Annotated in this window: 95 protein-coding genes, 1 tRNA gene and 4 pseudogenes (2 of these 100 only partly in view); 56 read left to right on the top strand and 44 right to left on the bottom strand. The window is 70.5% G+C overall.

Translation table 11 applies throughout. From position 1 onward, the window contains the following. Positions 1 to 248, top strand: the 3' end of a protein-coding gene (locus tag ACF088_RS12930; RefSeq protein WP_392375740.1) for an FAD-dependent oxidoreductase. The gene continues 796 nt to the left of window position 1, outside the view; only the last 248 of its 1044 coding nucleotides appear in the window; its start codon lies beyond the left edge, outside the window; it ends in the stop codon at positions 246 to 248. 246 nt (positions 249 to 494) lie between these two features. Continuing rightward, positions 495 to 1367, top strand: a complete 873-nt coding sequence (locus tag ACF088_RS12925) for a D-alanyl-D-alanine carboxypeptidase family protein (protein WP_392375739.1) — start codon at positions 495 to 497, stop codon at positions 1365 to 1367. Positions 1368 to 1558: 191 nt separating this feature from the next. Here ACF088_RS12925 and ACF088_RS12920 read toward each other — a convergent pair whose 3' ends face one another. The 4 genes from ACF088_RS12920 to ACF088_RS12905 all read right to left on the bottom strand — a co-directional run bounded on the left by ACF088_RS12920 (position 1559) and on the right by ACF088_RS12905 (position 7827). After that, positions 1559 to 2320 (bottom strand): GNAT family N-acetyltransferase, encoded by a 762-nt coding sequence (locus tag ACF088_RS12920; protein ID WP_392375737.1) that lies wholly within the window; start codon positions 2318 to 2320, stop codon positions 1559 to 1561. 322 nt (positions 2321 to 2642) lie between these two features. Beyond that, on the bottom strand, positions 2643 to 4388 hold the full coding sequence (locus tag ACF088_RS12915; RefSeq protein ID WP_392376005.1) for a BCCT family transporter: 1746 nt from the start codon (positions 4386 to 4388) through the stop codon (positions 2643 to 2645). An 87-nt stretch (positions 4389 to 4475) separates the two neighbouring features. Further along, complete coding sequence (locus ACF088_RS12910; protein ID WP_392375736.1) at positions 4476 to 5819, bottom strand: M14 family metallocarboxypeptidase; 1344 nt, start codon at positions 5817 to 5819, stop codon at positions 4476 to 4478. 91 nt (positions 5820 to 5910) lie between these two features. Further along, positions 5911 to 7827 (bottom strand): Xaa-Pro dipeptidyl-peptidase, encoded by a 1917-nt coding sequence (locus tag ACF088_RS12905; protein WP_392376003.1) that lies wholly within the window; start codon positions 7825 to 7827, stop codon positions 5911 to 5913. Positions 7828 to 8219: 392 nt separating this feature from the next. On the opposite strand from ACF088_RS12905, the gene ACF088_RS12900 reads away from it, so the two are divergent. Next, positions 8220 to 9707: a M1 family metallopeptidase gene (locus ACF088_RS12900; protein WP_392375735.1), complete on the top strand. Its 1488-nt coding sequence runs from the start codon at positions 8220 to 8222 to the stop codon at positions 9705 to 9707. Positions 9708 to 9825: 118 nt separating this feature from the next. Here the strand turns inward: ACF088_RS12900 and ACF088_RS12895 are convergent, their stop codons facing one another. Next, positions 9826 to 10692 carry an oxygenase MpaB family protein gene (locus ACF088_RS12895; protein WP_392375734.1) on the bottom strand — a complete coding sequence of 289 codons (867 nt, stop codon included), beginning with the start codon at positions 10690 to 10692 and terminating at the stop codon, positions 9826 to 9828. A 712-nt stretch (positions 10693 to 11404) separates the two neighbouring features. Here ACF088_RS12895 and ACF088_RS12890 point away from each other — a divergent pair. Both ACF088_RS12890 and ACF088_RS12885 read left to right on the top strand, forming a co-directional pair. Further along, on the top strand, positions 11405 to 11617 hold the full coding sequence (locus tag ACF088_RS12890; protein WP_392375733.1) for a hypothetical protein: 213 nt from the start codon (positions 11405 to 11407) through the stop codon (positions 11615 to 11617). A 33-nt stretch (positions 11618 to 11650) separates the two neighbouring features. Further along, positions 11651 to 13342: a DUF6895 family protein gene (locus ACF088_RS12885; RefSeq protein ID WP_392375732.1), complete on the top strand. Its 1692-nt coding sequence runs from the start codon at positions 11651 to 11653 to the stop codon at positions 13340 to 13342. Positions 13343 to 13574: 232 nt separating this feature from the next. Here the strand turns inward: ACF088_RS12885 and ACF088_RS12880 are convergent, their stop codons facing one another. Beyond that, positions 13575 to 14105 (bottom strand): macro domain-containing protein, encoded by a 531-nt coding sequence (locus ACF088_RS12880; RefSeq protein ID WP_392375731.1) that lies wholly within the window; start codon positions 14103 to 14105, stop codon positions 13575 to 13577. A 174-nt stretch (positions 14106 to 14279) separates the two neighbouring features. Next, positions 14280 to 15740 (bottom strand): amino acid permease, encoded by a 1461-nt coding sequence (locus tag ACF088_RS12875; protein ID WP_392375730.1) that lies wholly within the window; start codon positions 15738 to 15740, stop codon positions 14280 to 14282. A 607-nt stretch (positions 15741 to 16347) separates the two neighbouring features. Here ACF088_RS12875 and ACF088_RS12870 point away from each other — a divergent pair. After that, positions 16348 to 17106 (top strand): MerR family transcriptional regulator, encoded by a 759-nt coding sequence (locus ACF088_RS12870; RefSeq protein ID WP_392375729.1) that lies wholly within the window; start codon positions 16348 to 16350, stop codon positions 17104 to 17106. A gap of 123 nt (positions 17107 to 17229) precedes the next feature. Here the strand turns inward: ACF088_RS12870 and ACF088_RS12865 are convergent, their stop codons facing one another. The 6 genes from ACF088_RS12865 to ACF088_RS12840 form a co-directional block, all read right to left on the bottom strand. After that, positions 17230 to 19434 carry a 3-hydroxyacyl-CoA dehydrogenase NAD-binding domain-containing protein gene (locus ACF088_RS12865; RefSeq protein ID WP_392375728.1) on the bottom strand — a complete coding sequence of 735 codons (2205 nt, stop codon included), beginning with the start codon at positions 19432 to 19434 and terminating at the stop codon, positions 17230 to 17232. 31 nt (positions 19435 to 19465) lie between these two features. After that, positions 19466 to 20680 carry an acetyl-CoA C-acetyltransferase gene (locus tag ACF088_RS12860; protein WP_392375727.1) on the bottom strand — a complete coding sequence of 405 codons (1215 nt, stop codon included), beginning with the start codon at positions 20678 to 20680 and terminating at the stop codon, positions 19466 to 19468. 66 nt (positions 20681 to 20746) lie between these two features. Further along, positions 20747 to 21889 carry an acyl-CoA dehydrogenase family protein gene (locus ACF088_RS12855; RefSeq protein WP_392376001.1) on the bottom strand — a complete coding sequence of 381 codons (1143 nt, stop codon included), beginning with the start codon at positions 21887 to 21889 and terminating at the stop codon, positions 20747 to 20749. 215 nt (positions 21890 to 22104) lie between these two features. Next, positions 22105 to 23289 (bottom strand): CaiB/BaiF CoA transferase family protein, encoded by a 1185-nt coding sequence (locus tag ACF088_RS12850; protein WP_392375726.1) that lies wholly within the window; start codon positions 23287 to 23289, stop codon positions 22105 to 22107. A 177-nt stretch (positions 23290 to 23466) separates the two neighbouring features. Continuing rightward, positions 23467 to 23847: an MmcQ/YjbR family DNA-binding protein gene (locus ACF088_RS12845; protein WP_392375725.1), complete on the bottom strand. Its 381-nt coding sequence runs from the start codon at positions 23845 to 23847 to the stop codon at positions 23467 to 23469. A 248-nt stretch (positions 23848 to 24095) separates the two neighbouring features. Further along, the gene (locus tag ACF088_RS12840; protein WP_392375999.1) at positions 24096 to 25562 is read right to left on the bottom strand and encodes a sialate:H+ symport family MFS transporter; all 1467 of its coding nucleotides are present in this window, start codon (positions 25560 to 25562) and stop codon (positions 24096 to 24098) included. A gap of 369 nt (positions 25563 to 25931) precedes the next feature. Here ACF088_RS12840 and ACF088_RS12835 point away from each other — a divergent pair, with 369 nt between their 5' ends. Further along, positions 25932 to 27119: a saccharopine dehydrogenase family protein gene (locus ACF088_RS12835; RefSeq protein WP_392375724.1), complete on the top strand. Its 1188-nt coding sequence runs from the start codon at positions 25932 to 25934 to the stop codon at positions 27117 to 27119. A 26-nt stretch (positions 27120 to 27145) separates the two neighbouring features. Here the strand turns inward: ACF088_RS12835 and ACF088_RS12830 are convergent, their stop codons facing one another. Further along, positions 27146 to 27835 (bottom strand): endonuclease V, encoded by a 690-nt coding sequence (locus ACF088_RS12830; protein ID WP_392375723.1) that lies wholly within the window; start codon positions 27833 to 27835, stop codon positions 27146 to 27148. Positions 27836 to 28412: 577 nt separating this feature from the next. On the opposite strand from ACF088_RS12830, the gene ACF088_RS12825 reads away from it, so the two are divergent. Then, a complete protein-coding gene (locus ACF088_RS12825; RefSeq protein ID WP_392375721.1) occupies positions 28413 to 28712 on the top strand; it encodes a YciI family protein in 300 nt (99 codons plus the stop codon). A gap of 167 nt (positions 28713 to 28879) precedes the next feature. Here the strand turns inward: ACF088_RS12825 and ACF088_RS12820 are convergent, their stop codons facing one another. Then, complete coding sequence (locus ACF088_RS12820) at positions 28880 to 30340, bottom strand: sugar porter family MFS transporter (protein WP_392375720.1); 1461 nt, start codon at positions 30338 to 30340, stop codon at positions 28880 to 28882. A gap of 384 nt (positions 30341 to 30724) precedes the next feature. Here ACF088_RS12820 and ACF088_RS12815 point away from each other — a divergent pair, with 384 nt between their 5' ends. From ACF088_RS12815 to ACF088_RS12800, 4 genes are all read left to right on the top strand, one after another. Continuing rightward, entirely contained in the window at positions 30725 to 31630 is a 906-nt protein-coding gene (locus tag ACF088_RS12815; RefSeq protein WP_392375719.1) for an SIS domain-containing protein, read from the top strand. A 53-nt stretch (positions 31631 to 31683) separates the two neighbouring features. Further along, positions 31684 to 32565: a ketose-bisphosphate aldolase gene (locus ACF088_RS12810; RefSeq protein WP_392375718.1), complete on the top strand. Its 882-nt coding sequence runs from the start codon at positions 31684 to 31686 to the stop codon at positions 32563 to 32565. A 142-nt stretch (positions 32566 to 32707) separates the two neighbouring features. Continuing rightward, positions 32708 to 33511, top strand: coding sequence for a DeoR/GlpR family DNA-binding transcription regulator (locus ACF088_RS12805; protein WP_392375717.1), 804 nt, complete (start codon positions 32708 to 32710; stop codon positions 33509 to 33511). 538 nt (positions 33512 to 34049) lie between these two features. Then, complete coding sequence (locus ACF088_RS12800; RefSeq protein WP_392375716.1) at positions 34050 to 34361, top strand: hypothetical protein; 312 nt, start codon at positions 34050 to 34052, stop codon at positions 34359 to 34361. A gap of 63 nt (positions 34362 to 34424) precedes the next feature. Here the strand turns inward: ACF088_RS12800 and ACF088_RS12795 are convergent, their stop codons facing one another. Then, positions 34425 to 35042, bottom strand: coding sequence for a TetR/AcrR family transcriptional regulator (locus ACF088_RS12795; RefSeq protein ID WP_392375715.1), 618 nt, complete (start codon positions 35040 to 35042; stop codon positions 34425 to 34427). A 291-nt stretch (positions 35043 to 35333) separates the two neighbouring features. On the opposite strand from ACF088_RS12795, the gene ACF088_RS12790 reads away from it, so the two are divergent. Then, positions 35334 to 37331 (top strand): FUSC family protein, encoded by a 1998-nt coding sequence (locus ACF088_RS12790; RefSeq protein WP_392375713.1) that lies wholly within the window; start codon positions 35334 to 35336, stop codon positions 37329 to 37331. Between the two features lie 81 nt (positions 37332 to 37412). Further along, positions 37413 to 37919 (top strand): MarR family winged helix-turn-helix transcriptional regulator, encoded by a 507-nt coding sequence (locus ACF088_RS12785; protein WP_392375712.1) that lies wholly within the window; start codon positions 37413 to 37415, stop codon positions 37917 to 37919. Between the two features lie 152 nt (positions 37920 to 38071). Here the strand turns inward: ACF088_RS12785 and ACF088_RS12780 are convergent, their stop codons facing one another. Further along, positions 38072 to 39193: a WD40/YVTN/BNR-like repeat-containing protein gene (locus tag ACF088_RS12780; protein ID WP_392375711.1), complete on the bottom strand. Its 1122-nt coding sequence runs from the start codon at positions 39191 to 39193 to the stop codon at positions 38072 to 38074. A gap of 166 nt (positions 39194 to 39359) precedes the next feature. On the opposite strand from ACF088_RS12780, the gene ACF088_RS12775 reads away from it, so the two are divergent. Together ACF088_RS12775 and ACF088_RS12770 are read left to right on the top strand one after the other, a co-directional pair. After that, positions 39360 to 39614: a hypothetical protein gene (locus ACF088_RS12775; RefSeq protein WP_392375710.1), complete on the top strand. Its 255-nt coding sequence runs from the start codon at positions 39360 to 39362 to the stop codon at positions 39612 to 39614. A 357-nt stretch (positions 39615 to 39971) separates the two neighbouring features. Continuing rightward, on the top strand, positions 39972 to 40385 hold the full coding sequence (locus ACF088_RS12770; protein WP_392375709.1) for an SsgA family sporulation/cell division regulator: 414 nt from the start codon (positions 39972 to 39974) through the stop codon (positions 40383 to 40385). Between the two features lie 97 nt (positions 40386 to 40482). On the opposite strand, the gene ACF088_RS12765 is transcribed toward ACF088_RS12770, so the two are convergent. Beyond that, the gene (locus ACF088_RS12765) at positions 40483 to 41091 is read right to left on the bottom strand and encodes a TetR/AcrR family transcriptional regulator (protein ID WP_392375708.1); all 609 of its coding nucleotides are present in this window, start codon (positions 41089 to 41091) and stop codon (positions 40483 to 40485) included. 196 nt (positions 41092 to 41287) lie between these two features. On the opposite strand from ACF088_RS12765, the gene ACF088_RS12760 reads away from it, so the two are divergent. The 3 genes from ACF088_RS12760 to ACF088_RS12750 all read left to right on the top strand — a co-directional run bounded on the left by ACF088_RS12760 (position 41288) and on the right by ACF088_RS12750 (position 44139). Then, complete coding sequence (locus ACF088_RS12760; protein WP_392375707.1) at positions 41288 to 41806, top strand: PH domain-containing protein; 519 nt, start codon at positions 41288 to 41290, stop codon at positions 41804 to 41806. After that, positions 41803 to 43470: a PH domain-containing protein gene (locus tag ACF088_RS12755; RefSeq protein ID WP_392375706.1), complete on the top strand. Its 1668-nt coding sequence runs from the start codon at positions 41803 to 41805 to the stop codon at positions 43468 to 43470. Before ACF088_RS12760 ends, ACF088_RS12755 begins: the two co-directional genes overlap by 4 nt. A 255-nt stretch (positions 43471 to 43725) precedes the next feature. Continuing rightward, entirely contained in the window at positions 43726 to 44139 is a 414-nt protein-coding gene (locus tag ACF088_RS12750; RefSeq protein ID WP_392375705.1) for an SsgA family sporulation/cell division regulator, read from the top strand. Positions 44140 to 44452: 313 nt separating this feature from the next. Here ACF088_RS12750 and ACF088_RS12745 read toward each other — a convergent pair whose 3' ends face one another. Continuing rightward, a complete protein-coding gene (locus ACF088_RS12745; RefSeq protein WP_392375704.1) occupies positions 44453 to 45223 on the bottom strand; it encodes a polysaccharide deacetylase family protein in 771 nt (256 codons plus the stop codon). 147 nt (positions 45224 to 45370) lie between these two features. Between ACF088_RS12745 and ACF088_RS12740 the strand changes: the two genes are divergently transcribed. Genes ACF088_RS12740 through ACF088_RS12730 form a run of 3 tightly spaced genes read left to right on the top strand, consistent with a single transcriptional unit; the run spans position 45371 to position 48395 of the window. Further along, the gene (locus ACF088_RS12740; protein ID WP_392375703.1) at positions 45371 to 46081 is read left to right on the top strand and encodes a response regulator; all 711 of its coding nucleotides are present in this window, start codon (positions 45371 to 45373) and stop codon (positions 46079 to 46081) included. Positions 46082 to 46137: 56 nt separating this feature from the next. Then, positions 46138 to 47679, top strand: coding sequence for an ATP-binding protein (locus tag ACF088_RS12735; RefSeq protein ID WP_392375702.1), 1542 nt, complete (start codon positions 46138 to 46140; stop codon positions 47677 to 47679). Continuing rightward, positions 47676 to 48395, top strand: coding sequence for a hypothetical protein (locus ACF088_RS12730; RefSeq protein ID WP_392375701.1), 720 nt, complete (start codon positions 47676 to 47678; stop codon positions 48393 to 48395). Before ACF088_RS12735 ends, ACF088_RS12730 begins: the two co-directional genes overlap by 4 nt. Before the next feature lie 72 nt (positions 48396 to 48467). On the opposite strand, the gene ACF088_RS12725 is transcribed toward ACF088_RS12730, so the two are convergent. Further along, a complete protein-coding gene (locus ACF088_RS12725) occupies positions 48468 to 49745 on the bottom strand; it encodes a DUF4185 domain-containing protein (protein ID WP_392375700.1) in 1278 nt (425 codons plus the stop codon). Positions 49746 to 50034: 289 nt separating this feature from the next. Here ACF088_RS12725 and ACF088_RS12720 point away from each other — a divergent pair, with 289 nt between their 5' ends. Genes ACF088_RS12720 through meaB form a run of 3 tightly spaced genes read left to right on the top strand, consistent with a single transcriptional unit; the run spans position 50035 to position 55167 of the window. Then, positions 50035 to 51918 carry a methylmalonyl-CoA mutase family protein gene (locus ACF088_RS12720; RefSeq protein WP_392375699.1) on the top strand — a complete coding sequence of 628 codons (1884 nt, stop codon included), beginning with the start codon at positions 50035 to 50037 and terminating at the stop codon, positions 51916 to 51918. Then, positions 51918 to 54149: a methylmalonyl-CoA mutase gene (gene scpA, locus ACF088_RS12715; RefSeq protein ID WP_392375698.1), complete on the top strand. Its 2232-nt coding sequence runs from the start codon at positions 51918 to 51920 to the stop codon at positions 54147 to 54149. Before ACF088_RS12720 ends, scpA begins: the two co-directional genes overlap by 1 nt. Positions 54150 to 54159: 10 nt before the next feature. Further along, positions 54160 to 55167 (top strand): methylmalonyl Co-A mutase-associated GTPase MeaB, encoded by a 1008-nt coding sequence (gene meaB, locus ACF088_RS12710; protein ID WP_392375697.1) that lies wholly within the window; start codon positions 54160 to 54162, stop codon positions 55165 to 55167. Between the two features lie 23 nt (positions 55168 to 55190). Here the strand turns inward: meaB and ACF088_RS12705 are convergent, their stop codons facing one another. Together ACF088_RS12705 and ACF088_RS12700 are read right to left on the bottom strand one after the other, a co-directional pair. Further along, positions 55191 to 56141 carry a LysR family transcriptional regulator gene (locus ACF088_RS12705; protein WP_392375696.1) on the bottom strand — a complete coding sequence of 317 codons (951 nt, stop codon included), beginning with the start codon at positions 56139 to 56141 and terminating at the stop codon, positions 55191 to 55193. Between the two features lie 134 nt (positions 56142 to 56275). Then, entirely contained in the window at positions 56276 to 56785 is a 510-nt protein-coding gene (locus ACF088_RS12700) for an ATP-binding protein (protein WP_392375695.1), read from the bottom strand. Between the two features lie 194 nt (positions 56786 to 56979). Between ACF088_RS12700 and ACF088_RS12695 the strand changes: the two genes are divergently transcribed. Both ACF088_RS12695 and ACF088_RS12690 read left to right on the top strand, forming a co-directional pair. Then, on the top strand, positions 56980 to 57222 hold the full coding sequence (locus ACF088_RS12695) for a DUF397 domain-containing protein (protein WP_392375694.1): 243 nt from the start codon (positions 56980 to 56982) through the stop codon (positions 57220 to 57222). 112 nt (positions 57223 to 57334) lie between these two features. Further along, a complete protein-coding gene (locus ACF088_RS12690) occupies positions 57335 to 58243 on the top strand; it encodes a helix-turn-helix domain-containing protein (protein ID WP_392375693.1) in 909 nt (302 codons plus the stop codon). Positions 58244 to 58366: 123 nt separating this feature from the next. Here the strand turns inward: ACF088_RS12690 and ACF088_RS12685 are convergent, their stop codons facing one another. Continuing rightward, positions 58367 to 59182 (bottom strand): SAM-dependent methyltransferase, encoded by an 816-nt coding sequence (locus ACF088_RS12685; protein ID WP_392375692.1) that lies wholly within the window; start codon positions 59180 to 59182, stop codon positions 58367 to 58369. Positions 59183 to 59825: 643 nt separating this feature from the next. On the opposite strand from ACF088_RS12685, the gene ACF088_RS12680 reads away from it, so the two are divergent. Next, positions 59826 to 60473: a TetR/AcrR family transcriptional regulator gene (locus ACF088_RS12680; RefSeq protein ID WP_392375690.1), complete on the top strand. Its 648-nt coding sequence runs from the start codon at positions 59826 to 59828 to the stop codon at positions 60471 to 60473. 195 nt (positions 60474 to 60668) lie between these two features. Beyond that, positions 60669 to 61478, top strand: a complete 810-nt coding sequence (locus ACF088_RS12675; protein ID WP_392375998.1) for a class I SAM-dependent methyltransferase — start codon at positions 60669 to 60671, stop codon at positions 61476 to 61478. Positions 61479 to 61592: 114 nt separating this feature from the next. On the opposite strand, the gene ACF088_RS12670 is transcribed toward ACF088_RS12675, so the two are convergent. Further along, positions 61593 to 63026 (bottom strand): PucR family transcriptional regulator, encoded by a 1434-nt coding sequence (locus ACF088_RS12670; RefSeq protein WP_392375689.1) that lies wholly within the window; start codon positions 63024 to 63026, stop codon positions 61593 to 61595. 194 nt (positions 63027 to 63220) lie between these two features. Between ACF088_RS12670 and ACF088_RS12665 the strand changes: the two genes are divergently transcribed. Continuing rightward, entirely contained in the window at positions 63221 to 64741 is a 1521-nt protein-coding gene (locus ACF088_RS12665; protein WP_392375688.1) for a hypothetical protein, read from the top strand. 165 nt (positions 64742 to 64906) lie between these two features. On the opposite strand, the gene ACF088_RS12660 is transcribed toward ACF088_RS12665, so the two are convergent. After that, positions 64907 to 65425, bottom strand: a complete 519-nt coding sequence (locus tag ACF088_RS12660; RefSeq protein WP_392375686.1) for a DUF6314 family protein — start codon at positions 65423 to 65425, stop codon at positions 64907 to 64909. A 231-nt stretch (positions 65426 to 65656) separates the two neighbouring features. On the opposite strand from ACF088_RS12660, the gene ACF088_RS12655 reads away from it, so the two are divergent. The 4 genes and pseudogenes from ACF088_RS12655 to ACF088_RS12640 all read left to right on the top strand — a co-directional run. Beyond that, complete coding sequence (locus ACF088_RS12655) at positions 65657 to 67126, top strand: aldehyde dehydrogenase family protein (protein ID WP_392375685.1); 1470 nt, start codon at positions 65657 to 65659, stop codon at positions 67124 to 67126. Continuing rightward, positions 67123 to 68694 (top strand): APC family permease, encoded by a 1572-nt coding sequence (locus ACF088_RS12650; protein WP_392375684.1) that lies wholly within the window; start codon positions 67123 to 67125, stop codon positions 68692 to 68694. Before ACF088_RS12655 ends, ACF088_RS12650 begins: the two co-directional genes overlap by 4 nt. 15 nt (positions 68695 to 68709) lie before the next feature. Further along, positions 68710 to 70272 (top strand): GMC family oxidoreductase, encoded by a 1563-nt coding sequence (locus tag ACF088_RS12645; RefSeq protein WP_392375683.1) that lies wholly within the window; start codon positions 68710 to 68712, stop codon positions 70270 to 70272. 442 nt (positions 70273 to 70714) lie between these two features. Further along, positions 70715 to 70876, top strand: a pseudogene (locus tag ACF088_RS12640) (MurR/RpiR family transcriptional regulator); the annotation flags it as partial. A 155-nt stretch (positions 70877 to 71031) separates the two neighbouring features. Here ACF088_RS12640 and ACF088_RS12635 read toward each other — a convergent pair. From ACF088_RS12635 to fabG, 4 genes are read right to left on the bottom strand one after another with little or no spacing between them, the layout of a single operon-like run. Further along, a complete protein-coding gene (locus tag ACF088_RS12635; protein WP_392375682.1) occupies positions 71032 to 72018 on the bottom strand; it encodes a zinc-binding dehydrogenase in 987 nt (328 codons plus the stop codon). Positions 72019 to 72022: 4 nt separating this feature from the next. After that, positions 72023 to 72289, bottom strand: a complete 267-nt coding sequence (locus ACF088_RS12630; protein ID WP_392375680.1) for a phosphopantetheine-binding protein — start codon at positions 72287 to 72289, stop codon at positions 72023 to 72025. Between the two features lie 34 nt (positions 72290 to 72323). Then, positions 72324 to 73289, bottom strand: a complete 966-nt coding sequence (locus ACF088_RS12625) for a 3-oxoacyl-ACP synthase III family protein (RefSeq protein ID WP_392375679.1) — start codon at positions 73287 to 73289, stop codon at positions 72324 to 72326. Positions 73290 to 73318: 29 nt separating this feature from the next. Then, positions 73319 to 74071 (bottom strand): 3-oxoacyl-ACP reductase FabG, encoded by a 753-nt coding sequence (gene fabG / locus ACF088_RS12620; RefSeq protein WP_392375678.1) that lies wholly within the window; start codon positions 74069 to 74071, stop codon positions 73319 to 73321. Between the two features lie 292 nt (positions 74072 to 74363). Here fabG and ACF088_RS12615 point away from each other — a divergent pair, with 292 nt between their 5' ends. From ACF088_RS12615 to ACF088_RS12605, 3 genes are read left to right on the top strand one after another with little or no spacing between them, the layout of a single operon-like run. Further along, positions 74364 to 75770, top strand: coding sequence for an NAD(P)/FAD-dependent oxidoreductase (locus ACF088_RS12615; RefSeq protein WP_392375677.1), 1407 nt, complete (start codon positions 74364 to 74366; stop codon positions 75768 to 75770). Between the two features lie 29 nt (positions 75771 to 75799). Continuing rightward, entirely contained in the window at positions 75800 to 76615 is an 816-nt protein-coding gene (locus tag ACF088_RS12610; protein WP_392375676.1) for an alpha/beta fold hydrolase, read from the top strand. Positions 76616 to 76653: 38 nt separating this feature from the next. Beyond that, positions 76654 to 77856 carry a cation:proton antiporter gene (locus ACF088_RS12605; RefSeq protein WP_392375675.1) on the top strand — a complete coding sequence of 401 codons (1203 nt, stop codon included), beginning with the start codon at positions 76654 to 76656 and terminating at the stop codon, positions 77854 to 77856. A gap of 137 nt (positions 77857 to 77993) precedes the next feature. Here ACF088_RS12605 and ACF088_RS12600 read toward each other — a convergent pair whose 3' ends face one another. Then, the gene (locus tag ACF088_RS12600) at positions 77994 to 78155 is read right to left on the bottom strand and encodes a hypothetical protein (RefSeq protein ID WP_392375674.1); all 162 of its coding nucleotides are present in this window, start codon (positions 78153 to 78155) and stop codon (positions 77994 to 77996) included. 350 nt (positions 78156 to 78505) lie between these two features. Here ACF088_RS12600 and ACF088_RS12595 point away from each other — a divergent pair, with 350 nt between their 5' ends. Beyond that, positions 78506 to 79000, top strand: a complete 495-nt coding sequence (locus tag ACF088_RS12595) for a MaoC family dehydratase (protein ID WP_392375673.1) — start codon at positions 78506 to 78508, stop codon at positions 78998 to 79000. A 171-nt stretch (positions 79001 to 79171) separates the two neighbouring features. On the opposite strand, the gene ACF088_RS12590 is transcribed toward ACF088_RS12595, so the two are convergent. Then, entirely contained in the window at positions 79172 to 79966 is a 795-nt protein-coding gene (locus ACF088_RS12590) for a BTAD domain-containing putative transcriptional regulator (protein WP_392375671.1), read from the bottom strand. A gap of 869 nt (positions 79967 to 80835) precedes the next feature. After that, positions 80836 to 81019, bottom strand: a pseudogene (locus tag ACF088_RS12585) (transposase); the annotation flags it as partial. 160 nt (positions 81020 to 81179) lie between these two features. Here ACF088_RS12585 and ACF088_RS12580 point away from each other — a divergent pair. The 3 genes from ACF088_RS12580 to ACF088_RS12570 are packed head-to-tail and all read left to right on the top strand — an operon-like array spanning position 81180 to position 86325. Then, positions 81180 to 81812: a hypothetical protein gene (locus ACF088_RS12580; RefSeq protein ID WP_392375670.1), complete on the top strand. Its 633-nt coding sequence runs from the start codon at positions 81180 to 81182 to the stop codon at positions 81810 to 81812. A 44-nt stretch (positions 81813 to 81856) separates the two neighbouring features. Then, a complete protein-coding gene (locus ACF088_RS12575) occupies positions 81857 to 83209 on the top strand; it encodes a lanthionine synthetase C family protein (protein ID WP_392375669.1) in 1353 nt (450 codons plus the stop codon). Next, on the top strand, positions 83206 to 86325 hold the full coding sequence (locus tag ACF088_RS12570; RefSeq protein ID WP_392375668.1) for a lantibiotic dehydratase: 3120 nt from the start codon (positions 83206 to 83208) through the stop codon (positions 86323 to 86325). Before ACF088_RS12575 ends, ACF088_RS12570 begins: the two co-directional genes overlap by 4 nt. A gap of 317 nt (positions 86326 to 86642) precedes the next feature. Here the strand turns inward: ACF088_RS12570 and ACF088_RS12565 are convergent. Continuing rightward, a tRNA-Leu gene (locus ACF088_RS12565) sits at positions 86643 to 86727 on the bottom strand. Positions 86728 to 86832: 105 nt separating this feature from the next. Between ACF088_RS12565 and ACF088_RS12560 the strand changes: the two genes are divergently transcribed. Further along, positions 86833 to 88167 (top strand): DUF2254 domain-containing protein, encoded by a 1335-nt coding sequence (locus tag ACF088_RS12560; protein ID WP_392375667.1) that lies wholly within the window; start codon positions 86833 to 86835, stop codon positions 88165 to 88167. Positions 88168 to 88340: 173 nt separating this feature from the next. Here the strand turns inward: ACF088_RS12560 and ACF088_RS12555 are convergent, their stop codons facing one another. The 4 genes from ACF088_RS12555 to ACF088_RS12540 all read right to left on the bottom strand — a co-directional run bounded on the left by ACF088_RS12555 (position 88341) and on the right by ACF088_RS12540 (position 91401). After that, positions 88341 to 89936, bottom strand: a complete 1596-nt coding sequence (locus ACF088_RS12555) for an aldehyde dehydrogenase family protein (RefSeq protein ID WP_392375666.1) — start codon at positions 89934 to 89936, stop codon at positions 88341 to 88343. A 263-nt stretch (positions 89937 to 90199) separates the two neighbouring features. Next, the gene (locus tag ACF088_RS12550) at positions 90200 to 90325 is read right to left on the bottom strand and encodes a hypothetical protein (RefSeq protein WP_392375665.1); all 126 of its coding nucleotides are present in this window, start codon (positions 90323 to 90325) and stop codon (positions 90200 to 90202) included. 103 nt (positions 90326 to 90428) lie between these two features. Next, entirely contained in the window at positions 90429 to 90806 is a 378-nt protein-coding gene (locus ACF088_RS12545; RefSeq protein ID WP_392375664.1) for a chorismate mutase, read from the bottom strand. A gap of 388 nt (positions 90807 to 91194) precedes the next feature. Beyond that, on the bottom strand, positions 91195 to 91401 hold the full coding sequence (locus ACF088_RS12540) for a hypothetical protein (protein WP_392375663.1): 207 nt from the start codon (positions 91399 to 91401) through the stop codon (positions 91195 to 91197). Positions 91402 to 91698: 297 nt separating this feature from the next. On the opposite strand from ACF088_RS12540, the gene ACF088_RS12535 reads away from it, so the two are divergent. The 3 genes from ACF088_RS12535 (at position 91699) to fdhD (ending at position 95182) form a co-directional block, all read left to right on the top strand. Next, positions 91699 to 92259, top strand: a complete 561-nt coding sequence (locus ACF088_RS12535; RefSeq protein WP_392375662.1) for a cysteine hydrolase family protein — start codon at positions 91699 to 91701, stop codon at positions 92257 to 92259. A 415-nt stretch (positions 92260 to 92674) separates the two neighbouring features. Then, positions 92675 to 93991 carry an FAD-dependent monooxygenase gene (locus tag ACF088_RS12530; RefSeq protein WP_392375661.1) on the top strand — a complete coding sequence of 439 codons (1317 nt, stop codon included), beginning with the start codon at positions 92675 to 92677 and terminating at the stop codon, positions 93989 to 93991. Between the two features lie 315 nt (positions 93992 to 94306). Continuing rightward, positions 94307 to 95182, top strand: a complete 876-nt coding sequence (fdhD, locus tag ACF088_RS12525; RefSeq protein ID WP_392375660.1) for a formate dehydrogenase accessory sulfurtransferase FdhD — start codon at positions 94307 to 94309, stop codon at positions 95180 to 95182. A 48-nt stretch (positions 95183 to 95230) separates the two neighbouring features. On the opposite strand, the gene ACF088_RS12520 is transcribed toward fdhD, so the two are convergent. After that, a complete protein-coding gene (locus tag ACF088_RS12520; protein ID WP_392375659.1) occupies positions 95231 to 95674 on the bottom strand; it encodes a MarR family winged helix-turn-helix transcriptional regulator in 444 nt (147 codons plus the stop codon). Positions 95675 to 95882: 208 nt separating this feature from the next. On the opposite strand from ACF088_RS12520, the gene ACF088_RS12515 reads away from it, so the two are divergent. Further along, positions 95883 to 96824, top strand: coding sequence for a zinc-binding alcohol dehydrogenase family protein (locus tag ACF088_RS12515; protein ID WP_392375658.1), 942 nt, complete (start codon positions 95883 to 95885; stop codon positions 96822 to 96824). A 373-nt stretch (positions 96825 to 97197) separates the two neighbouring features. After that, positions 97198 to 99174: an exo-alpha-sialidase gene (locus ACF088_RS12510; protein ID WP_392375657.1), complete on the top strand. Its 1977-nt coding sequence runs from the start codon at positions 97198 to 97200 to the stop codon at positions 99172 to 99174. Positions 99175 to 99296: 122 nt separating this feature from the next. Here the strand turns inward: ACF088_RS12510 and ACF088_RS12505 are convergent, their stop codons facing one another. Then, positions 99297 to 100436, bottom strand: a complete 1140-nt coding sequence (locus ACF088_RS12505) for a bile acid:sodium symporter family protein (RefSeq protein ID WP_392375656.1) — start codon at positions 100434 to 100436, stop codon at positions 99297 to 99299. 165 nt (positions 100437 to 100601) lie between these two features. Here ACF088_RS12505 and ACF088_RS12500 point away from each other — a divergent pair, with 165 nt between their 5' ends. The 4 genes from ACF088_RS12500 (at position 100602) to ACF088_RS12485 (ending at position 105809) form a co-directional block, all read left to right on the top strand. Next, positions 100602 to 101465, top strand: coding sequence for a LysR family transcriptional regulator (locus ACF088_RS12500; RefSeq protein ID WP_392375655.1), 864 nt, complete (start codon positions 100602 to 100604; stop codon positions 101463 to 101465). Positions 101466 to 101840: 375 nt separating this feature from the next. Then, positions 101841 to 103667: an AMP-dependent synthetase/ligase gene (locus ACF088_RS12495; RefSeq protein ID WP_392375654.1), complete on the top strand. Its 1827-nt coding sequence runs from the start codon at positions 101841 to 101843 to the stop codon at positions 103665 to 103667. 301 nt (positions 103668 to 103968) lie between these two features. Continuing rightward, on the top strand, positions 103969 to 104802 hold the full coding sequence (locus tag ACF088_RS12490; protein ID WP_392375653.1) for an aldo/keto reductase: 834 nt from the start codon (positions 103969 to 103971) through the stop codon (positions 104800 to 104802). 215 nt (positions 104803 to 105017) lie between these two features. Next, entirely contained in the window at positions 105018 to 105809 is a 792-nt protein-coding gene (locus tag ACF088_RS12485) for a VOC family protein (protein WP_392375652.1), read from the top strand. Positions 105810 to 106016: 207 nt separating this feature from the next. On the opposite strand, the gene ACF088_RS12480 is transcribed toward ACF088_RS12485, so the two are convergent. After that, positions 106017 to 106925 carry a class I SAM-dependent methyltransferase gene (locus ACF088_RS12480; RefSeq protein WP_392375651.1) on the bottom strand — a complete coding sequence of 303 codons (909 nt, stop codon included), beginning with the start codon at positions 106923 to 106925 and terminating at the stop codon, positions 106017 to 106019. A gap of 119 nt (positions 106926 to 107044) precedes the next feature. On the opposite strand from ACF088_RS12480, the gene ACF088_RS12475 reads away from it, so the two are divergent. The 3 genes from ACF088_RS12475 to ACF088_RS12465 all read left to right on the top strand — a co-directional run bounded on the left by ACF088_RS12475 (position 107045) and on the right by ACF088_RS12465 (position 110780). Further along, positions 107045 to 108172, top strand: a complete 1128-nt coding sequence (locus ACF088_RS12475) for a DUF1266 domain-containing protein (RefSeq protein WP_392375997.1) — start codon at positions 107045 to 107047, stop codon at positions 108170 to 108172. Positions 108173 to 108325: 153 nt separating this feature from the next. Beyond that, entirely contained in the window at positions 108326 to 109705 is a 1380-nt protein-coding gene (locus tag ACF088_RS12470) for a cryptochrome/photolyase family protein (protein ID WP_392375650.1), read from the top strand. A 130-nt stretch (positions 109706 to 109835) separates the two neighbouring features. After that, positions 109836 to 110780, top strand: a complete 945-nt coding sequence (locus tag ACF088_RS12465) for a YihY/virulence factor BrkB family protein (protein WP_392375649.1) — start codon at positions 109836 to 109838, stop codon at positions 110778 to 110780. Between the two features lie 125 nt (positions 110781 to 110905). Here ACF088_RS12465 and ACF088_RS12460 read toward each other — a convergent pair whose 3' ends face one another. Beyond that, positions 110906 to 111217, bottom strand: coding sequence for a 4a-hydroxytetrahydrobiopterin dehydratase (locus ACF088_RS12460; RefSeq protein WP_392375648.1), 312 nt, complete (start codon positions 111215 to 111217; stop codon positions 110906 to 110908). Positions 111218 to 111421: 204 nt separating this feature from the next. Here ACF088_RS12460 and ACF088_RS12455 point away from each other — a divergent pair, with 204 nt between their 5' ends. Then, the gene (locus tag ACF088_RS12455) at positions 111422 to 112237 is read left to right on the top strand and encodes a helix-turn-helix domain-containing protein (RefSeq protein ID WP_392375647.1); all 816 of its coding nucleotides are present in this window, start codon (positions 111422 to 111424) and stop codon (positions 112235 to 112237) included. 173 nt (positions 112238 to 112410) lie between these two features. Here the strand turns inward: ACF088_RS12455 and ACF088_RS12450 are convergent, their stop codons facing one another. Then, complete coding sequence (locus tag ACF088_RS12450) at positions 112411 to 112827, bottom strand: nuclear transport factor 2 family protein (protein WP_392375646.1); 417 nt, start codon at positions 112825 to 112827, stop codon at positions 112411 to 112413. Positions 112828 to 113042: 215 nt separating this feature from the next. On the opposite strand from ACF088_RS12450, the pseudogene ACF088_RS12445 reads away from it, so the two are divergent. After that, positions 113043 to 113777, top strand: a pseudogene (locus ACF088_RS12445) (transcriptional regulator); the annotation flags it as partial. Here the strand turns inward: ACF088_RS12445 and ACF088_RS12440 are convergent. Next, a pseudogene (locus tag ACF088_RS12440) lies at positions 113767 to 114407 on the bottom strand (HAD family hydrolase). The pseudogenes ACF088_RS12445 and ACF088_RS12440 sit on opposite strands and share 11 nt — an antisense overlap. Before the next feature lie 218 nt (positions 114408 to 114625). Beyond that, positions 114626 to 115343: the 3' portion of a M55 family metallopeptidase gene (locus tag ACF088_RS12435; protein ID WP_392375645.1), read on the bottom strand. Its footprint extends 119 nt past the window's final position; only the last 718 of its 837 coding nucleotides appear in the window; its start codon lies beyond the right edge, outside the window — the gene reads right to left on this strand; it ends in the stop codon at positions 114626 to 114628.

Below are 115343 nucleotides of genomic sequence, written 5' to 3'. Positions count from 1 at the left end.
CCATCGTGGCGCGCTGTGCGCGTCGCTTCCCCGAGCTGGCGGGGGCGCGGATACGGGCGCACAAGGTAGGGCTGCGGCCGGCCCGCCCGGCGGTGCGGCTGGCGGTGGAGCGGCTGCCCGACGGCACGCCGTGCGTCCACAACTACGGGCACGGGGGTGCGGGGGTGACCGTGTCGTGGGGATGCGCGGACGAGGTGCTGCGGAGCGTACGGGCCCTCCGGGAGGGTGCGGGGCCGCTGGGCCGGTGACGGTGGCGGAGCCCGGCCCGGCCACGGAGCCGGACCCCCTGACACCTGCCGGCTGCCCGCCCGAAGGGCACCTGGGGCACCTGGGACTTGTGAATCGGCGCCGGACGAGATGAAGTTGCCGCCCAAGGGCGTACATCCCTTCACCGGTCCTGTGCGTCTCATGAGCAAGCGGCATTTCCATATCGCCGCACTTCAGGGGCATTTGGAGTATACATTTTGAAAAACGGCAAAATCGGCAAAAGGGGCATGCGTCGCGCGTCCGCGGCGGTTGTCACCGCGGGAGCCGTCCTGACCGCCGGGGCGTTCACCGCTCCGGCACAGGCCGCCACGCCCAAGGCCCCCACGATCGTCGCCAAGGGCGGCTTCGTGATGAACAACGGCACGGGGAAGTCCCTCTTCACCAAGGCCGCAGACACCCGCCGGTCCACCGGCTCCACCACCAAGATCATGACGGCTCGGGTGGTGCTGGCGCAGGCGAACCTCAACCTGGACTCCAAGGTCACGGTCCAGAAGGCGTACAGCGACTACATCGTTGACAACAACTGGGCCTCCTCGGCCAAGCTGATCGTCGGCGACAAGGTCACCGTCCGCCAGCTGCTGTACGGGCTGATGCTCCCGTCCGGCTGCGACGCGGCATACGCGCTGGCCGACAAGTTCGGCAGCGGCTCCACCCGGGCCGCGCGCGTGAAGTCGTTCATCGGCAAGATGAACTCCACCGCCAAGTCCCTGGGCCTGACGAACACGCACTTCGACTCGTTCGACGGCATCGGGAAGGGCGCGAACTACTCGACGCCGCGCGACCTGACCAAGCTGGCCGGCAGTGCGATGAAGTACTCCACCTTCCGTACGGTCGTGAAGACGAAGTCGACCACGCAGAAGGTCACGACGAAGAGCGGCGGCTACCGCAACATGTCGTGGGAGAACACCAACGCCCTGCTCGGCAGCTACTCGGGCACCATCGGCGTCAAGACGGGCTCCGGTCCGGAGGCCAAGTACTGCCTGGTCTTCGCCGCCACCCGGGGTGGCAAGACGGTCATCGGTACGGTCCTGGCCTCCTCCTCGGTGGTCAACCGCACCGCGGACGCCAAGAAGCTGATGGACTACGGCTTCAAGAAGTAGCCCGGCCCGGGACGCCCGAGGGGCCTGCGCGCAGCCATCCGGCCGCACGCAGGCCCCTTCGGCGTCACGCTGCCGTCAGGCCGCCGTCAGGCCGCCGTCAGGCCGCCGTCAGGCCGCCGTCAGGCCGCCGGCGCTGCGCGCGAGGCCGAGCCGGACGGGCCCGCCGGTCAGCCGGTCAGCCCGTCGGCCGGTCAGCCGGTGGCGATACGCGCCGACACACAGGGGTCCTCGTTGCGGTAGCCGAGGCGGTCGTAGAGCCGTTCGGCGGGAGTGTTGTCCGCGAGCTGCCACAGCGTGCAGAAGCCGTGGTGGCGTACGGCGTACCGGGTCAGCCACGAGGTCAGGGCCGCGCCGAGCCCCTGACCGCGCTGGCGGGCGTCCGTCGCAACGGACGCCATCAGCGGAGCGCCGCTGTCCCGCAGACTGCTCAGGGCGCCACAGGCCACCAGCTGCCCGTCCGTGCCGCGGATCCCGGTCCACAGGGTCACCTCGCTGGAGCCGGGGCCGGTGGAGTGGGCCGGGCTGTGCTCGTTGAGGAAGTCGAGCAGTTCCCCGTGGTGTGAGGCGTCAAGAGTGACCACCCGCTCCTCCGCCGGGTGCACGGGCGGTTCCTCCAGCGTCCAACGGAAGATCCACTCCACGACGTCGGTCACCGGCAGATGCCGCCTGACCTGGCCGGCGGTGCCGCGCGGCCCGGTGAACTCCCGGACCCGCTCGGGCAGGCCCTGTGCGGCACGCAGCACGAGTCCGGCGGCGGGATCCGGTTCGCCGACGCACCACAGATGCCCACGGGCGTCGTCGAGCCAGGCGGCAGCGCCCTGGCCCGACCAGCTGATGCGGTCGGCCGGCCGGCGCCGGGCGGCGCCGAAGCGCAGCAGCGCGCCGCCGGCTTGCCGCTCCAGGCCCTGGTCGAACAGGTCTGCGGTCCGGGGGAGAAGAGTCGTTGCCTGCATCGCTCTCAGGAAGTAAAGGAGGAGGCGAACGGCCCGGACACGCCCGCGCGCGACCGGAGTCCGTCCATCTGGGTACAGGGGGATCCCGGCAGCGGCTGCGCACACGCGCGCCCGGCCGACCGGGGCATCCACTGTGGCATACCGCCCCCGGGCCGGGGCAAATCCGGGTCCCCGCGCCCCGCACCGACCGGGGCGCGGACGCCGGAGGGGCCGGCCGGACACCACGTCCGGCCGGCCCCTCACCTGCCCTGCGGAACCTGCCCTGCGGACCATCTCGGTGACCGCTCACCGGAGCGCCGCATCCGCCGTGGCGAGCAGTCCGTCAAGGATTCGCGCGCCGGCCGTCGCTCCGGCCCCCGGGGGCGTGACCGTCCCCGCCGTCACCGCTCCCGACGCCGTCGTCGTTCCCGACGCCGTCACCGTTCCCGTTGCCGCCCGGCCCGATCCGGAGCTCGAAGTCACCGTCGTACCGCTCATGGCCCGCGATGACGGCCATCTCGACGGCCTCCTCGCCCTTCTGGCCGCGCACGATCAGCGGATCGCTGCGCAGATCGCGCATCAGCGCCCAGCACATGGCGATCATCACGACCATGAACGGCACCGCGACCAGAATCGTCAGATTCTGCAATCCGGTCAGGGCATCGCCCGAGCCGCCGCCGATCAGCAGCATGATCGCGGCCACCGCGCCGGTCACCACTCCCCAGAAGATCACTACGAGCCGGGTGGGCTCGAAGGTGCCCTTCTGCGAAAGGGTGCCCATGACGATGGACGCGGCATCGGCGCCGGAGACGAAGAAGATGCCGACCAGGACCATGACCAGGATGCTCATGACCGTGGCGAGCGGGTACTGGTGCAGCACGTCGAAGAGGTGGCCTTCGGGGGTGCTCGACCCGCTGAGCTTCTTGTCGGCCTGGAGCTTCATCGCCGAGCCGCCGAAGACCGCGAACCACGCCAGGCTGACCACGCTCGGTACGAGGATGACGCCGCCGATGAACTGGCGGATCGTCCGGCCACGGCTGATCCGGGCGATGAACATGCCGACGAAGGGCGTCCAGGAGATCCACCACGCCCAGTAGAAGACCGTCCAGCTGCGCAGCCAGCTGCCCACGTCGGCGCCGCTGCTGGCCTCCGTACGGCCCGCCAGCTGCGGCAGCTCACCGATGAACGAGCCGAGGGAGGTCGGCACCAGGTTGAGGATGAGGATGGTCGGGCCGACCACGAACACGAAGACCGCCAGGATCAGCGCCAGCACCATATTGATGTTGGACAGCATCTGGACGCCCTTGGCGATGCCGGAGACCGCGGACAGGATGAAGGCGATGGTCAGCACGGTGATGATGATGACCAGCAGGCTGGTGCTGACGCTGTCCATCCAGCCGAGCACCTTGATGCCGCTGCCGATCTGCAGCGCGCCGAGCCCGAGCGAAGCCGCGGAGCCGAAGAGGGTGGCGAAGATGGCCAGGATGTCGATGAGCTGACCGCCCCAGCCGTTCGCCCGCCGGGTCCCGATCAGTGGGGTGAACACCGCGCTTATCGTCTGCCGCCTCCCCCGCCGGAAGCAACTGTAGGCGATGGCCAGCCCCACGACCGCGTAGATGGCCCACGGGTGCAGCGTCCAGTGGAACATCGTGGTCGCCATCGCGGTGTCCATCGCCTGGGCGGCATCCCTGGGGTCGGTGCCCGGCGGCGGTGTGGTGAAGTGCCCCAGTGGCTCACTGACGCCGTAGAACATCAGGCCGATGCCCATGCCCGCGCTGAACATCATCGCGATCCAGGACACGGTCCGGAATTCGGGGTCCTCGCCCTCCTTCCCGAGGGTGATCCGGCCGTACTTGCTCACGGCGAGCCAGATCGCGAAGATCACAAAGCCGGAGGCGGAGAGCACGAACGCCCAACCGCCGTTGTCGATCACCCAGTTCAGCATGGCTGTCGAGGCGCTCTTGAGGGATTCGGTGGACGTCGCTCCCCAGGCGATGAAGGCGAGGGTGAGCAGCGCGGTCACACCGAAGACCACACGGTCGGTCTGCGGGGGCCCGGTCCGCCGCGGGTCTTCGGGAAGATCCGCCAGGGAGGGGGTGACACCCCCGTCTCTGGTTTCTTTGACTGTGTCCGACACGTGTCAACCTTCCATGGACTTCAATGGGCCATATTTTCCTTACCCGTTACCCCCTACCACACGAGGGCAGACGTTCATGGGCTTCGCGACCGTAAGGTGATAACCGGCCCGCTGGTCCAACAGCAGCGGGACGAGTGCCCGCAGCGACTGGCGCAGCGGTACGACGGCGCCGTCCCCCTCCCGCTTCCAGAGCACTCCGTGCAGCGCCAGTTCGTCCTTGACCTGCGTGAACTGTGCCGCGTCGAGACGGTAGGCGCAGGGCGGGTCGGCCAGGATCTCGCCGTCGCCGGGGGGTTCGTTGTCCGCACCGCCGAGGTAGACCGGGCCGTGGTCGGTGTAACCGGCGAGTCGGGCGGCGGCGGTGGCCGCCTCGATGCGTGGGCGGTGCCGGTCGGCGAAGGTGAACGCACCGTGCAGCGCCACCAGTTGGGAGTCCACCCGACGCCGGTTGTTGAGCGCGGGGTCGGCCTTCTCGGCGGCGGTGAGGGGGTCGACCCGGACCTCGACGAGCAGTCCGACCGAGCCCTTCACGCCGGTGGTGTTGCGCAGAATCCGTTCCTGGCCGTCGCCCGCGACCTGCTTGACGGGGTCGCCGGTCGCCGGGTCGGTCCAGATGCCGTAGACGCCGGTGGAGAATCCGGCGCGCTGGACGGCGGGGTCGACGAAGTCCCTGGAGAGCGCGGTGGCTTCGCGGTGCACCCCGTCGGCGGTATTGAGGTTGCGGGGCCACAGGGACAGCAGGTCCTTCAGGTAATACGGCGCGGTGGGGCCGTACTCGTGCAGGTCGTAGAGGGTGTCGGGGCGGTAGTCGCGGAGGACGGCGGCCATCGCGCGGGCCTCGGCGGTGCGCAGGGCCAGGTGATCGCGGTTGATGTCCACGCCGTCGGAGTTGCCGCGGGTGTCCGCGGCCCGGCCGTCGGGGTTGGCGGTGGGGAGCACCAGCACGTTGGTGTGCTCCAGGAGCCGCCGGGTGGCCGGGGCTTTGCTGTAGGCGAGGTTGCGGACGGTGGTCAGACACGCCTCGCGCCCGGCGGGTTCGTCGCCGTGCTGGGAGCAGACCAGCAGAACGGAGTTGCCGCGGCGGACGTCGGCCGGGCGCTCGGGGGCCGGGGCGCCGATCCTGACGAGCCGGATCGGGCGACCCTGTTTCGTGCTGCCGATCCGGTCGATCCGCACCCGGGCCGAGGCGCGGTCGACCGCGGTGAGGAACTCCTCCTCCTCGGCTCCGCTGGTCCAGCGGGCACCACGGCTGGTTTCGAATCCCGTACGGGGTGTGGGGGTTCCGGTTGCGCCGGCGGGAGGGGCCGGCAGGGTCGCGCCGAGGGGGGCTGCCAGTCCGATGGCCAGCGTCCCCAGGACAAGGCGGCAGGAGCGGGACCTCACGAAGGTGCCTCCCTTGGGTGGGCGGTGGGGGTGATGTGGGGGTGACGTGCGGGCCGGGGCGGGGCCGCCCGCGGTGGGCGGCCCCGGGCGGTCATCCGCCGGCCGGCATCCGGCTGATCGAGCGCGGCGGGGCGATACCGGGCGGCTGCGTGGCGGCGGCCGGGTGCCGGGACGCGCCCGTGGTGGCCCGCTCGAAGGCCGGGGCACCGCCGGTCAGCGGCAGTTGGGCAGAGGTGCCGGACAGGTCGAGAGTGAGCTTCGGTGTGGACGCGGGCGGGTCGATCAGGCCGGCGTCGGTTCCGGCCACGATGAGCGCGAGCCGGTGTCCGGCAGGCACGATGTGATCGCTCGCGGCCAGGTCCAGGGTGAGGGTGTAGCGCTTGCCCGGGGTGAGCGGGCGGCCCTTGTGAGGGTCGGCGTAGGTGCCGAGGTCGGCCCAGCCGCGGCTGAAGACGGTGTAGCCGACCTTCTGGGTGTCGGCAGCGGTCTCCTTGAAGCAGCCGGTGTCGCCCGGGGTTCCGGCGCCCCAGCAGGTGCGCTTGCCGAGGGTGGTGATGCCCTCGCCATCGGCGGCGTAGTTGCGGATGGTGTCGGGGCCCAGATCCACCAGGACGGCGGAGAGATGGGCGGTCGAGGTGCTCGGGGTGGCGGTCACCGTCACCCTGCCGGAGCCGGACAGCCGCAGCGGGGCGCGCAGCGGGGCGGTGCTGAATCCGGCCTTGGCGGACGTCGGTTCATCGATCCGGGCCGCCCAGTCGGCCTCGCTCAGTTTCGGGTCGTCGGTGAAGGTCGCACTCGCGCCGTGCGGCGCCTTGGCGGTGCCCAGCACGCCGACGCCTGGTGCGCTGCCGCCGCGCGGCCGCAGGGTGGTGGTCCGGGTGCCGGGAGCGGGCCACTGCGGGTCGGTGGACCAGGTGCCGGGGGAACGCTCGATATCGGCCATCGGGGCGCGGTCGATGCCGTTGTCGTAGCCCATCAGATAGTGGTCGAACCAGCGGTGCAGGGTCGTGACCCAGTCCCCGCGGCGGTAGTCGAAGGGGTCGACGTGCCCCGTCTGGGAGAGCCAGACCTTGCGCTCGACGCCGTGCCGGGCGAGCGCGTCCCACCACTGCCCGGCGTGCCGGGTACGGACATTGAGGTCCTGCATACCGTGCACCATGAAGACGCTGGCCCGGACCTTGTCCGCGCGCCGCACATAGTCGCGCTCGGTCCACAGCCCGGTCCAGTCGCCGCTGCGCGGCGCTCCGTCGGCGAGTTTCTTCTGCATCGCGGCGCAGCGCTTGTGTGCGTCGGGGCTGTTGACCAGATCCGCGAGGGCGTCGGGGCCCGAGTCGTAGAGCGGGGCGCCTTGGGCGAAGTAGTAGTCGTACCAGGAGGAGATACCGGCGATCGGGACGATGGTCTTCAGCCCCTTGACGCCGGTGGCCGCGACGCCGTTGGCGATGGTGGCGTCCCAGCTCTTGCCGATCATGCCGGTGCTGCCGTTGGACCAGTCGGCGGTGACGGGGGTTCCTCCCGTACGGGCGGTATAGGCGCGGCCTCTGCCGCCGAGCCAGTCGACGACGGCCTTGGCCGACCCGATGTCGGAGCGGCCGCCGACATCGATGCAGCCGTCCGAGCGGTTGGTGCCCGCGAGATCGACGAGGACGGTCGCATAGCCGCGCGGCACGAAGTAGTTGTCGTAGTAGAGCGGGAACTGGACCGGCCGGCCGTGGTCGTCGTAGGTCTTCTTCTGGCTCTCGTTGCCGCGTCCGCAGCAGGAGTAGTACGGGCTGGCGTCCATGATCACGGGGATCCGGCGGCCCTGCTGTGCGGGTTCGGCGGGCCGCACGATGTCGACGGCGACGCGGTCGGTCCTCCCGTCCGCGTCGCCGTCGAGCCGTGTGTCCACCCAGACCGATTCGCGTATCGCGTGGTCGTAGGAGTAGACGGGTCTGCTCTCGCGGGGCGCCGCCTGCACGGCGGCCGGCCCGATCAGGGCGGACAGCAGGGCGGCGACGGCCGCCATCACGAGCACGGTGAAGGAGGTGGTGAAGGGGGTGCGGAGGATCCGCGCAGGATTCGTCACGGGCGGACGGTAGCGCGGCTCAACTCCCGTGCGTAAGGGCCTGTCCCGCACCCTCGGCCGCCACGGCCACCGCGGAGGAAGCGGCATCGGAGGGCGTGGCCCGGGGGCGGCGCCTACGGGAAGTCCCGCCGGCCCGATTCGACCGGGCGACGGGGCGACGGGGCGACGGGGCGACGGGGCGACGGGGCGACGGGGCGACGGGGCGACGGGGCGACGGGGCCGAGGGTGGGGTTCATGTCGGTCATGTGTCAGATAAGGCCATGTACATGACGCCGCTGCTCCCCCGTGCATAGGGTCTGACGAGAGCCATCCCCCTACGAGTTGGAGGACTCGTGCGTCACAGACTCCTGGTCCCGGGTGCGGCCGCACTGAGCCTGCTGCTGGCAATCCCAGCCTCCGCGGCCGGCTTCACCCCGGGCGCTCCGGGCGTGGGCGACAGCTACTACCCCGAGAGCGGAAACGGCGGCTACGACGTTTCCCACTACGACCTGCGACTCAAGTACCAGCCGAAGACGGACCTGTTGGAGGGCACGGCGACGCTGCTCGCCAAGACCACCCAGGACCTCTCGCGCTTCAACCTGGACTTCGGCCTCAAGGTCAGTGAGATCCGGATCAACGGCAAGAAGGCCTCCTTCGCCACGTCCGGCAAGCACGAGCTGGAGGTCACCCCGGCCACACCGCTGGAGAAGGGCAAGCAGATCAGCGTCGTGGTGCGCTATGCGGGCAAGCCCTCCGAGCTGAAGATCGACAACTACAGCGCCTGGGCCCGTACACCCGACGGCGGGGTGATCGCCCAGGAGCCGGACGCCGCCGTGTGGTGGTTCCCGAGCAATGACCACCCCACCGACAAGGCGACCTACGACATCTCGGTGGCGGTCCCGGACGGCACCCAGGCGCTGAGCAACGGCGTACTGGCCTCGCACTCCTCCGAGCTGGGCTGGACGCGCTACAACTGGCGCTCGGACAAGCCGCAGGCGACGTACCTCACGACGCTGGCCGTCGGCAAGTTCGACATCACCACCGACACGACCGCGAACGGCCTGCCGGTCATCAACGCGGTCAGCAAGGACCTCGGTGCGAACGCGGGCTCGGCGCGGGCCAGCATCGAGCGCACCGCCGAGGCCACCGAGTGGCTGGAGAGCGTCTTCGGCCCCTACCCCTTCAATGCGGTGGGCGGCTATGTGCCGAATGTGCCGGCCCACTACGCGCTGGAGACCCAGACCCGCCCGTTCTACGGCGAGAAGGCCTTCGAGCGCGGTACGAACGTCTCCGTGGTGGTGCACGAGCTGGCCCACCAGTGGTACGGCGACAGCGTCTCGCTCAAGGACTGGAAGGACATCTGGATCAACGAGGGCTTCGCCGCGTACAGCCAATGGCTGTGGTCGGAGAAGGAGGGCGAGGGCACCGCTCAGGAACTCGCGGACTACGTCTACGCCCAGCACCCGGCCGATGATCCGTTCTGGAAGGTCAAGCCGGGCAACCCGGGCGCGGAGAACCAGTTCGACGACGCCGTCTACGACCGTGGCGCGCTGGCCCTCCAGGCGCTCCGCAACAAGGTCGGCGACAAGGCCTTCTTCGGGCTCCTCAAGTCCTGGCCGACGGAGCACAGGTACGGCAACGCCTCGGTGGCCGACTTCGTGAAGTTCGCCGAGAAGAAGTCCGGCAAGAAGCTTGCCGGGTTCTTCGACACCTGGCTGTTCCAGCCGTCCAGGCCCGCGGTGGGTGCGGGCAAGCAGGCGTTCGGCGCGGGGCGGGCGCCGGTCGCCGAGCCCAAGTCGTGGAAGCAGATCGCGGCCACGCACGACGTGCACCGGCACTGACGCGACACCCTGACGCGGCCCACTGACGCGGCACGCGGGCACCCGCTCCGGCGCCCGTGGCAGCGATCCGGCCGGTGCCGGGGGTGATCGCCCCCGGCACCGGCCGGCTTCGTGCCGCCTACCCGCGCGCCGCCTCTCCGCGCGCCGCCTGCCGGGCCCGGCGTGCGACCGGCAGGAAGCGCAGTCGCTCCGGAAGCACCGGGACCACGGCGCGGACGACCCGCCCGAAGCGGCGCAGCCGGCGCTCCTGCGCGTCCGTCCATTCCAGTCCGATGGCGCACCGGGCCTCCGGCGGCATCAAGCCGATCGTGAGGAAGCGCCGGAAGCGGGCGAACCGCGGGCACAGCCACGGCCAGGTCGGCCGGAGGAGCAGCCGCAACCACCGCGGACCGCGGTCCGGGACCGGCAACGCCGGGTCACTGGCCACCAACTCCCTTACCACGACGGTCTCTTCGAGTTCATTGTCGAGAACCTTGTGGTAGTACGGCCAGAACTCCTCGACGGTCTGCGGCATATCGCGGTCGCGGATGCCCAGGATCCGCCCGACCTGGAGCCACTCCGCATACAGCTGCCGCTCCTGCGCCTCGGTGAAGGGGCGGCCGAGATAGCGCTGCGCGTTCCGGAAGACGGGGTAGCCGGTGGCGTGCACCCAGGCGTAGTACGCCGGGGTGAGCGCGTGGTACTTGCGGCCGTGGGCGTCGGTCCCCTGAATCGTCTTGTGCAGTTGCCGCAGCCGGCGCCCCTCCGCGGCCGCGCCGTCACCCCCGTACACCCACAGCTGCAACGAGGTCAGCGACCGCTCCCCTCGCCCCCACGGGTCCGTACGGAACGCGGAGTGGTCATCCACTCCGGCGCCCACTGCCGGGTGTGCAACCTGCATGGTCAGCGCGGCCGGCAGGGTCAGCAGCATGCGGATGTCACCGGCCAACGACCAGAGCACACCTCCGACCGGCGGGGGTTTTGGATAATTTTCTACCGTATTCATGTCATTAATCATGATACGGCGAGTCCGGTCGCCGACGGATGCGGGGGGTGTGCCCGGTCGGGCGCGGCCCCTCAACGCCTTTGCCGCGTGGACCCGCCTGGTCGGGCCGGGCCGGGCCGGGCCGGGCCGGGCCGGGCCGGTAACGAACGAGGGCTGCGCGCACCCGAGTTGCTCCCAGTCCCAGGGATGCACACACCGGAAGCAGACCACTGAGCCACCGCAGGGAGATCGCCCCCACTCCGACGGCGTGCCCCTCTACGAAGCAGATCCACCACCGGTAAGACGACCGCCGGGCCTCGATGGACCCTTCCGTCCCGCTCGGCGACGGTGGCGACATCGCGACGGCGGGAGGACGGGAGGGCGCTTCGGTGCGGGGGCGGCGCGGTGTGGTGCGGCGCGGCGCGGCGCGGCGCGAGCCAGGGCAGGACAGGCCAAGGCGGGGCGGGGCGAGTCAGGACAGGCCAAGACAGGGCAGGCAGGGCGAGGCGGCCGGAATATACATCTCCGCCCGGCATCCCGCCGCATGCCACACGGCAGCCACTGCACCCCCATAAGCGAAATTAGCCCGTAAGGGTGATTTTGCCTTGAGATAAACCCCATGAGCTGGGTCGATGACATCACCGCTTTCCCTTTCCGGGCGCAGATAGTGACAAGGACGTCACGGAACGCGACACTCGCGACATCTGTCCGAACCACCCAAAAGGAGCAACTCATGTCCTGCCCTCCCCCTCCGATTGACGCCCGCAAGGCACTCGACTTCCTGAGGACGAGCGGACTCGTCGACCTCAGCGTTCCGCTGGAGCGAGTCGTCGACCAGGTCAGCCAAATCGACGACGTGGCCGGCTACGTGCTCGCCTGGGAGCGCTACGTCCTGGTGGTCGCCAACCAGGTCGCCGAGCCCGACGACTCCGCTGCGCGCAACTGACCGTTGACTGCACCGATCGCCGGGAGGCATCCGATGGACACGACGCAACCCGGTGACGGCATGTCACAAAGGCGCGCGGTGGAGACCCGGGCAGTCGCCTGGCTCGCTGCGCGCCACCAGCTGATCGATCCGGCCGAAGCCGCCCCGGACCGGGTGTTGTTCGCCCGCAAGGCGCTCATCGAAACCGCCTTCCTCGTGGGGCTGCGGGCGCGCCTCGACCCGGAGCCGCTGGACGGTGACTACGCGGCCCTCCTCGATCAGGTCGAGGCGATCACGGCCCGCCCCTCCTACCGGGAGCTGATCGCCCGGGACGAAGCGGCCCTCCTATTGTACGCGGGGACCTATGCGGCACTCCGGCTCTGTGGACGCGAGGACCCGGAGTTCCGGCACGTCATCACGCAGGCCGCGGCCGGAGGGTACGCGGCGGTCTTCGAGCGGATCCCGTACCGGCAGCTCGATCTGCTGCACACCCTGGAGCTGTGCGGCGTCTACCACACGCTGCCGACCGTGGACGACGTCCTGCCGTTCACCCTGCTGTGCAACGGCCCGAATGTCGCCAAGCTCACCGACCGCGACATCTACGCCATCACCCACACGATCTTCTACGCCACGGACTTCGGCCTCCGCGAGCCCCGCTGGCCACGAGACTTCGACCCGGGCGCGGCGGTGGAGCTGCTCGAAGCTCTGCTCGTTCTCACCCTCGGCCAGGAGAATGCCGACCTGGTGGGGGAGCTTCTGTGCTGTCTGCTGTGCCTCGGCGTGCGGGACTCCCAGGAAGCCCGCCGGGCATGGGAGTTCCTCGCGGCGGCACAAGAGGCCGATGGACGGGTCAACGGACCGCCCGGTGTGGTCCACCCCGAACTGGCCCACGGGGACGACGCGTACGGACACTGGGCCACCGGCTACCACACCACCATCGTCGCCGCCCTGGCCGCGCTCCTGGAGCGCAGCCCCAGGGTGATGCGGAGGCATCGGCCGTCCGCAGCGAAGCCCCACCTGACCGTGGAGGAGCCGCTGCGGCGGGCAGTGCTGTGGCTGGCCGACACGACCCGGCGCCATGACCCTGTCACGTACCTGCCGGCCGCGGCGGCTGTCGCGCATGCAGCCGAGGCCTTGGGTGAACCCGAGCTCGCCCGTCCCCTGCTCCTGGATTTCTCCGAACGTCTCGCGCACGCGGACGTGGACGTGTGGCAGGGACACGGGATGGAGGTCGTGGGCGAGTTCGCGTTCGGTCTGCGGACTCACGAGATCACCTGCGCATCACTGGACGCCTTCCTCAAGTCCGCCGCCGCTGCCGTCGAACTCCTGGAGGAGGTTCCGCCGCAGGCGGCGTGCAACGTCCAACGCCTCGTCGATCTGGGCCTGATCTCCCCCGGGTGTGCGGCCGCGCTGGGGAACGAAGGCGCCGACACACTCCACTCAGCGCCCAGGACGGCAGCCGCCGGCCTGCCCCATGCCTGGAAGAACTACCGCCTGGGGCACATTGCCGCCCTCGTCCGGGACTGGACTCGCGCCGGTCGGGCACAGCACCGCATCACCCGTGACGCGATCGCCTTCCTCCTCGCCCAACAAAGCCCTTGCGGCGCCTTCGGCCACCCGGCCTGCGACGATCCGGCAACGCGGGAACGGACCATGCTGTCGTGGACCCAGAGCATCGTCACCGCCCTGGCCGCCGTGCACACCACCTGCGGCACGGTTCCCACTGCCCCGCAGCCCTGCCTCTGACTCCGGCAGTCGGTGCCCCCATCGCCATACGCTCGCAGTCAGCGCCCCATCGCCATGCGCTCGGCAGGGGCACGCCGTGGCTGCCAGGCCAGCAGCGTCAGAGGGGGCGCCGGCCGTTGCATGCTCGCGCACGAAGTACCTGTGACCGACGAACCCCGTCAGTTCCCGGTCTGCCGCTATCCGCTGATCGGCGGCTGAGCCGCGGCCGTACTGCGGGCAACGGGCGGGGAGTTCAGAGGTCGTAGACCGTCACCGGTATGCCGCGCCGGGTGAGCTGCTCGGATATCAGCGGCACCACCCGGGACCACTTTCCTCCCGCCAGGCCGCAGCCGATCCGCGGCATATGGACCGACGCCCCGAGTTCCCGGGCCCGGTCCGCGACCCGGCCGAGCCCGGCGCCAATGGCCTCGTACCGCACGGGGGCACCCTTGCCGCCCACGCCCCCCGCGGGCGTCTCTCCTGCTCGAAGGAAGGCGGGAGCCGGGGAGAGGATCCCTTGCTGCCCGACGACGTTGGCCACCCAGAGCTGGTCGGTGACCTGGACGAACTGGACCGCACCCAGCCCGAAGTCGTTCCGCGCACGCTCGCGGTGCCACCGTCGGTAGGCGGCCTCCGGCTCGGGCCAACGCCGGGAGAGCGCAAGCACAAAGCCCTTGCCCCAGCCGCCCAGGTCGTTGCAGAGATGCACGATCACCTTGACGCCCTTGCCGTGCGGCGCTGTGGCGTCCCCCTTGACGTATGAGATCCCCGTGTTCTCAGTCATGTCTCCACGGTAAAGGCGGCCACTGACAATCGACCGGAGCCGGCAGGACCGGGCCGAGGACCGGACCGCAAGGACCCGTCTCCGGCCGCTGTCCACCAAGGCGAAAGGGCGGTCGCGGACGCCTCCCGGCCTCCGCGACCGCCCTTGATTCCGCAGGCGTGCGCTACTGCGCGACTACTTCGACAGCTCGCGTTCCGCAGCGATCCGGCTCACCCGGCCGCGGACCGCGAACCAGCCGACGACCAGCGCGACGGCGAGGACCGGGATCATCAGCACGGTCTGCCGGCCGACACCGTCGTCGAACCACATCAGGACGATGACGCCGAGCAGGAAGGCGATGGTGACGATATCGGTGATCGGCGTGCCCGGAAGCCGGAAGCGCGGGCGCTCGACCAGGCCCTCCTTCGACCGCCGCACGAACACCATGTGGCAGACCATGATCGTGCACCAGGTGCTGATGATGCCCAGCGCCGCGATGTTCAGCACGATCTCGAACGCCTCACCCGGCACGACGTAGTTGAGCCCGACACCCAGCACACACACCGCGGCGGTGAGCATGATGCCGCCGTACGGCACCTGGTTGCGGTTCATCAGGCCGGCGAACTTGGGCGCGGAGCCCGCCATCGACATGGAGCGCAGAATGCGGCCGGTCGAGTAGAGCCCGGAGTTCAGGCTGGACATCGCCGCGGTCAGCACCACGAGGTTCATCACATCGCCCGCCGCCGGCACACCGACGTTGGACAGCACCGTGACGAAGGGGCTCTCGCCGCCGGTGTACTTGTTCCACGGCAGCAGCATGGCCAGCAGGATCACCGATCCGACGTAGAAGACGCCCACCCGCCACATGATGGAGTTGACGGCCTTCGGCACGACCTTCTCCGGCTCACCGGTCTCACCGGCGGTCACACCGACCAGTTCCACGGCGGAGTAGGCGAAGACCACGCCCTGGAGCACGATCACCACCGGCAGCAGGCCGGTCGGGAAGAGGCCGCCGTGGTCGGTGAGCAGGCTCATGCCTGGCGTGTGCCCGTCGACCGGGTGCTGGGTGGCCAGCAGGAAGATGCCGATGAACATGAAGACGACCAGCGCCGCGACCTTGATGATCGCGAACCAGAACTCCAGCTCACCGAAGATCTTCACCGAGATCAGGTTCACCGTCAGGACGACCGCCAGCGCGATCATCGCCATGACCCACTGCGGGATGTCGGTGAACATGCTCCAGTAGTGGGTGTAGAGAGCGATCGCGGTGATGTCGGCGATACCGGTCGTCGACCAGTTGACGACATACATCCAGCCGGCGACGTAGGCGCCCTTCTCCCCCAGGAACTCGCGGGCATAGGAGACGAACGAACCCGACGACGGACGGTGCAGCACCAGCTCACCCAGGGCCCGTACCACGAAGAAGGCGAAGAGGCCACACACCGCATAAGCAATCGCCAGCGCGGGTCCGGCGGAGTGCAGTCGGCCACCGGCACCCAGGAACAGGCCGGTGCCGATCGCTCCACCGATGGCGATCATGTTGATATGCCGGCCCTTGAGGCCCTTGCTGTAGCCCGCGTCGCCCGCATCCTGCTGTGCGCCGCTCCCCCCGTCAGGTGACCTGCCGGCTGTCTCGGTGACGGTTTCTGTGCTCACTGGTGGTGCATCTCGCTTTCGGGGAGGCGCTTGAGCGATTGCCGATCCCGCGGATCGCGCGGACGGCCGACGGCACACCTTCCCCGAAGAGCGCTCCCCCGTCTGTGGGCAAGATCACATCGTGTATAGGCCATCCAAGATTTGTCCTTATTTGTCATGAATTAACCGACGGAACAGTTTCAAGGGAGGTGCCAGTTCACCCGATTCCGGGCCCCCTCTCTCGCCCGGCAACCAGAATTTCTTGTCCTGTTCGGTCTGACTGAGGCGCGTGTTGGGTTTCGCGACGGTCCGCGCGATCTCCGCGACGGTCCGCTCAGCTCCGTGTCGATCAGCTCAGCTCCGTGACGATGCACTCGGCATCCGCGCGCACCCTCGGATGCCCGGCCGGCTCCCGCAGCGGCCCCGCGATGCCGCCGTCCAGATGCGGCGCCGTCCCGCCTGCGCCACCCCGCCCGGCCGGCGCCCCGCAGGGCTCATGCCTGCCGTCCGCACCGGGGCCCGGCCGCCGCGCCGGGCGGCAAAGGGGGCAGAGAGGAGGGGCAGAGAAGGTGGGGCAGAAGGGTTCCGAGGGTTTTACAGGAGTGGTGAGACAGCAATACTGATGAACATGATGGAGTCAGCCACCGGCTTGACGGTCGACGAACTGGCCGCCCGCGCCGGCGTCACCGTCCGCACGATCCGCTTCTACAGCACACGCGGCCTGCTGCCGCCGCCGGAGATCGGTCCGCGCCGGGTCGGCCGCTACGGACCCGACCACCTCTCACGGCTCGCGCTCATCGAGGAACTCCAGCACCAGGGTCTGACGCTCTCCGCCATCGAACGCTATCTGGAGCAGCTGCCGCCGGATCTGAGCGCCCAGGATCTGGCCATCCACCGGGCGCTGGTGGCGAGTTGGGTTCCGGACAAGGCGGAGGACGCCACCCGGGGCCGGTTGGAGCGGCGGGTCGGCCGGGCGCTGACCGAGGAGGATCTGGACCGGCTGGCGGCCATGAGCGTGCTCGTACGGACCGATGACCCGCAGGTCTTCCGGGTCGACCCGGGGCTGCTGCACCTGGGTGCCCGGCTGCTGGACGTCCCGATCGCGCTGGAGACCATCATCGCGGCGCGCACCGTCGTCATCGAGCACACCCGCTCGGCGGCCCGGGAGCTCAGCCGGCTCTTCAAGGACGAGGTGTGGGAGCCGTACCGGGACGGCGGGCCGGACGAGGAGGAGCTGGCGCGGATGAAGTCGCTCTCGGCCCATATGCAGCCGATGGTGGTGCAGGCCCTGGTCACCGCCTTCCAGCGGTCGATGAAGCAGGAGCTGCGGGAGTCGTTCGGCAAGGAGGGCGGCCAGGGCCCGGGCGGCCGCACCTCGCAGGGGTGAGGGGCGGGCCGCCGGGGCCCGCCCCCGGACCGGTCGGTGCCCGACCGGTCGGTCCCTGACCTGTCGGTCCCTGACCTGTCGGTCCAAGACCTGTCAGTCCATGACCGGTCGGTCCGTGGCCTGTCAGTCGCTGAACTTCTCGCCCTTCTCGGCCTTTTCGACCAGCAGCGCGGACGGCGCGAACCGGTCTCCGTAGGCCGCCTGCAGCTCGCGGGCGCGGGCCACGAAACCGGGCAGGCCGACGAGTTCCTCCCGCCCCGGCCCACCCTGGTAGCCGTTGATGTACTGGATCACGCCGCCGGTCCAACCCGGGAAGCCGATCCCGAAGATGGAGCCGATGTTGGCGTCGGCGACGGAGGTGAGCACGCCCTCCTCGAAGCAGCGGACGGTGTCCAGCGCCTCGGAGAAGAGCATCCGCTCCTGCATGTCGAGGAACGGGACGGTGGTGTCCTTCTTGGTGAAGTGCTCGCGCAGGCCGGGCCACAGGCCGGCGCGCTTGCCGTCGTCCCCGTACTCGTAGAAGCCGGCGCCGCCGCTGCGGCCGGGGCGGCCGAACTCGTCGACCATCCGGTCGATCACCGCGTCGGCCGGGTGCGGCTGCCAGCTGCCGCCGGTCTCCTCGACCGCCCGCTTGGTCTCCTCGCGGATCTTGCGCGGCAGGGTGAGGGTCAGCTCGTCCATCAGGGACAGCACCTTGGCCGGGTAGCCGGCCTGGGCCGCGGCCTGCTCGACGGAGACCGGGTCGAGGCCCTCGCCGATCATCGCCACGCCTTCGTTGATGAAGTGGCCGATGACGCGCGAGGTGAAGAAGCCGCGCGAGTCGTTGACGACGATCGGGGTCTTCTTGATCTGGCGTACCAGGTCGAAGGCGCGGGCCAGGGCCTCGTCGCCGGTCCGCTCCCCCTTGATGATCTCCACCAGCGGCATCTTGTCGACCGGCGAGAAGAAGTGCAGTCCGATGAAGTCCTGGTCGCGCTCGACGCCTTCGGCCAGCAGCGTGATGGGCAGGGTGGAGGTGTTGGAGCACAGCAGCGCGTCGGGAGCGACGATGTGCTGGATCTCCTTGAACACCTTGTGCTTGAGCGCGACGTCCTCGAAGACCGCCTCGATGACGGCGTCACAGCCCGCGAGGTCCGCCGGCTCGGCGGTGGGCGTGATGCGCGCCAGCAGCTCATCGCGCTTCTGCTCGGTCGTACGGCCCCGGGAAAGCGCCTTGGCGAGCAGCCCCTCCGCGTACGCCTTGCCCTTCTGCGCCGCCTCCGGGGTGACGTCCTTGAGGACGACCTGCATCCCGGCCCTGGCACAGGAGTAGGCGATGCCCGCGCCCATCATGCCGGCGCCGAGGACCGCGACCTTCTCGACCTTGCGGGGCGCGATGTCCTTGGGCCGGTTGGCGCCGGAATTGACGGCCTGCAGGTCGAAGAAGAACGCCTGGATCATGTTCTTGGAGATCTGGCCGGTCACCAGCTCGACGAAGTAGCGCGCCTCGATGGTCTGCGCGGTCTCGAAGTCGACCTGGGAGCCCTCCACCGCCGCGGCGAGGATGTTGCGCGGGGCGGGGTAGGGCGCGCCGTTCAGCTGCTTCTTGAGGTTGGCGGGGAACGCCGGGAGGTTGGCCGCGAACTTCGGCTGGGCGGGGGTGCCGCCGGGGATGCGGTAGCCCTTGACGTCCCAGGGCTGCTGGGACTCGGGGTGCTCGTCGATGAAGGTACGGGCCTTGGCCAGCAGTTCCTCGGGCGTGGCCGCGACCTCGTGGATCAGCCCGGCGTCCTGGGCACGGGGGGCGTTGTACTGGGTGCCCTGGAGCAGCACCTTCAGCAGCGCGTCGGCGATCCCGAGCAGCCGGACCGTCCGGGTGACGCCGCCGGCGGCGGGCAGCAGGCCGAGGGTGACCTCGGGCAGGCCGATCTTGGTGGCGGGGGTGTCGAGCGCGATGCGGTGGTGGCAGGCGAGTGCGATCTCGTAACCGCCGCCCAGCGCCGCGCCGTTGATCGCGGCGACGACGGGCTTGCCGAGGGTCTCGATACGGCGCAGGTCGCGCTTGATGCCGTTGCCCGACTCGAAGGCCTGCTGGGCCGTGTCGGGAGTGACGGCGATCAGGTCGCGCAGATCGCCGCCGGCGAAGAAGGTCTTCTTGGCGGAGGTGAAGATGATGCCGCGGATGCTGTCCTTCTCGGCCTCCAGGCGGTCGGCGACCGCGGTGAGGGAGGTTTTGAAGGCGTTGTTCATGGTGTTGGCGGACTGGTCCGGGTCGTCCAGGACCAGGGTGACGATGCCGGTCTCGTCCTGTTCCCAGCGAATGGTCGACACAGCAGCGGATTCACTCATGGTGCGTACTCCGTAGTGGGTGGGACGAGGGTCAGAGGCGCTCGATGACGGTGGCGATGCCCATACCGCCGCCGACGCAGAGGGTGGCCAGGCCGTAGCGCTTGTCCTGCCGCTCCAGCTCGTCGATCAGGGTGCCGAGGATCATCGCGCCGGTGGCACCGAGGGGGTGTCCCAGGGCGATGGCGCCGCCGTTGACATTGACCTTGTCCAGGCTCAGGCCCATGTCCTTGACGAAGCGCAGCACGACGGCGGCGAAGGCCTCGTTGATCTCGACCAGGTCGATGTCGTCGATGGTCAGCCCGGCCTTGGCGAGGGCCTTGCGGCTGGCGGGCGCGGGGCCGGTGAGCATGATCGTCGGCTCGGAGCCGGAGACCGCGGCGGAGAGAATACGGGCCCGGGGGGTCAGGCCGTAGCGCTCGCCGACCTCCTTGGAGCCGATGGCGACGAGCGCCGCGCCGTCCACGATGCCGGAGGAGTTGCCCGCGTGGTGGACGTGGTCGATCTTCTCGACCCAGTGGTACTTCTGCAGGGCTACCGCGTCGAAGCCGCCGGCGTCACCGATGGTGGCGAAGGACGGCTTGAGGCCGGCCAGGGAGTCGGCGGTGGTGCCGGGACGCATGTGCTCGTCGTGGTCGAGGACGACCAGGCCGTTGCGGTCGCGCACCGGGACGACGGAGCGGTCGAAGCGGCCGTCCTTCCAGGCCTCGGCGGCGCGCTCCTGGGAGAGCGCGGCGAACTCGTCGACATCCCGGCGGGTGTAGCCCTCGATCGTGGCGATCAGGTCGGCGCCGATGCCCTGGGGGACGAAGCCGGTGTCGAAGTTGGTCATCGGGTCGGCGAACCAGGCGCCGCCGTCGGAGGCCATCGGGACCCGGGACATGGATTCGACGCCGCCTGCCAGGACCAGGTCCTCCCAGCCGGAACGCACCTTGGCGGCGGCCATGTTGACAGCCTCCAGACCCGAGGCACAGAAGCGGTTCTCCTGGACGCCGGCCACGGTGTCGGGCAGCCCCGCGGCGATCGCCGCGATCCGGGCGATGTCGGAGCCCTGGTCGCCGACCGGTCCGACGACGCCGAGCACGATGTCGTCGACGGCGGCCGGGTCCAGGCCGGGGAAGCGTCGGCGCACTTCATGGATCAGACCGACGACCAGGTCGATCGGCTTGGTGCCGTGCAGTGCGCCACTGGCCTTGCCGCGGCCGCGCGGGGTGCGGATCGCGTCGTATACGTACGCTTCGGTACTCAAGTCAACAAGCCTTTCGCATGAGGGTGGAGGCAGGGGCGGCGGGTGGGGACCGGGGCCGGTCCGCGGTCAGCCGAGCAGGGAGCGTCCGATGATCTCCTTCATGATCTCGGTGGTCCCTCCGTAGATCGTCTGGATACGGCCGTCGGTGAAGGCCTTGGCCACGCGGTATTCCGCCATATAGCCGTAGCCGCCATGGAGTTGCAGACAGCGGTCGGCGACGCGCTTTTGCAGTTCGGTCGCCCACCACTTGGCCATCGAGGCGTGCACCGCGTCCAGTTCGCCGGCGGAGTGATCGGCGATACAGCGGTCGAGGAACGCCCTGGTGACGGCGCATTCGGTGGCCATCTCGGCTATCTCGAAGCGGATGTGCTGGAGCTTGGCCAGCGGCCGTCCGAAGGCTTCGCGCTCCTTGACGTACTCGCTGGTGATTTCCAGCAGGTGTTCGGCGCCGGCGACAGCGGCGACGGCGATACCCATCCGCTCCTGGGCGAGATGGGTCATCAGATGGACGAAGGCGCCGTTCAGCGTGCCGAGCAGGTTCCCCTTGGGGACGCGGACGTCGTGGAAGAACAGCTCGGCGGTGTCCTGGGACTTCTGCCCGATCTTGTCGAGGTTGCGGCCACGCTCGAAGCCCGCCATGCCCCGCTCGACGACCAGCAGGCTCAGGCCGTGCGCCCCGCCTTCCGGTGTCGTTTTGGCCACGACGATGACCAGGTCGGCGAGGATGCCGTTGGAGATGAAGGTCTTGGAACCGTTGAGGATCCAGTGGTCGCCCGCATCCTCGGCGTGGGTGCGGATGCCCTGCAGGTCGGAGCCCGCCCCGGGCTCGGTCATCGCGATGGCGGTGATGATCTCGCCGCTGCAGAAACCGGGCAGCCAGCGGGCTTTCTGCTCCTCGGTGCCCAGCGTCGTCAGATAGGGACCGATGATGTCGTTGTGCAGTCCCACGGCCAGCCCGGCTGCGCCCGCCCGGGTGAATTCCTCGGCCAGCACCGCGCTGTAGCGGAAGTCGTGCTGTCCGCCCCCGCCGTACTCCTCGGGAACCGCCAGGCCCAGGAGCCCCTGCTTGCCGGCCGCCCGCCAGGCGTCCCGGCTGACGATGCCGTCCTTCTCCCACTGCTCGTAATACGGCGTCACTTCCCTGGCGAGGAAGGTCCGTACGACCTTGCGGAAGGCCTCGTGGTCCTCGGTGAAGATCTGGCGCTTCAGCTGCGCGGTCATCTCTGCGGGCCCTCCTCGGAGCCGGTTCTTGACGGTGTCGGTCAGTGTGAGGGGCCCCGGCCGCCCCACGGGATGGCGCCGGACGGCGCCCCTGGCGAGCGGACCGCCCCGCACACCACCGGCCCTCCCCAGGGGGAAGGCCGCGGCCTCTTCGGCCGCCGGACATGCGTCGGCCGCGTACGGGAGCGTGGTGGCGGGTGCCATCAGCCGGCCGTGTCCTTCTGCTCGGCGCGGACCGGGTCGGCGGGCGGGGCGTCGGCGACGCGCGGGGCGAGGAGGCCGGGGACCTGCCAGTCGCGGGCGATCTCCACCAAGTCGGCGCCGGGCTGCGCCGGGGGTCGGCGTACCGTGCCCGGAGTGCGCGAGAAGCGCGGGGCGGGCGCGGGCTGGGTGAGTCCACTGTGCTCGACGAAGGTGCCACGGGCGGCGAGATGGGGGTGCTGCGGCGCCTCGCGCAGGGAGAGCACCGGCGCCACACAGGCGTCGGACTCCGCGAACACCGCCGTCCACTCCTCGCGGGTCCGGGTCTTGAAGCGGGCGGCGATGGTGGTGCGCAGCTCACCCCAGGCGGCGACGTCGTCGCGGCTGGGTGCCTCCTGTTCGATGCCCAGCAGCCGGATGAATGCGCCGTAGAACCGCGTCTCCAGCGCGCCCACCGCCATATAGCCGCCGTCGGCCGTCTCATAGGCACCGTAGAAGGGTGCCCCGCCGTCGAGCAGATTCGCGCTGCGCCGGTCCTGCCAGCCGCCGGCCGCCAGCATGCCGTGGATCATCGCCGTCAGATGGGCCGTGCCGTCGACGATGGCGGCGTCGACGACCTGGCCCGTTCCGCCCTCGGTGCGGGCGTGCTGGAGGGCGGCGAGGACGCCGATGACGAGGTAGAGGGAGCCGCCGGCATAGTCACCGAGAAGATTGGCGGGGATCGCGGGCGGGCCGTCGGGCGGGCCGATCATGCCCAGGGCGCCCGTGATGGCGATATAGCCGATGTCGTGTCCGGCGGTGTCGGCGAGCGGGCCCTGCTGTCCCCAGCCCGTCATCCGGCCGTAGACCAGTCGGGGGTGGCGCGCCAGGCACTCCTCGGGACCCACTCCCAGCCGCTCGGCCACGCCCGGGCGGTACCCCTCGATCAGCACATCGGCGCGCTCGACCAGTTCGAGTACCTGCGCCACTCCGTCGGGGCTCTTCAGGTCCACCAGCACGGAGCGTTTGTTGCGGTTGGTGACGTCGCAGGCCGGATCGACGCCCAGCCCCGGGCCTCCGGGCCGGTCGACACGGACGACATCGGCGCCGAGGTCGGCCAGGAGCATGGCGGCGAACGGGCCGGGGCCGATGCCCGCGAGTTCGACCACCCGCACCCCGCTCAGCGGGCCGTTCCCTGTCTCCGTCATCGCGCCCCATGCCCTTCCGCACTGTGACACTTCTGATGTAACACTCGTGATGTTAAGAACGTGTTCCACTTTCCACAAGACCCCCGAGCCACGTGGCAGCAGCCAAAAGGCCCGCGCCGTCGATGCTCAACTGCCATCGCCGTCGCGGGCCTTTGCGCGCCTGCTGCCGCTGCGCCGCTATCCCCCGTCGAGCTCGGCGATGAGCTTCTTCGGGGCTATGACGCGATACGACTCCTCCGCCCAGTCGCAGAGCAGCTCGGCCGGCGGAACGCCCGGCTCCGCCAGCGGCACCCGCACCCATCCGGACTTGCCCAGGCCGTATCCCGCGGGCTGGGCGCCGGGCAAGGTCAGAGCATGGGCATGCGCTGCGGGATCCTTCAGCTTCAGTGTGACCCCGCGTGGACGGCCGCCGTCGTCGATGCCGAGGAAGACAAAGACCCTCTTGTTGACCTTGATGACGCTCTCGCCCCAGGGGAACTCCTCCACGGCCCCGGGAAGCCCGAGCGCGAACGCGCGCACCCGCTCTCGCACCGCCACCGGACCCGCCGCCTTCGCCATGCGCTCCTCCACATCCGTCCCCCGTACGCCACCGCCCGCGGTGCCGCCCGGCGCCACGCTCGTCCTGCGCGGGCCGCCCAACGCATTCCACGCTAACGGCGACCACTGACAACGGCCCGCGGAGCGCCGAACGCCGGGCCGACCGAGGGACAATTGCCGTCATGTCCGCCCCGCAACTCGCCAGGTGCCGGTCCGTGGCTTCGGTTCGCTGCCGGGAGCGGACTCCCCCGGCGCCCGGTGGAGCACCGCTACGCCGAGTCCGGAGCCACCTCCCCGGATGCGGATGCGGATGCGGGAGCGGGAGCGGATACGGATGCCTGCTCCACGGGCAGCGCCCCCACCTCCCCGGCCTCCGGCACCAGGTGGTCTTCGGGCGCCTGACGGTCCACGAGCCGGCCCAGCCGCCGGGGGACATTGCCGCCCACCAGGATGATGACCACAAGCGTCAGTCCGAAGGTGAGCACGGCCAGCGCCCGCCCCAGGGACATGCCTTCGGCCAGATGGGCTCCCAGGACGGGCGCCACCGCTCCGCCCAGGGCGCCGACGTTGTAGACGAAGCCCAGAGAGGCGGCGCGGGTAGCGGTCGGGAAGTGGCCGGCGAGGTACTTCGGCAGGATGCCGGAGATGCCCTGGCTGAGCGCGAGCAGCCCGAAGACCAGCGCGCCGAGCGCCGGCAGGCTGTCGCGCACCGCGAAGACCGGGAAGACGAAGGCGAGGGAGGCCAGCAGGGTGCCGGCATAGGCGCGGCGGGTACCGAACCGGTCGCCGGCGAAGCCCGCCAGCCAGCAGCCCGCCATGGTGCCGAAGCCCGCGTAGAACATCACATCGGTGACCTGTCCGGGGGCGTACCCGAGGTCGGTCTTGAGGTAGGTGGGCAGCAGGGCCTGGATCGGCCAGCTGTAGAGGAAGGCACAGAACACCGTCGCCATCAGGGCCACGTACAACAGCCACCCGCGACGGCCGCCGAGCTGCGCGGCGAATGCCACCAGGCACACCGCCACGACGACGGACAGCCCCGGCACGGACCCCGCGCCGACGGGCGTGAAGACGCAGAACAGCGCGACCGAGGCCGCCGCCGCCAGGGCGGTGTTGACCCAGGGCCGGATCCGACCGCTGGACAACGGCCGGAAAGGATGGGGACGTTCCTCGTCCGTGCCGGCGGTGCCGATCTGCCGCTGCCAGTCACCGGCCTCCGGCAGCGATCTGCGGATCCAGAGGGCGACCAGGACGGGCAGGACGCCGATCCAGAACATCCAGCGCCAGCCCCAGTGCGGGACCACCCACTTGTAGAGCTCGGCCGCGAGGACGGTGCCGCCGGCGTAACCGGAGATGATGAATCCGGAAGCGCGATTGCGCCATCGGACGGGCCAGCTCTCCAGCACATACGTCACACCGGCGCTGTACTCCCCCGCCATGCCCAGACCGATCACCAGCCGCGCGACGAACAGGCTGGTGTAGCCCCAGGCGAAACCGCAGGCGAAGGTACCGAGGGAGTACAGCAGGATGCTGGTGACCATGGCGGTCTTGCGGCCGTAACGGTCCCCCATCGCACCCAGGACGGCGCCGCCCAGCCACCGGGTGATGAAAGCGCCGGAGACCAGCGAGGCGGCGGTGGCGGTGCTCAGATGGAAGTCGTCGGCGATCTCGGTCAGCACGAGCGTGATCAGGACGAAGTCGAAGCCGTCCAGGAGATATCCGATCCAGGCGGCGAACATCGCCTTCCACTGGCCCGGGGTGACCTCCTGCCGCCAGTTCCGTCTGTGCTCAGGGATGTTCGCGGGACGCGTCGTCACGGCTGTCCGGCCTCCTCCGGCGATCGGCGGACGGTACGGTGCGCGGCACCATCGGGGCAGCTGCAGGGCGACGGTCGGGGCAGTCCGGACATCGGACGTCCTATGTCGTCGGTGCCATGGGGGAATCTGGACCGGTCGCCACGCTCTGTCAAGACTGCGTGCCACCCTCCATGCCGCCCGGGGGAGGCAAGGGAACGGCCAAGGCGGCGACCGGGACCGGACATTGACGGGGCGACGGTGACTGCCTAATGTCCGGGCTCCGTGCCCAGTGGGCGGTCGAGAGGACGCACGATGCGACGGCAGGACACCTCCGGACGGGACCATGACCTCGTCCTCTACGGCGCGACCGGTTTTGCGGGCGCCCTCACCGCCGCCTACCTTGCCGCACACGCTCCCCAGGGCTGCCGCTGGGCGCTGGCCGGGCGCAACACCGCCAAACTGGAGCAGCTGCGCGACCGGCTGACAGCGATCAACCCGGACTGTGCCGACCTGCCGCTGCTACGGGCCGACAGCGGCGATCCAGACTCGCTCCGTGCCCTCGCCGCCGGTACCAAAGTGCTGGTGACGACCGTCGGGCCGTATCTGATCCACGGTGAGCCGCTGGTCGCCGCATGCGCCGCGGCAGGCACCGACTATGTCGATCTGACCGGTGAGCCGGAGTTCATCGACCGGATGTATGTGCGCCACGATGCGACGGCCCGCGCCTTTGGTGCGCGCCTCGTGCACGCCTGCGGATTCGACTCCGTCCCGCACGATCTGGGAGTGCTCTTCACGGTGGGGCTCCTCCCCGAAGGCGCCCCCGTACGCATCGACGGCTTCGTGCGGACCAACGCCACCTTTTCCGGCGGCACTCTGGCCTCGGCACTGACCGCCGCATCGCGTCCGGTCGCCATGGCGCGGGCCGCCCGCGAGCGGCAGCGGGCCGAGCCGCGGCCGGCCGGCCGTACGGTGCGGGCGCCCTTCGGGCCGCCTCTCAGGAGCGGTGAAACGCGCACCTGGGGCGTGCCGTTGCCGACCCTCGATCCTCAGGTCATCGCCCGCTCCGCCGCCGCGCTGGACCGTTACGGGCCCGACTTCCGCTACCGCCACTACGCAGGCGTACGGCGGCTGCCGATCGCCGTCGGCGGGGCGGTGGGGGTGGGGGCCCTGTGCGCACTCGCCCAGGTGCCGGCCGCGCGGCGCTGGTTGTCGCGACGCCTGGAGCCGGGCGACGGGCCGGGCCCCGAGCGGCGCGCACGCAGCTGGTTCACGGTCCGCTTCGTCGCCTCCGGCGGCGGCAAACGCCTGATCACCGAGGTCTCGGGCGGTGACCCCGGCTACGACGAGACAGCGAAGATGCTCGCCGAGTCGGCGCTCAGCCTGGCCTTCGACGACCTGCCGGAGACCGCCGGCCAGGTGACGACCGCGGTTGCCATGGGGGACGCGCTGACGGCCCGCCTCCAGGATGCGGGCATCACGTTCCGCGTCGTCCAGGGGTAATCCCGGCTCCCCTTGTGTCCACCCCGTCAGGCATCGGCGAGCGCCCTCCGGCACAGCGAGTCAGCGGCCCGGGTCGTCTCGGGAAGCCGGTAATGCGCTGCCAGGTGGAGCGTATGCGCACAGGCACGGTCGAGATCGATGCGATGCCCCACGGAGACGAAGACCGGCTTGACGCCCCTTTGGGTACGCAGCGCACGTCCCACCTCCTCGGCTCCGTCCAGGAGAGGAGAGGTGGCGCCGCGGTCCGGTCCGGGGAGTTCGTACCGGAAGGTGAAGGGGTTCTTGGCGACACCGATGGTGGGCAGCCCGGTCAGCACTCCCAGGTGGCTGGCGAGCCCGAAGCGGCGCGGGTGCGCCAGCCCGTAACCGTCGCAGACCACGAGGTCAGGGGTGCGGGCGAGGCGGGCGAGGGCATCGAGCACGGTGGGGATCTCACGGAACGCGAGCAGTCCGGGGAGGTACGGGAAGGAGATCTGCCCGACGGCGGTCGCCTCGTCGACGACGGCGCGCGTACGGGCGTCCAGCGCGACGGCGGCAGCGGCGACGACATCACACGCGTCGTCGTAGGCGACATCCACCCCGACGACAGTGCCCTCGAACCCCGGTTCCGGACCGGGTTCATCGAGCCGCACGTAGGTCCGCAACCGGTCCTGGACCGCGCGTGCCCGGTCTTCGTCGGCCGGCCAGTTCCGCAGTTCGTCTTCGCAGGAGATCATTCCAGGAGTGTCCATGGTGACCGCCACGCTACCGAACCGGTGAGCGAGCCTCTGACCAGGCCGGGAGACCCGATCATGATGCGTTGTCAGTGGCGCTGGGTACCTTGGTGAGCGTGCAACCGGACCCCGCCGACCGCACAGGCGGCACCGCCGAGGACAGCCCCCGGCGGTCCCGTCGTGCACCGCCATCGGCACTTCGCCGCTCTGAAGCCTTCCGAAGTCTTCGTGCCCGCCCGCCCTTTCGGTTCCCGCGGGATTCACCCCCGGCGGTCTGCCCGTGGTGCTGCAGTTCATCGGTGCCCCGCGCGCGGATCTCGCCGTCCTCCGGGCAGGGCATGCTGAGGAGAGCGCCACGCGGTCCGGGCGGCGCCGCCCGGACCGGTCCGCGGTCTGATCGTCCCGGCGTCCTGCCCCTGGAGGGCGCGGCACTTCCAGGACTTGTACGTGTTCGCAGACACCTGCCCGCAGAGTTCGCCGCACCAGCTGGAGACACCTGCTGCGACACCAGCTCTGGCCTGCACATTCCCTTCCAGAGCGAAGCCGCGCTTCCGCCTGATATCTCGTCTATATTGCAGCTATGTTCGTACTGGAACTGACCTACACCGCGCCCCTCGAACGCGTCGACGCCGTCCTTCAGGAGCACCGGGAGTGGCTGGAGAAGGAGTATGCCGCCGGGCATTTCCTCGCCGCCGGCCGCAAGGTCCCGCGTGAGGGGGGCGTGATTCTCGCCGCCGGGACGGACCGTGCGACCGTCGAGCGGATCGTGACCGAAGATCCGTTCGCCCTCGCCGGGGTGTGTGAGTACCGGATCACGGAGTTCGCGGCAACGACGACCGCCCCCGCTCTGGAGCAGTACCGGGAACAACTGCCGTCCTGAGCAGCCGTCCTGAGCAGCCGTCCCCTTCCGCCCGGACCGCCGCGCTCCGGCCGTCCGGGCACCGCCCTCGGCGCTGTGAACACCACTCGGCCCCCTCCGCCTTGGGTGCTCGGCGGGCGGAACACTCGCTCCTGTCCCGTCAGCTCGGCAAACGCCCCTCTCCGGGACTACGAAGTCTTCGTCGGCGGCATCGCTGAACCACTGAGCGAGCCGGAGCTCACGGGAACGGGTGACGCGGGCCAGCGCCCCCCATTGCGCCAGTAGTCCTGGATGTCCTCCAACTGACGCCCCTTGGTCTCGGGCGCGGTGGCGGCGGCGAAGACCAGTGCGGCGAGCGCGAGGACGCCAAGGCCCGCGAATGTCCAAGCCGCACCCGCCCAGGCCATCAGGGAGGGGAAGAACTGAGCGATCAGGAGATTGGCGACCAAGTCGGCGGTGAGCATCACCGAAGCCCCGGTCGAGCGCAGTTGGGCGGGGAAGGCCTCGCTCGCATAGACCCAGATCAGCGATCCGAAGCCGAAGTTGAAGGCGGCGGTGAACAGCAGGATCGCGGCGAAGCCCACCCAGGTCGAGGCGCCGTGCAGCTCGCCCCTGGCGAAGACCGCCGTCAGGACGGCGAGCATCACCACCATCGTGCCGATACCGCAGAGCAGCACCACCCGGCGGCCGAGGCGGTCGATGATGAGGAGGGCGAGCACGGTCGCGGCCAGCGAGGCGAGCTGGACGAAGGACGGCAGCAGGAAGTTCTGGCCGTTGCCGGTGAAGCCCATCTCCTCGAAGATCTGCGGGCTGTAGTACGTCACGGCATTGATGCCGGTGATCTGGCAGAAGAATCCTAGGCCGACAACGAAGAGCGCGGCCCGGGCATAGGGCTTGCGCAGCAAGGACCGCGCCGATCCACCGCTCTCCCGGGCGAGCGCGGACGCCACGACAGCGACCTCCTCACGCGGGTCGACGTCCGGATCGGTCATGGCCATGACCTCGACAGCTCGTTCCGTGCGTCCCTTGAGGACGTACCAGCGCGGGGTGTCCGGCAGCCTGAGCAACGGGATCAGAACGAGTGCGGCGGGGATCGCGGAGAGACCGAGCATCCAGCGCCAGTGACCGCCGCCGGACAGGCCCCAGTTGACGAAATACGTGATGACGATGCCCGCGACCGTGGCCACTTGGTAAGCGGCGACGGAGGCTCCGCGGATACGCGCCGGAGTCGATTCGGCGACATAGAGCGGGGCGGCGACAATCGAGATGCCGATGGCGATGCCGAGCAGGAAGCGGACGGTATCCAGCACGACGACGTTGGGGGCGACGGCGGAGAGTGCGACGAATACGGCGTACGAGCCGGCGACGATCAGCATCGACGCCTTGCGGCCCAGGGCATCGGCGAGCTTGCCGCCGATCAGCGCGCCCACGATGGAGCCGAACACCAGGATGCTGTTGACCAGGCCCTTTTCGGTCTCGGTGAGATGAAAGTCCTTGCTCAGGAACACCAGGGCACCAGAGATGCTGCCGGTGTCATAGCCGTAGATGACGCCGACGACGGCGCCGGTGAGCGCGAACAATCTGCCGGTGCGGTGTGCGGTCCCGGATGACGGCGGCGGGGGCGTCGCGGAGAGCGTGGCAATGGACATGGGACGTCCTTTGTGCGGCGGAGCGGGCCTTGCTGCATGACTGAGCTGTGTGACTGGACCGTGTGACTGGACCCTGTAATCAGGCTGCATGACTGATCTTGCAAGTATTCGGCGCCTTTCACGCAGCTGTCAACACTTTCCTGCACACGCCCTCGGCGCCCTGCGGCAACCCGATGTCCACCCAGGTCAGACCAATTCCCACTCCCCGCAAAGCCACTACCCGCCCCTCCCCTCTGGCGCATCCGCCCGAACGAGGGATGGAACCTCGGCAACTTTCTGCGTACAGTCGATTGCAACGAACGCAAATCTTGCACTTTCACGCAGGCGTCCAAGGGCGCAGACACGCAGACCGATGAGCACATGCGCATCGCAGAAGGGTGGGCCATGAGCGAGATCTCGTACATGGAGCAGGAACTGCACAGCCAGCCGGAGACCTGGCGGGAGGCCGCGCGGATCGGGGCGGTCACGGACTCGCTGCCCAAGGCCGGACAGCGGGTGGCCGTCATCGGCTGCGGCACCTCATGGTTCATGGCGCAGTCGTATGCGGCACTGCGCGAAGCAGCCGGACAGGGGGTGACGGATCCCTTCGCCGCCTCCGAGGCGTTCCTCGGCACCGACCGCGGCTATGACGCGGTGGTCGCGATCACCCGGTCCGGCACCACGACCGAGGTGTTGCGTGTGCTCGATGCCGTCAAGGGGCGCATCCCGACGGTGACGATCATCGGTAGCCCCGAGACACCGGCGGCTGCGGTCTCCGACGAGATGGTCGCGCTTCCCTTCGCCGATGAGGAGTCGGTGGTACAGACCCGTTTCGCGACGACTGCGCTGACGATGCTGCGTGCGCATCTGGGCGAGGACGTCTCCCGGGCGGTGACCGACGCGGAGGAGGCACTGGCCGCGCCGGTGGCAAAAGAATGGGTGGACGCCGAGCAGTTCTCCTTCCTCGGGACGGGGTGGACGTTCGGTGTGGCCAATGAGGCGGCACTCAAGATGCGGGAGTCGTCGCAGAGTTGGACCGAGTCGTACCCCGCGATGGAGTACCGCCACGGCCCGATCGCGATAGCTGCACCCGGCCGGGTGACCTGGCTGTTCGGTCCGGCACCGGATGGTCTGGAGGCTGATGTGGTGCGGACCGGGGCGCGCTTTGTGTGCCATGCGCGCGATCCGCTGGCCGATCTGGTGCTGGTCCAGCGGGTGGCGCTGGAGCGGGCCCGCGCCCGCGGCCTGGACCCGGACAACCCCCGCAACCTGACCCGCTCGGTGATGCTCGAAACGCCGTCCGTCTCGTAGACACCCGCCTCCCCCACACCAATCAGCCCCGTCCGCAAGGGAGCCAGCCTCCGATGCCCCTCGTTCCGACCTCATCGATCGTGGACGCCGCGCGTGAGGCGCGGGTCGGTGCCGCGGCCTTCAACGTCATTCATCTGGAGACGGCCGAGGCGCTCGTCACCGCCGCCGAGCGCACCGAGATCCCGTTGATCCTGCAGATCAGCGAGAACTGCATCCGCTACCACGGCAGCCTGCTGCCCCTCACCCGCGCCACCCTCGCCCTCGCCGAAGGCTCCACGGCCCCGATCGCGGTGCACCTCGACCACATCACCGATGCCGAGCTGGTCCACCAGGGCATCGCCGCCGGGGTGGGCTCCGTCATGGTGGACGCCTCCGCGCTTCCGTACGAAGAGAACGTGGCCACCACCGCCGAGCTCACCACCTGGTGCCATGACCGTGGCGCCTATGTGGAGGCGGAACTCGGCGAGGTCGGCGGCAAGGACGGGGTCCATGCGCCGGGGGTACGCACGGACCCGGGCGAGGCCCTGTCCTTCGTCCGTGCGACGGGGGTGGATGCTCTCGCCGTGGCCGTCGGTTCCTCACATGCGATGCATGAGCGCACGGCCGTACTGGACAAGGCCCTCATCGAGGCGCTGCACACCACGCTGCCGGTGCCGCTGGTACTGCACGGCTCATCCGGAGTGCCTGACGACGAGCTGCGGCGGGCCATCGCCGCCGGAATGACGAAGATCAATATCTCCACTCACCTGGTCTCCGTCTTCACTCACTCGATACGGCACACACTGGGCGCCGACCCCTCGCTGGTGGACTCCCGGAAGTACCTCAAGCCCGCCCGGGAGGCAGTGGCCGAGGAAGCGGCGAGACTGCTGGAGGTGCTGGGCACTCCGGCGGCGGTGCCGGACCAGTGCGCAGCCCAGGCGCCGGCCCGGGGGTGAGACACCCGGGGGTGAAACAGCCGCAGGCGATCGCCGCCTCGGCGGCGCTTCGTCACCGTGGAGGGCATGGCCCGGCGCGGCGGAGTGCGAGGGCGCCTACGGCGCGTCACCCTGACCTGCTGAGACGAATTAGGCTCGCGCCATGAAGCGCCATGAACGGATGAACGCACTGCTCGAGCTGCTCGGCGACCGAGGCCGGGTGGACGTCGAGGAGGCGGCGACCGAGCTGGAGGTCTCGGCCGCCACGATGCGGCGCGACATGGATGCCCTGGCCGAGCAGCAGTTGCTGACCCGCACCCGGGGCGGTGCGGTGCTCAGTTCGGTGGCGTACGACCTGCCCATCCGGTACAAGCATGCTCACCGGTCCGAAGAGAAGGAGGCAGTGGCACAGGCCGCGGCGAAGCTCGTCGAGCGGGGGCATGTGGTCGGGCTGAGCGGCGGCACGACGACCACGGCGATCGCACGGGTGCTTGCCACCCGTCCGGACTTCGCGGAAGCCGGCCCGCAACCGCATCTGACGATCGTCACCAACTCCCTCAACATCGCCAATGAGCTGGCCGTGCGGCCGCAAATCAAGATCGTGCTCACCGGCGGGGTGGCACACTCGCGGTCATTTGAACTGGTCGGACCGTTCAGCGAGTTGGTGCTGCAGCAGATCTCCATCGATATCGCGTTCATCGGCGCCAACGGCATGGACCCGATGATGGGGGCCACGGTGCACGACGAGGCAGAGGCCCGGGTCAACCGCCTGATGGCCGAGCGTGCCCGGCGTGCCGTGGTCGTCGCGGACTCGTCAAAGATCGGCGAGCGCTGCTTCGCACGGGTCGGCGACGCGGATGTCTTTGACACGTTCATCACGGACAACGGAGCGAAGGAGGCGATCCGCCGGGAATTCTCGGATCGAGGACTGAAGGTGGTGGCGGCACGCCCGCCCTCCGGCGAGTGACACCCGGCCGCCGGCCGGAAGGAAAGCCGGCCCTCGGCAGCCGCCCCTCCGGCGGCCAGCCATCGTCAGGCCCGGCGTCGGCAGTCGGCAGTCGGCAGTCGGCAGTCGGCAGTCGGCAGTCGGATCCAACCCGCTCGGTTCCCACTCAGCCTGATCGGCCTGATCGGCCCGCTCACTCCGATCAGCCCGATCGGCCCGATCAGCCCGATCGACCGGGAGCCGACCCCGGCCCGGCCCGATACCCTCGGCTCGCTTCGCCCGACCACCTCGGCTGGCTTCGCCTGACCCCCTCGCCTCGCTTGTCCCGACCACCACCCCGGACCGCTTGACCCGACCGCCCCCCACTGCTCAGCCGGCCCCCTCGGCCCGCTCGCTCCGCCCGGCCCGGTTCCGGAAGGGCTGCTCTTGTGTCGCGCTTTGGTCCCTGTGTGACCCCCGGGGCTGTTTTCCCCTGGGCGGGTATGGACAATGGGAATGAACGTGCGAACCCGATGTGGGCTTCGCGGGGGTATCCGAGGTTTCCAGCGGGGGAGATGACGTGCGGAAGATCCTGGCCATAGCGCTGGCAACGGTGGCGTGCAGCGCCTCTCTGACAATGGTCAGCGCCTCGACCGCGGCAGCGGCCGACCGGACGCCACACTGCGTGGTGGTGCGGAAGTACTTCAACAAGGGTCACCAGCGCTATGCCCGCCTGACGAACCTGTGCAGCCGGCGGACCGCGTGTTTCACCATCATCGTCCCGCATCAGCGCGACCCCCGCGGCCGCCTCCCCAAGGGTGCGACGAAGGACGTCCGCTACGGCACGACCTGGGCCTCGCGGGCCCTGTACGTGAAGAACAGTTCCTGCTGAGCGGACGCCGGCAGGGCGCTGGAGCTGACGAGTGCGCGGGCCGAGGCACCCTGCCCGAGTGGATCAGACGCGTACGGCGACGCCGTCCAGCACCATGGACAGGTACTGGCGGGCGATCTCCTCGGGGCTGTGCTGTCCTCCTGGCCGGTACCAGCTCGCCGCAACCCAGACGGTGTCGCGGACGAAGCGGTAGGTGAGCCGGATGTCGAGGTCGGCTCGGAAGACGCCGTCCGCCACGCCTCGCTCCAGAGTGCCCAGCCAGGCCCTTTCGAACTTCTGCTGGGAGTCGGCGAGATAGCCGAAGCGGGACTGCCCGGCCAGGTGCTTGGCCTCCTTCTGGTAGATGGCGACGGCCGCGCGGTGCCGGTCGATCTCCCGGAAGGATTCGGTGACCAGGGCTTCGATGGTCTTCCTGGGGCCGAGCCCGGCGGCGAGTACGGCGTCATAGCCGTCCCACAGCTCGGTCAGGAAGCTGGACAGGATCTCGTCCAGCATCGATTCCTTGGAATCGAAGTGGTAGTAGAGGCTGCCCGCCAGCATCCCGGCCTCGTCGGCGATGCGGCGGACGGTGGTGGCGTTGTAGCCGTGTGCGGCGAATACCTCCGCCGCAATGTCGAGCAGTTCGCGGCGGCGCTCCGGTGACGCGTTCGCGGTCGTCGTCTTCTTCTTGGCGGCTGGCACCTGATTATTGTCGCCCCCCGCGCCATCCCCTCCCCTCCCCTCCCCTCCCCTCCCCTCCCCTCCCCTCCCCTCCCCTCCCCTCCCCGCTCCCTTCCTCCACCCCACCCGCTCTGCCGCCCCCGGCCCGGAGCCCTGCTTACCGACGCCGGACGTGACGGGCAGCATGTATTTCGCTAGTAAAACACCTGTTAATCTTCTTGCATGGGGAAGCATGCCAGGCAATCCGGAAAAAGCGCACGTACCGTGCCGGGGAGTGCGGTGCGAGCCCGGCCGCTGCCCCTCAGGAGCACCGTGCGGCTGCGCCGTCCCGTCGACATCTGGCACAAACCGGCACTCAGCGCGGTGGCAGCGCTGGCGATCCCCGATCTCACCTTGTTCTGCCTGGGCCGGCTGGATCTGATCCTGTACACCTCGGCAGGGGCGATGTGCGCCCTGTACGCGCACGGCCTGCCGTACGCCGCCCGCGCCCGCACGCTGCTGTGGGTGGTGCTCGGAATGGTCGCGAGCCTCGGCATCGCGCTGACCGCCGCCTCGCTGACCACCTCGACTGCGCTGCTCGTCGTGTTCGCCTCGCTGCTGGCCGCGGTCCACAAGATGGTCTGTGATGCCACGCGTATCGGCCCGCCGGGGAACCTCATCCTGACGTTCATCGCGGCCTCGGCCTTCTTCGTGCCGCAGCACCTCGGCCAGGTGCCCCTGCATATGGCGGCGGCGCTCGCCGCCGGAGGACTCGCCTGGCTGGTCTGCATGGCGCCGGCGCTGATACGGCCGCAGGGGCCGGAGCGGATCGCCGTCGCCCGCGCGCTGGAGGCTGCGGTAGGACTGCTGCGTACCGAACCGGGCTTTGGCGGAGTGGAAGGGGCCGGTGGGAAACCCACTGGCGGGGAACCCGGTCGGGAACCCGCTGGTCGGGAACCCGCCGGGGGTAAACCCGCCGGTCGGCAACCCGCTGGGGATGAACCCGCCGGTCGGCAACCCGCCGGTCGGCAACCCGTAGGTCGGCAACCCGCCGGTGTGGCGCACGCGCGGCATGGCACTGCTGCCGCCGTGAACGCCGGCTGGCACACCCTGTTTCTGGTTCCGGCGCGCACCCCGGCGAGAGCCGCCGCGCGGGCCGGGCTCGAACGACTGCTGGTGCGGGCCGAATCGGTGCTGGGTCATGACGGCCGGTCCGCCGCAGGCGAAGCCGAGCGGCTCGGCGCCTGGGCTCGTGAGCTGCGCAGCGGGCGGCCGCTGCCCCGGGTTGCGCTCTCGGCCGCGCAGGCCGAGGAGCTGGTGGGCGTTGCCGACGAGGCACGGGAGCCGCGGCGGCCTGCGCCCGGCCGTCCGCGCGGGGTGCGCGCGGTACTGGCCCGGCTCGCACCCGGGTCACCGCTGCTCCCGATAGGCGCGCGGGTCGCCGCCGGGTGTGTGCTGGCGGGCTGGGTATCCATGGCCATCGGCGTCGGGCACCCGTATTGGGCCGTGGTCACCGCGGCCTCGATCTACCAGGCCAACACCACGCTCTCCTGGCAACGAGCCCTCCAACGGACCCTTGGCAACCTTCTCGGTCTGCTGCTCTACACCGCGCTGCTGCCGCTGACGCACCTCGGAGAGCTCGCAATGGTCGCGATGGCGCTGGTCTTCCAGCTCGGCACGGAGGCCTGCATCACCCGTAATTACTGGCTCGGCTCGGTGTGCGTCACACCGATGGCGCTGCTGCTGACCGAGTTCGGCAGGCGGCTGCCGGCCGGCACGCTGATCGCCGACCGCTGGATCGACACCGTGGTGGGCGCGGTGGTGGGACTGGCCTGCTGCGTCCTGATCACCAATCGGCGGGCCGCCCACCGCATCGAGGTCGCCCTGGGGCGGGTTGCGGCCGCGCAGACCGCCGCCTTGCGACTGCTCGCGGCGAGTACCGCGCCCGGGGCGGACGACACCTGGGAGAACGACACCCGGGAGACCGGTCGGGCCCACGAGGCCGCTCGGGCCCACGAAACCGGTCGGGCCCATGAGACCGACCGAGCCCGGGAAACCGACTGGGCCCGGGAAACCGACTGGGCCCGGGAAACCGACCGACCCCGGGAGACCGACCGGCTCCAGGAGACCCGCTGGGACCAGGAGACCCGCTGGGCCCGTGACCGGCTGGCCGCGGGGCTGGTCGAGCTTCGCGATGCCGTGGAGGTGGCGGCCGGCGAGTGGTGGCAGCGTGCCCTCCCCGAGGAGCGGATCGCCCGTGCCGAGCAGCAGGGTCACCGGACGCTGGCCGGGCTCGTCCGGCAGCTCCCGGCACCGGTGCCGGCCGCCTGACCCGCGGTACCGCCCGGCGCGGCGGCCGGCACACGGCAGGCACAATTGGGGGCGTACGGCATGGCCGAGAGGAGTGTGCGGGTGACCGAGGACATCGTCGCGGGGGTGCTGCGCCAGTGGCAGCAGGTGCACCCCGGGCTGGACACCGGCCCGATGGCGGTGATCGGGCGGCTCAACCGCTGTTCCGCACTGCTGCAGCAGGCGGCAGATGCGCCACTGCGAAAGGCCGGACTCACCCGTCCCGAATTCGACATCCTCGGCACCTTGCGCCGGATGGACCGTGAGCTGACCCCCGGGCGGGTGGCCCGGGAGACCTTCGCGTCCGGTGCCGCGGTGACCAAACGCGTACGGCAGCTGGAGGAGCGCGGGCTGATCGCCCGTCGCCCCGACGACCGGGACCGCCGCGTCGCGCATCTTTCACTCACCAATGAGGGACGCGAGACCATCGACCGGCTGCTGCCCGAACAGTTGCGGTACGAGGCGGCGCTGCTCGAAGGCATCGGCGATCAGCGGCAGGAGGAACTCTCCGCGGCGTTGGGCGAGTTGCTGGTGGTGCTGGAGGGACGGCTCGGCAGCCTGATGGAGTAACGACGACCGCCGGGGTGGGTTGGCGTGGGGTGGGGTGGGGTGGGGTGGGGTGGGGCAACGGGCCGGAGGCGGGGCACGCACCGTGCGCTGTCAAGACTGCCGCCAGGACCCGCTATCAGGACCGCCGCCCGGGCTCGTCACCAGGACCGCCGTCACGGCTCCAGTCGTGCGATCCGTCCTCGCTCACCCGCGGCCCAGCAGCCCAGGTCCGGGGCGCAGTCGACGGTGTCGTACGAGCCCTGGTCGAAGGTGTGCCAGGTGCGGCCGCCGTCGAGGGTCAGATCGCTGCCGGACGGGCCGACCGCCACGGCGAGGCGCCGGGAGTGCGGGAGCCAGACGGCGCCGGAGCGGTAGGCGCTGGGGGGTTCGGCGGCCGGTGTCCAGGTTCTGCCGGCGTCGTTGCTGACCGCGGCGGCGTGGGGCGAGGGCTGGTCGGGGCGGAAATCACCGCCGACGGCGAGGAGATGGGTGCGGTCGCGGAGGGCGAGCGCGAAGACACCGCGGGCCGGGTCGCCCGCCGGTATCGGGGTGTCGGTCACCGACCAGGTACGGCCGCGGTCGGCGGTGTGCAGAACGCGGGCGGTGGCCGCGCCACCGGTCGCGATCCAGGCATGCCGGCTGCCGGCCGAGACCAGGCACTGGCCACTGGCGGCGAATGCGGCTTCGCCCGGCCGGGCCGGCGGCATGCCCTTCGACGGCAGTACGCGCCAACTGCGTCCGCCGTCCGCGGTGGACAGGATGCGGTACCTGCCGTCAACGGGGTCGCTGAGCGCGATGCCGTGCCGTCGGTCGAAGAAGGTCAGGCAGTCGTAGAAGGCATGGGGGTCGGTGTTACGGAAGCTTTCGGTCCAGGTGGCGCCGGCATCGTCGGTGCGGAAGACCCGCGAGGCCTCCCCCTCACCGATCGCGAGAACGACCGCACGGCGCGCATCGAGCGCCTCGATGTCGCGGAACTCCAGTCCACCGGCACCGGGTGGGGAGATGTTGCTCCAGTGCTTGCCACCGTCGTGGCTGCGCAGCACAGTGCCCGCCGTACCGGCAACCCAGGCGGTCGTACGGCTGACGGCCGCCAGGCCGCGGAAGCGAGCCGTGCTGCCGCTGTCCTTGAGCCGCCAGCCGGCGTGCGGGGCGGTGAGCGATGCCGCCGTTGCCGGCGCGCCGCCTTCCGATACCGGTGTCGCCGCGGGCGAACCCGCCGGGGCCGCGGTCGCCGGCCCGGCTGCCGTTGCGGCGAGCACCGCCATACCGGCCGCCACGGCCGCCACGGCCGCCATGGCCGCCCGCCACCGAGCCCTGCGGGTACCCGGCACCCGCCGTGTGTCCCGGTCCCGGTCCTCTTTCCGGCCCCGGCCCCGGTTCCGGTCCCGGTCCCGGTCCCGGTCCCGGCTCCCGCACAACAAGCGTCCCGTGCGCCGCAATTCGCCCCACCCCGCTCTGGTTGTGGGCTGGAAGCTAGCCCAGCCCGCCCCGGCCGTCCAGACCACCGGCCGGACCGCGCTCCAGACCACCGCCCGGACCGCACCCCAGACCACTGTCCAGACCACCGCCCAGACCACCGCCCCGGCCCCGCCCCGGACCACCGCCCGCAGCCGCCGATACCCGACCCACCGCACCATCGCCGATGCCATCGCCCACCCCTGCCCACCCCTGCCCACCCCGCCCGCGACAACCGGCGAGAGCAGGCGGCGGCCGTGAGCCGCCGTATGCCGCACTCATGGCGCACCGGCCACGCGCACCGGCCACGCGCGCTGACCACGCGCAGCAAACACGCCTGCAGACCAAGCCCGCTGACGCCGCGCTCCGACGCCGCACTCCGACGCGCGCGCACCTCAACAGGGCGCACCGACAGCGCCCCGAACCGACCTGACAGCCCGTCATATCAGGCAGCTGGGCCCCGATCACGCATCCTGACGCACAACAAAGAGGGCATTTACGTACATTCAAAGGCCCGTGATGCAGGTCACGCAGGAATCCAATGCACCTGGCGCGATGACCTACGCGTCCTAGTGGTCAAAGGCGCAACGATCCGCACCGAATGCAAGGGAGCCGGCGATGTCCAACGCCATCGACCAAGCCGTTCAGGCCCGTCTCATCGCGACCGCTCCCCGGTCGCAGGTGATTCCGGCGAGCCTGCGTTATGACCGTGCCGACCCGTTCGCGGTGCGGCTGGCCTTTCCGCCCGCCGCGTCACTGGACGGGGCCGAGGTGACCTGGACGTTCGCGCGAGAGCTGCTGGAGGAGGGCCTGTGCGAGCCGGCCGGGGCCGGCGATGTGCAGATCTGGCCGTATGACACCCACGCCGTGGTGGTGGAGTTCCACGCCGTGGGCGGCATGGCGGTGGTGCAGTTCGACGCACAGGAGTTGCGGACCTTTCTGGCCCGGTCGTACCAGATCGTCGCAAAGGGCGACGAGGCGCGGCATCTGGATGTCGAGGCCGATCTCGTCGCCCTGTTGCGCGAGGCGTAACCCTCTTCCTTGACGATGGCGGCGAGGGCGCGGGCGACAAGAGCCGGGGGCGCCCCACCGCCGCGGTCGCAGCGATGAGTTCGGGCGCGCGTTCCGCTCATGCGCACTCCGCCCCGAAGAGGTTCGCCAGCTGCAGATCCAGCAGCCGTAGCGCGGTTTCGGGGTCGTGCACCCCCAGCAGGACGTAGGTGGCGAGGCCGTCGGCCACGCTGATCAGCAGCATCGCCTCGTCCTCGGTGGCGCGTTCCGGCGGCAGCTCGCCGCGGTCCGCGGCCAGCCGCAGTTGACCGGTGAAGAAGGCACGTAGCTGGGGGATGCCGTTCTCGGCCTCGGCACGCAGGGTCTTGTCGTGCACGGCGCGGGCGAAGTAGGCGGCGCCGACCAGCAGCCCGGTACGGCTCTTGTCGTCGAGCGGCAGCATGCCCGAAAGGGAGGCGCGCAGCACCTCACGGGGCGTCGGCTCCTCGGCCAGCACCTCGATGCGGGCACGGATCCGGTCGGCGGCGAGCCGGTTGATGTGCTGGAGGGCGAAGAGGAGCATCTCGTCCCTGGTACGGAAGTAGTGCTGCAGCCGGCCGAGCGAGATCCCGGCCTCCGCCGCGACATCGCGCAGGCTCGCACCGTCCAGCCCGCGGGTGCTCGCAATCCGCCACAGCGCCTCGGAGATCTCCCGGCGCCTGGCTTCGTGGTCCACCTTCTTGGGCACGGATGACCTCCCTCGCACCGTGCGCGGCCCTTCACATGAATCCGGCGCATGACTCCGGTGCATGACTCCGGATGACTCCGGTGCATGACTCCGGCTCAGGGCTCCGACTCAGGGGGCCGGCACGCTTTTACAAGTCGCTCGTACCGTTATAACGTACCGGCACTCAATACGCTTGACTTGGAAACCGGTGACCCTCATGCCCGAGCATGCCGCCCCGCTGCTGCGCCCACCCCGCCACCGAGTCGATCCCCGGGCCCGCCGCTGGTGGACGGCCCAGGCACTGCTGACGCTCAGCGGTCCGATGCTGCTCAGCGCACTCGTCATGGCGGTCCTTTCCCTCCTGTTCTTCCCCGGCGCACTGCCGTGGCTGGGCCCGTTGCTGCTGGTCGTGCTGGTGCTGCCGGCCGTCGGCTACCTCGCGGTGATGCCGCGGTGGCGGTATGCGGTGCACGCCTGGGAGCTGGGCGAGCGTGCGGTCTATGCGTCGGGCGGCTGGTTCTGGCAGAAGCGGCGGATCGCGCCGCTGACCCGGGTGCAGACGGTGGACACCGTGCGCGGGCCGCTCCAACGGCGCTACGGGCTGGCGACGGTGACCGTCACCACCGCCTCGACCGCGGGCGACATCAAGATCGCGGGGCTGTCCGACGCGGACGCCGAGGAGCTGTCCCGGCGGATCGGCGAGGCGGCGCAGGACGTACCGGGTGATGCCGCATGAGCACGCCACGGGAGCCCTCCGCACCCGGCGTGGACCGCGGCGTACCGGGCACGTCCCCCACCGCATCCGCCACCCCCTCCGGCACGGGCCAGTGGCGGCGGCTGGATCCGCGCACCCTGCTGGTGCACTGCGGCTGGATGGCGGCACCGCTCGGTTCGCTGGCGCTGACGGCGCTGGCCACCGGAGGCCGGATCACCGCCAGAGCCTGGATCACGCTCGCCGCCATCGCCGCCTCGTTCGCCGTCGTCACCACCATCGGCCTGATCCGCTGGGCCCGTACGGAATTCCGGGTCACTCTCCCCGGGAGCCCGGACGGTACGGGCACGGGTGCTTCCGACAGCCACGGCAGCCACGCCTCCCCCACCCTCGACGTACGCAGCGGGCTGCTGACGCGCCGGTTGCGCAGTGTGCCGCTGCACCGCATCCGCACCGTCGATCTGACCGCGTCACCGCTGCACCGGCTGCTGGGGGTCACCGTGCTGCGGGCCGGCACGGCGGGCTCGGGGGACGGCCGCAGCGAGCTCTCACTGGAGGCGCTCACGGTCTGTGACGCGGAGCGGCTGCGTGCCGAGCTGCTCGCTTACGCGGACACCGAAGGGGCGACGAACGACCCGGTGGTGGCCCGTATCAGCTGGCGCTGGCTGCGGTACGCGCCGCTCACCTTCTGGGTCATCGGCGGGGTGTTCGTGGTGGCCGGTTCGGTCTACCGGGTCCTGGACGGCATCGGCATCGAGGCCTGGAAACTCGGCTTCGTCCAGCACGCGTTCACCGAGTTCGGTGCAAGCGCCCTCTGGCTCACGGTCCCGGCAGCACTGCTTGTCGTCCTCGCCCTCGGCTCGGTCGGCGCCGTCGCCCTGTACGTCGAGAACTGGTGGAACTACTGCCTGGAGTGGACCGATGCGCGCACCCTCCGGGTACGCCGCGGCCTGTTCACCACCCGGTCGGTCACCATCGAAAGGGCGCGGCTGCGCGGGGTGTTGCTGCGCGAACCACTGCTGCTGAGGGCCGGTGGCGGAGCACTGGTGCGCGCGGTGGCGGGCGGTCTGGGCAATCGCGAGGAGAACCGCAAGCGCAGCGGGCTGCTGCCTCCGGCGCCCCGCCCGGAGGCGCTGCGGGTGGCGGGCGGCGCCCTGCGGTCGCCCTTCCCGGCAGGCGCCTCACCGGCTGCGCTGGCACCGCACCCCCGCATCGCCCTTCGCCGGCGCCGGGTGCGCGGACTGCTGTGGGCGGTACTGCCCGGCACCGCCGTCCTGGCGGGTCTCGGTGCGGCCTTCACCCCCGTCCTGCTGCACTGCGCCTGGGTCTACGCGGTGACCACCACGGCGCTCGTGCTGTGGCTGGCCCGGGACGCGTACCGCAATCTGGGGCACGGGGTACAGGGCCCCTATCTGGTCGCCCGCTCGGGCACCTTCAGCCGCGACACCCTCGCCCTCCAGCGCGAGGCCATCGCCGCCTGGACGTTCTCGACCTCGCCGTTCACCCGCCGGGCCGGCCTGGTCACGCTCACCGCCGCGGTCGCGGCGGGCGAGGACGGCTATCGCATCCCGGACCTTGCGGCGGCCGAGGCTCCGGCCTTCGCGGCGACGGCGGCCCCGGGGATCCTGGAGGAGTTCTTGACGTACCCCGGGGCGCCGGATCACCTTCCTGAGCAGCGACTGCCGTAGCGGCAAGGGGCACTTCACCAGGCGCGTGCACTCCACCCGACGCGTGCACTCCACCCGACGCGTGCACTCCACCCGGCGCATGCGCTTCACCCGGCGCATGCGCCGCGCGCACCGCTCACGACGGACCACCGGACAGCCCCTCCGGCCGTATGAGACGCATCTCACACCGATGTCGCGTGCACGGCGAGCGTGGGCACACCGTCCTACTGGACGAGCCATTGCCCATGACCCGAGAGCCGCAGGGGGAACAGCGCGATGCACACCGTCATCGACCAAGCCGTCCAGGTCCGTCTCATCGCCACCACCTTCGGCCCGCATGCGGTGCCCGCGGTGCTGCATTATCAGCCCGCCGATCCACTGGCGGTACGGATGTTCTTCCCGCCGGAGATCTCGCTGGACGGCTCCGCCGTGGACTGGGCCTTCGCCCGGGAACTGCTCGACGAGGGGCTTCGGAGACCGGCCGGGCGGGGTGATGTGCGCGTGCGGCCGTCCGGCCCGGACCGCACGGTGATGGAGTTCCACGCGGAGGAGGGCGTCGCCCTGGTCCAGTTGAAGACCGCGGATGTCCGGCTGTTCCTCGCCCGCTCCTACGAGGCCGTACCCGCGGGCGGCGAGCCGGCACACCTCGGCATGGAGCGTGGCCTCGCGGAGCTGTTCGGCGCAGCGTAAGGCAAGCGGGCCGTGCACGGTAGGCAGAGGCGAACCGTGCACGGCATGAGGCCGGGGGAGGAGGCCTTCGCCCCGGGGAACCGGAGGGCGACGGCACACACCGGGGCCTGTCCGGCAGGTCGGTGACGGACAGGCCCCGGGCATCCGGCGGGGGTGACGGACAAGCCCCGGGTATCCGGCGGGGGGGGACGGACAAGCCCCGTGTCCGACGCCCGTGATGGACAGGCCCCGGGCGTCCGACGCCGATGACGGACAAGCGCCGGGCGTCCGACGGGGGGCGGTCACCGCCTGCGCCCCGCCCCCCGCATGCACCTCAGCGCTTCGGAAACCCGAACCCGTAGCCCTGCTGCTGCATCCACGGCAGCAGTCCCTCCAGCGCCTCGACGGTCCGGGCACGGTCGCCGCCGCCGTCGTGGAACAGGACCGTGGGCCCGTTGGGGAGTTCACCGCGCACCGTGGCCTCGATCGACTCGACGCCGCCGCCCTCGAAGTCCTTGCTGTCGACGTTCCAGCCCAGCGGTCGCATCCCGCGGTCCGCGGCCAACTTCCGGCTGTAGGGGGTGAACGCGCCGCCGGGGGCGCGGTAGTACTCGACCTGCGCGCCGCCCGCCGCGTCCTCGATCATCTTCTGCGCGTCGAGTATCTGCTGCGACTGGTAGCTCTGCGGCTGGTGATCCATACCGGTGTTGTGGCTGATGGTGTGGTCGCAGAGCTTGTGCCCGGCGGCCACCACCTGCTTGACCAGGTCCGGGTGCGCCTTGGCCTGCGGGCCGATCATGCAGAAGACCGCTTTGACGTTGTGCTTCTTCAGCACGGCGAGCACCTTCGGGGTCCAGACCGGGTCCGGGCCGTCGTCGATGGTGATGTTCAGGCTGCGGCCGGGGCGGTCCGAGGCATGCACGATGGAGGAATCAACCTTGAGAGGAGCGGCCCGCTTGGCCTGGCCGGAGCCGACGGTGTCCGCCTCGGCCTGTGAAGTGGACCCGAAATCTCCGAAGGCGAGCGTCCCCGCGACCGCAAGTGAAATCACCGCCGCCGCGGCCGCTCCGATGATGCCGCTCTGAATGCCGAAGCGCCGTGCCATCCCGACCCCGTCCCTACCGTGCTCGTGTGCGTACCGACCGGCGGTGGCCGCGTCGTGCGCACCGCCCTGCACCACGTGAGATGCATCAGAGCCCGGGCAGGCTGCTCCTGTTACCGATCCATCATGAAACTTATTGATACTGGACCCATGCCACGTGTACTTCTGATCGAGGACGACGCCGCCGTACGGGACGGCGTGTCCCTGGCCCTACGGCGGCGCGGCCATGAAGTGGCGGCCGCGGCCAGCGGCGAGGAGGGGCTGGAGGTCCTGCCGGGCTTCCGCCCCGACATCGTGCTGCTGGATCTGATGCTCCCCGGCAAAGACGGCTTCGAGGTCTGCCGGCTGATCCGCGCCGAGCGGCAACTGCCGATCATCATGCTCACCGCCCGTGGCGAAGATCTCGATGTGGTGCTCGGCCTGGAGGCCGGCGCCGACGACTACATCGTCAAGCCGGCCCGCGGCGAGGTCCTCGAAGCACGTATGCGCGCCGTGCTGCGCCGTACCGCGCTGCCTGCCGATGGCACGCCGGCCGCCACGGAGCCGCCGGGCCCCACCCCGGTCGAGACCTACGGCGAACTGGCCATAGACCGCGCCGGCCTGGTCGTCGGCAAGGGCGGCCAGGACCTGGCGCTGGCCCCCTCGGAGATGAAGCTGCTGCTGTTCCTGTCCGCCACTCCGGGACAGGTCTTCAGCCGCCAGCAGTTGCTGGAGCATGTGTGGGAGCACAGCTATCACGGCGATGCGCGGTTGGTCGACGCCTGTGTCATGCGGCTGCGGACGAAAATAGAGGACACCCCGCGCAGCCCCCGTTACGTCCAGACCGTGCGCGGCTTCGGCTATCGCTTCGGACCCCTGTGAAGCGCCCGGGCCTCCGGGGGCCGTCCCTTTCCCGCCTGCGGACGGGGAATCCCCAGTTGCTGCGGGGGCTGCGGGCCCGGCTCGTCGTGGGGTTCCTGGTGGTGGCCGCCGTCAGTGCGCTGACCACCGCTCTGCTGACCTACCAGGAGGCCCGTAACGCCATCCTGCAGCGCTCCCAGGACATTGCCGTCAACGACCTGAGGGCGCAGGTCAACTCGCTGGCGCCCGAGCTCCCGGTCCCGCCGTCCCAGGCGGATCTGGATTCCCTGCGTGTCCAGTTGGAGCGCTCCGGAAAGTCCCGTGAATGGGATATTTCCGTGCATTACAGCGGCGCGCGGGACGGTGGTGGCGGGGTGCAGAGCGATGTCGTGATCCCGGCCGGGCTCAAGGCGTCGGTGGAGAAGCGCCATGTGCCGGCCTTCCAGCGCGTGGACCGCGGCGGGGACCCCTGGCTGCTGATCGGGATGCCGGTACGGCAGTCCGACGGACGGGCCTCCGCGCTGACCGTCTATGGCCAACTCCCGCTGAGCGCCGAGGAGTCCAATGTCGAGGCGCTGGTGAGCGCCGCCCAGCGGGGCGCGCTGCCGGTACTGGTACTGACCGTGGTCCTGGCACTGCTCGCCGCGCGCGGCGTACTGCGGCCCGTACGAGGCCTGCGGCAGGCGGCCGGCCGGATCGCCGAGGGCAAGCTGGACACCCGGCTGGAGGTCAAGGGCGCCGATGAGATCGCGGATCTGTCCCGGACGTTCAACGACATGGCGGCCCGGCTGGAGGAGAGCATGGCCGAGCTGCGCCGCCTGGAGTCCAACTCCCGGCGGTTCGCAGCCGATGTCTCACACGAGCTGCGGACACCGCTGGCAGCGATGACCGCGGTGACCGATGTGCTCGACGAGGACGCCGACTCCCTCGACCCCGACACCGCCTCCGCGGTCCGGCTGATCAGCCAGGAAACCGGGAAGCTGGCGCGGATGGTGGAGGATCTGATGGAGGTGTCACGGTTCGACGCAGGGGCCGCGGCGCTCCATCTGGACGAGGTGGATGTCGGCGAAACCATCCGCAAGACCCTCCAGGCCCGGGCCTGGCAGAAGAGGGTGACGGCGGAACTGCCCGCGGACGTACGGGCCGGACTCGATCCACGGCGGCTCGATGTCGTGGTCGCGAACCTGGTCGGCAATGCCCTGCACCACGGCGGCGAGCCGGTCCGGGTGCGGCTGCACCCCCCGGAGCCGGGCGCGGACCGGCTGCTGATCGAGATCTCCGACAGCGGTCCCGGCATCGACCCCGAGGTCCTGCCGCATGTCTTCGACCGTTTCTACAAGGCGGACTCCGCCCGCGCCCGCTCGGAGGGCAGCGGCCTGGGCCTGGCCATCGCGCAGGAGAACGTACGGCTGCACGGCGGCACCATGCGCGCCGCCAACTCCCCCGAGGGGGGCGCGGTGTTCACGGTGGATCTGCCCCTGCGCCACCAGGAGGCGGGCGAGCCGGCGGCCGAAGGGAGCGGCCACCCGCCGGACGACGCAGGGGCGGCCGGCGAGCAGGTCGCGGACGACGACCGGGGCGGCCCACGCTCCGAAGCCGGAAAGGAGCTGCACGCATGAGCGCCCCGAAGACCCTGAACGCCCAGAGCTCCCCGAACGCCCTGCGTGCGACGCGTACCCGCCGACGGGTGCCGACCGGCGGGCTCACCGGTGTGCTGGCCGGCATACTCACCGGCGCGCTGGCCGGCGCCCTGACCGGCTGCGGTATCGCCCCCACCGATGTCATCGACGCCGGCGAGCCCGCCACCGGCGTCAAGTCACCGGGCCAGCCCGCGGCCGATGTCCAGTTGTTCTTCTACGGGCCCTCCGGCCTGCGCTCCGCGACCCGGCGGGCGAAGGAGCCGGCCGACCCGGAGCTGGCCATCGAGCTGCTGATGAAGGGGCCGAACCACGCGGAGCGGATGCGCGGCCTGTCCAGCGTGCTGTCGAAGTTCCCCGGCCCGGTGACGGCCACCACCCGGGTGGGCAGCGTCGTGATCACCCTGCCGATAAACGCCAAGCGGCTGGACTCCGCCTCGCTGAACCAGCTGGTGTGCACCGCGGCCAACGCCCGGGTGCCCGGGAACAGACCGCCGGGAGAGGTCACCGTGACGCTGGTGGGCGATACCGTCCGCATCGGCCCCATGGTGTGCGGCGGCAACAACGCGTTCCCCGTCGTCGAGCCCACCCCGACGGGGACGGCCCCGAATCGGACCGACACCGGCACCGGCACCGGCACCGGCACCGGCACGACCGATACAGGCCCGAAGGCGGCCGAACCGGACCCGACGGACTGAACGCCGCCCGCCCCACGGGCCCGTTCCGGAGCGACCGCGAAGACGGGCGGCCCCTGCCCACCCCCACCGCCATCACCGCCCGGCGGAACCCGTCCGAACCCTCAGGAACCGCGGCCGGTAAAGCTCCACATTGCCGTTGAGCCGGGCATCGGGCGGGACGCCGGGCGGGCCGAGCCAATTGACGTCGTAGCTGAGCAGGAACTCCCCGTTCGCGGTGAATTCGGGGTGTAGCTGGGGGTTGTAGACGGCGACGTACTGCGGGTCGGCGGCCGGCGGGCGGGGCGGGATGAGACGGCCGTCCGGCCCGTGCCAGGGGCCGTGCGGCGAGCAGGACCAGTAGGTGGTGACCGCCCGCATCCCGACTGCCCCGCCGCCACCGGTGTCCATGGTGAACAGCAGCCAGGCCGGACCGTCACGTACGACGGAGAAGGCGCTGCCGACGCCGCGCCGGCCGCCGGCCCGCAGCACCGGTCCGGCCCGCCCGGCCTGCCGCTGCCAGCGGGCGCCGTCCCAGAACCGCCAGCTCCTGCGGTCCGCGAGCCGCCCGCCCGGAACCCGTGCGACATAGGCGCTGGAGGCCGGTGACGAGGGTGGGTCGTCGCCGCCGAAGACATAGGTCCAGCCGCCGTCGCGTACCGCCGCCGCTCCGTAGAGGACGCGCCGGCCCGGGTCGGCGACGGAGGTCTGCCCGACGGTCTCCGTGATGCCTTCCAGGCGCAGGCCGGGGAGCGACAGCGTGGCCACTTCGGTGCCTCGCGGCAGGCCGAAGATCCAGGGTCCGGTTCCGGGGGCACGGTTCCACAGCAGCACCCGGACGACCTTCTCGTGCGCGCCGGGCGTACGGGGTTCCACGCTCGCGCGGACCGGCCAGCGCAGGCCGCCGCCGGGCGGATCGGGGAAGAACGGGCCGGGAGCGGTCTCGGTGCCGCCGGTCAGGGTGCCCTCCAGCCGGCCCGGACGGGACATCACCACGGCGGAGTTGTGCCGCAGGAGCGGGGCGCCGCCGGCATCGGCGGTGCGCCAACGATGCCGCTCGCCTTGCGGGGTGGGCGGCGGCTGGATGCGGTCGAGGAAGGTGTCGGAGAAGAGCCAGAGCATGCGGCCGTCGGGAAGGCGCACCGAGTGGGTGCCGTCACCGCCGGTCCAGTCGTCCACCCGGGTGTTGTCGTCGCCGTAGCGGGCGAATTCCGCGGTATGCCGGGAATCGGCGGACCAGGAGGCGATCCGGCGCCCGCGGCAGTCCGCGGCGCGGCCGGGAGGGGCCGCCCCCGGCAGCGCCCACAGCAGCACGGCACAGGCGAGGGGCAAAGCAGCGACGACCGCGGTACGGAACATCGGCGCCTCGGGCATCGCGCTCCTCTAGGGGTCCCCCTAGTCCTTCTAGTCCTTCTAGTCCTTCTAGTCCTTCTAGTCCTTGAGAGCTTGGGGGAGGGTGCCGCGCCCACGCTACTGAAGCCCCGTCGCCGCAGCCCGCGACAGGCGCGTCAGGCAGGGAAAAGATGACTCGGCACCGTACGGCCGGACCGCCCCACCCGCCCCACCCGGCGCATACATATGAAGATCCATGGGAGGTCAACGAGTGCAAGGTCACAGCTGGAGCCCCTGCTCCAGCTAACGGTCGTTCGCCTAGCCTGCTGCTATGACCGCCGAGTCCCCCGAACTCCCCCTGGCCGCCGCCTTCCCCGATGCCGATCGAGAGCAGTGGCAGCGCCTCGTCGAAGGTGTGCTGCGCAAATCGGGCGTCACAGAGGCGACGGGCACCGCCGCCGAGGATGCGCTCACCACCGATCTGCAGGACGGCATCCGCATCCGTCCGCTCTACACCGCCGAGGACGGTACGGGCGCCCTGGGCCTTCCGGGCTTCCCGCCGTTCGTCCGGGCCGGCCGGCCCGAGGGCACGACCGTCGCCGGGTGGGACGTACGCCAGCGCCATGTCCACACCGATCCGGTACGCGCCAATGAATCGGTACTGGCCGATCTGGAGAACGGCGTCACCTCGGTCTGGCTGGCCGTCGGCGACGGCGGACTGCCGGTGGACGGCCTGGAGCGCGCGCTCGACGGTGTCTATCTGGACCTGGCCGCGGTGGTACTGGACGCCGGCGCCGATTTCGCACCGGCCGCCGAGGAGTTGCTGCGGCTGTACACCGCGTCCGGAGCGCCACTCGCCGAGGCGGTCGGCTGCCTGGGCGCCGACCCGCTCGGCCTGCTGGCCCGTACGGGCGACGACGCCAAGCTGCGCCTGCAGGGGGAGTCGGCCGCCCGGATCGCCGCGCGCTGCGCCGCGGAGGCACCCGGAGTGCGTGCGCTGGCCGTGGACGCGCTGCCGTACCACGAGGCGGGCGGCTCCGCGGCCGAGGAACTGGGCGCCTCGCTGGCGACCGGTGTCGCCTATCTGCGGCAGCTGACGGAGTCCGGCCTGGGCATCGACGACGCCTGCCGGCAGCTGGAGTTCCGCTATGCCGCCACCGCGGACCAGTTCCTGACGATCGCCAAGCTGCGCGCCGCCCGCCGGCTGTGGGCGCGGGTCGCCGAGGTCTGCGGGGCCTCGCCCGCCGCGTCGGCACAGCGCCAGCACGCCGTCACCTCCACGGTGATGATGACCCGTCGGGACCCGTGGGTGAACATGCTGCGCACCACGGTCGCCGGGCTGTCCGCGGGCGTGGGCGGCGCGGATGCGGTGACGGTGCTGCCGTTCGATGCCGCACTGGGCGTGCCCGATGCGTTCGCCCGCCGGATCGCCCGGAACACCCAGTCCGTGCTGCTGGAGGAGTCGCATCTGTCGAAGGTGATCGACCCGGCGGGCGGTTCCTGGTACGTGGAGAGCCTCACCGATGAGCTGGCCGGTGCGGCCTGGGCGTTCTTCCAGGAGATCGAGGGCGCCGGCGGCCAGGCCGCGGCGCTGCGCTCCGGGATGGTCGCCGGACGGCTGGCCCGTACCTGGGAGCGCCGCAGCGAGGACCTCGCCCACCGGCGCGAACCGATCACCGGTGTCAGCGAGTTCCCCCATCTCGCCGAGCCCCCGGTGCACCGCGAGCCGGCACCCGATCCGATCGGCGGAGGGCTGCCGCGGGTGCGCAGGGACGATACCTACGAGCGGCTGCGGTCGCGCTCCGACGACCGGCTGGCGGCGAGCGGCGCCCGGCCGAAGGTCTTCTTGGCCGCGCTGGGACCGGTCGCGGCACACACCGCACGGGTGGCGTTCGCCGCCAATCTCTTCCAGGCGGGCGGCATCGAGACGGTGCAGGAGCCCGCGCCGGTGGATGCCGAGTCGGTGGCCGAGGCGTTCGCCCGCAGTGGCGCCCGGATCGCCTGCCTGTGTTCGAGCGACGCGGTGTACGGCGAGCAGGCGGCGGCCGTGGCGGCCGCACTGAAGTCGGCGGGTGCGCTGCGGGTGCACCTGGCCGGCAAGCCGGGTGAGCGCCGGGAGGAATTCGTAGCGGCCGGGGTGGACTCCTTTGTCTTCGCGGGCTGCGACGCGGTCGAGGTGCTGTCCTCGGCCCTGGATGTCATGGAGGTGGCGTGATGAACGACACGACACAGCAGACGGGCGCCATCCCGGACTTCAGCACGGTCGAACTGGGGAAGCCGGACACGGCACAGCGCCCCGGCGGCACCGGGGAGTGGGCCGAGGCCGTGGCGCAGTCCACCGGCAAGGGCGTGGCGGATCTGACCTGGGAGACGCCGGAGGGCATCGACGTCAAGCCGCTGTACACCGACGCGGACCTCGACGGCCTGGACTTCCTGGGCACGTATCCGGGGATCACGCCGTATCTGCGCGGCCCGTACCCGACGATGTACGTCAACCAGCCCTGGACGATCCGGCAGTACGCCGGCTTCTCCACCGCCGAGGAGTCCAACGCCTTCTACCGCCGCAATCTCACGGCCGGCCAGAAGGGCCTGTCGGTCGCCTTCGACCTGCCCACGCACCGCGGTTACGACAGCGACCACCCACGGGTGACCGGCGATGTCGGCATGGCGGGCGTCGCCATCGACTCGATCTACGACATGCGGCAGCTCTTCGAGGGCATCCCGCTGGACAAGATGACCGTGTCGATGACGATGAACGGCGCGGTGCTGCCCGTGCTGGCGCTGTACATCGTGGCCGCGGAGGAACAGGGCGTTGCGCCCGAGAAGCTGGCCGGGACCATCCAGAACGACATCCTCAAGGAGTTCATGGTCCGCAACACCTACATCTATCCGCCGCAGCCCTCGATGCGGATCATCTCCGACATCTTCGCGTACACCTCGCAGAAGATGCCGCGCTACAACTCCATCTCGATCTCCGGCTACCACATACAAGAGGCGGGCGCGACGGCCGACCTGGAGCTGGCGTACACCCTCGCGGACGGGGTGGAGTACCTGCGCGCGGGCATGGCGGCGGGCATGGATGTGGACTCCTTCGCGCCGCGGCTGTCGTTCTTCTGGGCGATCGGCATGAACTTCTTCATGGAGATCGCCAAACTGCGGGCGGCGCGGCTGCTGTGGGCGCGCCTGGTCCAGCGCTTCGAGCCGAAGAACCCCAAGTCCCTTTCGCTGCGCACCCATTCGCAGACCTCGGGCTGGTCGCTGACCGCGCAGGACGTGTTCAACAACGTCACCCGTACCTGTGTGGAGGCGATGGCCGCCACCCAGGGCCACACCCAGTCCCTGCACACCAATGCCCTGGACGAGGCGCTGGCCCTGCCCACCGACTTCTCCGCCCGTATCGCCCGTAACACCCAGCTGTTCCTGCAGCAGGAGTCGGGCACCTGCCGGGTCATCGACCCGTGGGGCGGCAGCGCCTACGTCGAGAAGCTCACCCACGATCTGGCGCGGCGGGCCTGGCAGCACATCGAGGAGGTCGAGGCGGCCGGCGGGATGGCCAAGGCCATCGACGCGGGCATCCCCAAGCTGCGCGTGGAGGAGGCCGCGGCCCGTACCCAGGCTCGGATCGACTCGGGGCGGCAGGCGCTGATCGGCGTCAACAAGTACCGGGTGGAGACCGACGAGGAGATCGAGGTCCTCAAGGTCGACAACTCCTCGGTGCGCGCCCAGCAGATCGAGAAGCTCAAGCGGCTGCGCGCCGAGCGCGACGAGGACGCCTGCCAGGCGGCGCTGCGGGCGTTGACCGCGGCGGCGAAGTCCGGTCCCGGCGAGGGGCTGGAGGGCAATCTGCTGGCGCTGGCGGTGGACGCGGCCCGCGCCATGGCGACGGTCGGCGAGATCTCGGACGCCCTGGAGTCGGTCTACGGGCGGCACTCCGGCCAGATCCGTACGATCTCCGGTGTGTACCGAGACGAAGCGGGCCCCTCCTCCGGTGTCGAGCGCACCCGGGCGCTGGTGGCCGAGTTCGAGCGCGCCGAGGGCCGCCGACCCCGCATCCTGGTGGCCAAGATGGGCCAGGACGGCCATGACCGCGGCCAGAAGGTGATCGCCACGGCCTTCGCCGACCTGGGCTTCGACGTCGATGTCGGCCCGCTGTTCCAGACCCCGGCCGAGGTCGCCCGCCAGGCGGTGGAGGCGGACGTCCATATCGTCGGGGTGTCCTCGCTGGCGGCCGGGCACCTGACGCTGGTGCCCGCGCTCAAGGAGGCGCTGGCCGCCGAGGACCGCGAGGACATCACGATCGTGGTGGGCGGGGTGATCCCCCCGCAGGACGTGCAGCCGCTGCGGGACATGGGCGCGGCCGCGGTCTTCCTGCCCGGCACGGTCATCCCGGAGGCCGCGCACGACCTGGTGCGGGACCTGGCGTCGGTCCTCGGCCACGAGCTCTGATCGGGGGGTCATGCCTGCGACGATCGATGTCGAACGGTACGCCGAGGGTGTCCGCGCGGGCTCCCGCGCCTGGATCGCCCGCGCCGTCACCCTGGTGGAGTCCACCCGGCCCGACCACCGGGCGGCGGCCCAGCGGCTGTTGATCGAGCTGCTGCCGTACTCCGGCTCGGCTCGCAGAGTGGGCATCAGCGGGGTGCCGGGGGTCGGCAAGTCGACCTTCATCGACGCGCTCGGCTCACTGCTGACCGGCGCCGGACACCGGGTGGCGGTGCTCGCCGTCGACCCCTCCTCCAGCCGTACCGGCGGCTCCATCCTGGGCGACAAGACCCGGATGGAGCGGCTGGCGACGGACCCGGCGGCGTTCGTCCGCCCCTCCCCCACATCGGGCACGCTGGGCGGGGTGGCACGGGCCACCCGGGAGTCCATCGTGGTGATGGAGGCCGCGGGCTATGACGTGGTCCTGGTGGAGACGGTCGGCGTCGGCCAGTCCGAGACCACCGTCGCGGGCATGGTCGACACCTTTCTGCTGCTGACCCTCGCACGCACCGGCGATCAGCTCCAGGGCATCAAGAAGGGCGTGCTGGAGCTGGCGGACCTGGTCTCCGTCAACAAGGCCGACGGCCCGCACGAGCGGGACGCCCGCTCCGCGGCCCGCGAACTGTCCGGTGCGCTGCGGCTGTTGCAGCCCGCCGACGCGGCCTGGACCCCGCCCGTCCTGACCTGCAGCGCCCGCGAGGGCACCGGTCTGAAGGGGGTCTGGGAGCGGGTCGAGCAGCATCGCACCCTCCTGGAGTCCACCGGGGCACTGGCCGAGCGGCGCCGCGCCCAGCAGGTCGAGTGGACCTGGTCGATGGTGCGCGACCGGCTGATCGACCGCCTCCAGGAGCACCCCGAGGTGCGCCGGCTGGGCCCCGGGGTCGAACAGGCGGTGCGCGACGGCGAGATCACCGCGACGCTGGCGGCCGAACGGCTGCTGGACGCCTTCGGCCTCGGGGACGGCCTGGCGGGCGAGGCGTAGGGGAGATCCGCGCTACCGGACCCCTACTCCTCGCCCGGTCGTATCTCTCCCGGTCGTATCTCTCCCGGCCGTATCCAGCCCGGCCCGTCGAGCTGTCCCCGTGCGGCGAAGTGCGCCACGGCCAGGTCACGGAACCGCGTGGCGGCCGTGGAGAGATAGCTGTCCTCGCGCCGGACCAGGCTCAGGGTCCGTACGCAGTCAGGGGTGTCGAGGTGCAGCCAGGCGAGCGGCACCTGCGGGAGTTCGGCGCGGGCGAGCGCGGGGATCAGGCCGATACCGAGACCGGCCGCGACCAGGAAGTGCGTGGCGCCCGGCTCATCGCCCTCGCAGGAGATGACCGGCCGCCGCCCGATCCCACCGAACAGCCGCTCCAGCAGCGCGCGTTGCCAGTGTCCCGCCCCGGTGGTGATGAAGGGCTCCTCGGCGACCTCGGCCACCGTGACCCGCTCCCGGGCGGCCAGCGGGTGGCCGGCGGGCACCACGAGCAGCACCTCTTCGCGCAGCAGCCGCACCGAACCCAGACCGGGCCCGGACAGCGGCTGGGAGGCGACGCAGAAGTCCACCTCCCGGGCCCGCAATTGATCCCGCATCATGTCGGGGGTGGACTGCAGGCACCGGAGGGTGACCCCGGGGTGCGCGGCGCGGAATCCGGCCAGCAGTTCGGTGAGGGGCAACAGGGTCTCGGCGGCGACGGCGACGGAGCCGTCGTCCAACCCGGCGGCGTCGGCCATCTCCCGCCGTGCGTCGTCGAGTTCGTCCAGGGCCCGCTCGACCCGGGCCAGGAAAGCGGCGCCGTAGCGGTTGAGCCGGATGGTGCGGCCCCGCCGGTCGAAGAGCGGCACGCCCAGCTCGGTCTCCAGCCGGGCGATCGTCCGGCTCACCGAGGGCTGGGCCACCCGTAGTTCCTCGGCGGCCCGGCTGACGTGCTCCCGGCGCGCGACCTCCCGGAAGTAGCGCAGGGACAGCAGATCCATCGGCTTCTCGGGCCTTCCGCTCGGGTGAGGGCGACCCGGGCATCGTCACACGGCAGCGCCGTGCCCCGTTCCGCAGGGCGCATGTGCTCCGTTCCGCGGGGCCGGGCCCGCGCCACGCCCCCTACGGGCCCGCCTCAGCCGCGCCTCGACACCGTCGCCCACACCGTCTTCCCGGTCCGGTCCGGCGGCGTCCAGCCCCACGAGTCGCTCAGCTGGTCGACGATGTGCAGGCCGCGCCCGGATTCCGACAGGGCGTCCGGAGGCTTGACGACGGGGGCGTCGGTCCCGGCGTCCGAGACCGCGCACAGCACGGCGGAGTTCTGCCGGGTCAGCGCGAGCCAGGCGTTGCAGAAGGGGACGGGTGCCTCGAGGGCGTCGTCCTCCTCCCCGGGGTCCTTGGTGCCGTAGCGCAGGGCGTTGCTGACGAGTTCGGAGACGACCAGTGCCACGTCATCGGCCACATCGGCACACATCTGCCAGCCCGCGAGAGTCGCCCTGGTGAACCGGCGGGCTTCCGGCACGGTGCGCGCGGAACCACTGAGGGCGCAGGCGGCGAAGCCGTCGGGGGCGGGCATCCACCAGCCACCCTCACCCGGTTCCTCCCGAAGGGCGTCGTGCACGGTCTCTGCCGGATGTGTGGTCATCAACATCTCCGCGAGGGGATTGCAGGGCTGGGCCGGACTGCCTCGGAGGGCTAATATCCTCGTCAGCCGTCACAGGATGCAAGTGCATCTGCAATTACATCAGTAAGGACGGTCGCCCAGGGGCTTGTTCACGCCAAGGTGATCGCAGGCTCGGAATCGGTCGGAGGAGAGACCTCCAGCAAGGAGCAACTGTTATGGAGCCGGTGACCAACGGCATGCAGGCGACCAGCATCGAAGGCGCCGTCTGGCGCAAGAGCCGCCGCAGCAACCCCAGTGGCAACTGCGTGGAGCTGGCCGTTCTTTCGGACGGCGGGGTGGCGGTGCGCAACTCCCGGTTCACCTCGGGTCCGGCGCTCGTCTATACCCGCGACGAGATGGTGGCTTTCGTCCAGGGAGCCAAGGACGGTGACTTCGACGATCTCATCGCCGGCCACTGACCATGCGCCGTCGCGATTGGCGCATATGTCGATCGGATAGTCGCCCCGGCTGTACGAAGCGCGCGGGGCGGTGGGACACTGGGCGCTCGCCCGACCACTCAGGGGAGTCAGCATGACCGCCGCGCAGTCGAGCAGCGATCCGTCCCTGCGCCGCTATCTGGAGCATCCGCGGGGCGGCCCGACCGTCCTGCGGATCGTGCTGGGCACCCAGCTCCGCCGGCTGCGTGAAGGAGCGGGCATCACCCGGGAGGCCGCCGGGGACGCCATCCGGGGTTCGCATGCGAAGATCAGCCGCCTGGAGCTCGGCCGGGTGAGCTGCAAGGAGCGGGATGTCGCCGATCTGCTGACGCTCTACAACGTCACGGACGACGCGGTCCGTTCCGACTTCCTCAAGCTGGCCCGCAAGACCAGCAGTCCGGGGTGGTGGCATCAGTACAACGATGTACTGCCCGGCTGGTTCGAGACGCATATCGGCCTCGAAGAGGCCGCCTCGGTGATCCGCACCTACGAAGTCCAGTTCGTGCCGGGCCTGTTGCAGACGCCGGACTACGCCCGCGCGGTGACGCAGCTCGGTCATCCGCGGTCCTCCCCGGAGGATATCGAGCGACGGGTGCAGCTGCGCGTGCAGCGTCAGGAGCTGCTGACCGTCCCGGATGCACCACGGGTATGGGCCGTGGTCGACGAGGCGTCGCTGCGTCGTCCGCTCGGCGGGCCGGAGGTGATGGCAGGTCAGTTGAGACATCTGCTGAAGATGGCCGAGCTGCCGAATGTCACACTGCAGATCGCACCGTTCAGCCTGGGCGGTCTGGCGGCGGCCGGTGGTCCGATCACGATCCTGCGGTTCCTGGAGCCGGATCTGCCGGACATCGTCTATCTGGAGCAGCTGACCAGCGCGCTCTATCTGGACAAGCGCGATGATGTCGATCATTACCTCGCGGTGATGGACCGGCTCAGCGCGCAGTCCGAGTCGCCCCGCAAGTCCCTGGCGATCCTGGAGCAACTGCTCGAGCAGGAGAGCTGACGCGCGGAGCCGGAACCCCGACGCAGGGGGCGGGGCGCCCATCGGGCGCCCCGCCCCTCTTTCCTGTGCGGTGCATGCACGCTTCCCGTGTGGCGCGTGCGCCTCCTGTGTGGTCCGCGCCCGCTACAGCTTGCGGGCCACGCCGCCGAATTCGATCCACTCCTGGGTGAGCTGCTTGGGGCCGAGGTCCGCGTCCGGCTTCCAGGTGGAGACCTCCACCAGGCCCGGCTCCTGGATCTCCAGCCCCTCCAGGAACCCGGCCAGCTCATGGGCCTGCCGCACCCGGCCCCACTGGCCGTGCGTACTGACCCGCATGAATTCGGTGACGAAGTCGCGGGTGGCGGCGTCCTCGCTGACGAGCTGGCACACCACCAGGAAGCTGCCGGGTGCCAGGCGGTCGGCGACCCTCTTGATGAGTCCGGCCGGGTCGTCGGCATCGGTTATGCAGTGGAGGACCGAGACGAACAGCGCGGCGACGGGCTGGTCGAAGTCGATCAGCCGCTTGACCTCGGGGCTACTGAAGATGCCTTCGGTGTCCCGCATATCGGCCTGGATCACCGCGGTGTGGGCGTTCTCCTCCAGCAGTGCGCGGCCGTGCGCCAGCACGATGGGGTCGTTGTCGACGTACACCACCCGCGCGTCCGGGTCGACCTGCTGGGCGACCTGGTGGACGTTGTCCTGGGTCGGCAGACCTGATCCGTGGTCGATGAACTGGCGGATGCCGTGTTCGCGAGCCAGCCAGCGGACCACCCGCTGCAGGAAACGCCGGTTGTTGATCGCCAGCACCTGGGTACTCGGGACGACCTTGCTCAGCTCTTCGCAGGCCTCGCGGTCAACGGCGTAGTTGTCCTTGCCGCCCAGGTAGTAGTCGTACATCCGCGCCACACTCGGGATGCTGACATCGACGGCACTGGACTGCGGTCGTGATTCCTGGCTCATTCCACACTTTCCCGTCGCTTCGACAGTCATCAGCCATGGGGCAGGGGTGATCGCTCCGTATAGGAGTGACCACGCGCTGCGAGCCCCCAACATACCCATCGGAAGGCGGTTGTTGCAGACGAGCGGCAGGGTCCCTTGGGAAGAAGTGGCGGGTGCTGCCGCTTCAGCACGGACAAGCGCCCCAACAGGAGTACGAATGCAGGGTGTTCAATCAGCCAGACCGCGCCCCACGTCCGGTGGCCACCCCATATCCAGACCCCGCACCCAGGCCCCCCATTCAGGCCCCGCAACCAGACTCCGCATCCAGGAGCCGAAGACCTCCGGTCGGGGGTACGGGCCGCCACCACGCCACTCACGGGCGGCGGCCCGTTCCTCTTCCCCCGGCGACACCCAACGCCGGGCACGCCCCCCGCGCGCGGCCCGTCCCGGACAGGAGCACACCCGGGCTCGGGCCGCATCCGGTTCCGCCTCGGCAGACACCCGAGCAACAGCCGTTGCGGAACGGGGCGTTGTGTGAAGTCGCCTACCACTGTCGGCCCGCTTTACACCTGTCGGCAGCGCCATCGGGACACTCCCGCGCCCTCCTCCTGCCTTACTTTGACGTAAACTTACCGGCCAGTAAGGTTGCGGTAGGCTGGCGTCAATGACTGACACACGCAGGCAACGCGTCCCCCGTCCGGTCCGGGAGCAGCAGATCATCGACGCGGCGATCAGGGTCTTCGCCAAGCGCGGCTACCACGCCGCATCGGTCGACGAGATCGCCGAACTCGCCGGAATCTCCAAGCCGATGGTCTATCTCTACCTCGACTCCAAGGAGGGGCTGTTCCTCGCCTGTCTGCGGCGTGAGGCCGAGCGCCTGGTGGCCGCGTTACGCGCTGCGGCAGGCCCTGCGCACACCCCCGAACTGCGACTGCGGGCAGGGCTGCTCGCGTTCTTCACCTTCGTCACCGAACACCGTGACAGCTGGGTGGTGCTGCACCGTCAGGCGGCGGAGCTGAGCCCGGCGATCGCGGCGGAGCTGGCCCGGACCCGGCGGGCGGTGATGACGGAGGTCTCGGGACTGGTCCGGGCCGGCGGCACGGAGAGCACCGGGCCCGCCCGCCCCGACGACGAGGCCGGCTTCGTGACGTACACCCTGGTCGGGGCGGCGGACTCGCTCACCGACTGGATGACGCTCCACCCCGACGAGCCACCGGAGCGGATCACCCTGCGGCTGATGAACATGGTGTGGGTGGGGATGCGCAATGTCCTCGACGGCGAGGTGTGGACGACGCCGACCCGGGAGCCTTAGGGCCTACCGTCAACGTCCCGTCTGCCGCGCCCTGCCCACTGGTCGGCTCCCCGGCCCGGCCGGTACAAGAGAGGGATGACCACAGAGCAGAGTGAGCTGTCGACCGCCCCGGGGGCATCACCCACCGCCGAGGAGCCCACCACCGAGGAGCGCACCACCGGGGTGCCCACCACCGGGGTGCCCACCACCGAGGAGATGGTGCGTGCCAACCAGGCGAACTGGGATGCCCGCACGCCGGTCCATGTGGCCAGCCAGTTCTACGGCCTGGACGGATCCCGGACCGCCGAGGACTGGTTCGCGCCGTTCGAGTGGACGGATCTGGGCGACCTGGCCGGGCGGGACGTCCTGCATCTGCAGTGTCATCTGGGCGCCGAGACCGCTGCGTTCGCCGCGCGGGGTGCCCGCACAGTGGGGCTCGACTTCTCCGCCGCGGCGGTCGCGGAGGCGCGGCGGCTCGCCGAGGAGGCCGGCCGGAGCGTGGAGTTCGTCCGGTCCGATGTGCACCGGGCCGTGGAGGCGCTGGGTGAGCGCCGGTTCGATGTGATCTACACGGGCAAGGGCGCGCTGTGCTACCTCCCCGATCTGGCCACCTGGGCCGGGATCGTCAGCGCGCTGCTCCGGCCCGGCGGGACGTTCTACCTCGTCGAGTTCCATCCCCTGCTCGACTCCCTGGGGCCGACGCCGAGCCCGGACCGGCAGCAACTCCGGCTTCATCACGACTACTTGGGGGGACGTGGTCCGCTGAGGAGCGATACCCCGTCCACGTACACCGACGGCCCGCCGCTGCAGGGCGCCACGACGAGTTACGAGTGGCGGCACGGCCTCGGGGAGGTCGTCTCTGCCGTGATCGGTGCGGGGCTGACCGTCCAACTGGTCCGGGAGACCGAGCTGTTGCCCTGGAAGCGGTTCGATGCGATGGTGCCGTCCGAGAACGGCTGGTGGCGTCTCCCGCCGTCGGAGCCAATCGTTCCGCTGCTGTACGCGCTGCGGGCGGTGAAGGCCTGACCCGCCCTTCACCGCTGACCCGCCATGGCCATCCGTGACCTGCCGTCGAGCACGGGCCTCCGGCGGCCCAGGCTCCGGCCGGCCCTGGTGCAGGCACCAGGGCCGGCCGGCTCCTCAGCCCGTCGGCCCGTGGATCCGCCGGTGTGTCAGCGCCCACCAGACCTCCGCCAGATCGGCCGGGTCACGGAGGCTGGTGCCGGTGATCTCCTCGAAGCGCCTCAGGCGGTTGCGCAGGGTGTTGGGGTGGACGTAGAGGGTCCGCGCGGCGGCTTCCAGGCGCAGCCCCTGCTGCAGATAGGCGGCAGCGGCCTCCTCCAACTGGGTGCCGTCCTCGCCCCGTTCGGCCAGCGGCGCCAGGCGGAGCCCCACCAGTTGTTCCCCCAGGGCCGGGAGCGCCACGACCGTGGCCCGCAGCCCCAGTTCCTCACGGGTGAACGCCCCGACGAGTCCAAAACCGACGGCGGCCCGGAGCGCCTGGGTCGCCCGGGTGAACTCCGTGGCGAGTCCGGACACGGGGGCCGGGGCACCGAGCCCCAGGATCAGGCCGCGGCACAACCCTCCCGGTCGCCCCGTCAGCAGCCCCGCCACCTCTCCGTCCACGGTGGTGACCAGAGGTTTCCCGGTCTCGTCGAGGGCGAGCCAGGGGCGCAGCAGGGCGACGATCCGGTCGAAGTCACGGTCGCCGGGGCCGGGATGGGCGGTGGCCTGCGGGGCGAGGCCGCCCGGCCCGGGGGTGCGGTCGGGCCCGGGCGTGCGGTCCGGACCGGGCGCCTGGCGGTCCGGACCGCCGGGCGGAGAAACATCGGGCAGCAGCGCCCGGAACGGGAGACGGAGTGCGCCCCGGTCGTACCAGCCGTGCGCGGCATCCCCGTCGCCGGGGAGTCCGTCCTCGGGGTATCCGTCGCCGGGGAATGCGTCGCCGGGATATCCCCCGGCCCGGCGCCCCTCGGCCGGGCCGACGGCGGCAGACCCGGCGCCCCACGCACGGCCTCCGGAACGGGCGCTGCCGCCCCACCCCGCCTCGCCGAGCAGCAGGGCGCGGACCAGGGCCGCGCGCCGACGGTCCGTCATCGAAGCGCCCTGGATCCCCACCCGGAAACTTCGCACGATGCGCAGGGTGTTGGCGTCGACCCAGGCACGTAGTGTCTCGGCGATCGGCAGCAGGTCCTCGGCGGTACCGCGCCGTGCCGCCATCTCCTCACCGAACCGCCGCCAGACGATATCCGTTCCGATCCGGTAGGCCGAGATGATGTCCTCGGCGGGCAGTGCGCGGGCCAGGGCCGTCACCTCGTCGAGGTGGGCCTCCGGGATGCCGTACGCCCGCCCGTCGCCCTGCCCCCGTAGCGCCTTCCGCTCCTCGGACCAGCGCTGTACCAGCGACAGGCCGTTGCGCAGGGACACCTGCACCCGCGGCCGGAGCTGATCCAACGACAGCTCCGCGTAGGAGGGGAGTTGGGCCCGCAGGCCGCCGATGACCTCGTCGGTGAGGGCGTCGATCCCGGCGTGCAGCGCGGCGACGGCCTCCGGCACCGTTGTGGAAGTCTCCACCCGTCCCCTCCCGACTCGGTGTCTTTCCCCATGGCGAAAGCGATCATTCGTCGCCATGCTACGAGGAAGCCGCCCGAACCCCTACAGATGTTCGATCCTGGACGACTTTTCCCCGGCCGTCCTGATCCGTTCGGCGTTCGGCGCCCGGCCCCGCTGTTCCTCCCCCATCACCCCCCGCACCATCAAGGAATCCCATGGCTGTTTCCTGGCGCCGTATCGCGGTGCCCGCCGCCGCGGTCGGCGTACTCGTCCCCGCCGCCCTCGGCACCCATGCGCTGCTCTCGGGTCCCGACACACCGCGCACGTCCTCGGCCGGCATACCGGCCACCGGGCCGACGGCCCCCGGTGCCGTGCCGGACGACGCCCGGGCCTCGGGCCCTGAGGGCGGTGCCGCGGTCGCCAGGCCGTCCGACGCACCGACCCGTTCCGGCAATTCGGTCTCCGTGCAGCTCTCGTCGTACGACGCGCACCGCAAACAGGCGGAACTCAAGCCGTCCGCGGGCAAGACCGTACGGACCGGGGATGTGATCGCCGCCGCGCCCAACCGGCACGCCCCTTCGGGTGCGCTGTTCAAGGTCGGCAAGGTCACCGGCTCCCACGACGGCAAGGTCCGGGTGACCACCGCCCCCGCGACGCTCTCGGAGCTGCTGGGCGATCAGAAGGTGGACCAGCGCACGGCGTTGCGGCCCGGCGAGGTCTCGGTCAAGCCGCTCTCCTCGGGTGTCACCGTGCAGAAGCCCGCTTCCGGCACCGGTTCGGACGACGGCGGCCCGGCCACTCCGTCCGGCGACCCGAAAACGCCGTCGGGCACCCCTGACGCCACCGCCTCCGGCTCCCCGAGCCCCTCGGCATCCGACTCCTCCGGGGTCCGCACCCAGCTCGTTCCCTCCGGTACCCGCCCCGCCCCCACGTCCTCCGGCAGCGCGCTGTCGCCCGACGCGCGCAAGGCGCTCACCACCCTGCGGCTGGGCGTCGATGTGCCGCTGCCCAAGGGTGTGGAGGCGACCGGTAAGTCTCCGGCCCGGCTGGCCGGCGAGGTGACGTTCCGGCCCGAGCTGATCTTTCAGTACGAGAAGCGCGGCGGGCTGAACCTGCTGCCGCAGCGCGCGGCCATCGGCCTCGGCGGCTCGTACGGCTACGGCTGGCAGGTGCACGGCAAGGTCCGCAAGACCGCTGACACCGGGCAAATCGCGGTGCCGCTGGCGGCGGTCACCGGACGGCACGTGTTCTGGGTGGGCCCGGTTCCCGTCGTGGTCAGCACCGAGGTGACCTTCACCTACCGCTTCACCGCGGGCGGTCGCATCGTGCTCGACGCCGACCAGCGCACCTCCGGTGCGTTCGCCGTCGGTGCGAAGTACGACCGCCAGAACGGCTGGCAGCCGCTGCACGAGGCCTACCAGCAGACCAAGGGGGCAACTCCCCGGGTCGAGGGGGCGGCCTCCGCGACGGCCCGCGTCGGGACGCGCGCCCAGGTGTTCCTCTACGACACCGCGGGCGTCGGCGGCGAGCTGTCCGTCCACCTCACCGGACGTGCCGCGGCGGCCAGTGACGGCGGTGCCCCGGCGTGGGACCTCCGCGCGGGTTACGACCTCAAGACCGAGCTGATGCTGCAACTGAAGATCTTCGGCATTCAGATCGCCGATCTGCGCACCACGCCGTTCGCGCTGCACGACGAGCGCAAGCTCTTCGGACGCGGGAAGCTGCCCGCCGCCTGAGCCCCCGCTCGGCGCACACCGGACGGCGCCGCCGGGGGCATCCGCTCCCGGCGGCGCCGTCCTTACGTCCGCGTACCGGCCCGGCGGTCGTCCGTACCCGGCCCCGCCGCGCTCACCTCAGCCGCCGCTCTCCCTCGACTGCCGCTCTCCCCTCGGTTGCCGCGCTCACCTCAGCCGCCGGTACGCCGTGCGCAGCAGCTGATCCTTCGCCGGCCCGCCGACCCGCCATTCCAGATGCCAGGTGTCCGCCCCGGTCGCGGTGAACGTTCCCTCGTAGCGGTCCTCGGCGCAGGGGTGCACGGCACTCCACCGGCCGGTCCTGAGATCGAGGTCGTGGAAGGGCCGGCCGTCGGCGAAGTCGATCTCCGCGGTGCCGTCCGGGCAGGGCCGCAGTCGCAGGGTGCGGCTCGCCGGATGCTCCGCAGCACCCCACCGCAGGCGGCCCTCCTCAAGGTGCAGCAACCCCTCCCCCGCCGGGTCGGGCCGGAATGCGGCGGTGCCGCGGAAGCTGCCCTCGGCGCCGGTCCGCAGGTCGTACACGGTGCGCTCGATGCTCCAGCGGCCGGAAAGGTACGCCGCCGCATCCGGCACGGGATGCAGGGGCGGTTCGGCAACCGGCCCCGGCTCGGGGGCCCGCCCCGGCTCCTGCCCCTGCCCTCGCTCCCGCTCCCGCTCACTGCCCATCCCGCCATTCTCCCGTGCGCCCGCGGGCATCACTCCGTCGGCCCCGCCCGGCGGCGCTCCCCTCTCCCCCGGCCCCTCGTACCGTGCGGAGCCGCACCGCCCGTCTTACTCTCGGTTCAGTGATCGTTACCGAGGTCCGCGCGGCGGGCCGCCCGTCGGCCCGACGCCGTCGGCCCGGGCGCCGCGGCCGATGCCGCCGCCTCGTACGAGCCGGAGACCGGAGGCACCACCATGCCGGAGCTGTTCATCGGCGGTCAGTGGACCGCAGCGGCCGACGGGCAGGTGCGGGAGATCCGCTGCCCGGCGGACGGCACGCTGGTCGCGACCGTTGACGAGGGCGGGCCGAAGGATGTGACGGCGGCGATCGGCGCCGCTCGTACGGCCTTCGACGACGGGCCCTGGCCGCGGACACCGGCGGCCGAGCGCGGCCGCCTGGTGCTGCGCGTCGCCGAGCTGCTGGAGCGCGACAAGGACGCGCTGGCCAGGGCCGAGTCGCTGGACACCGGCAAGCGGCTGGTCGAGAGCGCCTACGACATGGACGACATCGCCAACTGCTTCCGCTACTTCGGCAATCTCGGCGCGGCCGGCGGCACCGACCGGGTGGTGGACGCCGGCGCCCCGGAGATCGCCAGTACGGTGCGGCACGAGCCGGTCGGCGTCTGTGCGCTGATCACCCCGTGGAACTATCCGCTGCTGCAGACCGCCTGGAAGGTCGCCCCCGCCCTGGTCACGGGCAACACCTTCATCCTGAAGCCCAGTGAGCTCACCCCGCACACCGCCCTCCACCTCATGCGGCTGCTGGCCGAGGCCGGGCTGCCGGACGGCGCGGCCAATCTGGTGCTGGGCACCGGCCAGGTGGTGGGCGCGCCGCTGACCGAGGACCCACGGGTGGACATGGTGTCGTTCACCGGCGGTCTGCTCACCGGCCGGCGCATCATGGCCGCGGCGGCGCCCACGGTGAAGAAGATCGCGTTGGAGCTGGGCGGCAAGAACCCCAACATCGTCTTCGCGGACGCCGATTTCGACACCGCCGTCGACTACGCCCTGATGGCGGTCTTCCTGCACTCCGGGCAGGTCTGCTCGGCGGGCGCCCGGCTGCTCGTCCAGGAAGAGCTGCACGATGCGTTCGTCGACGAACTGGTCTCCCGCGCCCAGCGGATCCGGCTCGGCGGGCCGTTCGACGAGCATGCCCGGACCGGGCCACTGATCTCGGCCGCACACCTCGCGAAGATCGAGGCGTATGTGGCGGCGGGGCTCGACGAGGGCGCCGTACTGGTCTGCGGCGGCTCCCGGCCCGACGATCCGTCGCTGGCGAACGGCTTCTACTACCTGCCGACCGTGCTGGACGAGTGCACGCCGGACATGACCGTCGTCCGCGACGAGAGCTTCGGCCCGGTGCTGACCGTCGAACGGTTCCGTACCGAGGACGAGGCGGTCTCGCTCGCCAACGACACGGTGTACGGGCTGGCCGGGGCGGTGTGGACGCAGGACAGCGGGCGTGCCCACCGGGTCGCCGCCCGGCTGCGCGCGGGAACGGTATGGATCAACGACTTCCACCCCTATGTGCCGCAGGCGGAGTGGGGCGGGATGAAGCAGTCGGGCATCGGGCGCGAGCTGGGGCCCGCGGGACTGGCCGAGTACCAGGAGGCCAAGCACGTCTGGCGCAATACCGCGCCACGACCGCAGAGGTGGTTCGAGTGACCGATCCCGCATCTTCCCGGCCCGGCACCGCGGCCGAGCCGCACGACGACGACGCCATCGCCGAACTCGGCTACAAGCCGGAACTCAAGCGCACCCTGGGAAACTTCCACACCTTCGCCGCCGGAATCAGCTATATCTCCATCCTCACCGGCACCTTCCAGCTGTTCTACTTCGGTATCGCCCACGGCGGACCGGCGTACTGGTGGTCCTGGCCGATGGTCTTCCTCGGGCAGCTGATGGTGGCGCTGTGCTTCTGCGAGCTGGCCGCCCGCTACCCGGTGGCCGGATCGGTCTACAACTGGTCCAAGAAACTCGGCGGCCCGCATATCGGCTGGCTCGGCGGCTGGATGATGCTGACGGCCACCATGGTGTCGCTGTCCGCGGTGGCGCTGGCCTACCAGGTGACGCTGCCGCAGATCTCCTCGTGGTTCCAGTTCATCGGCGACGGGACCGGCAAGTCGGCGGCCGAGAACGCCGTGGTGCTCGGCACGATCCTCATCACCTTCACCACCCTGGTCAACGCCTTCGGCGTCAAGCTGATGGCGCGGATCAACTCCGCGGGCGTGGCGATCGAGCTGATCGCCGCCGTCGTTCTGGTCATTCTGCTCGCCGCGCACGTCACCCGCGGCCCCGGCGTGGTGCTCAACACCTTCGGTCTGGGCAGCGGCCAGAACCTCGGCTACTTCGGCGCGTTCCTGACCGCGGCACTGGCCTCGGCGTATGTCATGTACGGCTTCGACACCGCCTCGTCGCTCGGTGAGGAGTCCAAGGACCCCGGCCGCAACGCGCCCCGCGCCATCCTGCGGGCACTGGTCGCGTCCTTCCTCATCGGCGGTCTGATCCTGCTCTTCGCCCTGCTCTCCGTGCCCGATCTGCACTCCGCAAAGCTGTCCGTGGACGGCCTGCAGTACGTGGTGCTCTCCACGCTCGGCTCGACCGTCGGGCAGATCGTGCTCTGGTGTGTCGTTATTGCGATCACCGTGTGCGAGCTGGCGGTGCACACCGCCGGCATCCGGCTGGCGTTCGCCATGGCCCGGGACAACAACCTCCCGGCCGCCTCGCTGCTCGCCAAGGTCAGCCCGCGCTTCCAGACGCCGGTGCTGCCGGCCGTGGTCATCGGCCTGGTGGCGATCGGCATCCTGCTCATCAACGTCAACCAGCCGCAGATCTTCTCGGTGATCACCAGCATCGCGATCATCATGATCTATCTGGCCTACCTGGCAGTCACCCTGCCGATGCTGTTCCAGCGGCTGCGCGGCAACTGGACTCCGGCCAAGGGGAAGTTCTCCCTGGGCAAGTTCGGCCTTCCGGTGAACGTCCTCGCGGTGCTCTGGGGCTTCGGCATGTCCCTCAACCTCGCCTGGCCGCGCGCCGCGGTATACAACGCGACCGGCCCGCAGCACTGGTACCTGCGCTGGGGCGCCTTCTTGTTCATCGGAGTCGTGGCGATCGGCGGGTTCACCTACTACTGGTTCGTCCAGCGCAAGCGCACCGGAGTCCTGGCCATGCACGCCGCCGTCGCCCCGGGCAGCGGCGGCCCGGGCAACAGCGGCACCCCCACCCCCTGATCAGGAGACGGCGCGATGTCCCAAGAGGCCCCTGTGGACGAGTTCGACTACGTCGTGGTCGGCGGCGGCACGGCCGGTGCCGTCGTGGCGGCCCGGCTCAGCGAGGACCCGACGGCCACCGTCTGCCTTCTGGAGGCCGGCCCCTCCGACGTCGGTGACGAGAACGTGCTGCGCCTGGACCGCTGGATGGGGCTGCTGGAGTCCGGCTACGACTGGGACTATCCGGTCGAGCCCCAGGAGAACGGCAACAGCTTCATGCGGCACGCCCGCGCCAAGGTGCTCGGCGGCTGCTCCTCGCACAACTCCTGTATCGCCTTCTGGGCCCCGGCCGAGGACCTCGACGAATGGGCCGCGATGGGCTGTACGGGCTGGAGCGCGGCCGACTGCTTCCCGCTCTACCAGCGGCTGGAGAACAACGACGCCCCCGGTGACCACCACGGCCGCAGCGGCCCGGTCACCCTGCGCACCGTCCCGCCCCACGACCCGTGCGGGGTGGCGCTCCTGGAGGCCTGCGTGGCGGCCGGCATCCCGACCACACCGTTCAACACCGGTCGGACCGTCGTCCGGGGTGCGAACTGGTTCCAGATCAACTGCCGCCCGGACGGCACCCGTTCCTCCGCTTCGGTGTCCTACCTCCACCCCCTCATGGGCACCCGCCGGAACCTGGACGTACGCACCGGGCTCCAGGCCAAGCGCCTGAATTTCGACTCCGCCCGGCACTGCACCGGCGTGGACTATCTCGCCCCCGACCTGATCCACACCCGCACCGTCAACGCCCGCCGCGAGACCGTCGTCTGCTGCGGCGCCATCGACTCCCCGAAACTCCTCATGCTCTCCGGTATCGGCCCGGCCACCCATCTGCGGGCCACCGGTGTCGAGCCGATCGTCGACTCCCCCGGCGTCGGCTCCCGTCTCCAGGACCACCCGGAGGGCGTGATCATGTGGGACGCCAAGCAGCCCATGGTCAACTCGTCCACCCAGTGGTGGGAGATCGGCATCTTCACGAACACCGAGCCCGGCCTGGACCGCCCGGACCTGATGTTCCACTACGGCCAGGTGCCCTTCGACATGAACACCTACCGCCACGGCTACCCCACCTCGGAGAACGCCTTCTGCCTCACTCCGAACGTCACCCGCGCCCGCTCGTTGGGCACGGTCCGGCTGCGCACCCGCGACTTCCGCGACAAGCCCAAGGTCGACCCGCGGTACTTCACCCACGACCACGACATCCGCGTCATGACCCACGGCCTGCGCCTCGCCCGCGAGATCGTCTCCCAGACGCCCATGGTCCAGTGGGCCGGTACCGAACTCGCCCCCGGCCCGTCGACCCACTCCGACGCGGACCTCTTCGACTACATCCGCGCCACCCACAACACGGTCTACCACCCCGCGTGCACCGTCCAGATGGGCTCCCCCGATGATCAGGCAACGCCCCTCGACCCCCACTTGCGTGTCAAGGGCGTGACCGGCCTGCGGGTGGCCGACGCTTCGGTGATGCCGTTCCTGCCGGCCGTGAACCCCTGTATCACCACGATGATGATCGGGGAGAAGTGTGCGGATCTGATGCGCAGCGACTGACCAACGCACAGCGGCTTCCACGCACACCAACGACCTACGAGGTGGGCTCCCTTCGCCGGCATGGTCCGGATCAGGTGCTAGGGGTCGCCGTCCGGTCTTGCGACCTTCCGGCCTCTCAGCCCGGCCTTTCTTCCTGTCCTCGGCGGCAACCAGAGCTGCCTTCCCCGAGGCCGGTCCGGTCGGACTCCCTCGCTCGCCCCGTAGGCCTGCCTTCAGGGTACTCCCAAATAATGCGTACGGAACAGGCAATCCAGACTTTTCTTGCTGCCTCCGGAGCGGCGAAACCCCTGATCAGCCGGGGTTTCCACAGAACCCCAGGGAGAAGCGAACCCTGCGCACGCACGGGTAACCGTGCGTATGCGCCACTGTGCGGGGGAGCTCCGGCGCGACGGGATGAGGCGGCGGGGCGCGACGCCGGTTCGGTGGCGACGGTGCCGAGCGGGTGCGGCACGCGGAGCGGGGCCTGTCGCCCGCCGAGCGGAAGATCGCCCGGGCGCTGACGGCCAACTACCCGGCGGCCGGGCCGGAGTCCGCTTCGGGACTCGCCTCCCAGGCCGGCGTCAGTGCACCCACCGTGGTGCGTTTCGTCGCCCGGCTGGGCTTCGACGGCTGGACGGGCGACGAGACAGGCAACGCAACGGTCCGGCTCAATGCCACCAGCCGAACAGACCGACAGCATCGCCAGACGTCCTCAACGCGTCGTTCACTACCGCGCCGAGGCGGGCGTGCCCTGTCGCCCGCCGGGCGACGAGAACACCGTCACGACCCGTCCACGGTGAGGATCACCTTGCCCACGTGCCGCCCGGTCGTCAGCGTCCGGATCGCGGTCGCTGCCTCCCCCATCGGGTACACCTCGTGCGCCAGCGGTTCGAGGTGCCCGTCCGCCCACAACGGGGACAGCTCAGCCAGCAGCGCCTGCACCAGTGGCCGGTCCACCCGCGACAACAGCAGCAGATCGACGCTGTGCATGCTGATGTTGCGCCGGAATGGTGCCAGCTCGACCGTGCCGCCGCCGTAGATGTCCCGCTTGCCGATCTCGACGAACCGGCCGTGCACGCGCAGCAGGCCGAGCCCGGCCTGCTGCGCCTTGCCGGCCAGCGAGTTGAGCACGACGTCGACGCCGTCCGGGCTGATCTCCCGCACCCCGTCGGCAAACGCGACCGACCTCGAGTCCAGTACGTGCTCGACGCCGAGCTCCCGCAGGTACTGCCGCTTCCGCTCGGTCCCACTCGTTGCCAGCACCCTGGCCCCGTGCAAGCGCGCCACGTTCATCGCTGCGAGACCGACACCGCCCGCCGCCGACTGGATCAGCGCTGTCTCCCCGGCACCGAGCCCGGCCAACCGGACGAGCGCGTACCAGGCGGTCAGGTAGGCCACGGGCAGGGTGGCCGCTTCGGCGTCGGACAGCGCGGCCGGCGCGGCCACGACGAGCTCGGTCGGCACCGTCACGTGTGACGCGAACGCACCCTCGTGGAAGAAGACCACCCGGTCACCGACGTGCAGCCCGGGCACACCGGACCCGACCCGGGCCACCGTGCCCACCCCGTCCAGGCCGAGCTCGTGCGCATCGCTCTCGCCGAACACCGTGTCCATGCCCAGTACGACCAGTACGTCGGCGAAGTTCACCCCGGCCGCTCGCACCTCGATCTCGACCTCACCCGGCCCCGGCGCGCGCCGGGGCCGGGGGGAGGCGGCCAGGCTGTCCATGTCGCCGGGCCGCTCCGCGTGCAGCACATAGCTGTCCATGAGTTCAGGAAACCTGGTGTGCCTGGTCGGGGAAGAACCTCTGCCGCATCGCCCGCAGCGTCCGGAAATCGTCCGGCTCGATCGCCATGCGGTCCACCTTCTCGCCGCCGGCCCGCTCGATCACCACCAGCAGCTCTATCGCCTGCAGGGACGTGAGGATTCCCGTTTCGAAGAGGTCGAGGTCCGCTTCGAGTGAGTCCCGGCGGTCCCGGGTGTCCTGCTGGTCCAGTACCCACTGCTCTACTTCGTGCCAGCCTGCGGTTGTTGCCATCGTGTTCAGCTCCTCCTCGAATCAAAAGGGAAATTCAGTACCACGTGAGCAGGACGACGCCGGTGCTGAGCCCGCCGCCGACGCTCGCCAGCAGGATCCGCTCACCGCGGCGCAGCGGCTGCTGCCGGTGTGCCGCGGCGAGCGTCACCGGCACCGATGCGACCGCGGTGTTGCCCAGCTCCACACAGGTGAGCGGGAACTTCTCCAACGGCACGCCCAGTTCCGCCGCGCAGCTCTCGATCAGGTGCGGATTGGCCTGGTGCAGCACGAACCGGTCGATCTCGCCGAGTGCCGTTCCGGCCTCGTCGAGCACCTGGCGCACGGCCTTGGGTAGCGCGTTCAGCACATACTCCCGGACGGTGAACCCGTTCATCCGGAACAGCCGTTCCTCCGGCGTCCCGTCCGGCATCCTTGTCCCGCCCGCCCGTACCTCGATCATCTCGCTGTACTGGCCGTCGGTGACCAGGTGCGCGGCTTGGATGCCGAACCCGTCGGGGACCCGGCCGAGCACGACCGCCCCCGCGGCGTCGCCGAACAGGCTCACCGTGCGCCGGTCGGCCCGGTTCATGATCGTTGAGTACTTGTCCGCACCGATCACCAGCGCACGCGCCTCCGGGGACCAGCGGGCGAGCACCGCTTCGGCCACCGTCAGCGCGTAGAGGAATCCCGAGCACACCGCGTTCAGGTCGTACGCGGGCACGCCCGGCAGGCCCAGTTTCCGCTGCACGAGCGCAGCCGTCGCGGGCTGCGGCTGGTCCGGGGTGGAGGTCGCCAGCACGATCGCGGCCAGCTTGCCCCGCGTCTCCTCGTCGAGCACCTCCAGCGCGGCGGCGACGGCCAGATCGGACGTCGCCTCCTTGGCCGCTGCATAGCGACGCTCCTCGACGCCGGTCGTGGCCTTGATCCACTCCTCGGTCGTGCCCGCCCAGTCCGCGACCTCGGCGTTCGTCACCACCCGGTCGGGCAGGTACGAGTCGAGGCCCAGAATGCCGATAGCCATGTCACTCCTGTCTCGCCGGGGCGGCGCCGCTACATCGCGGCGCCACCGTCCACCTGAAGCACCTGCCCGGTCACGTAAGACGCCCGGTCCGACAGCAGGAATGTGACGGCGTCGGCGATCTCCTCCGGCTTGGCGAAACGGCCGAGCGGGATATTCTCCAGCGCCTTGGGCCGTGCCTTCTCCGGGATGTCCGCCAGCAACGCGGTTTCCGTTATCCCCGGCGCAACGACGTTGACCCGGATCCCGTAGGGCGCGGCCTCCTTCGCCAGCGCCTTGCTCAACCCGATAAGCCCGGCCTTGCCCGCCGCATAATTGGCCATCGTGACGAACCCGCGGATACCGACGATCGAGGAGATCGTGACGATCGCACCACGCCGCCGGCGCATCATCCGGAACAGCACCGGCTGGCAGACGTGCCACACCCCGTTCAGGTTCACGTCCATGACGTCCTGCCAGGCCTGGGGCGGCATGAACGCAGCCGGGCTGTTGCGGGTGATCCCGGCGTTGGGCACCAGCGCCGTGATGGGCCCCAAGTCGTCTTCCACCCGCGCCACGAGGTCCTCGACCGCTTCGCGGTCGCTGACGTCACACGCGGCGAACAGGGCACGCCGACCGAGCTGCTTGACCTCGTCCGCCACCGCCGCCGCCTCGTCGGCACCCGACCGGAAACACCCGGCGACGTCATAGCCCTCCTGGGCCAGCCGCAGGGCGACGGCTCGGCCGATGCCCCGCGAAATGCCGGTCACGAAGCCGCAGCCAGAATTTTCGTCGACGCTGGACATCAACCCCCCACAGAATCCGAACGGAAATTACGCCAACATACGTCAGCGGATAGCCAGTGGACATTATCAGGGACCGCTAAAGAGGCGCTTTAACGACTATTAAGCGGCCCTTGCGCGACAGTAAACTAATTCCGCCTTGACATCGCGGAACGGTCGTCAATATGGTCGGCGGACGACGAGCTCGGCGAATTCACGTGCCCATTCCGCATTCTGCCGGGCGGGCGAGCCGAATTATCGGTAACCCGGTGCGCGCCGGTGTCCGGAACACCCATTCACGGCCAAGGGGAGTCACATGACCAAGAAGGTGCTGGTGATCGGGGGCGGCCCCGGCGGCTCGACTGCGGCGGCACTGCTCGCCCGCAACGGAGTCGACGTACTGCTCCTGGAGCGCGAACGGTTCCCCCGCTACCACATCGGTGAATCGCTTGCCTCGTCCTGCCGGGTCGTGCTCGGGCTGTCCGGTGTCGTGGACAAGATCGATGCGCAGGGCTACCCGGCCAAGCGCGGCGCGCTGTTGCGCTGGGGCGCCGAGGAGGACTGGACCATCGACTGGTCGGAACTGTTCGGCACCAACGTCTCCTCGTGGCAGGTTGAGCGAGACCACTTCGACAAGATCCTGCTGGACCATGCGGTCGAGCAGGGCGCCGACGTGCGCGAAGGCGCCACCGTCAAGCGCGTGCTCTTCGACGGTGCTCGCGCTTGCGCCGTGGAATGGACCGACCCCGCACAGGGGGGCGAGCTCGTCCGGACCGAGTGCGACTACGTCATCGACGCGTCCGGGCGGGCCGGGGTGCTCTCGGCCCAGCACTTCCGGAACCGCAGCCCGCACGAGATCTTCCGCAATGTAGCGATCTGGGGCTACTGGAAGGGCGGCAAGACCCTACCGAACACCCCCGCCGGCGGGATCGACGTCATCTCGCACCCCGAGGGCTGGTACTGGGTGATCCCGCTGCGCGGCGGTGTGCACAGCGTCGGATTCGTCACGCATCAGAAGAACTTCCTCGAGAAGCGCCCGAAGTACGAGTCTGCGCGCGAGATGTTGCTGAGCGTCGTCGACGAGTCCGAAACCGTCCGCGACTTGATGGCCGGCGCGGAGTTCACCGAGCCCGTGCGGATCGAACAGGACTTCTCCTACGTCGCCGACCAGTTCTGCGGCCCGGGGTTCTTCGAGGTGGGCGATGCCGCCTGCTTCCTCGACCCTCTGCTGTCCACCGGCGTGCACCTCGCGCTCTACAGCGCCATGCTCGCCTCGGCGTCGATCCTGGCCACCATCCGCGGCGAGGTCACCGAGACCGAGGCCGCGGCGTTCTACGAAACGTTGTACCGCAACGCCTACGCGCGGCTGCTGGTACTGGTTTCCGGTGTCTACGAGCAGTACGAGGGCAAGGACAGCTACTTCTGGCTGGCCCAACGCATGGTGCGGGAGAAGGAACGGCTCGCCGGCGACCGGTCGAACGCCGCCTTCGTCGAGATCGTGGCCGGCCTGAGCGACTTGCGCGACGCGGGGGGCGCCGACGGTACCGGGGCCATGACCGAGCTGATCGAGGAGGCGGAGCGGGCGCAGCAGCGGGTGGATGCGGACGAGGCCGGACCCTCGAACCTCGCGCCTCTGCGTATCGACCCGAGCGATCTCCACGACGCCGCGTCGGGCCTTTACCTGGTGACCAAGCCGCTCGGCATCGGCCGCGAAGAGCGCTGAGCCGCGGCGAGACACGGAACGGCGGCTTCGTGGCAGAACGAGAGCTGGACGGACTCACCCTGTCCTACGGCGTCCACGGTACTGGCGGTGAGCCGATGCTGCTGATCCCGCCGGCCGCCTCCCGAGGCTCGATCTGGACGCGCCACCAGGTGCCCGCGCTCGTCGCGGCCGGGTATGTGGTGGTCGTCCCGGAGCTGCGGCACACCACGTCGGTGGGCCTGCCGAAACCCTTCGGCCTCTTTGACCTGGTCTCCGACGTGGCGGCGCTGATCACCGCGCTGGGGCTCGGCCCGTGCCGGGTGGCCGGCGCCTCGCTGGGCGCACTGATCGCCCAGGAGCTCGCGGTGGCCCGGTCCGAACTGGTGACCGCGCTCGGCCTGCTGGGCACCCGCGGGCGTACCGACGCCTACCGGGAAGCGCTCGGCCGCGGCCACGCACAGGCGATGCGGGACGGCAGCCGGAACACGGCGCTGTTCGAGGCGACCTCATACATGGCGCAACTGTTCGGCCCGGAAACCCTCGCGGACGACGCCTTCGTCGGCGAGTGGCTGACGAGCTACCAGCTGTTCCGCCCCGGCGGAGCGGGTGCGGCTGCGCACTACGAGGCGACCCTCGGCTACGACCGGCTGGCCGAGCTGAGCAGCATTCGCGTGCCAACCCTGGTGATCTCGTTCGGCCGGGACGTCATCATGCCGCCCGCCGAGGGCGCCGCGGTCGCCCGCGCGATCCCCCGCGCCCGGTTCGTGGAACTGCCGGGCTGCGGGCACTTCGGGTTCCTCGAACGCCCTGGTGAGGTCAACGAGTTGCTCATCGATTTCTTCGATGGGGTGGAGAGGGAGCCATGAGCGCAGCCGCCTTACTGTTCGCCGACCTGGTCCTGATCGTGGTGCTGGCCCGGCTGTGCGGCGCGCTTGCCATGCGGCTCGCCCAGCCCGCGGTGGTCGGCGAGATCGTCGCCGGCATCCTGCTCGGGCCCACGCTGCTGCACGGCGCGCTCGCGAAGACGCTGATCCCGACGGAGGTGCGGCCGGCACTGGGCGCGCTGGCCAGCATCGGTGTCGCGCTCTTCATGTTCGCCGTAGGGCTTGAGGTCGACCACGGCCGCACCGGCGGCATGCGGGCGGCGGTGAGCGTCGCGTTGTCGGCCACGGCGCTGCCGCTGTTGCTCGGTGGTGGCCTCGGCCTGCTCCTCGCCGGGCGATACCACCCGCGCCAGCCCATGGGGTTCGTCCTGTTCCTCGCCGTGGCCCTATCGGTCACCGCGTTCCCGGTGCTGGCCAGGATCCTGACCGACCACGCGATGCAGCACACCAGGCTGGGCACGCTCGCGCTGGCGGCGGCGTCGATCGCCGATGTGGTCGCCTGGTCGCTGCTGATCCTCGTCGTCACCGTGGTCAACCCCTCCGGGGCGAGCCCTTGGAGGCTGCTTCTCCTCGCCCCGTACGCGGCCGTGCTGGTCGCGGCCCGCCCCCTGCTGCGCCGCCTGCTGTGGAATTCGCTGCGGCCACATCGGGACCGGTTCGTCGTGGTCTTCGTCGGCGCGCTGGCCTCGGGCGCGATCACCGAGTTCCTCGGCCAGCATTTCATCTTCGGCGCCTTCGTGTTCGGTCTCCTGCTGCCGCGCGACGACCCCGAAGGCTGCGCCGAAATCGCCCGCTTCGCCAAGCGGACCGGTGGCCTGCTGCTTCCGGTCTACTTCGTCGTCGCCGGGTTGCAGGTGGATCTCTCCAGCATCGGCGGGAGCGGGGCCGGCGTGCTCGCATTGATCCTGGTGGCCGCCGTCAGCGGCAAGATCGGCGGCGGATTCCTCGGCGCACGCCTCGCCGGGCTGGGAAACCGGCAGGCGTGGGGTATGGGCGCGCTGATGAACACTCGCGGGCTGACCGAACTGATCATTCTCACCACCGGCCGTCAACTCGGACTTCTCGACGGCGAACTGTATTCGCTCATGGTGGTGATGGCGGTCGTCACCACGGCGATGACCGGCCCCTTGTTGTCACTCACTCGGCCGATCGATATCCCGTCCTCCCCGGCTGCGGACGCGGATCTTCTCGCCGTGGAGCCGAAATCGACGCGCACCGGATGAAGGCCGGCACCGCCGCAACGGCACCGGATACGCCTACCTGTACACCGCCCGGCACGACCACTCCCGCCTGGCCTGTACCGAAGCCCTGCCCGACGAACCGCCGGTCTTCCCGCTCGGGTCGGTGATGACCTGCAGGTTCACGCCGTGGCGGCGGGACTTGCTGAGTGGTCGCCGCGGCCGTCACCGACCGGGTCGCACTCGGCCAGGGTGCCGTCGACCAGCACGCACTGCGCGCTTGCCTTCACCTCGGGCAAACCCCGGGTCAACTCCGCAGCCCTGCGGGCGAGGAGGGTGATCACGGAGCAGACAGGGGCGCGAGCGGTGCCATGTTGCTCCAGCACCCCGCAGCTCTCGGGAAGAGTGGCGTGCCTCGGGAAAAGTGGCGCGCCTCGGGAAGAGTGGCGTGTCTCGGGAAGAGTGGCGTGTCTCGGGAAGAGTGGCGTGTTCGCGCAGGCAACCGAGCTTCCTGGCGGGCGAGTTGGCGCGTCAGACTCTCGCTCAACCGTCCGGAGCTCGGTGCGTTTCACTCCGGCCGCATCACCCGATCGGTGCCCGAACCGAAAAGGTCCCATGGCCGACACACCTTCCCCGGGGGAAACGCCTAGACTGCCCGCGATCAGAGTCGACGCAGGGAAGGAATCACGGCGGTATGGTTCAGGCCACCGATGAGCAGTTGTTGACCACCCCGATCGACCAGCGCTACTTCGAAGACTACGTGCCGGGTTCGACCTATGTGTTCGGCACCGCGTCAGTCGACGAGAGCCAAATCGTCGAGTTCGCCAAGGAATACGACCCGCAGTTCTTCCACGTCGATCCGGTCGCCGCGGCCGACGGGCCGTTCGGCGGTCTGATCGCGAGCGGTTGGCAGACCGCGGCGCTGATGATGCGGCTGTTCGCCCGGCACTACCTGTCCAGCGTGGCGAGCCTGGGTGGCCCCGGGGTGGACGAGCTGCGCTGGCTGCGTCCCGTCCGCCCGGGCGACGTGCTGACCCTTCGCGTCACCGTGCTGGAGGCCAAGGCCTCGAACTCCAAGCCCGATCGCGGGCTCGTCCGCTCGCTCGCCGAGCTGCTCGACCCGGCGGGCGAACCCGTCTTCAAGGCCACCGTGCTGAACTTCCTGCGTCGCCGCACCCCGGGCCGCTGAACCCGCGCGACGGGTGTCTGCTGGATCTGCGCCCGGATCGGATGTGGGAGGCGAGCCTGCTCAACCGCCCGGGGCAACACGGCACCGACTCCACCCGTGTTCAGGCGGCCGCACACGGATTGGACCGTCGCGAACCGGCGGCGGAGCTGCAGGCCTGAGGGCTGTCCCGGATCAGGACGGGGAGGAGATCAACAGGCCTCGGCCGGGGTCGTCGAGCCGAGATTCTCTGCTGAGGACTGCATGGTGCAGGTTCCGCAGCAGGGCACATGGTTCCACTCCTATTTCCTCGACGAGGGCCTGTCTGATGTTGCTGTAAACCTTCAGGCATTCCCGAATCCGCCCGCTTCGATAAAGCGCGATCATAAGGTAGGCGTGCAGGTTCTCCCACATCGGGTGATCGTGCACGAGTCCGTATAATTCACCCATCAGTTCGCTGTGACGACCGAGCCCGAGTTCCAGTTCCAGACGCTGCTCGTACGTAGCATTGCGCCTCTCCTCCAATTGCCGCGCGTAACCGTTGAGGGCGGGAGTGGCCCTCACATCAGCGAGCGCCGGACCGTTCCACAGTTGGACCGCTTCGGAGAGCAGCTGTGCGGCTTCGCGCGGAAGACCGGCGTGCACAGCCTCACGCGCCTGAAGGACTGTGGAATCAAACTGCCTCAAGTCCAGCGAATGATGCTTGAGTCGGAGTGCATATCCTGGCGACTGGGTAGTGATGATCGAGGAACCGACGCCCAGATTTCCGAAATGTCTCCGCAGTTTCGAAATGTATACCTGGAGGGCAGTGGAGGCCGTGCGCGGAGGCGCTCCCGCCCAAAGAGCATTGATGAGACGCTGCGTGGGTACGACGCGGTCAGCGTGAACGCACAGAGTGGCCAGGAGCGATCGAAGCTTGAGCGCCTGTGGCGTTGCCCCCTCGCCATGATCCGTCGCCACCTCTAATGGGCCAAGAATTCGGAATCTCATTTACCCCCCGTTTATTCGATTTCCGAAACCCTTCTCATTTGCCGCCATAGTACACTGAAGGCGAATTCCCGAATATGATGAGCGAAGCCCCGGGGAGGCGTCAAGCTTTTATTCGCGCGACATTCACATGAGCACAAAGAAGATCAGGTATAATGCGCGTGCATCAAGCCCACTAAAGTCTCCTACATGGGGATATATTCCCCGTCGCCTGTAACTCCCGGTTACCGCGACTCGATGCTTCATGGGTCAGCACCCGGAGGTCGAGCGGACTCGCGATCGCATACTGATCGGTAATCAAAATCAAGGCAAATTAATTCGCTTACGATCGAGCCGAAACACACCCTCTTCCGTCATTGCTTTAGAGAGACTTTAGTGGTGCTTTATGGTCGGGCCGACTCGCCCGCGCCGGCGAGTTCGGGAGCCAGGGGGAAGCGCAAAGGCCAAGAGCTGTCCCGCAAAAGGCCTTGGGCGCGGTCCGTGCTGCGAACGAGCACCGACGTCAGAGAAGTGGGTCGCGCGATGATGTTCCCCCATACCCACGCCTCGGCCGAGGAGAGCCGGACGTTTCGCCCAGCCCCCGCCCACTGAGGTGGCGGTCCTCCTTCCCGATGTGGCACCGCCGCTGACTGGCAACATGCCGGCAGCCCTGCTGCACTTCGTCCGCGACAGGCGGCCCGAGACGATGTGCAGCCCGCCGGTGGGCGTGATGTCCGAGTCCACCGCTGCCCTGGCCAAGAATGGTGCGCCGGGAACGGACGGTGGTGACCGGGCGTCACCGTGTGGGCGGTCCACGCGTTGTGCCGCCGCGGCGCGCCACCGGCGCCGGCTGCGGCCGGGCGGCAATCCCTACGCAAGACCGCCAACCGCAAGAACGCGGAGGGCAACTGCTGCCACCTACATCCAAGACGTGGCCACGCACACGATCGCCGCCAGCACTTCCCGATCGCCATGCCGACGACGGCCGCCGCCCTGCGGCCGCACCGGCACCGACGGCATCCCCCGCTGGAACAGCTCCCACAGCTCGTCCGGCACCAGCCGCTCCACGAGCCCCACGCCAGGAGCGAACCCGCCGAACGAGACGGGCTGTTAGGGCGGCCGATGGCCAACGGGGCCGGCCGACTGGCAGCCCTGCCCCGGCAGGGAAAGAATGGAAGCGAGTACGGAGGCCCCGGCCGTCGACGTCGGGCCATCCGAATCGTGTGGGGAGCACATCATGGTCGACCCCGCGAACAGGCGTGGTTCCAGGGATGTCGAAGGCCCGCAGGACCCTCTCGTCGAGAGGGTACGCCCTGAGCCCTCACGGCCGCCGACTGCCGGAGTGACCCTGAAGGGGCTTCTCGGGGACAGTGACCGGCCCGGCCGCAGACGCCTTTACTTCACGGAGAAACTCGACTACTTCGTAGAATTCTCTGCCGAGGATGCCCTGCACAGCCTGCAGATTCCCGCGGACAGGGCACCGTTTCTCGGGACGCAAGCTACTCAGATCACGCTGAAGAAGGGTGCCGATGTCGACTACACACATACCATGAAGGCACGCCCGCCGGACGAATTCGATCTTGATCTTCGACGCGGGCCTCCGAGAATTGCCCTCTTCGGAGATACTGGCGGGACGGCGTACTCGTGCTACGAGTGCGACACCGACTTTCGGGGGCAGTGTCATACGCAGGGCTTTTACACCTGTACCTGTGCGTCCATGACATGTGACACGTGCTACGACACCGGATGCAGTGTGCCCACGTGTGAGAGCACCTGCGGGGGGTGCCTCCCTAAAACCGACATCGGCTGCGACAAGACCCAAATAAGCTGCGCCGAAACGGCCTGCACCCCTCCCTGCCACGACATCTGACGCCCCGTGAGGTCTCGGTTGCCCAGAACCCCGAAGGAGGCCAGGTGCCAGGGTCCACCACATGTCGCCGGGAACCTTCGTCGTCGTGGGCCAGTGCCCTCGATGCGAGCCGACGGAGCGCGACGCTGTTCGTCGCACACGACGTGGCCGTGCGCACCGCCGACCGGGCACGCCTGAGGCAGTGCCTCCCGCTCGCCCGCCGGCAGACGCGGTACCCGGAGTCCGTCGACTGGAACCCCTATGGACTTGCCGAAGGGAACGCCGGGGTCGCCGTGATGTGCTCCTATGTCGACCGGTGCCTCCCAGGCGAGGGATGGGATGCGGTCGCCCACGGCTTCCTTGCCGAGGGGGTGACCGCCGTAGAGTCGAGCGGGCCGATGCATCCCGGCCTTCTCTCCGGACTCAGCGGTTTCGCGTTCGCACTGGAATCACTGAGCCGGGACGGCAACCGCTATCAGCGGCTGCTTACTGCTGTCGACGAGATGCTGGCACCAGAGGCATCGGCGGCCGTGGCGGGGCTGGGGACGGGCCCGCCCGGTCTTCCGGTGAGCGCATTCGATCTCGTGTCCGGGGCGAGCGGGGTGGCGGCATGCCTGCTGGGGCACGATCCGCAGGGAGTGCTTCCGGGAATCCTCGCAGCCCTGGTCCGCCTTGCGGAGCCGACGGACGGGATGCCACGTTGGGCCACCCCGCCCGAGTTTCTGACCTCCGCGTCGATGCGTCGGCACTATCCGTCGGGAAATCTCAACTGCGGACTGGCGCACGGCATACCCGGGCCGCTGGCCCTCCTGTCTCTCGCACTGCGCGCAGGCTACGAAGTCCCCGGGCAGGCCGAGGCGGTGAGCGCCCTCGCCCACTGGCTGGTGTCGCATGGTGTCGACGATGCATGGGGAGTGGGATGGCCCGACGCCGTGCCGCTGACACCAGCGGGCCGGCCGGCGCCTCGGACGGAGCCGGCCGCAACTCGAAGCGCTTGGTGTTACGGCAGCCCGGGGGTGGCGCGCTCCCTGTGGCTCGCCGGCGAGGCCCTGGACGACGAGGGCCTTCGCCGCATGGCGGTCAAGGGCATGACGAGTGTCCTACGACGCCCAGTCGCACTGCGCTACATCAATTCGCCCACGTTCTGCCATGGGATTGCCGGGCTGCTCCACATCGTTCTCCGGTTCGCCCACGACACCGCATTGGACTGCTTCGTGGATGCTTCGACCGACCTTGTTGATCAGCTCCTGGCCGCCTATGAGCCCGATCGGGCGTTCGGTTACGCCTCTTTGGAGGCAGAGGATGTCGCGGTGGACCGGGCGGGGTTGCTCAACGGTGCGTCCGGTGTCGCCATGGCCCTCCTTGCCGCTGCCACTGGGGTGGAGCCGGGCTGGGACCGGATGTTCCTGCTGTCATGACCGGCCCTCATCCCGTGCAAGCGGGACAGCACGGCGTCCGCCCTCCGCTTTACGAGCCGCTCGGATGGGCCCTGCTGCGGGCCCCGCTGCTCCCTGCGGACGCACGCCGGGCACCCCTCGCAGCCGAGTCCGAGGTTTCCCTGACGCCACGCGATCCGTTGCTGCGCCTCGCGATGTGGGTGGCGAGCCCCGATCTGGTCGCGGCACTCGAACGGACGGGTCCGCGGGACCGGTCGGCGCCCCGGCTGATCCGCAAGCTCCGGCGGTACCTGATCAGAATGAGCACCAGGCCGACACCCTTCGGCCTCTTCGCCGGGGTCGGCCTGGTGCAGTGGGCTTCGGCCACGGACCTCGCGCTCACCCTGGCCGCAGCACGCACGCACACACGGGCCGATATGGGGTGGCTGCACGACCTGACGGAAGCGCTCGACAGCGATCCGGATATCAGTCGTCACATCCGGCTCATGGCCAGTCCCGCGATCCTCGTGCAGGGCGGTCGTGCCATCCTCACCGCCGGCGCGGGGACGGGGACCTCCGTCCGAGCCACCGCGGCCGTGCGCCGCGTGCTCGCGACGGCACGGGTGCCCACCACTCGGTCCCACTTGGAAGCGGTCGTCCAGGGCCTATCCGGAGCCACCCCCGAAAAGGCCGGACGACTGGTGGACAACCTGCGGGCGCAGGGCTTCTTGATGTCGGAGCTTCACCCGGCGCTGACCGGTGGCGACCCGGTGACGCGCCTGCGCGCGTGTCTGGAGACGACCCCGTCTCCCCGCGCTCACGCCAAGGCCGGGGAGATGGCCCGACTGGCCCATGAGTTCCAGCGATGGGACCAGCTCCCTCTCGGCCGGAGGGCGGAGCGCTTGCCTGCTCTGCTCCACCACATGAGTGAGCTGCACCCGGGCCCGGCGAGCACAGCGAAGCTCCTGCAGACCGACACGGCACTCTCGCTCCGGGCCACCGCTCTCCACAGCTCGGTGGCCGCCGAAGCGGCCTCGGCCGCCGAGATGCTCCTACGCCTGAGCGCCTTCCCTGAGGGAATGCCGCACATGACGGCCTACCGTCGGGCCTTCGAGACCCGGTATGGGTCTCACCATCGGGTTCCTCTACTGGAGCTCCTCGATCCCTCGACGGGCCTCGGCGCGCCCTCTGCGTATGGCGCACGCGGCGAAGGAACCGCCAATCACCGTCAGCGTGACCAGGCTCTGCTCGACATCGCTCTGGAGGCGAACCGCGAACGCCGTATGGCAGTGGAACTCAGCGACGAGTTCATCGCCCGGCTGGCCACGTCGGATCCCGTCGCAGAGAACGTTCCCCCCTCACTCGACCTGTCGTTCCTGCTCGCAGCCACATCCCCCGCAGCCATCGACAGAGGGGATTTCCAGCTCGTTGTCGGACCCAATCTCGGCGCACCCGCTGCTGGACGCAACCTCGGGCGGTTCGCGGCGCTCCTGGGTGCACCCGCCTACGACGCGCTGGCGGAACTGGCCCGTAACGAGCAGGAATACGAACCGGATGCGCTGATCGCCGAGGTGGTCTACGCACCCGACCCGCCACGGTCCGCGAATGTCTCGCTGAGACCCGCGATCCGCGCCCGAGAGGTCCTCATCGATACCTGGCCCGGCGTGCCGGCACAGGACGTCATACCCGTTCGCGAGCTGGTCGTCGGTGTCAGATCCGGCCGCTTCGTGATCAGCTGGCCCACCGGCGGAGTCGAGGTCGTCGGGGTGCAGGGCCACATGCTCAACACCACGAGGGCACCCGCCACCGCCAGGTTCCTGCTCGAAGCCGCACATGACGGCCGCTGCCAGTTCACCCCGTTCTCTTGGGGACCGGCGGCGGGCCTCGCGTTCCTGCCCCGGGTGCGCAGGGGCCGGACCGTTCTCGCACTCGCCCAGTGGCGGCTCGACCCCGTGGGCGACCTCCGGCCCGGCTCCGGCGACCGCTTCCCGGCGGCCCTGTCGGTGTGGCGGAGTAGCTGGGACGTGCCCCGCCACGTTTACCTGACCGTCAGCGACAACCGTCTCCTTCTGGACCTCGACGACGCGCAGGACGTCGAGCTGCTCCGGGAGGAACTCAAGACGGTTCCGGCCGGACAGTCCGGCCTGCTGCAGGAAGCCCTGCCCGGACCGGAGCATGCCTGGTTGCCGGGGGAGGTCGGTGGCCACATGTGCGAGGTCGTCGCACCTCTCACCCGACGGGGTGGTGAACGGAGCGGCAGCAGCCCGCCCGCCGCCGTACCTGCGGTCGCGAGCAGCCCACCCGCCGCCGTACCTGCGGTCGAGCCGGCGGCGAGACTGCGCCCACCGGGCAGCGACTGGCTGTATCTGAAGCTCTACTGCGATCCCTGGCACGAGGACGACCTGATCGGCGGCCCCCTGCGCGATTTCGGAGAGTACGCCACCCGGTCCGGCCTCTCGGACGGCTGGTTCTTCCTGCGTTACGCGGACCCCGAGCGCCACGTACGCCTCCGATTCCACGGAGACTCGTCCACGCTCATCGGACCGTTGATGGAGCACGTGTGTGCCTGGGCTGCCAGGCTGCGGGCCGACGGCTTCTGCACGAGGTTTTCGATCGACACGTACGAGCGTGAAGTCGAGCGGTACGGAGGCGAGGAGGGAATGGCGGCTGCGGAGGCCCTGTTCATGGCCGACAGCCCGAGCGTCGCCGACATGCTGCGAGCGAGCACCGAAGGCCGGCTCGACGTCGACCTGCTGGAGCTGGCCGTGATCAGCATCGACGACCTGCTCGCCTGTCTGGGCCTGTCCCCCGAGGACAGAGCAGCCTTCTCCTACGGCAGCCCGCCGCCCCCGCGCATCGGGGGTTCTGAGTACCGAAAGCGCCAGCGAGCCCTGCGCCCGGCCCTGGGCGGAGCCCTGCCGCTCGAAGGCGACGTGTCCCGCCTGCTCAGCACACGGCGCCCGGCACTCGCGCGGGCCACCGACCTGATCGACTCACTCCACCGCGACCAGGCCCTTTGGCACTCCAACGACGAACTGTGCCGCAGCTACGTGCACCTGCACGCGAACCGCCTTCTCGGGACGGATACCTCGGGCGAATCGCTAGCTCTGGAGCTGCTGCGACGCACACGGGCCGGATTGGTCCGAGCCCCCCTTTAGCGGGAACCATCGTCATCGACCGAGAGCGACGGGGGTACGCGGCAATCAGGCCCAGGCCGAGAAAGCCTCGGCTCAGCAAGATCTCCTGCCACAACGACAGCCCGGCCCGACGCCCTCACCACAGAGGAGTGCAAGCGCATGGTCTCCGAGCTCGGTTCCATGACCGACCGGCTCCTCGCCGCTGCGCCCGAACGCAAGCCCCCCCCCCGGTACGAGGGCTTCGGGCTCACCTCTTTTGCATGTCGAGAATCCTCGACATGCAAAAGAGGGTCGTGACCCGGGAGTCACGACCCTCTTCTGCATGTACTTATGAAACGTGTCCGAGGGGGGACTTGAACCCCCACGCCCGATAAAGGGCACTAGCACCTCAAGCTAGCGCGTCTGCCATTCCGCCACCCGGACTAGGTGTGATCTTCACGGGGCGTTCCCCGCGGCGACATGGACAACAATACCAAGGTTTCGGAGTGCCTTTCACCTGCATATCCGTCCGCCACATAACCTCGATTTATGGGCAATGAGGGACATGTCGCGCATATCAGTGGTCCGCGCAGGCCACGGGCGCTCTCGCCGCTGCGGGAGCACCTGCGGGACACCTTCTGGTTCGCGCCGACCGCGGGGCTGCTGTGCGCGGTGCTGCTGTGGTGGGCGGCGTCGGCGCTCGACCTCAAGATCATCGAGTTGCTCCAGGGTGCGCACGCGTACGGGGCGGTCCGGGAACTGGTCTCGATCGCCGAGGACACCAAGACGATCGTGACGACGATCAGTTCGGCGATGATGACCTTCATCGGTGTGGTGTTCAGCATCTCCCTGGTCGCGGTGCAGATGGCGAGCGGTCAGCTCACACCGCGGGTGGTGCGGATCTTCATCCGGAGCCGGATCACCAAGCTCACGCTCACGGTCTTCCTGGCGACCTTCCTCTTCTCGCTGCTGGTGCTCACCTCGTACGAGAGCGAGACCGATGTCCGGCAGGTCACCTCGGTGCCTGTGGTGCAGAGCCTGCTGACGATGGTGCTGGTGGGACTCAGCCTGATCCTGTTCGTCGCCTATGTGTCGGCCACTTTGCGGTTGATGCAGGTGGGGCCGGTGGTCGACCGGATCACCCGGGAAGCGCTGCGGATGCTGGCGCGGCAGGGCACGGGTGGGGAAGACGGAGCGGACGGGGTTCTTCTTGCACCCGAGACGGGGCGGATCGCGCACGAGGGGCGGGCCGGGGTCGTCCGGGATGTGCATGTGGCGCGGCTGGTGCGGGTGGCGCGGCGGCAGGGGGTCGTCCTGCGGCTGATCCCGCGGATCGGTGACTTCGTGATGCCGGGGACGCCGGTGCTGGCGGTGCACGGCGGAGCGCCGCCGCCGCGGCGGGCGCTGCGGTACACGGTGTCGGTAGGGGTGGAGCGCACCTTTCACCAGGATCTCGGGCTCGGGCTGCGGCAGCTGTCGGACATCGCGCTGCGGGCGCTGTCACCGGCGGTGAACGATCCGACCACGACCGTGCAGTGCCTCGACCGGATCGTGCAGATTCTGGCGGCGGTGGTGAAACGGCCGCTCGGGGCGGTGCACCACCGGGATCGCCGAGGGGTGGTGCGGCTGGTGCAGAACGTTCCCGGCTGGGCGGATCTGGTGGACCTGGGGCTGACCGAGGTCCGGGTGGCCGCGGTGCACAGTCCGCAGGTGACCCGGCGGATCGTGGCGGGGATCGGTGATCTCCTGCTGCTCGCGCCGGAGGGACGACAGGCGCCACTGCTGCGGCACCGCACGCTCCTGTTGCAGGCGGTGGAACGTGCGGTGCCGACGGCCGCGGACCGGCGGTTCGCCTTGCACCCCGACCGGCAGGGGATCGGGTAGGGCGTGTCGTCCAGTGGCAGCCCCCTGCCGGACCGCCACGGGGCTGCTGCAAGCCCGCCGTGGCCCGTCGGGCCGGTTCCGAGGCTGACCGCCGGTGCGACAGTGCGGCGGGCCACCGGCGCGGCGGTCGGCCGTGCGCGGCTCTTCAGCGGTTCAGCGGTTCAGCGGTGCGGCTATGGCATCAGGTGGTAGTCGGGGAAATTGCCCGGCAGCCGCTCGGTCGCCGGTCCCTCGGTCACCGCGCGGACCAGGAGTTCGCCACCGACGAAGGCACCGCTCCAGGAGTTGCCGAAGCCGCCGAAGAGCTCATCGCGGTCGCCGCGGGAGCGGGGCTTGCCGTGGCCGACCTTGAAGGCCCGGATCTGCGGGGCGAGACGGTCGTAGGTGTCCTTGTCGTCGCAGGACAGGCTGGCGACCAGGGCGCCGTTGCTGGCGTTCATGGCGGCGAGGAGTTCGGCCTCGGTGTCGACGAGAACGAGCGTGTCGACGGGGCCGAAGGGCTCGGCGTGGTGGAGCGGGGAGGAGGAGGGCGGGGCCAGGAGGGTGGTGGGCGGGAAGTACGCCGAGGTGTCCTGGGAGGGCAGGAAGCGGCCGTCGGCGAGGCTGCCGCAGTGCAGGGGAACGGCGCCCCGGGAGATCGCCTCGGTGGTGAGGTCGGCGAGTTCCTTGGCCTTGGCGGCGTTGATCAGCGGGCCGAAATCGAGTTCGGGGAGCGGGTCGGCGGGGTCGGCGACGGCCAGCGGGTGGCCGAACCGGACGCTGCGTACGGCCGGGAGGTATGCGGCGAGGAAGTCGGCGAAGGCCTCGCGCTGGACGACGAAGCGGGGGTAGGCGGTGCAGCGCTGTTTGGCGTAGTCGAAGGTCTTGCGCACCAGGGGGGTCAGGGACTGCCAGTCGGTGTAGTTCCAGATGCCCCAGGTGTTGAGGCCCTCTTGTTCGAGGATGTGGCGCTTGCCGAGGTCGGCGACGGCGGTGGCGACGCGGGCACCGGTGTCCCGGCCGCCGACGAAGGAGACACAGCCGATTTCCGGCGAGCGGACGAGGGCGGGCGAGAGTTCTTTGCCGCCGCCGCTGACGAGGCTGACCGGGACCCCCTCACGGGCGGCGAGTGCGCAGGCGACGGTGAGACAGACCAGACCGCCGTCGGTGGGGGTCTTGGCGATCACCGCGTTGCCGGCCAGCGCCTGGACGAGCATCGCGTGGATCAGCACCGACATCGGGTAGTTCCAGCTGGCGATGTTGCTGACCGGGCCGGGCAGCGGCGTGCGGTCGTCGAGCATCCGGTCGATCTCGGAGACGTACCAGCGGACGCCGTCGATGGCGCGGTCGACATCGGCCTGTGCGAGCTTCCAGGGCTTGCCGATCTCCCAGACGAGCAGCAGCGCGAGCAGTTCGCGGTGCTGGGTCAGCGCGTCGAGGGTGGCGGAGATCCGGGCCTTGCGTTCGGTCAACGGGACGTGGCGCCAGGCCCGGTGCTGGTCGAGACAGGCGCGTACGGCGTGCAGCGCGGCATCCGCGTCGAGGCGGGGCGGGCCGGCGATGGGGGTGTTGTCGAGGGGACTGGTGGCGGGCAGCGGGTTACCGTCCGGATGCCAGGCGGCGGCCCAGAGGTTGAGGGCCTGGTCGTCGCGGAAGGCTTCGGGGGCCGCGGCCAGGCTGCGCTGCCAGGCGTCCTGCCAGGACGTTCCGGGTTTGCGGCAGAGTGTCGGGGCGGGCGCGGGGTGCTCGTTCCGCTGCGGGTTCGAGGTGGATTCGGTGGTGGGGGCCATCGGATGTCTCCGCTCTCGGTGCACGGCCGGAGGGGCAGGGTCATGGCGCTCGGGCGGCTCCCGGAGGAACCGTGTTACTGGACGGTAGTGGGCAGGGTGGCACCGCGGGACGGTCCGGCGTCAGGTATGGCGAGTGTCACTCGGCGCGGGCGACGGGGCCAGCGGAGTGAGGCGACCGCGTGGCCCCCGGCGGCGGCACGGACCTCCCGCGGGCTGCGGGCGCTCCCGGCGTCCGGCACCAACACGGCGTGGCGGGCGCACAGTTACGGCAAGGGCAGCAGCAACTGGTTGCGGGCGGGGACGGCGCTGGGCGTGCCGATCGTGCCGCGTGCGGGGTCCACGCCGATGGCGGGGTGGTCCGGTACCGGTTCCTCGACGTGGCCGGTCAAGCGGTCCGCCGCCTCGCGGTCGGGCGCTCCGGCTCCGGATACGCGACGAGGGTGGGCGATGCCGCGATGGCACCGCCCACCCTCGTCGGTCGTGCGTACGGGCTCAGCCGGCTGCGGGCTCGGCGGGCTCCCCCGCCCCCTCCTGCGTGCGGTCGGCGATCGCCCGGTGGTGACGGACGACCTCCCCGATGATGAAGTTGAGGAACTTCTCGGCGAATGCCGGATCGAGCTTGGCGTCCTCGGCCAATCGGCGCAGCCGCTCGATCTGCGCGGCCTCCCGGGCCGGGTCGGCGGGCGGCAGACTGTGAAGGGCCTTGAGCTCGCCGACCTGCTGGGTGCACTTGAAGCGCTCGGCGAGCAGATGCACCAGGGCGGCGTCGAGGTTGTCGATGCTGCCGCGCAGATAGCTCAGCCGTTCACGGGCCGCCTCGTCGGCGATGGCGGCCGCTTCGCCGCCCGCCGGTGCTGTCCCCTCGCTCATGTGCGTCTCGCCATTCGTGATCGGTCGGTACCTGGTGCGGTGTCGTGCTGCTGGTGCTTCATGTCTTGATCGAGTGCACATTACCCGGCCGGTGGCCGGCGGCCGGGCCGGTCTCGCGGATCGGACCGGAGGGGCCCGGAGGGGACCCGTTCCGGCCGGAGCGGGGAAACCTGGCCGGCCGGAACGGTCCGCGAGACCGCCAAGGTCCGCGAGACCGCCAAGCACGTCTGTGCCTGCCGTACCTCCTCGCCTGCGCGAGCCGCTCGGTGACGGCGGCGTGGTCTCTGCCGGCCCGGAGCCCGGATTCCGCGCCCCGGCCGCCGACAAGCCGTTCTCGGTGCCGGCGCGGCAGGCCGCCGCCGGGCCGTCCGCTGCGCTCGTCGGCACATCATGGGGCCAGGTCCTCGACCATGCGCCGCTTCTTCCGTGGTGATCCCCGACGCTGGGCCGGAAAGCGCAGGCGAATCGGCCGGCGCTTGCCGGTCGTGACGGCTCGGGAAGCCGGTTCGGACTTCCTGGCCCCGAGGGCGAGACGGTAGTGGTCGGCGTCGCGAATCAACTCCCGTAAGCGCAGCTGATGGATCTCGATGTTCATCCTCGCTCCTCCGCAAGCCGGACAGTTCAGCCTGGCCGACTGATGCTGTGGCTTCTCCCAGGGGCAAGGTCAACGCACGGCCTCATCCAGGTGCAGAAGGTGCCGACGATCGGCGATTTCCCGGGCGTGCGGTGCCCTGCTGCTTTGACCGCGCGGGTGTATGCGGAGGCCCTGCCCGGGCAACGGAGGCCCTGCCGGGGCAACGGAACTTCGGTCGGATCCCGGAAATTCCCCACGGCAGCTCGGTGGACTCCCGAGACTTGTTCCTCATTCCCCAGTGAAGAAAGGACGGCAAGCATGACGAACAGCGCCCTCCTCGTGATGGACGTCCAACGGGACATCGTGGATATCGTGGACGACGGCTCCGGATATCTGCCGCGCCTGCGCAGGGCGATCGACGGTGCCCGGACGGCGGGCATCCCCGTGATCTATGTGGTCATCGGGCTACGCCCGGGGCAACCGGACGTCAGCACCCGGAACAGGGTGCTCACCACAGCCGTGCACGATGGCCTGTTCACCGAGGGCGACCACGGCACCGAGATCCACCCCGACGTCGCGCCCCGGCACGGCGACATCGTGGTCACCAAGAGGCGGGGGAGCGCGTTCTCGGGCAGCGACCTCGACCTGGTGCTCAGGGCTCGCGGTATCGACAGCCTTGTTCTCACCGGCATCGCCACCAGCGGTGTAGTGCTGCACACCCTGTGCCAAGCCAACGACTTGGACATCGGCCTCACCGTCCTGGCGGATGCCTGTCTCGACACCGACCCCGAGGTACACCGGGTCCTCACCGGGAAACTGTTCCCGCAGTGGGCGGATGTCGTCGCCGTCGAGGACTGGCGGGAAGCCATCGCCTCGTAAGAGGCCCGCCGAGCGACGGGGACTCCGCTTGCCGAGGTGTGGACCGGGCAATCCCCCTGTCAGCGGACGCCCGGTGGCGGGATCCCCCACAGAACCCGCCACCGGGCCGTTCTTCACGGGACGCGGCGCTCGGCCGGCCCCGGGGTCCACGGCGCTGCCGGTGCCCCAGCTCAGGCACATACCCAGGCCGCCGCCCGGCCACCCCTCTTTCAGGCCACCCCTCCTTTAGGCCACCCCTCCTTTAGGGGAGGGACCGGACGGGTAGCGGTGCAGGGGCTGTGCAGGGGGCGGATTCGGTGGCCGTGCCGAGGGCCGGACGCACCCTGCGAAGACGACGCGCCCTGCGAAGATGTGCCCGGTCACACCAGGCAGCCGACCGACCATCGGCGCCGGACAACGCAGGGGGTATCCGCGTATGAGCAGGGACCGCATCCGCATCTCAGGGGCCGACGTCGCCGTCGTGGGCGGCAGCATCGCCGGTTGCGCCACGGCACTGGCCGCACACCGGGCCGGCGCGGGCCGGGTCACCGTGTACGAACGCACCACCGGCCGCCTCGCGGACCGCGGTGTCGGCCTCGCGATGCACAACACCCGGTACGCCGAGCTTGCCGCCGCCGGATATCTGGACACCACCATGCCATGGGTGCAGTTGACCACCCGTCGCTGGTACGTACGCGACGGCGCCGTGCCGCTCGGCCGCCGGATCGGCGCGCTGCCCTTCCCGTTCCGCTCGTACTGCTGGGGGCCGCTCTGGCAGGAGTTACGGCGGCGGCTGCCGGGGGACACCGTCTTCCGGTCGGGGGTACGGGTGGACGCGGTCAGCGACGCGGCGGACGGCGCCACCGTCCATCTCGGCGGCGGCGAAGGAAGCAGAGCAGGCGAGGGTGGTGCGGGCAGCGGCGAACGGCGCCGCGGCAACGGCAGCAGCCGCCGTACGGAGCGCTTCGACCTGGTCATCGGCGCGGACGGCTACCGTTCGGTGGTCCGCGAGACTGCGTTCCCCGGCGTGCGGCCCAGCTATGCCGGCTACCTCGCCTGGCGCGGCGCGGTCCCGGCCGACCGGCTGACGGCGCTCAGCTTCCCCGGTCTGCCGGCCGACCCCTGGGCGGAAGAGGACTGCATCTACGGCGTCTTCCCCGGCGGCCATGTCATCATCTACCGCATCCCGGACGGCCAGGGGGGCCACCGCGCGAACTGGGTCCTGTACACCGCCCCGCCCACCGGCCTCGACCTGGGACTCGACACCCCCACCAGCCTGCCGCCGGGTACCCTCACCGACGCCCTGCACGCCCATTTCACCTACGTCACCGACGAGTTGCTGCCGCCCTACTGGGGCGGGCTGATGCGACTGACGCCACGCCAAGAAGTGTTCATCCAGCCGATGTACGACTTCACCGCGGCGCGCTACACCGCCGGCCGGCTGCTGCTCGCGGGCGATGCGGCCACCGTTGCCCGCCCGCACACCGGCGCCGGTGCGGTCAAGGCGCTGCAGGACGCCGCTGCCCTGGAGACCGCGCTGCGCGCCGTACCGGAACGGCCCGACGCGCTCACGGCATACGGGGCCGAGCGCGGCGCGACCGGCCGGACGATGGTCGAGCTGGGGCGCCGACTGGGGCGGACCCTGGTCCAGGACACCCCGGACTGGCGGACGCTGGACCAGGCCGGTCTGGAGGCCGCCTGGGCCGCGGCCGACGGCTCGGGCGCATTCGGCGGCCGTGAGCTGAAGAGCTGACACCCTTCCGGGCACCACGCGCCGCCGGCCGACCGTCCGGCTGCCTGGCCGGCTGACCGGCCGGCCGGTCAGCCGTGCCTGTGGCGCGTGGTGCGACGCCGGCCGCCGCCCCGCAGTCCCCGCACTCCCCGCACTCCCCGTGCAGGAGAATGGGAACGTCGAGGTCACTTCGCCGCACACCTCCGGTGACCACGGCGGCAACCACTGCACCGAGCAGCGCCGAACAACACCAAGCAACACCAAAGGGCTGCTTCGGCTCTCCATACAGACACCACCGGGGCCACTCCGGCCCGGTGAGGACGGGACTGATCAGACATGGGACGGGTCACCGAGCGACGCCGCGTCATCCGCATCCGCGACGGTGCCGTGAGCACCCGCCCGGACACCCTCGTCGCCGAGGAGCCGCTGGAGATACGGCTCGGTGGCAAACCGCTGGCGATCACCATGCGCACACCGGGCGACGACTTCGCGCTCGCCGCCGGTTTCCTCGTCAGCGAAGGCGTGCTGGCGAGCGCCGACGAACTGGCGAACATCGTCTACTGCGCGGGGGCGACGGCGGACGGGGAGAACACCTACAACGTCGTGGACGTCCGGCTCGCGGACGGGGTCCCCGTCCCGGAGATCACCTTGGAGCGCAACGTCTATACGACGTCGTCGTGCGGGCTGTGCGGCAAGGCCAGCCTGGACGCGGTGCGCACCACCACCCGCTGGCCCCTGACCTCCTCCCCCGCCGCCCCGGTCGGTATCGACCCGATCCGTATCGACCCGGCGACCCTCGCCGCCCTCCCCGACCGGCTGCGGGCCGCTCAGCGGGTGTTCGAGCGGACCGGGGGCCTGCATGCCGCGGCGCTGTTCACGACGGACGGTGAGCTGCTCGACATCCGGGAGGACGTGGGGCGGCACAATGCCGTCGACAAGATCGTGGGGCGGGCGCTGCAGCAGGGGCGGCTGCCGCTGTCGTCGAGTGTGCTGATGGTCTCCGGCCGGGCGTCGTTCGAGCTGGCGCAGAAGGCCGTGATGGCGGGCATTCCCGTGCTGGCCGCGGTCTCGGCGCCCTCCTCGCTCGCCGTCGATCTGGCCGCCGAGACCGGGCTGACCCTGATCGGGTTCCTGCGCGGCTCCTCCATGAACGTCTACGCGGGTGAGCACCGCATCGCCCTGCCCGCAGGGGCCGCCACGCCGCCGGCCTGAGGCCACGCGCCGCCGCTCGTGGACAGAGCCGGCTTCGGAAACAGGTACTCACTCCTCCGGGAGCGCGATGCGGGTCAGCAGCACGACCAACTGCTCGCGTTCGGCCGCAGTCAGGCCCGCGGTCAGTTCCGCGTTGGCCTCGTCACCGAGCTGCTGGGTGCGCCGCAGCCGCCGCCGGCCGTCGGCGGAGATCTCGATGGCGTTCTTGCGCCGGTCCCGGGGATCGGGGCTGCGGGTCACCAGCCCGTCCCGCTGCAGCTCGTTGACGATCGCGACCATGTCCTTGGGGTCGATACGCAGCGTCCGGCCCAGCTCCGCCTGGGAGACCGGGCCGAGTTCCTCGACCGCCGACAGGACGGCGTGGTGCATCATCCGCATGCCTTCGCCGGCCAGGGCATCGGCGACGAGGCGGTGGCCGCGGGCGGCGGCGCGGCCCAGCAGCCAGCTGGGGAGCGCGCGGATACGACTGGGGGCGTAGGGGGTGTCGGGCATGGCGCCACCGTACCGAGCATTCCATTGGCGAGCCCAACGGAAACCATTGGCGGCACCAACGATTCCCGCTATCGTTGGGTGCCCCAATGAAATCCGGTCGGTGCGTGCCGCCGGCGACCGCGCAGCCAGCTGTCCGGCTGCCCGCCTGCCGCCGTGCACGCTGCACCGTGCACCGTGCACCGATCGACGAACCCGGAGGTCTCTGCCCATGCGCCGCGTCCGATTCCATACCTACGGGGGCCCCGAGGTCCTGTGTGTCGAGGAGGCCGAGGCACCGGTGCCCGGCCCCGGTGAACTGCTGGTGCGCACGGAGGCGATCGGGGTCACGCTGCCGTGCGTACGACGGGTGCGCGGGGACGGCAAGGGCGGCGGCGATCCGCTGCCCGCCATGCCCGGCGGCGAGATCGCCGGTGTGGTCGTCGCCGTCGGCCCGGACGTCACCGGCTTCACCCCCGGCGACCGCATCACCTCGCTCACCCTCACCGGCTCCTACACCGAACTCGCCCTCGCGCCCGCCTTTCTGGCGAGCCGGATACCGGACGGCGCCGACGCCGTGCAGGCGGTGGCGCTGGTGCGCGGCGGCCAGGTCGCGCTCGCCGCGCTCAGCACCGCGGCACCGCAGGCCGCCGAGTCCGTGCTGATCACCGGCGCGGCCAGTGGCACCGGGCATCTCGCCGTCCAACTGGCCAAGCTCCAGGGGGTGCCGCGGGTGGTGGCCGCCGTCGGCTCGCCCGCCAAGGCGGAGTTCCTGTACGGGCTGGGGGCCGATGAGGTGGTGGTCTACGACCAGGAGTCCTGGGGCGAGCCGGTCGATATCGTCCTGGACGGCGTCGGCGGCGAGCTGCTGCCGCGCGCACTGGCCGCGCTGGCTCCCGGTGGCCGGCTGATCTTCTTCAACTCCGGTGGCGGAACGGTCCCGGCGTATGCACTGCTGGCGGGCGACAAGACCGTCACCGGGCTGACGATGCGCCGCTTCTCCACCGTCCACCGGGAGCTGTACGAGCAGCACCGGGCGCGGCTGTGGGAACTTGCCGGGTCCGGCACGCTGCGGGCCACGGTCCATGCCGAACTGCCCCTGCACGAGGCCGCGAAGGCACACGAGATCATCGAGGCCCGGGCCAACCTCGGGAAGGTGGTACTGCGGCCGTGAGGCGCGGCGGTCGCGGGGCACCGCGGTCGTGAGGCACGGCGGTCGCGGGACAGCTGCGGTCGCGGGGCACCGCGGTCGTGAGGCACGGCGGTCGCGGGGCGCTCCGGCCGTGAGGCGCGGCGGTTGCGGGGGGCACCTGCGGAACACCGGGCACACGCGGCGCTCCCGGCCCTCGCACGGCACGGGGCGCACCCGGCGCAGTGCCTGCGGGCCGGGAGAGTGAATCGGAAGAGTGAATTACGGCCGCGGCGCGGAGAACCCGCGCACGCTCCTTGTCGCGGTCCGCACGCGGCAGTAGCTTCCCTCGCGATGCACATAGGACGTGGGATGTCCTGATGACCCGACGCCGATGCCTCGAAGGGCAGGCCGGACCATGACGTCAGTTCTCCGCGCACACCCCAGCCCCCGCAGCAGACCCCGGTGCCGCCGCGCCGCGGCCCTGCTCACCACGCTGACCGCCACCGCCCTCGCCCTCCTGCCGACCGCCCCCGCACACGCCACGCCTGACCGGGCATCGGGCAGCACCCGTGCCGCCGCCGCGGCGCCCTCCCCCGCCGGTGGCTTCGACCAGCAGATCCTCTTCAAAGCGTCCGAGGAACACGGCTACTTCTGCTTCCGTATACCGGCCGTCGTGAAGTCCGTGCGCGGCACCCTCCTCGCGTTCGCCGAGGGCCGGCGGCACGACTGTGGTGACGCGGGCGATATCGACCTCGTCCTCAAGCGCTCCACCGACGGCGGCCGGACCTGGGCACCGCTCCAGGTCATCAACCACGGCAACGGCGACACCCACGGCAACCCGGCGCCCCTCGTGGACCGCCGCACCGGCCGGATCGTGCTCGCCGAGACCTACAACAAGGGCCGCGCCGACGGCCTCAGCTGCGAGGTCCCCTGTGACCGCACCCCGCACCTCCAGTACAGCGACGACGACGGCGCCACCTGGTCCGCGCCCCGGGACCTGACCGCCGCCGTCCGTCCCCCGCAGTGGAATTCGTGGTACGCCACCGGGCCCCTGCACGGCATCCAGCTCACCCGCGGACGGCACGCGGGCCGGCTGGTGTTCGGCATCAACTCCGAGAGCTACGCGGACAACCGGGTCACCGCCAACCACGCCGCCCTGGTCCACAGCGACGACGGCGGCGCCACCTGGAAGGTCGGCGCACTGGACACCTGGCCCATCGCCGCAGACGGCACGTTCCGTCAAAAACCTTCGGAGATGGCGCTCCTGGAACGCTCCGACGGCTCGGTCTACGTCAACGGGCGGGAACAGGACGGCACCGATCTGGGCCACCGCACCGCGGCGGTCAGCCGTGACGGCGGCAACTCCTTCGCCGCCCCGTTCCGCGCCCTCCCCGACCTCTACGCCCCGATGGTGCAGGGCTCGGCGCTACGGCTGACGCACCCGCACGCCGGCCGCAGCCGCACCCTGTTCGCGGCGCCCGCCGACCCCGACCGGCGCCGGACCATGACCATCCGCTCCTCCTGGGACGAGGGCCGCACCTGGGAGAGCGTCGACCGGGGCGCCCGGGTCACCACCGACTGGTCCGGCTATTCGGACCTGGTCGCCGTCTCCGACGAGGTCACCGGCCTGATGTACGAGGGCGGCGCGGCCGACGCCCGGGACGAGATCCGCTTCGCCCGCTTCACCGAGGACTGGCTCGGTCCGCGCCGCGGCCCCGATCCCACGACCCGCGACGCCGCCCCGGGCGCCCGGCCGGCCCTCGTCCTGGGCGGCGCCCGGACCACCGGCGGCCGTTTCGGCCAGGCGCTGTCCTTCGACGGCACCGACGATGCGGTACGCCTCCCCTACCGCGGTGCCCTCCCGCTCGGCGCCCACGACTTCACCTGCAGCCTGTGGTTCCGTTATGACGCCACCACCGGCGAACAGCCGCTGTTGTGGATGGGCGGGGTGGGCGCCAAGTCCCCGCAGGTCGCGGTGGAAGGCGACCCCGGCCACGACCGGATCACCGCCCGCGTCACCGCCGTCAACGGCCCCGCACCGGCCGCCACCGCCCAGGCCGTGACCCACGACGGGTACAACGACGGGAACTGGCACCATCTGGCGCTGCGCCGCACGGGTGGCCGGCTGCTGCTCACCGTGGACGGCGGGGAGACCACCGTCGTCCCCGATGTCCCGGGGTCGGTCAGCCGCGGCTCGGTCTTCGGCGTGCACCTGGGGCAAAGGCCCGACAGCCGCGCCCAGTTCACCGGCGCGCTGGACGAGGTACGCGTCTACCGACGGGCCCTGACCGACACCGAACTGTCCGGCGTCCGCAGTGACAACGGCCCGGTGAGCGGTCCGCTGGTCCTGGGGCTGTCGCTGGACCGGGTGGGCGGGGGTACGAAGCACTGAGCGCACCGGCCGGCGAGGCACGAGGGCCTGGCGCCTGCCCGACGCCACCGCGGCGGGCAGGCCTCGGGCCCCCTCCCTCTCAGCCCTCTCAGCCCCGCGCCCCGTTCAGCCCCGCGCTCCGCTCAGCCCCGCGCCCCGTTCACCACCGCCTTGCCGGCGGCCTCCGCCTCGGCCGCGCCGCCCCTCCCGGTTCCCGCCGCTGCCGGCGCCGGCTGCGCCTCTCGCGCTTCCCGTACTTCGTGTGCTTCCTGCGTCTCCTCAGCCCCCTGTGGCCTCTGTGGCCTCTGTTGGCTCTGTGCCGCGTAACGCTTCGCCAGGACCGCACACACCATCAGCTGCAGCTGGTGAAAAAGCATCAGCGGCAGCACGGCGAGTCCGGCCTGCGCGCCGAAGAGCACGCTGGCCATCGGCAGCCCGGCCGCCAGGCTCTTCTTGGAGCCGGCAAAGGTGATCGCGATCCGGTCCTCACGGGGGAAGCCGAGCCGCTTCGCACCGTAGGAGGTGGCGGTCAGCATCACCGCGAGCAGCACGGCCTCCACGCCCAGCAGACAGAGCAGCCGCAGGCCGGAGACCTGGTGCCAGATGCCCTCGACCATGCCGGCGCTGAAGGCGGTGTAGACGACGAGCAGGATCGAGCCGCGGTCCACAAAACCGAGGAACCTCCCGTGAACGGTGAGAAAGCCACCGATCCACCGCCGCAGCAGCTGCCCGGCGATGAACGGGAGCAGCAGCTGGCAGACGATCGACAGCAGCGCATCGGCCGAGAAGCCACCGCCGTCCCCGTGCAGGACAAGACCCGCCAGCAGTGGTGTGACGGCGATGCCGACGAGGCTGGAGAACGACCCCGCGCAGATCGCCGCGGCGACATTGCCACGGGCCAGGGAGGTGAAGGCGATCGAGGACTGAATGGTCGACGGCACCAGGCACAGGAACAGCAGCCCCGTGTAGAGGGCGGGCGGCAGGACGTGGGGAACCAGTCCGCGTGCGGCCAGTCCGAGCACCGGGAAGAGCACGAACGTGCAGGCCAGGACCGTGAGATGGAGTCGCCAGTGGCGCAGTCCGGCCATCGCCTCACGGGTGGAGAGACGGGCTCCGTAGAGGAAGAAGAGCAGCGCGACGGCGCCGGTGGAGGTGCCTTCGGTGACGGCGGCGGCCGGTCCGCGGGCGGGCAGCAGGGCGGCCAGGGCGACCGTGCCCACCAGCGCCAGGATGTATCCGTCCACGGGCAGCCAGGAGGGGAGCTTGGGCAAAGGGCGGCGCATGGTCTCTCTTCGGTCGTTCGGCGGCTCACGGGCGGGTGGCATGGCCACGGCCCCCTCAAGGGTGCCCGGAACCATGGAAATCGGGAATCCCTCTTACCGTGGTCACTGTTATTACGCTGCGCGATAAGAGTCGTGGCAGAGCCGGACGGCAGAGGCGGAGGGACCGTGTTCGAACCCGCGCAGTTGCGCACCTTTCTCGCCGTGGCGCAGACACTGAGCTTCACCCAGGCCGCGCACCGGCTCGGGCTGCGGCAGTCGACCGTGAGCCAGCACGTGCGGAAGCTGGAGGACGCCGCCGGGCGCCGGCTGTTCACCCGGGACACCCATGCCGTGGAGCTGACCGAGGACGGCGAGGCGATGCTCGGCTTCGCCCGCACGATCCTGGAGGCCAACGAGCGGGCCGCGAGCTTCTTCGCGGGGACCCGGCTGCGCGGCAGGCTCCGCTTCGGTGCCTCGGAGGACTTTGTGCTGACCCGGATGCCGGAAGTGCTCGAAGAGTTCCGGCGGGACCACCCCGAGGTCGATCTGGAGCTGACCGTCGAGCTGTCGGGGACCCTGCACGAGCTGCTGGCGGCCGGGCGGCTCGACCTCGTGCTCGCCAAGCGGCGCCCGGACGAGGCGCGCGGACGGCTGGTGTGGCGCGACCGGCTGGTGTGGGTGGGCGCCGAGCGGCTGCGCCTCGATCCGCAGCGCCCGGTCCCGCTGGTCGTCTACCCGCCACCCGCACTGACCCGCGCCCGGGCGCTGGAGGCGCTGGAGCATGCGGGCCGGGAGTGGCGGATCGCCTGCACCAGCGGAAGTCTCAATGGACTGATCGCCGCAACTCGGGCAGGTCTGGGCGTGATGGCACATACGAGGGGCATGATCCCGCCAGGTCTGGTCCGGATTCAGCCACGTGCCGGGCTGCCGGAACTCGGCGGAGTGGAGTTCGTTCTGCTCCATGGGCAGCGCAACCGCGCGGCACGTGGCCCGGCAGAGGCTCTCGCGGACGCAATCCTGGCGGGCGGCGACCGGCTGCAGCTTCCCTAGGACTTCCCGACGGCTGTCTGCAGGTCGCGGGAGGCGCCTCCACGCGGCACTCCGGGGCGGATCGGGGCACGCCCCGCCCCCGGCCCATGGCCTCGGCCCACGGCCCACGGCGCAAGCCCTGGTCAGGGGCTCGGCACCGAGCGGACCACCGATGCGGTGGCAGGTGCAGAGATTTGGTGCAGATATGGTCCCGGCGTCGTGATCGTCCGGCGTTGAACTTGCTGGATCATGTCCAGGCTTCTCCGAAGTAGCCCGATTTCGACGGTTGGCCAGATCCCGTGCCACCGGATTCACCACGTGGTACGGATCTGCCGGATGCGGTCACGTTGGGGTACGGTCGCGGCCTTGTGAGCAACACCACGAGGAGCTGGGTCATTGCGCGAGTTCACCGTCCCACCTTTGGCGACCGCGCCCCAGGTCGGCGGGCTGGCGGACGTCGTCTACGAGTACGCCGAAGCCGACCCGGAGCGAGTCGCCCTCGCCCGTAAGGACGATGCGGGCAACTGGCAGAACGTCACCGCCGGAACATTCCGGGACGAGGTCATGGCACTGGCCAAGGGCCTGCTTGCACAGGGCGTCCGGTTCGGCGACCGCATCGGCATCATGTCCCGTACGCGCTACGAGTGGACCCTGTTCGACTTCGCGCTGTGGTCGATCGGCGTCCAGTCCGTACCGCTGTATCCGACGTCGTCGGCGGAGCAGGTCTTCTGGATGCTGCACAACGCGGGCGTCTCGGCGTGCCTGGTCGAGCACGAGGACCATGCGATGACCATCGGCTCGGTCATCGACCGGCTTCCCCATCTGCGCAAGCTGTGGCAGCTGGACGCCGACCCGGTGGCCGAACTGACCGCGGCGGGTGCGCATATCGACGACGATGTCGTGCACCGCCACCGGATGGCCGTCACCCCGGACGCCACCGCGACGATCATCTACACCTCCGGCACCACCGGCCGCCCCAAGGGCTGTGTGATCACCCACGCCAACTTCGTGGCCGAGTCCGACAACATGGTGCTCCGCTACGAGAGGGTCTTCCACTCCAAGCCGGGCGACGAGGCGTCCACCCTGCTCTTCCTGCCGCTGGCGCACGTCTTCGGCCGGATGGTGCAGGTCTCCGCGATCCGCGGCCGGGTCAAGCTGGCCCACCAGCCCGAGCTGGCGGCCCGTGCGCTCCTGCCCGACCTGCAGAGCTTCCAGCCGACCTTCATCCTCGCGGTGCCGTACATCTTCGAGAAGGTCTTCGCCGCGGCCCGGCGCCGGGCGGAGGCGGAGGGCAAAGTCGGACCGTTCGACAAGGCCGTCGAGATCGCGGTCCGCTACGCCGAGGCGCAGGAGCACAAGGCCTTCGGCACCGGATCCGGCCCGAGCGCCGCGCTGCGGATGCAGCATCAGTTCTTCGACAAGGTCGTCTACAGCAAGGTCCGGGCCGCGATGGGCGGCCGGGTGCGGCATGCGATGTCCGGCGGTTCCGCGATGGAGCGCCGTCTCGGGCTGTTCTTCGCCGGCGCCGGTGTGCGGATCTTCGAGGGCTACGGCCTGACGGAGAGCACCGCGGCCGCCACCGCCAACCCGCCCGAGCGGACCCGCTTCGGCACCGTCGGCACCCCCGTCCCCGGCACCACCGTGCACATCGCGGAGGACGGTGAGATCTGGCTGTACGGCGGGCAGATCTTCCACGGCTACCACAGCGACCCCAAGGCGACCGATGCCGTGCTGCACGACGGCTGGTTCTCCACCGGTGACCTGGGCGCGCTGGACGAGGACGGCTATCTGACGATCACCGGCCGCAAGAAGGAAATCCTGGTCACCTCCGGTGGCAAGACGGTCTCGCCGGTGGGCCTGGAGGAGCGGGTGCGGGCGCATCCGCTGGTCGCCCAGTGCATCGTCGTCGGCAACGACCGGCCGTTCATCTCGGCGCTGGTGACCCTGGACCCGGAGGCGGTCACGCACTGGCTGGCCATGCGGGAGAAGCCGGAGATGCCGCCGACCGACCTGGTGCGCGACCCGGATCTGGAGACCGAGATCCGGCGCGCCGTGGTCGCCGCCAACACGCTGGTCTCACAGGCCGAGTCGATCCGTACGTTCCGGATACTGGCCAACCAGTTCAGCGAGGAGCACGGGCTGCTGACCCCGTCGCTGAAGCTCAAGCGCAAGGCGATCGAGACGGCGTACCAGGCCGAGGTGGACGCGCTGTACCAGGCGTGACGGGCGGGGACTCTGCTCCCCTGGAGCCTCCGGGTGCCTCCAGGGGGCCTCCAGGGAGAGCGGCCCGCCGGCTGGTGGCGCCCTCACCGGTGCGTTCGCTCTCGGCGAACTCACTGCCCGGCCGCCGCGGCATGCCCCGTACTACCGGCGCTGTGAGCGGGGCCGGGCGGCCCCGCTCACGGCGCGTTCACATGAATACTCCGCATCCCCCTGCATCCCGTCCGCCTGCTGGGGAATGCGCGACCTCGGATGATCGTTGACATCCGTGAACGAGAAAGCCGACGTAAGGATCGATTCCCCCGTGAGCAAGGTTCCCTCCATCACGCTCAACAACGGCGTCGCGATGCCGCAGCTCGGCTTCGGCGTCTGGCAGGTCGAGGACGACCAGGCATTCACCGCCGTCGGCCAGGCCCTGGACGCCGGATACCGCAGCATCGACACCGCGGCGATCTACGGCAACGAAGAGGGCACGGGCAAGGCGCTCGCCGCTTCCGGAATCGCCCGTGACGAACTGTTCGTCACGACCAAGCTCTGGAATGCCGACCAGGGCTACGACTCCACGCTGCGCGCCTTCGACACCTCCCTCAACAAGCTCGGCCTGGAGTATGTGGATCTCTACCTGATCCACTGGCCGCTCCCGTCGAAGGACCTGTACGTCGAGACGTACAACGCCCTGGAGAAGATTCACGCGGAGGGCCGTGCCAAGGCCATCGGTGTCTCGAACTTCCGGCCCGAGCACCTGGAGCGGCTGCTGGGCGAGACCTCCGTCGTCCCGGCGGTCAACCAGATCGAGCTGCACCCGCAGTTCCCGCAGGCCGAGTCCCGCGCCTTCCACGCCCGGCACAACATCGTGACCGAGGCCTGGTCGCCGCTCGGCCAGGGCAAGGGCCTCCTGGAGGACCCGACGATCGCCACGCTGGCCGCCAAGCACGGCAAGACGCCCGCCCAGGTGGTGCTGCGCTGGCACCTCCAGCTCGGCAATGTCGTCATCCCGAAGTCCGTCACCCCTTCGCGCATCGCCGAGAACATCGACGTCTTCGACTTCGAGCTGGCCGACGAGGACCTCGCCGCCCTCGCCGGCCTGGACACCGGCAACCGGATCGGCCCGGACCCGGCCACCTTCGACGTGGCCTGACCGCGCTCCGAAACGGCGCTCCGTACCGGCGCCGCCCGGCTCGTCCGGGCGGCGCCGTTGTCGTACCCGAGTGGCGGGCCCGGCGGACGGCAGGAAGTCTGGAGGGTGAGCGTGGGGCGACCCCGGCGGTATGCCGACCGGGGCCGGTACCCCTCGCTCGGCCCTGCGCCTCCCCCGTGCCCCGGCAGGGGAGGTGCCCCCATCGAGGAGGCACGATGCCTGAAGTCACCTCTCCCTACCAGCCCGGAACGCCTTGCTGGATCGATCTCGCGGCCCCTGACCAGCAAGCCGCCATCGACTTCTACTCCGACGTCTTCGGGTGGACCGGAGAGATCGGGCCCGCGGAGACCGGGGGCTATGCCGTCTGCACGCTGAACGGCAAGCCGGTGGCCGGAATCATGGCCGCCGTCCCGATGGGCGGCCAGCCCGCACCGCCGACCGTGTGGACCACCTATCTGTCGGCCGCCGACGCGGACGCCACCACCGAAGCGGTGAACCAGGCCGGGGGCACACTCCTGATGCCCGTCACCGACGTGATGACGCTCGGCCGGATGTGCATCGCGGCCGAGCCCACCGGAGCGGTGTTCGGCATCTGGCAGCCCATGGACTTCCCCGGCGGCGGCATCGTCAACGAGCCGGGCGCACTGATCTGGAACGAGCTCAACACCACCGACCCGTCCGCCGCCGCCACGTTCTACAAAGCGGCCTTCGGTATCGAGAGCGCCCCCATGGAGGGCGCCGAGAACTACTACGCCCTCACGGTGAACGACCGGCCGGTGGGCGGTATGCAGCCGATGTCCGAACAGATGCCGTCCGGCACTCCCTCACACTGGCTCGTGTACTTCGCGGTGACGGACACCGACGGCACGGTCGACAAGATCACGGCGGCCGGCGGTGCGGCGCTGCAGCAGCCCTTCGACATGGTCGCCGGCCGGATGGCCGTGGTGGCCGATCCGCAGGGCGCGACATTCGCCGTGATCAGCCCGAAGCCGATGAATCAAGGCTGAGGGATCAGGGTGATGGATCAGGGCTGATGGACTGGTGGATCAGGGCTGGTGAGTCAGGGCTGATGAGTCAGGGCTGATCCAGGGCGCCGGAATCCGATGTGCCGTCATGGACGGCTCGCGGCCCGCGATCCGCGGTCCGCGGTCCCGCCGCCCGGCCGATGACCCGGGCGGCGATGGCCCGGCCGACGGCCACGGGGCCGTTGACCGCTACTGCGCACGGGCCGTGTGGACGGTCTGCGCGGACAGCAGGAAGGCATCGGGGCGGCGGGTGATACCGACGGCGTCATCGGGGTCGGCGAGGCGGGCGAGGGTGGTGTGGTCGTCCTCGTCCAGGCGGTCGCCGTACAGGTCGAGACCCTGGGTCAGGGTGTCCTGGACGTAGGCGCGCGCATCCACGGTCAGCGGGGCCGGCAGGTCCAGCAGGAAACTGCGGCTGCACGGGGTGCGCAGACCGGCGTCGGCGAGGAAGGCGGGCCAGTCCTCGGTGTCGTCGACGGCGCCGGGCAGCGCCGCGCGCATCTCCGCGAACCAGTCCTCGCAGGCCGCATCGAGCCGGGACTGCAGCCCCGGGCGCCCGATGCCGATGTCGCGCGGCAGGAAGCGGGGGGCGAGGCCGCCCTCGGAGACGGCAAGCAGCCCGCCGGGCCGCAGATGGGCGGCGAGGGCGGCGACCGCGGCACGCTGGTCGCCGACGTGGTGCAGGGTCCTGGCGGACCAGATGAGGTCGGCGCCGCCGAGGGCGTCGAGTCCGTCCGGGAGTTCGGCGAGATGGGTGTGCACCCGGTCGCCGAGGCCGAGGCGCCCGGCCCGGGCGTGTGCCCGCTCCAGCAGTGCCGCGCCGGCATCCACGGCGACCACTTCGGCGGCGGGGAAGGCCTGAGCCAGCAGACAGCTGGCGACGCCCGGTCCGCTGCCGACGTCGAGCACCCGGTCCACCCCCTGGTCGCCGACCGCGGCCGTCCCGACGAGGAGCTGCCGCAGCCAGGCCGCGGCCTGCTCGTAGACCGGCAAGTGCAGCTCGGCGCCCCGTTCGAGGAGCGGGCCGAACACCTCCCAGTCGATCTGCGCCGTGTCGTGGGGGCCGTGCCCGGGTGCGGGCCGTTCGTCGTTGCTCATGACATCGAGCCTCCGTTACCGGTCGTGCGCGTGCAATCCACGGTGCCGCTCCGGCAGCCCCGGATTCCGACGGGGAAGGGCGCAACCGTAGGGTCTGGCCCGTGGCTACTCCGGGATGGGTGCCGCCGACGGATACCGAGCGGCGGCTGTACGAAGCGGCGGCGCGTGGTGACCGGGACGGTCAGATCGCGGCGATCGCCGGTGAGGATCTGTATTTGGCGGCACCGCAGCAGGGCCAGGACCCGCTGCCCGTCTACGACGACCCGGCGGTGGGTGGTAAGTGCATTCCCGTCCTGACCCGCGGCATGCTGCCGCCGTGGCAGCCGCAGCAGTTCTTCGACCGGGTTTCGCTGGAGGAGCTGGCGGAGGACTGGCCGAACGACACATGGCGGCTCGCGGTCAATCCCGGGACGCCCTGCGCCGCATATCTGACCGCCTCCCCGGCCCACCGCACCGGCTGGATCCAGCGGCGCGCCCAGATCGGAGCACGGCCCGGCGGCCTGCTCGTCACGCACTTCGGCGGTCCGCTGCACGGCCCCGTGGCGCAGGGGCTGGCGTGCGGTGCGCCGCTCGCGGTACACCACAGCGTGCCGTGGAACGAGCTCGGTACGGCCTTCCTCGACCACGCCGCCGACGCACAGACGCTGCGCGAACAGTGGTCGGTGACCGATCCCGCCAGTTGGCAGCTGCGCCTGGACCAGCTGCTCGGCGGGCAGTTCGTACCGGCGGAGACGGAGACGGCGCTGCGGGCGCGGGCCGGCGGCCGCAGCGCCGGGGCCCCTGAGGACACGACGGGCAAGGAGGCGGCTCCGGAGTCCACGGACTCCCCGGACACCACGGCCTCCCAACACACCACGGCCTCCCGGGACACTGCGGACACGCCCGCCGTCCCCGAGCTCGTGACCAGGTACGAAGAGCGGTTCCGCGCCGACGGACTGCTGCCGGCGGACGGCCGGGTCGTGTCCCTCGTCGCGCTGGACCATGCGCATGCCGTCACTCTCGTCCGCTGGGGCCTGGGCGCCCGGCTGTGCGCACCGCAGCAGGCCGAGCAGGCGGTGGCGCAGGCCGGTGCGAGGGCCAGGGAGGTGTACGGCTCGTGGGAGGAGTTCGCCGCGGGCTATGCGCTGGGGCGGATGCTGGCGTTCGACAACGGCTGGTTCGGGCCGCAGTACGCGGAGGCCGTGCACCTGCACCGCGTCCTCACCCAGGACCCGTCCTCGCCGTGGCGCGGTCTGCCCTTCGCTTGACGGGCGCGTCGCTTGAGGGGCGCGTCGCTTGACGGGCGCGTCGCTTGACGGGCCCCTCGCCTGACGGGCCCCTCGCCTGACGGGCGCGTCGCTTGACGGGAGCGCGCCCTCGGCGGGCGGTCGCGGGGTGCGGGTTCGGTGTAGACGTAGGGCATGGATGTAGCGGTTTGCCTGTTCAGCTCCGACCTCCGGCTGCACGACCAGCCGGTGCTGCATGCCGCGCTGCGCTCCGCGGCGCAGGTGGTACCGCTGTTCGTCGTCGATACGGGGGTCGCCGACGCGGGGTTCATGGTGCCCAACCGGGCGGCGTTCCTGGCCGGCGCACTGGCGGATCTCGATGCCGGGCTGCGCGGTTGCGGCGGTCGGCTGGTCATCCGTACGGGGGATGTGGTGACCGAGGCCTGCCGGGTGGCGGCGGAGACCGGAGCCGGCGAGGTGCATCTCGCGGCCGGGGTGAGCGGCTATGCGCTGCGCAGGGAACGGCGGTTGGCCGACGGGCTGGCGGCGGCAGGGCGTGCGCTGGTGATGCACGACGCGGTCATCACGGCACTGCCGCCCGCCGCCGTGCTGCCCTCCGGCCCGGACAAGGACCACTTCGCGGTCTTCACGCCCTACTTCCGGCGCTGGCAGGCCGCGGGGCTGCGGTCGGTGCCGGCCGCGCCGCGGTCCGTACGGGTCCCGGCCGACGTACGGTCCGAGGACCTGCCGTCGGCGGCGGACCTGTGCCCGGGCGGGAAGCCGTCGCCCGCGCTCCCGGAGGGCGGCGAGCGGGCAGGGCGCCGCCGGTTCGGTGCCTGGCAGCGCTCGGGCATGGCCGACTACCAGGACCGGCAGGACGACCTGCCGGGCGATGCCACGTCGCGGCTCTCGCCCTATCTGCACTTCGGCTGCCTCTCGCCGGTGGAGCTGGTGCACAAGGCGTCGGCCCGCCCGGACGCCGGCGCCGCAGCGTTCGTACGGCAGCTGGCCTGGCGGGACTTCCACCATCAGGTGCTGGCGGCCCGCCCCGGCGCGGCGAACGCCGACTATCGCACCCAGGGTGACCGCTGGCGGTACGACGACACCGAGGTGACGGCGTGGAAGGAGGGCCGCACCGGCTATCCGGTGGTCGATGCGGGAATGCGGCAGTTGCTGCACGAGGGGTGGCTGCACAACCGGGCGCGGATGCTGGTGGCGAGCTTTCTGACCAAGACGCTGTATGTGGACTGGCGGGTGGGCGCGCGGCACTTCCTGGATTGGCTGGTGGACGGCGATATGGCGAACAACCAGCTCAACTGGCAGTGGGTGGCGGGGACCGGCACCGACACCCGCCCCAACCGGGTGCTGAATCCGCTCGTCCAGGCCAGACGGTTCGACCCGCAGGGCGAGTACGTACGGCGCTGGGTGCCGGAGCTGGCCGGACTCGCGGGCACGGCGGTGCACCAGCCGTGGAAGCTGACCGGGCCGGAGCGCGCGGCGTACGACTATCCGGATCCCGTGGTGGACCTGGCGGACGGGCTGGTGCGGTTCAGGCGGGCGCGCGGGCTGGAGTAGCCGGGCCGGAGCAGCCGGGGTCCGCGGACGGTCGCCGTGTCGTGGGCGGCATCCGTGCCGGGAGATGATGCAGGACGGATACGACGGATGCGACGGATAGTACGGATACTACGGAGAGGACGGATACGACATGGCCGGGAGCGGTATGCGCCGCGGGCTGGACCGGACGCTGCTGGACCGCGCACTCGGGGCGGCGGGGCCGAGGCAGCCGGCCGCGCTGCCGACGTGGGCCCAGTTCCGTACCGCACTGCGCCATACACCGTTGTCGGTGTGGCACGACGATGTGACGGACTGGGCCGCGAGCCTGACGTACTACTCGGTGCTGGCGCTGCTGCCGTCGCTGATCGTCACGGTGTCGCTGATCGGTCTCGCCGATCCGGCGGCCACCGAGCAGCTCATCAACCAGATCACGTCGATCGCACCGGCCCAATCGGGCCCGACCGTGCACCGTGCGCTGGTCGGCATGGCGCATCAGCGCACCGCCGCCTGGGTGGTGCTGGGCGGCGCCCTGGTCAGCGCCCTGTGGTCGTCCTGCAGCTATCTGGCCGTCTTCCGCCGCGCGCTGCACGCCATGAACCGCACCAAGGACGACCGCCCGCCGTGGCGCAAGGCACCGCGGATCCTCATGACGGCGCTGCTGCTGATGGCCCTGCTGATCAGCAGCGCGGTGGCGCTGCTGGTGAGCGGGCCGATCGCGACCGCACTCGGCCGGGCCGTCGGGCTCGGCGAGGCGGGCGAGGCGACCTGGAATCTGCTGAAGTGGCCGCTGCTGCTGCTCCTGGCCACGGTGCTGGCGATGGTGCTGTTCCGTTCCGGCCCGCCCAGTTCCCGCGGCGTGCGCAGAGCGGCGCCCGGCGGCGTCGTCGCCGTACTCCTCTGGCTGGTCTCCTCCGCCGGCTTCGCGGCCTACACCTCGTACGTCGGCACCTTCAACCGGCTCTACGGTTCGCTCGCGGGACCGGTGGTGTTCCTGATCTGGCTGTGGTTCTCCCATCTGTCGCTGCTGTCCGGCGCCCAGTTCAATGTGGAACTGGCCCGCGCGGGGCGGGTGGTACGGCCGCGCTCGGGGAGCTGAGGCCGGCGTGGGGGCTGCCGCCCCAGCCGGTGGCCGGGCCGGTCGGCGTGGGGCGCCGGTGGCCGGGCCACGGCAGGGCGGTGCAGCCGACCGCGCTCCGGCAACGGTGTCCCCGGAGCGGCCGCTCAGCGGGCCCCATGCCCCGGGGCGATCGCCTCGATCCGGTGGGCAAGGCCGAAGTCGAGATGAGTGATCCGTCCGCCGATGCTGTGGGTGTTCACCGAGACCGCGAGTCGGTTGTACCCCAGCGTCAGATCGGCGTGATGGCCCAACTCCTCCTGGATCTGCGCGATATGGATGACCATGACGGCGGCCGGAAAGTGCCCGTGGAAGGCGTAGCCACGGCACAGCATCCCGCCCTCGACGGACCAGCCGGGCAGCTCCGCGAGGCGGTCCTCGATCTCCTTGAAGCTGAGCGGCTCCAGCTGAGCAGTCATGGCGTTCGCCTCTCCCCGTGTGCCGGCTGCCGACGAGCCGGTTCCCGATACGCATCGATAGGCACGGTTATCCGGGCCGCCGCACACTGCCGCGACGGCCGCGACCATTCCAGCGTGGCACGCCGACGGCACTTTCGCGCACTCACGGCACATCCCCTCCCATACCCCCCCCACCGGCACCGGCCCTCGACTACCGTCCCTCCCATGACAACTGCTGCGACGTCCTCACCGGAGACGACCGCAGGCGTGGGCTCCCTGCTGCGCGAATGGCGCGACCGGCGCCGGATCAGCCAACTGGAACTGGCCCTGCGCGCCGGCTCCTCCGCCCGCCACATCAGCTTCATCGAGACCGGCCGCTCCCGCCCCAGCCAGGAGATGGTGCTCCGCCTCGCCGAGCACCTCGACGTCCCCGTACGGGAGCGCAACGCCCTGCTGATCGCAGCGGGCTACGCCCCGACCTTCCCGGAGACACCGCTGGACGACCCGTCGATGGCCGCCCTGCGCTCCGGCATGGAACGCCTCCTGACCGGCTACGAGCCCTTCCCCGCCCTGGTGGTCGACGGGACCTACCACGTACAGGCGGCAAACCGCGGCGTCACCCTGCTGCTGGAAGGCATCGCCCCGGCCCTCCTCCAGCGCCCGCTGAATTCCATGCGCCTCACCATGCACCCCGACGGCCTGGCCCCCCGCATCCGCAACTACCGGGAATGGCGCAGCCACCTCCTCGCCCAGATGGAACGCCAATTGGCCCTGCTGCGCTCGCCCCGCCTGCGCGAGCTCTACCACGAGGTGAGCGCCTACCCCCTGCCCCCGGACGGCCGCGAGACGGCAGCCTTCGGCGAAAACGCCCCCTTCGCCCTTCCCATGATGCTCGAACACGACAACACCGTGCTGTCCTTCATCTCGACCATCGCCACGTTCAACACCCCAATGGATGTGACCGTCTCCGAACTGGCGGTGGAGACCCTGCTACCGGCCGATCCGGAGACGGCGGCGTATCTGCGGGAGACGGGACCGTAACGGGCGGCCGCCGTCCGGCCCTTACGGGACGGCTCGGGCCGTACGGACGGCTCGGGCAGCTCGGGTGGCCCGGACGACGGAACCGGACAGCGGGGCCGGACGGCACCCTTCCCCGGCGCCTTCCCCCGGCGGGATCACACGGCGGGGCCACACGACGGGATCACACGACGGCCTCAGACTGCCGGCGGCACCCGGTCCAGAAACCCACACACGGACCAAATCCGCCCGTCCTCCGCCAGCCGCACCACATCGAACCCGGCCACCGGCGCCGAACCATCCGCCACACTGACCAGCTCCCACCCGAACCGCGCCAGGTCATGGTGCCCGTCCACGCCCCCCAACTGCCGGAACACAAACCCGGGGAACTGCGCCTGCGCCCCCGCGATGGCCGCCGCCAGCCCCTCGTGCCCCGCGACATCCGCCAACGGATCGGTATACGTGGCGTCCTCACCGAAGGCCGCCGCGACGGCCTTACCCCGCGCCCCCTCCTCCGTCGCATTCCACGCCTCGAAGTACCGCGCAACGGCCGCCACATACCGCTCGCCCACGCCCGAGAACTGCTGCGTAACCTGCTGCTCCTGCTGAGTCATGACGTACTCCTGCTCCTGGTGAGATCCGAACGGCACCGATACCGGGCACTGTTGCCGGTACCGCTTCACGGGCCGGAGCGCGCCGACCCGTGAACCGATGACTCACTTTGCGGGGTGGTGGGGTGGCCGGTCGATTACGCGGGAGGTAATGGAGGATCGGCTCGGGTACGTGGCTGCGGTGCTGGTCCGCCGCGCGGTGGCGGCCGCCCTTGCTGTGGCTACTCGCCGGGCGTATCGAGTTCTTCGACCTTCGAGAGCCTGATGACGCCGGCACCACCCTGCTCCGTGCCCTGCAGGCCGCAAGCGAGGCGGAAGATTCCTTGATCGGATCCGCGATCCTCGCGCACACAGCCTTCATCCCCGGGTGGGCGGGAGAGCATGAAGGCGCAACGGAGCACATGGTCGCTGCCCGCGCATATGCCCGTCGAGGTCCTGCCTCAGCAGAGCTCTGGGCATGGCTCGACGCCGTTGAGGCCGAGTGCGAAACGCGGTGCGGGAACACACGCACCGCCCTGAACCTGATCAGGCACGCTGAGGACACCCTCGCGGCAGGGTCCGAGCACATGACGCCAGCATGGATGGACTGGTTCAACGCTGTCCGTCTGGCCGCGTTCAAGGGCCACACTCAGTTCAAGGCCGGCCACCTGCCTCAGGCCCGTGCAAAACTGCTCGGCGTCCTGGACCAGATGCCAGCCACCGAGGACAAGCAGCGCACCGTCATCTTTGGTGATCTGGCCGCGGTCGAGGCCGCAGCCGGTCAGCCAGAGGAAGCGTGCCGCTACGCGTGCCTTGCCCTCGACCAGTTGGAGGTCACCTGGTACGCGACGGGCATGGACCGGGTCAGGGAAGTACGGCGAGCGCTCGCGCCGCACCAACATGCCCCGTGTGTGCGAGACCTCGACGACCGGCTGTACGGATGGGCAACGACGGTCAGCGCTCTCACTCGTTGAACTTCGTGATGTCTTCCGGCAGTTCCATCAGCGACTCGATACGGAACGTAGGCAGCTCGCGCGCCTCCACGGTGTTCCACTGGATCGTGGCCCATGGGCCTCGGTGAACGAGTGCGGTATGCATACCGGCGGCCACGGCGGGCCGGAGATCGTTGTCCACGCGGTCTCCGACATACAGAATCTGGTTGTTCGCGAAGGGGACAACGTCGGCCACGCGCTCGAAGAAGAGCCGATCGGGCTTGCTGGCTCCCCAGTCATCCGACGTGCCGATGAGGTCGACATCGTTGGTGAACAGGCTGCGGAGGATCCCGCCCGCACGCACGGTTTGGTTCCCCGCGATGCCGAGCCACAAGCCATCGCCGCGCAAGTGCGCCAGGGCAGGCCGGACATCGGAGTACAGATCCGACTCGTCAAAGTGCTCCGGCCGGCCTGCAGCGGCACGCGCGTCCCGCTGCTCGTACAGGTCAAATCCGGGCCGGAACTCCTGAAAAACCTCGCGGTAGTCCCGGCCCTGTGCGATGACCGCACCGAACATCGCCGCGAACGTATGACGCGGCACATCGAGCCAGTCAGCCCACGTTCCGTACTCCCGCGTCTCATCGACCAGCACTCACCGACGTCAAAGACCACAGCGCGAATCATGCCGACACCCTACTGAGCGGCTCGGGGTCGGTACTGCCGCGTTGCAGGTTGCATGCTTCTTCGCCAGATCGGTCCGGCGACGGCAGGGTACCTCCGCGGCCAGGGCCTCACGGGAATCGAGCAGGCTCACCCTGCGGGCACCCGCTTGCCCATGCCGGAGTACGCCACCGCATCTGATCGTGGGACGGGTGCGACGGGTGCGACGGTCAGCAGTACGGTGATTGGCCGGTAAGGGACGCCGCTACCCGCGTCCATACGCCGAAGAGCCGGTATAGGGCGGGGAGTTGGCCCTGCGTCTGGACAGTCCGGCTGTCCACGGAGGTGACCGAGGGGATTCCCAGAAGCGTCGATGCCACCGAGGCCGACTGCCAACGGACTCTGAGGGTGGACGGGCTCGGAGTCGCGCTGCGCCAGGGCCTCTTCCGGGTTACGGAGAGACTGGTAGTGACCGCTTCCTCGATCGCCTGGCGTGCTTCTGCTACCGGGCGCAGCTCCGCGGCAAAGCGATCACGTGCGCTCTTCACGGCCACGGTGGTGACGGAATCGTCCCACGCCAAGGTCTCCGCGCAGGCGCTGTCGTCACCGGTGAGTGCCGCCAGGGGCACGTCGAGCATCGCTGCGGTGGCGTGGGCCAGGCCGATCTCGCCCACCGGCATGCCGTCCAGCCAGATGTCCTCGATCTCGTGCCCCATGAAGCTGTGGCTCAGCACGCCGAGCGTGCCGGCTCGGGAGTGGTAGCCGACGCAGATCATGGCGTCGTGTTCGGGGGTGAGGTCTTCGAGCATGCCCATGTGCTTGGGCCGGCCGCGGATGAGGCGAGCCTCCGGGTGCAGCATCTCGGGCGCCAGATTGCGCATGGGGCCGTGTGCATCGTTGACGACGATATCGGTGGCGCCCGCCGCCAGGGCTCCGCGGACGGCGGCG

It is taken from the genome of Streptomyces sp. NPDC015125, assembly GCF_043080045.1.
In the GTDB taxonomy this organism is placed as follows: Bacteria; Actinomycetota; Actinomycetes; order Streptomycetales; family Streptomycetaceae; genus Streptomyces.
Note: the sequence above shows the minus strand (reverse complement) of the source record. Positions and strands in the feature narration are given on the sequence as shown.

Excerpts from the sequence above, each read along its gene's own strand:
- ACF088_RS12700 (WP_392375695.1), bottom strand. The coding sequence starts at position 56,785 with ATGACCACACATCCGGCAGAGACCGTGCACGACGCCCTTCGGGAGGAA.
- ACF088_RS12480 (WP_392375651.1), bottom strand. The coding sequence starts at position 106,925 with ATGAGCAACGACGAACGGCCCGCACCCGGGCACGGCCCCCACGACACG.
- ACF088_RS12460 (WP_392375648.1), bottom strand. The coding sequence starts at position 111,217 with ATGACTGCTCAGCTGGAGCCGCTCAGCTTCAAGGAGATCGAGGACCGC.
- ACF088_RS12685 (WP_392375692.1), bottom strand. The coding sequence starts at position 59,182 with ATGAGCCAGGAATCACGACCGCAGTCCAGTGCCGTCGATGTCAGCATC.
- ACF088_RS12645 (WP_392375683.1), top strand. The coding sequence starts at position 68,710 with ATGTCCCAAGAGGCCCCTGTGGACGAGTTCGACTACGTCGTGGTCGGC.
- ACF088_RS12470 (WP_392375650.1), top strand. The coding sequence starts at position 108,326 with ATGGATGTAGCGGTTTGCCTGTTCAGCTCCGACCTCCGGCTGCACGAC.
- ACF088_RS12655 (WP_392375685.1), top strand. The coding sequence starts at position 65,657 with ATGCCGGAGCTGTTCATCGGCGGTCAGTGGACCGCAGCGGCCGACGGG.
- ACF088_RS12545 (WP_392375664.1), bottom strand. The coding sequence starts at position 90,806 with ATGAGCGAGGGGACAGCACCGGCGGGCGGCGAAGCGGCCGCCATCGCC.
- ACF088_RS12540 (WP_392375663.1), bottom strand. The coding sequence starts at position 91,401 with ATGAACATCGAGATCCATCAGCTGCGCTTACGGGAGTTGATTCGCGAC.
- ACF088_RS12865 (WP_392375728.1), bottom strand. The coding sequence starts at position 19,434 with ATGAGTGAATCCGCTGCTGTGTCGACCATTCGCTGGGAACAGGACGAG.
- ACF088_RS12845 (WP_392375725.1), bottom strand. The coding sequence starts at position 23,847 with ATGGCGAAGGCGGCGGGTCCGGTGGCGGTGCGAGAGCGGGTGCGCGCG.
- ACF088_RS12825 (WP_392375721.1), top strand. The coding sequence starts at position 28,413 with ATGTTCGTACTGGAACTGACCTACACCGCGCCCCTCGAACGCGTCGAC.
- ACF088_RS12615 (WP_392375677.1), top strand. The coding sequence starts at position 74,364 with ATGACCAAGAAGGTGCTGGTGATCGGGGGCGGCCCCGGCGGCTCGACT.
- ACF088_RS12595 (WP_392375673.1), top strand. The coding sequence starts at position 78,506 with ATGGTTCAGGCCACCGATGAGCAGTTGTTGACCACCCCGATCGACCAG.
- ACF088_RS12890 (WP_392375733.1), top strand. The coding sequence starts at position 11,405 with ATGTCCTGCCCTCCCCCTCCGATTGACGCCCGCAAGGCACTCGACTTC.
- ACF088_RS12485 (WP_392375652.1), top strand. The coding sequence starts at position 105,018 with ATGCCTGAAGTCACCTCTCCCTACCAGCCCGGAACGCCTTGCTGGATC.
- ACF088_RS12760 (WP_392375707.1), top strand. The coding sequence starts at position 41,288 with ATGCCCGAGCATGCCGCCCCGCTGCTGCGCCCACCCCGCCACCGAGTC.
- ACF088_RS12665 (WP_392375688.1), top strand. The coding sequence starts at position 63,221 with ATGGCTGTTTCCTGGCGCCGTATCGCGGTGCCCGCCGCCGCGGTCGGC.
- ACF088_RS12835 (WP_392375724.1), top strand. The coding sequence starts at position 25,932 with ATGCGACGGCAGGACACCTCCGGACGGGACCATGACCTCGTCCTCTAC.
- ACF088_RS12730 (WP_392375701.1), top strand. The coding sequence starts at position 47,676 with ATGAGCGCCCCGAAGACCCTGAACGCCCAGAGCTCCCCGAACGCCCTG.
- ACF088_RS12830 (WP_392375723.1), bottom strand. The coding sequence starts at position 27,835 with ATGATCTCCTGCGAAGACGAACTGCGGAACTGGCCGGCCGACGAAGAC.
- ACF088_RS12705 (WP_392375696.1), bottom strand. The coding sequence starts at position 56,141 with ATGGATCTGCTGTCCCTGCGCTACTTCCGGGAGGTCGCGCGCCGGGAG.
- ACF088_RS12675 (WP_392375998.1), top strand. The coding sequence starts at position 60,669 with ATGGTGCGTGCCAACCAGGCGAACTGGGATGCCCGCACGCCGGTCCAT.
- ACF088_RS12520 (WP_392375659.1), bottom strand. The coding sequence starts at position 95,674 with ATGCCCGACACCCCCTACGCCCCCAGTCGTATCCGCGCGCTCCCCAGC.
- ACF088_RS12625 (WP_392375679.1), bottom strand. The coding sequence starts at position 73,289 with ATGGCTATCGGCATTCTGGGCCTCGACTCGTACCTGCCCGACCGGGTG.
- ACF088_RS12750 (WP_392375705.1), top strand. The coding sequence starts at position 43,726 with ATGCACACCGTCATCGACCAAGCCGTCCAGGTCCGTCTCATCGCCACC.
- ACF088_RS12870 (WP_392375729.1), top strand. The coding sequence starts at position 16,348 with ATGATGGAGTCAGCCACCGGCTTGACGGTCGACGAACTGGCCGCCCGC.
- ACF088_RS12805 (WP_392375717.1), top strand. The coding sequence starts at position 32,708 with ATGAAGCGCCATGAACGGATGAACGCACTGCTCGAGCTGCTCGGCGAC.
- ACF088_RS12505 (WP_392375656.1), bottom strand. The coding sequence starts at position 100,436 with ATGCGCCGCCCTTTGCCCAAGCTCCCCTCCTGGCTGCCCGTGGACGGA.
- ACF088_RS12725 (WP_392375700.1), bottom strand. The coding sequence starts at position 49,745 with ATGCCCGAGGCGCCGATGTTCCGTACCGCGGTCGTCGCTGCTTTGCCC.
- ACF088_RS12455 (WP_392375647.1), top strand. The coding sequence starts at position 111,422 with ATGACAACTGCTGCGACGTCCTCACCGGAGACGACCGCAGGCGTGGGC.
- ACF088_RS12530 (WP_392375661.1), top strand. The coding sequence starts at position 92,675 with ATGAGCAGGGACCGCATCCGCATCTCAGGGGCCGACGTCGCCGTCGTG.
- ACF088_RS12780 (WP_392375711.1), bottom strand. The coding sequence starts at position 39,193 with ATGGCGGCCGTGGCGGCCGTGGCGGCCGGTATGGCGGTGCTCGCCGCA.
- ACF088_RS12840 (WP_392375999.1), bottom strand. The coding sequence starts at position 25,562 with ATGTTCGCCGCCTGGATCGGATATCTCCTGGACGGCTTCGACTTCGTC.
- ACF088_RS12895 (WP_392375734.1), bottom strand. The coding sequence starts at position 10,692 with ATGAATACGGTAGAAAATTATCCAAAACCCCCGCCGGTCGGAGGTGTG.
- ACF088_RS12820 (WP_392375720.1), bottom strand. The coding sequence starts at position 30,340 with ATGTCCATTGCCACGCTCTCCGCGACGCCCCCGCCGCCGTCATCCGGG.
- ACF088_RS12580 (WP_392375670.1), top strand. The coding sequence starts at position 81,180 with ATGGTCGACCCCGCGAACAGGCGTGGTTCCAGGGATGTCGAAGGCCCG.
- ACF088_RS12925 (WP_392375739.1), top strand. The coding sequence starts at position 495 with ATGCGTCGCGCGTCCGCGGCGGTTGTCACCGCGGGAGCCGTCCTGACC.
- ACF088_RS12510 (WP_392375657.1), top strand. The coding sequence starts at position 97,198 with ATGACGTCAGTTCTCCGCGCACACCCCAGCCCCCGCAGCAGACCCCGG.
- ACF088_RS12660 (WP_392375686.1), bottom strand. The coding sequence starts at position 65,425 with ATGGGCAGTGAGCGGGAGCGGGAGCGAGGGCAGGGGCAGGAGCCGGGG.
- ACF088_RS12465 (WP_392375649.1), top strand. The coding sequence starts at position 109,836 with ATGGCCGGGAGCGGTATGCGCCGCGGGCTGGACCGGACGCTGCTGGAC.
- ACF088_RS12810 (WP_392375718.1), top strand. The coding sequence starts at position 31,684 with ATGCCCCTCGTTCCGACCTCATCGATCGTGGACGCCGCGCGTGAGGCG.
- ACF088_RS12815 (WP_392375719.1), top strand. The coding sequence starts at position 30,725 with ATGAGCGAGATCTCGTACATGGAGCAGGAACTGCACAGCCAGCCGGAG.
- ACF088_RS12770 (WP_392375709.1), top strand. The coding sequence starts at position 39,972 with ATGTCCAACGCCATCGACCAAGCCGTTCAGGCCCGTCTCATCGCGACC.
- ACF088_RS12590 (WP_392375671.1), bottom strand. The coding sequence starts at position 79,966 with ATGAGATTCCGAATTCTTGGCCCATTAGAGGTGGCGACGGATCATGGC.
- ACF088_RS12905 (WP_392376003.1), bottom strand. The coding sequence starts at position 7,827 with ATGGCGGCCGTCGCCGCCCTGCTGTCCGCCCTGATCGGGCCGGCCGCC.
- ACF088_RS12450 (WP_392375646.1), bottom strand. The coding sequence starts at position 112,827 with ATGACTCAGCAGGAGCAGCAGGTTACGCAGCAGTTCTCGGGCGTGGGC.
- ACF088_RS12555 (WP_392375666.1), bottom strand. The coding sequence starts at position 89,936 with ATGGCCCCCACCACCGAATCCACCTCGAACCCGCAGCGGAACGAGCAC.
- fdhD (WP_392375660.1), top strand. The coding sequence starts at position 94,307 with ATGGGACGGGTCACCGAGCGACGCCGCGTCATCCGCATCCGCGACGGT.
- ACF088_RS12745 (WP_392375704.1), bottom strand. The coding sequence starts at position 45,223 with ATGGCACGGCGCTTCGGCATTCAGAGCGGCATCATCGGAGCGGCCGCG.
- ACF088_RS12630 (WP_392375680.1), bottom strand. The coding sequence starts at position 72,289 with ATGGCAACAACCGCAGGCTGGCACGAAGTAGAGCAGTGGGTACTGGAC.
- ACF088_RS12740 (WP_392375703.1), top strand. The coding sequence starts at position 45,371 with ATGCCACGTGTACTTCTGATCGAGGACGACGCCGCCGTACGGGACGGC.
- ACF088_RS12880 (WP_392375731.1), bottom strand. The coding sequence starts at position 14,105 with ATGACTGAGAACACGGGGATCTCATACGTCAAGGGGGACGCCACAGCG.
- ACF088_RS12570 (WP_392375668.1), top strand. The coding sequence starts at position 83,206 with ATGACCGGCCCTCATCCCGTGCAAGCGGGACAGCACGGCGTCCGCCCT.
- ACF088_RS12755 (WP_392375706.1), top strand. The coding sequence starts at position 41,803 with ATGAGCACGCCACGGGAGCCCTCCGCACCCGGCGTGGACCGCGGCGTA.
- ACF088_RS12695 (WP_392375694.1), top strand. The coding sequence starts at position 56,980 with ATGGAGCCGGTGACCAACGGCATGCAGGCGACCAGCATCGAAGGCGCC.
- fabG (WP_392375678.1), bottom strand. The coding sequence starts at position 74,071 with ATGTCCAGCGTCGACGAAAATTCTGGCTGCGGCTTCGTGACCGGCATT.
- ACF088_RS12635 (WP_392375682.1), bottom strand. The coding sequence starts at position 72,018 with ATGGACAGCTATGTGCTGCACGCGGAGCGGCCCGGCGACATGGACAGC.
- ACF088_RS12690 (WP_392375693.1), top strand. The coding sequence starts at position 57,335 with ATGACCGCCGCGCAGTCGAGCAGCGATCCGTCCCTGCGCCGCTATCTG.
- ACF088_RS12560 (WP_392375667.1), top strand. The coding sequence starts at position 86,833 with ATGGGCAATGAGGGACATGTCGCGCATATCAGTGGTCCGCGCAGGCCA.
- ACF088_RS12680 (WP_392375690.1), top strand. The coding sequence starts at position 59,826 with ATGACTGACACACGCAGGCAACGCGTCCCCCGTCCGGTCCGGGAGCAG.
- ACF088_RS12850 (WP_392375726.1), bottom strand. The coding sequence starts at position 23,289 with ATGACGGAGACAGGGAACGGCCCGCTGAGCGGGGTGCGGGTGGTCGAA.
- ACF088_RS12885 (WP_392375732.1), top strand. The coding sequence starts at position 11,651 with ATGGACACGACGCAACCCGGTGACGGCATGTCACAAAGGCGCGCGGTG.
- scpA (WP_392375698.1), top strand. The coding sequence starts at position 51,918 with ATGAACGACACGACACAGCAGACGGGCGCCATCCCGGACTTCAGCACG.
- ACF088_RS12920 (WP_392375737.1), bottom strand. The coding sequence starts at position 2,320 with ATGCAGGCAACGACTCTTCTCCCCCGGACCGCAGACCTGTTCGACCAG.
- ACF088_RS12515 (WP_392375658.1), top strand. The coding sequence starts at position 95,883 with ATGCGCCGCGTCCGATTCCATACCTACGGGGGCCCCGAGGTCCTGTGT.
- meaB (WP_392375697.1), top strand. The coding sequence starts at position 54,160 with ATGCCTGCGACGATCGATGTCGAACGGTACGCCGAGGGTGTCCGCGCG.
- ACF088_RS12535 (WP_392375662.1), top strand. The coding sequence starts at position 91,699 with ATGACGAACAGCGCCCTCCTCGTGATGGACGTCCAACGGGACATCGTG.
- ACF088_RS12720 (WP_392375699.1), top strand. The coding sequence starts at position 50,035 with ATGACCGCCGAGTCCCCCGAACTCCCCCTGGCCGCCGCCTTCCCCGAT.